106 protein-coding genes (2 of these 106 only partly in view) are annotated in these 112565 nt (G+C 62.0%); 45 read left to right on the forward strand and 61 right to left on the reverse strand.

The annotated features are described in order from the left end of the window. Nucleotides 1-253 carry the 3' portion of an exonuclease subunit SbcD gene (gene sbcD, locus HHJ18_RS16405; RefSeq protein WP_296916916.1) on the forward strand. The gene continues 983 nt to the left of window position 1, outside the view, so only the last 253 of its 1236 coding nucleotides appear in the window; its start codon lies off the left edge, out of view; its stop codon occupies nt 251-253. After that, nucleotides 250-3702: an AAA family ATPase gene (locus HHJ18_RS16410; protein WP_296916917.1), complete on the forward strand. Its 3453-nt coding sequence runs from the start codon at nt 250-252 to the stop codon at nt 3700-3702. The genes sbcD and HHJ18_RS16410 overlap by 4 nt, the downstream gene beginning before the upstream one ends. Nucleotides 3703-3760: 58 nt before the next feature. Here HHJ18_RS16410 and HHJ18_RS16415 read toward each other — a convergent pair whose 3' ends face one another. Both HHJ18_RS16415 and HHJ18_RS16420 read right to left on the reverse strand, forming a co-directional pair. Further along, nucleotides 3761-5875, reverse strand: a complete 2115-nt coding sequence (locus HHJ18_RS16415; RefSeq protein WP_296916918.1) for an AAA family ATPase — start codon at nt 5873-5875, stop codon at nt 3761-3763. A gap of 28 nt (nt 5876-5903) precedes the next feature. Next, nucleotides 5904-7727, reverse strand: a complete 1824-nt coding sequence (locus HHJ18_RS16420; protein ID WP_296916919.1) for a 3'-5' exonuclease — start codon at nt 7725-7727, stop codon at nt 5904-5906. A 555-nt stretch (nt 7728-8282) separates the two neighbouring features. Between HHJ18_RS16420 and HHJ18_RS16425 the strand changes: the two genes are divergently transcribed. From HHJ18_RS16425 to HHJ18_RS16435, 3 genes are all read left to right on the forward strand, one after another. Then, a complete protein-coding gene (locus HHJ18_RS16425; RefSeq protein WP_296916920.1) occupies nt 8283-8510 on the forward strand; it encodes a hypothetical protein in 228 nt (75 codons plus the stop codon). Between the two features lie 73 nt (nt 8511-8583). Further along, on the forward strand, nt 8584-8976 hold the full coding sequence (locus HHJ18_RS16430) for a hypothetical protein (RefSeq protein ID WP_296916921.1): 393 nt from the start codon (nt 8584-8586) through the stop codon (nt 8974-8976). Nucleotides 8977-9090: 114 nt separating this feature from the next. Further along, complete coding sequence (locus HHJ18_RS16435; protein ID WP_296917360.1) at nt 9091-10185, forward strand: AI-2E family transporter; 1095 nt, start codon at nt 9091-9093, stop codon at nt 10183-10185. Between the two features lie 51 nt (nt 10186-10236). Here the strand turns inward: HHJ18_RS16435 and HHJ18_RS16440 are convergent, their stop codons facing one another. The 3 genes from HHJ18_RS16440 to HHJ18_RS16450 all read right to left on the reverse strand — a co-directional run bounded on the left by HHJ18_RS16440 (nt 10237) and on the right by HHJ18_RS16450 (nt 14174). Continuing rightward, complete coding sequence (locus tag HHJ18_RS16440) at nt 10237-10554, reverse strand: hypothetical protein (protein ID WP_296916922.1); 318 nt, start codon at nt 10552-10554, stop codon at nt 10237-10239. A 542-nt stretch (nt 10555-11096) separates the two neighbouring features. After that, nucleotides 11097-11498 carry a cupredoxin domain-containing protein gene (locus HHJ18_RS16445; RefSeq protein ID WP_296916923.1) on the reverse strand — a complete coding sequence of 134 codons (402 nt, stop codon included), beginning with the start codon at nt 11496-11498 and terminating at the stop codon, nt 11097-11099. A gap of 147 nt (nt 11499-11645) precedes the next feature. Next, nucleotides 11646-14174: a N,N-dimethylformamidase beta subunit family domain-containing protein gene (locus tag HHJ18_RS16450; RefSeq protein WP_296916924.1), complete on the reverse strand. Its 2529-nt coding sequence runs from the start codon at nt 14172-14174 to the stop codon at nt 11646-11648. 248 nt (nt 14175-14422) lie between these two features. On the opposite strand from HHJ18_RS16450, the gene HHJ18_RS16455 reads away from it, so the two are divergent. From HHJ18_RS16455 to HHJ18_RS16465, 3 genes are all read left to right on the forward strand, one after another. Then, nucleotides 14423-14863, forward strand: coding sequence for a CBS domain-containing protein (locus HHJ18_RS16455; protein WP_296916925.1), 441 nt, complete (start codon nt 14423-14425; stop codon nt 14861-14863). Between the two features lie 444 nt (nt 14864-15307). Then, the gene (locus HHJ18_RS16460) at nt 15308-15487 is read left to right on the forward strand and encodes a CsbD family protein (RefSeq protein WP_296916926.1); all 180 of its coding nucleotides are present in this window, start codon (nt 15308-15310) and stop codon (nt 15485-15487) included. A gap of 264 nt (nt 15488-15751) precedes the next feature. Then, nucleotides 15752-16060, forward strand: a complete 309-nt coding sequence (locus tag HHJ18_RS16465) for an EthD family reductase (protein ID WP_296916927.1) — start codon at nt 15752-15754, stop codon at nt 16058-16060. Nucleotides 16061-16126: 66 nt separating this feature from the next. Here HHJ18_RS16465 and HHJ18_RS16470 read toward each other — a convergent pair whose 3' ends face one another. Both HHJ18_RS16470 and HHJ18_RS16475 read right to left on the reverse strand, forming a co-directional pair. Beyond that, nucleotides 16127-17401, reverse strand: a complete 1275-nt coding sequence (locus HHJ18_RS16470; RefSeq protein WP_366558850.1) for an MFS transporter — start codon at nt 17399-17401, stop codon at nt 16127-16129. Between the two features lie 223 nt (nt 17402-17624). Then, entirely contained in the window at nt 17625-18284 is a 660-nt protein-coding gene (locus HHJ18_RS16475; protein ID WP_296916928.1) for a class I SAM-dependent methyltransferase, read from the reverse strand. 114 nt (nt 18285-18398) lie between these two features. Between HHJ18_RS16475 and HHJ18_RS16480 the strand changes: the two genes are divergently transcribed. Both HHJ18_RS16480 and HHJ18_RS16485 read left to right on the forward strand, forming a co-directional pair. Then, a complete protein-coding gene (locus HHJ18_RS16480) occupies nt 18399-19019 on the forward strand; it encodes a flavin reductase family protein (RefSeq protein ID WP_366558851.1) in 621 nt (206 codons plus the stop codon). Between the two features lie 172 nt (nt 19020-19191). Then, complete coding sequence (locus HHJ18_RS16485; RefSeq protein ID WP_296916929.1) at nt 19192-19695, forward strand: hypothetical protein; 504 nt, start codon at nt 19192-19194, stop codon at nt 19693-19695. A 139-nt stretch (nt 19696-19834) separates the two neighbouring features. Here HHJ18_RS16485 and HHJ18_RS16490 read toward each other — a convergent pair whose 3' ends face one another. The 9 genes from HHJ18_RS16490 to HHJ18_RS16530 all read right to left on the reverse strand — a co-directional run bounded on the left by HHJ18_RS16490 (nt 19835) and on the right by HHJ18_RS16530 (nt 26856). After that, a complete protein-coding gene (locus HHJ18_RS16490; protein WP_296916930.1) occupies nt 19835-21136 on the reverse strand; it encodes an acyl-CoA dehydrogenase family protein in 1302 nt (433 codons plus the stop codon). Between the two features lie 115 nt (nt 21137-21251). Next, a complete protein-coding gene (locus tag HHJ18_RS16495) occupies nt 21252-21596 on the reverse strand; it encodes a hypothetical protein (RefSeq protein ID WP_296916931.1) in 345 nt (114 codons plus the stop codon). Nucleotides 21597-21815: 219 nt separating this feature from the next. Beyond that, entirely contained in the window at nt 21816-22124 is a 309-nt protein-coding gene (locus HHJ18_RS16500) for a hypothetical protein (protein ID WP_296916932.1), read from the reverse strand. Between the two features lie 162 nt (nt 22125-22286). After that, nucleotides 22287-22940 carry an urease accessory protein UreG gene (gene ureG / locus HHJ18_RS16505; RefSeq protein WP_296916933.1) on the reverse strand — a complete coding sequence of 218 codons (654 nt, stop codon included), beginning with the start codon at nt 22938-22940 and terminating at the stop codon, nt 22287-22289. Nucleotides 22941-23106: 166 nt separating this feature from the next. Then, a complete protein-coding gene (locus HHJ18_RS16510) occupies nt 23107-23766 on the reverse strand; it encodes an urease accessory UreF family protein (RefSeq protein WP_296917366.1) in 660 nt (219 codons plus the stop codon). A gap of 98 nt (nt 23767-23864) precedes the next feature. Beyond that, on the reverse strand, nt 23865-24386 hold the full coding sequence (gene ureE / locus HHJ18_RS16515; RefSeq protein ID WP_296916934.1) for an urease accessory protein UreE: 522 nt from the start codon (nt 24384-24386) through the stop codon (nt 23865-23867). Next, complete coding sequence (gene ureC, locus HHJ18_RS16520; RefSeq protein ID WP_296916935.1) at nt 24386-26152, reverse strand: urease subunit alpha; 1767 nt, start codon at nt 26150-26152, stop codon at nt 24386-24388. Before ureC ends, ureE begins: the two co-directional genes overlap by 1 nt. Beyond that, the gene (locus HHJ18_RS16525) at nt 26152-26457 is read right to left on the reverse strand and encodes an urease subunit beta (RefSeq protein WP_296916936.1); all 306 of its coding nucleotides are present in this window, start codon (nt 26455-26457) and stop codon (nt 26152-26154) included. Before HHJ18_RS16525 ends, ureC begins: the two co-directional genes overlap by 1 nt. A 96-nt stretch (nt 26458-26553) precedes the next feature. Beyond that, on the reverse strand, nt 26554-26856 hold the full coding sequence (locus HHJ18_RS16530) for an urease subunit gamma (RefSeq protein WP_296917367.1): 303 nt from the start codon (nt 26854-26856) through the stop codon (nt 26554-26556). A gap of 261 nt (nt 26857-27117) precedes the next feature. Here HHJ18_RS16530 and urtA point away from each other — a divergent pair, with 261 nt between their 5' ends. The 6 genes from urtA (at nt 27118) to HHJ18_RS16560 (ending at nt 33962) form a co-directional block, all read left to right on the forward strand. After that, nucleotides 27118-28401: an urea ABC transporter substrate-binding protein gene (urtA, locus tag HHJ18_RS16535; RefSeq protein ID WP_296916937.1), complete on the forward strand. Its 1284-nt coding sequence runs from the start codon at nt 27118-27120 to the stop codon at nt 28399-28401. Between the two features lie 182 nt (nt 28402-28583). After that, nucleotides 28584-30158 (forward strand): urea ABC transporter permease subunit UrtB, encoded by a 1575-nt coding sequence (gene urtB, locus HHJ18_RS16540; protein ID WP_296916938.1) that lies wholly within the window; start codon nt 28584-28586, stop codon nt 30156-30158. A 2-nt stretch (nt 30159-30160) separates the two neighbouring features. Further along, entirely contained in the window at nt 30161-31291 is a 1131-nt protein-coding gene (gene urtC, locus HHJ18_RS16545; RefSeq protein ID WP_296916939.1) for an urea ABC transporter permease subunit UrtC, read from the forward strand. An 82-nt stretch (nt 31292-31373) separates the two neighbouring features. Beyond that, a complete protein-coding gene (urtD, locus tag HHJ18_RS16550) occupies nt 31374-32255 on the forward strand; it encodes an urea ABC transporter ATP-binding protein UrtD (protein ID WP_296916940.1) in 882 nt (293 codons plus the stop codon). 81 nt (nt 32256-32336) lie between these two features. After that, nucleotides 32337-33041 (forward strand): urea ABC transporter ATP-binding subunit UrtE, encoded by a 705-nt coding sequence (urtE, locus tag HHJ18_RS16555; protein WP_296916941.1) that lies wholly within the window; start codon nt 32337-32339, stop codon nt 33039-33041. A 90-nt stretch (nt 33042-33131) separates the two neighbouring features. Further along, complete coding sequence (locus tag HHJ18_RS16560) at nt 33132-33962, forward strand: urease accessory protein UreD (RefSeq protein WP_296916942.1); 831 nt, start codon at nt 33132-33134, stop codon at nt 33960-33962. 79 nt (nt 33963-34041) lie between these two features. On the opposite strand, the gene HHJ18_RS16565 is transcribed toward HHJ18_RS16560, so the two are convergent. The 12 genes from HHJ18_RS16565 to HHJ18_RS16620 form a co-directional block, all read right to left on the reverse strand. Then, nucleotides 34042-34413 (reverse strand): hypothetical protein, encoded by a 372-nt coding sequence (locus HHJ18_RS16565; RefSeq protein ID WP_296916943.1) that lies wholly within the window; start codon nt 34411-34413, stop codon nt 34042-34044. Nucleotides 34414-34561: 148 nt separating this feature from the next. Next, nucleotides 34562-36046, reverse strand: a complete 1485-nt coding sequence (gene ubiD, locus HHJ18_RS16570; protein WP_296916944.1) for a 4-hydroxy-3-polyprenylbenzoate decarboxylase — start codon at nt 36044-36046, stop codon at nt 34562-34564. A gap of 17 nt (nt 36047-36063) precedes the next feature. Beyond that, nucleotides 36064-36684, reverse strand: a complete 621-nt coding sequence (locus HHJ18_RS16575; RefSeq protein WP_296916945.1) for a UbiX family flavin prenyltransferase — start codon at nt 36682-36684, stop codon at nt 36064-36066. A 6-nt stretch (nt 36685-36690) separates the two neighbouring features. After that, nucleotides 36691-37203 carry an SCP2 sterol-binding domain-containing protein gene (locus tag HHJ18_RS16580; protein WP_296916946.1) on the reverse strand — a complete coding sequence of 171 codons (513 nt, stop codon included), beginning with the start codon at nt 37201-37203 and terminating at the stop codon, nt 36691-36693. Between the two features lie 14 nt (nt 37204-37217). Then, entirely contained in the window at nt 37218-37835 is a 618-nt protein-coding gene (locus HHJ18_RS16585; protein ID WP_296916947.1) for a hemolysin III family protein, read from the reverse strand. 13 nt (nt 37836-37848) lie between these two features. Then, nucleotides 37849-38766 carry a U32 family peptidase gene (locus tag HHJ18_RS16590; RefSeq protein ID WP_296916948.1) on the reverse strand — a complete coding sequence of 306 codons (918 nt, stop codon included), beginning with the start codon at nt 38764-38766 and terminating at the stop codon, nt 37849-37851. 48 nt (nt 38767-38814) lie between these two features. Continuing rightward, a complete protein-coding gene (locus HHJ18_RS16595; RefSeq protein ID WP_296916949.1) occupies nt 38815-39861 on the reverse strand; it encodes a peptidase U32 family protein in 1047 nt (348 codons plus the stop codon). A 123-nt stretch (nt 39862-39984) separates the two neighbouring features. Then, on the reverse strand, nt 39985-40374 hold the full coding sequence (locus HHJ18_RS16600; protein ID WP_296916950.1) for a SirB2 family protein: 390 nt from the start codon (nt 40372-40374) through the stop codon (nt 39985-39987). A gap of 33 nt (nt 40375-40407) precedes the next feature. Next, on the reverse strand, nt 40408-41604 hold the full coding sequence (locus HHJ18_RS16605) for an NnrS family protein (RefSeq protein WP_296916951.1): 1197 nt from the start codon (nt 41602-41604) through the stop codon (nt 40408-40410). An 11-nt stretch (nt 41605-41615) separates the two neighbouring features. After that, entirely contained in the window at nt 41616-42776 is a 1161-nt protein-coding gene (locus HHJ18_RS16610) for a hypothetical protein (protein WP_296916952.1), read from the reverse strand. After that, nucleotides 42773-43177 carry a metal-sulfur cluster assembly factor gene (locus HHJ18_RS16615; RefSeq protein WP_366558852.1) on the reverse strand — a complete coding sequence of 135 codons (405 nt, stop codon included), beginning with the start codon at nt 43175-43177 and terminating at the stop codon, nt 42773-42775. Before HHJ18_RS16615 ends, HHJ18_RS16610 begins: the two co-directional genes overlap by 4 nt. 122 nt (nt 43178-43299) lie before the next feature. After that, nucleotides 43300-43590 (reverse strand): DUF2249 domain-containing protein, encoded by a 291-nt coding sequence (locus tag HHJ18_RS16620; protein WP_296916953.1) that lies wholly within the window; start codon nt 43588-43590, stop codon nt 43300-43302. Between the two features lie 707 nt (nt 43591-44297). Between HHJ18_RS16620 and HHJ18_RS16625 the strand changes: the two genes are divergently transcribed. Continuing rightward, nucleotides 44298-46412, forward strand: coding sequence for a D-(-)-3-hydroxybutyrate oligomer hydrolase (locus HHJ18_RS16625; protein WP_296916954.1), 2115 nt, complete (start codon nt 44298-44300; stop codon nt 46410-46412). Between the two features lie 97 nt (nt 46413-46509). On the opposite strand, the gene HHJ18_RS16630 is transcribed toward HHJ18_RS16625, so the two are convergent. After that, on the reverse strand, nt 46510-46986 hold the full coding sequence (locus HHJ18_RS16630) for a peptidylprolyl isomerase (protein ID WP_296916955.1): 477 nt from the start codon (nt 46984-46986) through the stop codon (nt 46510-46512). Nucleotides 46987-47177: 191 nt separating this feature from the next. Between HHJ18_RS16630 and ypfH the strand changes: the two genes are divergently transcribed. Beyond that, nucleotides 47178-47798: an esterase gene (gene ypfH / locus HHJ18_RS16635; RefSeq protein WP_296916956.1), complete on the forward strand. Its 621-nt coding sequence runs from the start codon at nt 47178-47180 to the stop codon at nt 47796-47798. A gap of 103 nt (nt 47799-47901) precedes the next feature. Here ypfH and HHJ18_RS16640 read toward each other — a convergent pair whose 3' ends face one another. From HHJ18_RS16640 to HHJ18_RS16650, 3 genes are read right to left on the reverse strand one after another with little or no spacing between them, the layout of a single operon-like run. After that, a complete protein-coding gene (locus HHJ18_RS16640; protein WP_296916957.1) occupies nt 47902-48108 on the reverse strand; it encodes a hypothetical protein in 207 nt (68 codons plus the stop codon). Next, a complete protein-coding gene (locus HHJ18_RS16645; RefSeq protein ID WP_296916958.1) occupies nt 48102-49034 on the reverse strand; it encodes a biotin--[acetyl-CoA-carboxylase] ligase in 933 nt (310 codons plus the stop codon). The genes HHJ18_RS16640 and HHJ18_RS16645 overlap by 7 nt, the downstream gene beginning before the upstream one ends. A gap of 38 nt (nt 49035-49072) precedes the next feature. After that, nucleotides 49073-49660, reverse strand: a complete 588-nt coding sequence (locus HHJ18_RS16650) for an SET domain-containing protein-lysine N-methyltransferase (protein WP_296917371.1) — start codon at nt 49658-49660, stop codon at nt 49073-49075. Between the two features lie 359 nt (nt 49661-50019). Here HHJ18_RS16650 and HHJ18_RS16655 point away from each other — a divergent pair, with 359 nt between their 5' ends. Beyond that, nucleotides 50020-52998 (forward strand): DNA topoisomerase III, encoded by a 2979-nt coding sequence (locus HHJ18_RS16655; RefSeq protein ID WP_296916959.1) that lies wholly within the window; start codon nt 50020-50022, stop codon nt 52996-52998. 143 nt (nt 52999-53141) lie between these two features. Here the strand turns inward: HHJ18_RS16655 and HHJ18_RS16660 are convergent, their stop codons facing one another. The 6 genes from HHJ18_RS16660 to HHJ18_RS16685 form a co-directional block, all read right to left on the reverse strand. After that, nucleotides 53142-53945, reverse strand: coding sequence for a gamma-glutamyl-gamma-aminobutyrate hydrolase family protein (locus tag HHJ18_RS16660; protein WP_296916960.1), 804 nt, complete (start codon nt 53943-53945; stop codon nt 53142-53144). Then, nucleotides 53924-54064, reverse strand: coding sequence for a hypothetical protein (locus tag HHJ18_RS16665; protein ID WP_296916961.1), 141 nt, complete (start codon nt 54062-54064; stop codon nt 53924-53926). The genes HHJ18_RS16660 and HHJ18_RS16665 overlap by 22 nt, the downstream gene beginning before the upstream one ends. Further along, nucleotides 54061-54567, reverse strand: coding sequence for a GNAT family N-acetyltransferase (locus HHJ18_RS16670; protein WP_296916962.1), 507 nt, complete (start codon nt 54565-54567; stop codon nt 54061-54063). The genes HHJ18_RS16665 and HHJ18_RS16670 overlap by 4 nt, the downstream gene beginning before the upstream one ends. Before the next feature lie 301 nt (nt 54568-54868). Continuing rightward, a complete protein-coding gene (locus tag HHJ18_RS16675; protein WP_296917373.1) occupies nt 54869-56257 on the reverse strand; it encodes a sensor histidine kinase in 1389 nt (462 codons plus the stop codon). A gap of 218 nt (nt 56258-56475) precedes the next feature. Continuing rightward, entirely contained in the window at nt 56476-57150 is a 675-nt protein-coding gene (locus HHJ18_RS16680; protein ID WP_296916963.1) for a response regulator transcription factor, read from the reverse strand. A gap of 115 nt (nt 57151-57265) precedes the next feature. Beyond that, complete coding sequence (locus tag HHJ18_RS16685; RefSeq protein ID WP_296916964.1) at nt 57266-57796, reverse strand: MarR family transcriptional regulator; 531 nt, start codon at nt 57794-57796, stop codon at nt 57266-57268. Nucleotides 57797-57971: 175 nt separating this feature from the next. On the opposite strand from HHJ18_RS16685, the gene recA reads away from it, so the two are divergent. Continuing rightward, a complete protein-coding gene (recA, locus tag HHJ18_RS16690) occupies nt 57972-59099 on the forward strand; it encodes a recombinase RecA (protein ID WP_296916965.1) in 1128 nt (375 codons plus the stop codon). 112 nt (nt 59100-59211) lie between these two features. Continuing rightward, nucleotides 59212-59697: a recombination regulator RecX gene (gene recX / locus HHJ18_RS16695; RefSeq protein ID WP_296916966.1), complete on the forward strand. Its 486-nt coding sequence runs from the start codon at nt 59212-59214 to the stop codon at nt 59695-59697. A gap of 348 nt (nt 59698-60045) precedes the next feature. Here the strand turns inward: recX and argC are convergent, their stop codons facing one another. Next, nucleotides 60046-60957: an N-acetyl-gamma-glutamyl-phosphate reductase gene (argC, locus tag HHJ18_RS16700; protein WP_296916967.1), complete on the reverse strand. Its 912-nt coding sequence runs from the start codon at nt 60955-60957 to the stop codon at nt 60046-60048. A 240-nt stretch (nt 60958-61197) separates the two neighbouring features. Between argC and sucC the strand changes: the two genes are divergently transcribed. The 6 genes from sucC (at nt 61198) to HHJ18_RS16730 (ending at nt 67069) form a co-directional block, all read left to right on the forward strand. Next, nucleotides 61198-62358: an ADP-forming succinate--CoA ligase subunit beta gene (gene sucC, locus HHJ18_RS16705; protein WP_296916968.1), complete on the forward strand. Its 1161-nt coding sequence runs from the start codon at nt 61198-61200 to the stop codon at nt 62356-62358. 27 nt (nt 62359-62385) lie between these two features. Beyond that, nucleotides 62386-63279: a succinate--CoA ligase subunit alpha gene (gene sucD, locus HHJ18_RS16710; protein ID WP_296916969.1), complete on the forward strand. Its 894-nt coding sequence runs from the start codon at nt 62386-62388 to the stop codon at nt 63277-63279. Nucleotides 63280-63390: 111 nt separating this feature from the next. After that, nucleotides 63391-64092, forward strand: coding sequence for a TerC family protein (locus tag HHJ18_RS16715; protein ID WP_296916970.1), 702 nt, complete (start codon nt 63391-63393; stop codon nt 64090-64092). 245 nt (nt 64093-64337) lie between these two features. Beyond that, nucleotides 64338-65123, forward strand: a complete 786-nt coding sequence (locus HHJ18_RS16720) for a Stp1/IreP family PP2C-type Ser/Thr phosphatase (RefSeq protein WP_296916971.1) — start codon at nt 64338-64340, stop codon at nt 65121-65123. Nucleotides 65124-65162: 39 nt separating this feature from the next. Then, nucleotides 65163-65819, forward strand: coding sequence for an FHA domain-containing protein (locus HHJ18_RS16725; RefSeq protein ID WP_296916972.1), 657 nt, complete (start codon nt 65163-65165; stop codon nt 65817-65819). Between the two features lie 449 nt (nt 65820-66268). After that, nucleotides 66269-67069, forward strand: coding sequence for a 3',5'-cyclic-nucleotide phosphodiesterase (locus HHJ18_RS16730; RefSeq protein WP_296916973.1), 801 nt, complete (start codon nt 66269-66271; stop codon nt 67067-67069). 120 nt (nt 67070-67189) lie between these two features. Here HHJ18_RS16730 and HHJ18_RS16735 read toward each other — a convergent pair whose 3' ends face one another. Continuing rightward, nucleotides 67190-67612, reverse strand: coding sequence for a putative toxin-antitoxin system toxin component, PIN family (locus HHJ18_RS16735; RefSeq protein ID WP_296916974.1), 423 nt, complete (start codon nt 67610-67612; stop codon nt 67190-67192). Next, the gene (locus HHJ18_RS16740; RefSeq protein WP_296916975.1) at nt 67612-67851 is read right to left on the reverse strand and encodes a ribbon-helix-helix domain-containing protein; all 240 of its coding nucleotides are present in this window, start codon (nt 67849-67851) and stop codon (nt 67612-67614) included. Before HHJ18_RS16740 ends, HHJ18_RS16735 begins: the two co-directional genes overlap by 1 nt. A gap of 607 nt (nt 67852-68458) precedes the next feature. Here HHJ18_RS16740 and HHJ18_RS16745 point away from each other — a divergent pair. The 5 genes from HHJ18_RS16745 to HHJ18_RS16765 all read left to right on the forward strand — a co-directional run bounded on the left by HHJ18_RS16745 (nt 68459) and on the right by HHJ18_RS16765 (nt 72300). Next, on the forward strand, nt 68459-68905 hold the full coding sequence (locus HHJ18_RS16745; RefSeq protein WP_296916976.1) for a pilin: 447 nt from the start codon (nt 68459-68461) through the stop codon (nt 68903-68905). Nucleotides 68906-68999: 94 nt separating this feature from the next. Then, nucleotides 69000-70829, forward strand: a complete 1830-nt coding sequence (locus HHJ18_RS16750; RefSeq protein ID WP_296916977.1) for an O-antigen ligase family protein — start codon at nt 69000-69002, stop codon at nt 70827-70829. A gap of 143 nt (nt 70830-70972) precedes the next feature. Next, on the forward strand, nt 70973-71302 hold the full coding sequence (locus HHJ18_RS16755) for a hypothetical protein (protein ID WP_296916978.1): 330 nt from the start codon (nt 70973-70975) through the stop codon (nt 71300-71302). A 504-nt stretch (nt 71303-71806) separates the two neighbouring features. Continuing rightward, nucleotides 71807-72082 carry a type II toxin-antitoxin system ParD family antitoxin gene (locus HHJ18_RS16760; protein WP_296916979.1) on the forward strand — a complete coding sequence of 92 codons (276 nt, stop codon included), beginning with the start codon at nt 71807-71809 and terminating at the stop codon, nt 72080-72082. Continuing rightward, nucleotides 72082-72300, forward strand: coding sequence for a type II toxin-antitoxin system RelE/ParE family toxin (locus tag HHJ18_RS16765; RefSeq protein ID WP_296916980.1), 219 nt, complete (start codon nt 72082-72084; stop codon nt 72298-72300). Before HHJ18_RS16760 ends, HHJ18_RS16765 begins: the two co-directional genes overlap by 1 nt. 98 nt (nt 72301-72398) lie before the next feature. Here the strand turns inward: HHJ18_RS16765 and HHJ18_RS16770 are convergent, their stop codons facing one another. Continuing rightward, a complete protein-coding gene (locus tag HHJ18_RS16770) occupies nt 72399-72575 on the reverse strand; it encodes a hypothetical protein (RefSeq protein WP_296916981.1) in 177 nt (58 codons plus the stop codon). 40 nt (nt 72576-72615) lie between these two features. Here HHJ18_RS16770 and HHJ18_RS16775 point away from each other — a divergent pair, with 40 nt between their 5' ends. Further along, on the forward strand, nt 72616-73227 hold the full coding sequence (locus HHJ18_RS16775) for a prepilin-type N-terminal cleavage/methylation domain-containing protein (RefSeq protein ID WP_296916982.1): 612 nt from the start codon (nt 72616-72618) through the stop codon (nt 73225-73227). A 158-nt stretch (nt 73228-73385) separates the two neighbouring features. Beyond that, complete coding sequence (locus HHJ18_RS16780) at nt 73386-75119, forward strand: Wzy polymerase domain-containing protein (RefSeq protein WP_296916983.1); 1734 nt, start codon at nt 73386-73388, stop codon at nt 75117-75119. A gap of 6 nt (nt 75120-75125) precedes the next feature. Here HHJ18_RS16780 and moaC read toward each other — a convergent pair whose 3' ends face one another. Beyond that, the gene (gene moaC, locus HHJ18_RS16785; RefSeq protein ID WP_296916984.1) at nt 75126-75653 is read right to left on the reverse strand and encodes a cyclic pyranopterin monophosphate synthase MoaC; all 528 of its coding nucleotides are present in this window, start codon (nt 75651-75653) and stop codon (nt 75126-75128) included. Nucleotides 75654-75833: 180 nt separating this feature from the next. Here moaC and HHJ18_RS16790 point away from each other — a divergent pair, with 180 nt between their 5' ends. Next, nucleotides 75834-77417 (forward strand): M48 family metalloprotease, encoded by a 1584-nt coding sequence (locus HHJ18_RS16790; RefSeq protein ID WP_296917375.1) that lies wholly within the window; start codon nt 75834-75836, stop codon nt 77415-77417. On the opposite strand, the gene HHJ18_RS16795 is transcribed toward HHJ18_RS16790, so the two are convergent. From HHJ18_RS16795 to HHJ18_RS16805, 3 genes are all read right to left on the reverse strand, one after another. After that, nucleotides 77373-77726 (reverse strand): phage holin family protein, encoded by a 354-nt coding sequence (locus HHJ18_RS16795; RefSeq protein ID WP_296916985.1) that lies wholly within the window; start codon nt 77724-77726, stop codon nt 77373-77375. The two genes, HHJ18_RS16790 and HHJ18_RS16795, sit on opposite strands and share 45 nt — an antisense overlap. 154 nt (nt 77727-77880) lie before the next feature. After that, the gene (locus HHJ18_RS16800; RefSeq protein WP_296916986.1) at nt 77881-78330 is read right to left on the reverse strand and encodes a hypothetical protein; all 450 of its coding nucleotides are present in this window, start codon (nt 78328-78330) and stop codon (nt 77881-77883) included. A gap of 65 nt (nt 78331-78395) precedes the next feature. Then, nucleotides 78396-79133: a TerC family protein gene (locus tag HHJ18_RS16805; RefSeq protein WP_296916987.1), complete on the reverse strand. Its 738-nt coding sequence runs from the start codon at nt 79131-79133 to the stop codon at nt 78396-78398. A gap of 415 nt (nt 79134-79548) precedes the next feature. Here HHJ18_RS16805 and HHJ18_RS16810 point away from each other — a divergent pair, with 415 nt between their 5' ends. From HHJ18_RS16810 to HHJ18_RS16820, 3 genes are all read left to right on the forward strand, one after another. After that, nucleotides 79549-81330 carry a DUF2235 domain-containing protein gene (locus HHJ18_RS16810; RefSeq protein ID WP_296916988.1) on the forward strand — a complete coding sequence of 594 codons (1782 nt, stop codon included), beginning with the start codon at nt 79549-79551 and terminating at the stop codon, nt 81328-81330. Between the two features lie 65 nt (nt 81331-81395). Continuing rightward, nucleotides 81396-81806: a DUF3717 domain-containing protein gene (locus tag HHJ18_RS16815; protein ID WP_296916989.1), complete on the forward strand. Its 411-nt coding sequence runs from the start codon at nt 81396-81398 to the stop codon at nt 81804-81806. A gap of 138 nt (nt 81807-81944) precedes the next feature. Beyond that, the gene (locus tag HHJ18_RS16820; protein ID WP_296916990.1) at nt 81945-82256 is read left to right on the forward strand and encodes a DUF2007 domain-containing protein; all 312 of its coding nucleotides are present in this window, start codon (nt 81945-81947) and stop codon (nt 82254-82256) included. On the opposite strand, the gene purB is transcribed toward HHJ18_RS16820, so the two are convergent. Beyond that, on the reverse strand, nt 82253-83638 hold the full coding sequence (gene purB, locus HHJ18_RS16825) for an adenylosuccinate lyase (RefSeq protein WP_296916991.1): 1386 nt from the start codon (nt 83636-83638) through the stop codon (nt 82253-82255). The genes HHJ18_RS16820 and purB overlap by 4 nt on opposite strands. A gap of 170 nt (nt 83639-83808) precedes the next feature. Here purB and HHJ18_RS16830 point away from each other — a divergent pair, with 170 nt between their 5' ends. Next, complete coding sequence (locus HHJ18_RS16830) at nt 83809-84423, forward strand: glutathione S-transferase N-terminal domain-containing protein (protein ID WP_296916992.1); 615 nt, start codon at nt 83809-83811, stop codon at nt 84421-84423. Between the two features lie 100 nt (nt 84424-84523). Here HHJ18_RS16830 and HHJ18_RS16835 read toward each other — a convergent pair whose 3' ends face one another. From HHJ18_RS16835 to HHJ18_RS16875, 9 genes are all read right to left on the reverse strand, one after another. Then, the gene (locus tag HHJ18_RS16835) at nt 84524-84985 is read right to left on the reverse strand and encodes a nuclear transport factor 2 family protein (RefSeq protein ID WP_296916993.1); all 462 of its coding nucleotides are present in this window, start codon (nt 84983-84985) and stop codon (nt 84524-84526) included. 10 nt (nt 84986-84995) lie between these two features. Continuing rightward, a complete protein-coding gene (locus HHJ18_RS16840; protein WP_296916994.1) occupies nt 84996-85766 on the reverse strand; it encodes an SDR family NAD(P)-dependent oxidoreductase in 771 nt (256 codons plus the stop codon). A 91-nt stretch (nt 85767-85857) separates the two neighbouring features. Next, nucleotides 85858-86430 carry a DUF3833 domain-containing protein gene (locus tag HHJ18_RS16845; RefSeq protein ID WP_296916995.1) on the reverse strand — a complete coding sequence of 191 codons (573 nt, stop codon included), beginning with the start codon at nt 86428-86430 and terminating at the stop codon, nt 85858-85860. Next, nucleotides 86427-87818, reverse strand: a complete 1392-nt coding sequence (locus HHJ18_RS16850) for an MFS transporter (protein WP_296916996.1) — start codon at nt 87816-87818, stop codon at nt 86427-86429. Before HHJ18_RS16850 ends, HHJ18_RS16845 begins: the two co-directional genes overlap by 4 nt. Further along, entirely contained in the window at nt 87815-88396 is a 582-nt protein-coding gene (locus HHJ18_RS16855) for a chalcone isomerase family protein (RefSeq protein WP_296916997.1), read from the reverse strand. Before HHJ18_RS16855 ends, HHJ18_RS16850 begins: the two co-directional genes overlap by 4 nt. A 2-nt stretch (nt 88397-88398) precedes the next feature. Then, on the reverse strand, nt 88399-89637 hold the full coding sequence (locus tag HHJ18_RS16860) for a cyclopropane-fatty-acyl-phospholipid synthase family protein (RefSeq protein WP_296916998.1): 1239 nt from the start codon (nt 89635-89637) through the stop codon (nt 88399-88401). Continuing rightward, nucleotides 89634-90416, reverse strand: a complete 783-nt coding sequence (locus HHJ18_RS16865; protein ID WP_296916999.1) for a DUF1365 domain-containing protein — start codon at nt 90414-90416, stop codon at nt 89634-89636. Before HHJ18_RS16865 ends, HHJ18_RS16860 begins: the two co-directional genes overlap by 4 nt. After that, a complete protein-coding gene (locus HHJ18_RS16870; protein ID WP_296917377.1) occupies nt 90413-91717 on the reverse strand; it encodes an FAD-dependent oxidoreductase in 1305 nt (434 codons plus the stop codon). The genes HHJ18_RS16865 and HHJ18_RS16870 overlap by 4 nt, the downstream gene beginning before the upstream one ends. 450 nt (nt 91718-92167) lie before the next feature. Further along, nucleotides 92168-92698 carry a glutathione peroxidase gene (locus tag HHJ18_RS16875; RefSeq protein ID WP_296917379.1) on the reverse strand — a complete coding sequence of 177 codons (531 nt, stop codon included), beginning with the start codon at nt 92696-92698 and terminating at the stop codon, nt 92168-92170. Nucleotides 92699-93021: 323 nt separating this feature from the next. Here HHJ18_RS16875 and HHJ18_RS16880 point away from each other — a divergent pair, with 323 nt between their 5' ends. The 5 genes from HHJ18_RS16880 to HHJ18_RS16900 all read left to right on the forward strand — a co-directional run bounded on the left by HHJ18_RS16880 (nt 93022) and on the right by HHJ18_RS16900 (nt 98335). Beyond that, nucleotides 93022-94002, forward strand: coding sequence for an alpha/beta fold hydrolase (locus tag HHJ18_RS16880; protein WP_296917000.1), 981 nt, complete (start codon nt 93022-93024; stop codon nt 94000-94002). 176 nt (nt 94003-94178) lie between these two features. Continuing rightward, the gene (locus tag HHJ18_RS16885) at nt 94179-95060 is read left to right on the forward strand and encodes a ferritin-like domain-containing protein (RefSeq protein ID WP_296917001.1); all 882 of its coding nucleotides are present in this window, start codon (nt 94179-94181) and stop codon (nt 95058-95060) included. Then, nucleotides 95057-95545 carry a D-glycero-beta-D-manno-heptose 1-phosphate adenylyltransferase gene (gene rfaE2 / locus HHJ18_RS16890; protein WP_296917002.1) on the forward strand — a complete coding sequence of 163 codons (489 nt, stop codon included), beginning with the start codon at nt 95057-95059 and terminating at the stop codon, nt 95543-95545. Before HHJ18_RS16885 ends, rfaE2 begins: the two co-directional genes overlap by 4 nt. Before the next feature lie 452 nt (nt 95546-95997). Further along, complete coding sequence (locus HHJ18_RS16895) at nt 95998-97674, forward strand: PAS domain S-box protein (protein ID WP_296917003.1); 1677 nt, start codon at nt 95998-96000, stop codon at nt 97672-97674. 1 nt (nt 97675) lies between these two features. Next, the gene (locus tag HHJ18_RS16900) at nt 97676-98335 is read left to right on the forward strand and encodes a response regulator transcription factor (RefSeq protein WP_296917004.1); all 660 of its coding nucleotides are present in this window, start codon (nt 97676-97678) and stop codon (nt 98333-98335) included. 240 nt (nt 98336-98575) lie between these two features. Here HHJ18_RS16900 and HHJ18_RS16905 read toward each other — a convergent pair whose 3' ends face one another. The 5 genes from HHJ18_RS16905 to glnE form a co-directional block, all read right to left on the reverse strand. After that, nucleotides 98576-101680 (reverse strand): efflux RND transporter permease subunit, encoded by a 3105-nt coding sequence (locus tag HHJ18_RS16905; RefSeq protein ID WP_296917381.1) that lies wholly within the window; start codon nt 101678-101680, stop codon nt 98576-98578. A 95-nt stretch (nt 101681-101775) separates the two neighbouring features. Then, nucleotides 101776-103032 carry an efflux RND transporter periplasmic adaptor subunit gene (locus HHJ18_RS16910; RefSeq protein WP_296917005.1) on the reverse strand — a complete coding sequence of 419 codons (1257 nt, stop codon included), beginning with the start codon at nt 103030-103032 and terminating at the stop codon, nt 101776-101778. 32 nt (nt 103033-103064) lie between these two features. Continuing rightward, complete coding sequence (locus HHJ18_RS16915; RefSeq protein ID WP_296917006.1) at nt 103065-104567, reverse strand: efflux transporter outer membrane subunit; 1503 nt, start codon at nt 104565-104567, stop codon at nt 103065-103067. Then, nucleotides 104564-105304 (reverse strand): CerR family C-terminal domain-containing protein, encoded by a 741-nt coding sequence (locus tag HHJ18_RS16920; protein WP_296917007.1) that lies wholly within the window; start codon nt 105302-105304, stop codon nt 104564-104566. Before HHJ18_RS16920 ends, HHJ18_RS16915 begins: the two co-directional genes overlap by 4 nt. A 129-nt stretch (nt 105305-105433) precedes the next feature. Continuing rightward, nucleotides 105434-108439, reverse strand: a complete 3006-nt coding sequence (glnE, locus tag HHJ18_RS16925) for a bifunctional [glutamate--ammonia ligase]-adenylyl-L-tyrosine phosphorylase/[glutamate--ammonia-ligase] adenylyltransferase (protein ID WP_296917008.1) — start codon at nt 108437-108439, stop codon at nt 105434-105436. Nucleotides 108440-108505: 66 nt separating this feature from the next. Between glnE and HHJ18_RS16930 the strand changes: the two genes are divergently transcribed. Further along, nucleotides 108506-112565: the 5' portion of a YhdP family protein gene (locus HHJ18_RS16930; RefSeq protein ID WP_296917009.1), read on the forward strand. Its footprint extends 155 nt past the window's final position; the window shows 4060 of its 4215 coding nt (coding positions 1-4060); its start codon is at nt 108506-108508; the stop codon falls past the right edge of the window.

Genomic DNA, 112565 nt, shown 5'->3' on the forward strand with positions numbered 1-112565 from the left:
TCTGGCCGACCTGCCAGCGCGCATTGAGGCGATGACGGAAGGGCTGCCGGTGGAAGTGCTGCGCATCCGTCGCCAACGCAGCAATGCGGCTGCCACCCTGGCCGCCGCAGCCCGTGAAACCCTGGACGAACTCAGCCCCCACGATGTGTTTGCCCGCCGCCTTGCCCAGGAGGAGTTGGCAGAAGAGTTGAAGCTCGCCTTGCATGAGCGCTACCGGTCCATCGTCACCAGCCTGCAAGAGGGCCACGCATGAAAATTCTTTCACTGCGCCTGAAGAACCTGAATTCGCTCAAAGGCGAATGGACCATCGACTTCACCCAGCCGCCGTTTGCGGGCAATGGTCTGTTTGCCATTACCGGGCCGACCGGCGCGGGCAAATCGACCCTGCTCGACGCCATCTGCCTGGCGCTGTACCACGAGACGCCGCGCCTGAAAAGCATTTCGGCATCGGCCAACGACATCATGACGCGCCACACCGCCGACTGCCTGGCCGAGGTGAGCTTCGAGGTCAAGGGCGCCGTCTACCGCGCCTTCTGGAGCCAGCGGCGCGCCCGCGACAAAGTGGACGGCGCGCTGCAGGCGCCCAGGGTCGAACTTGCCACGGGTGCGGGCGCGATTCTCAGCAGCCAGAGCAACGACAAGCTCAAACGCATTGAAGCCATCACCGGCCTCGACTTTCCGCGCTTCACCAAATCCATGCTGCTGGCCCAGGGCGGTTTTGCCGCGTTTCTGAACGCCAGCGCCAATGAGCGCGCCGAATTGCTGGAGGAGCTGACGGGCACTGAAATCTACGGCGAGATCTCGAAAAAGGTGTACGAACAGGCAAGGGATGCCAAGCAGCAACTGGACCAATTAAAAGCCCGTGCCGATGGCATGGAGTTGCTGACCGCCGAGCAGCACGAAGCCATGCAGCGCGATGCCGACCGCCTGGGCATCGAACTGGCGGGCGTGCAGAGCGCTCACCAAACCAGCTTGGTGCAACGCCAGTGGCAGCTCAATCGCCTGCAAAACGCGCAAGACATTCAGGCCACCGAGGCCAAACGCGATGCTGCCTATGCCGCGCTGGAAGCCGCCGCGCCAGAACTTCGCCGCCTGGCGGACAGTGCGCCCGCGCAAGCCCTCAAGCCGCTGCACCAGGCGTGGCAGCAAGCGCAAGTGGCGTGTAGCGGCAGCGAAAGCGCGTTGGCAGCGCTGCAGCTTGATTTGAAGCGCCAGCAAGCGGCGCACTACCAGCAGCACGACCTCGCCCAATCCGTCGCGGGCCGCATTGCCAGCGACGCTGAGAAGCAGTTGAAGCTGAAGCAAAGTCAACGCCAGCAACTCGACGACTTCTGCACCGCTCACCCGCAGCGCGCCGCACTGGGCGAACGCCTGGGTGCCTGGCGGCAACAGTTTGACCAACGCCTGAAGCTGCAGCAAAGCCTGGGCACACAGAACAGGGCTTTGCAAACACTCAGCACCGAACAGGGCGAGCGTTCCAGCCAAATAGTCGTCCAACGCTCGCTTGTCGAAACAGCGACCCAAGCCAAAACCGCGTTTGAGGCCGCGCGGCACACTGCGCAGACAGCGCAAAACCTGCGCCTGGCAGGCCAAACACTGGCGGCCATGCGCGAGCAGTGCCAAACCGAACAAGCCAACGTCCACTGCTGGCAGCAAACAGAGACCCTGGCCCGCCAGCGCCGCGCACTGGCCACCCGACACATTGCGCTGACGGCAGAACAGCAGCAGGCCGCAGCCACCATCGCGCCGCAAGAGGCCGCAGTGATTGCCCTGCGCGAGCAGTACAAAAACTTGAAAGAGCAAGTTACCGACAAGCAAAAACTGCTTGACCAGGAACACCGCATTCAAAGCCTGGACACGCACCGACTGGCGCTGCAGCCCGGCGACGCCTGCCCCTTGTGCGGCGCCACGGAACACCCCGCCATTGACGCCTACCAAGCGCTTGACGTATCCAGCACCGCCGCCGCCTTGAAAGACAAGCAGGCCGCGTTGGATGCTTCGGTGGTGGACGGTCAAAAAGCCTCAGCCGAGTTGACTGCCAGCCAAGTCAGTCAAGCCAGCCGCCTCAAGCAGCAAGCGCAAATTGGCCAAGACATTGGCCAGTGGCTGGTGGACTGGACCGAGTTAACCGCGCCCATCACAAGCCCGCGCGCCCTGGCCGCAGACGACTGGCAAAACGCAGAAGGATTGAGCGCGGCCCGCGCCGCCGCTGCGCAGGCCCTGAACCAAACCACTCAAAGCCTGCAAACCGCCGAGGCGGGAGAACAAGCGCTGCACCGGGCGATGGACGCGGTCAACCAAAGCGCCCAGGCGCTGCAGACCGCCACCAACCAGCTGGAGCGCCTGCAACAGGCCGAGCAAGACGCCCTGGCCCGCCAGGGCACATTGAAGGCGGCGCTTCAGTCCGGCCAGGATGACCTTGCCGCGCTGGAGGCAAGCCTCCACGCCACGCTGGCGGAGGCGGGCTACGGCCTGCCAGTCGAATCTGCACCGTGGCTGAAAGAACGCGAAGGCGAATGGCAGCAGTGGCAGCAAATGCAAGGCCAGCTGCAGGAACTGGCGCAGGCCATCACCCGCCAGCACGCGCAATGCGAAGCAGCGCAGACGCAGACCACACTGTGGGTGCAGCGCTGGGGCATTTTGCGGGCCAGCTTTGATGGCGATACGGTTTCGCCTTCCCCACTCATGGTCGAGGCCGGGGGTGATTTGCCCACGGTTCTCACGCAACGCGCGAATGAAATCGACCGGCTGTCGCGGGCCATTGCTGCTTTGCAGGGCCGACAGGCCCAAGTGCAAGGCAACCTGGCACAACAAGGCCCGGCCTTGGCCGATGCAGACAACGCCTGGCAAATGGCGCTTGCCACCAGCCCGTTTGCCAACGCGATGGCTTTTGAGGCGGCCCTGTTGTCTGCGCCAGACCGCCAGCAACTGATCGCGTTGAAAGAGTCGCTGCAAACCGTGCACCAGCAGGCCATGGCCCTGCTGCAGGCCGCACATGACCGGCAAACCCGATTGGAAGAACAGGCCTTGACGGCGTTGTCTCTGGACGACCTGGTTGCGCAATTGGCCGTGCTGGAAGAACAACGCAGCACCCTCAGCCAGCAAATAGGCGCCCAGCGCGCCCTGCTGGCCAAAGACGAGCAACACCGTAAAAGCCAGCAGGCGCTGTTTGAACAAATCGGCGCGCAGACCACCGAGACTGATATCTGGCAACGGCTTGACAGCCTGGTCGGCTCCGCCAAGGGCGACAAATACCGAAAATTTGCGCAGGGGCTGACGCTGGATCACCTGCTGCATCTGGCCAACCGCCACCTTGCGCGCCTGCATGGCCGCTACCTGCTGCGGCGCAAACAGACCGGTGAACTGGAACTGGACATCGTCGACGGCTGGCAGGGCGACGTGGCGCGCGACACGCGCACCCTGTCTGGCGGCGAAAGCTTTTTGGTCAGCCTGGCCCTGGCGCTGTCGCTGTCTGATTTGGTGAGCAACAAGACTTCCATCGACTCCCTGTTTCTGGACGAAGGCTTTGGCACGCTGGACAGCGACACCCTGGAGATCGCCTTAAGCGCCCTCGACACCCTGAACGCCAGCGGCAAGATGATCGGCGTCATCAGCCATGTGGAAAGTTTGAAAGAACGCATTCCCGCGCAGATCCGGGTCGAGAAGGGTGGCGGGATTGGGCATTCAAAGCTACTGTTCTAGGCGCTTTCAAAAACGTCTGTGCGCTCATCTCAACCGTATATCTAATAGTACTTGTCGTTCACGGAGTGAATATCTGTCCCATGATGACTTCGAGTTCCGGTGTCTGCACGCCCGCTAGGTCGAGCACTTGGCAAAGTGCAAGCACTTCATCCCTGCTCTTCACCAATTTACAGAACGATTGAGCCATAGACGGTTTGTCCCCTCCTGTCACTGTATCGGGGTAGTACTCTTCAATTGCACCCTTCTCCAGCACAAATATTCCCCTTGTTCGAAGTGCAGCTAAAAGCCCGCGCTTTTGAAAAACTATGTCTGCCCTTGAGTTGTCAGAAAGCACTTCAAGGCGTGGCAGTGTCTTTTGGAATAGAAAGATCTCGTCGAGGATTCTGCATTGTTCCGCAACGTCCGCCGCCGTCCGCGCCTCGACAAGTGCACGGTGAAGCACCTTAACCCTTTCACGCTGGAATTCTTCTTTTAGTAATTTAGGATTTGGAATGGCCAGAAGGTTCTCATCCGCAATTATTTTGTCCACTGCCACTAGCAAATCTGATCGCATTGCTTTCATTTCGTCAGAAGGATCAGTTTTGTCAAATCCATCTAGCAGGACATCCAGGTCCGACACCAACATAATATTTACGTTGAATTTTGAGAAAAAATCGCGGTATCGTTTGAAGCTGCCCTTCCCGTTTATTTTCACTAGGCTAATAGAATTGGCCTTCAGATCCCATTGGGCATTAATCATTTTTGCGATATGCGGAAGGGCAATAAGCTCGCTATCCCCCTCCACCAAAATGACCCTGCGGGAGAAGAAAGCATGGCTGCCTGTTTCAAAAGAAATAATTTGAAACTGATCTTTGGTCGGCATGTCATTTAAATCAATGGTGAGACAAATGCTCTGGGGTTTTACCTGCTCCGGCAAACGCTGCTTATAGATCTTAATGAACGTCTTTGTAATAGTTGGTGAGAAAAACAGGGGGGAATGAGTTGTTACCAATACCTGTTGGGTTTTGGAAATGAGCGAAAGAGCTTCGAATAAGATATTCTGAGCTTGAGGGTGCAGGTATAGCTCTGGCTCTTCAAAGAGAAATAAAAATTTGTCTTTGGTCGTTTTTGGTTTGTCGTCAGGCTTTTTCCAGTCCGCCTGCTGAGATAGCTGAACATAGGTGCGCAGAATACTAAAGGTAATGGCGCGTTTAAAACCATCGCCTTTATTTTCGACTGGCCCCCTCATGCCATCGTCAGCAACAATAGTTGCATTCGATAGGATTGATTTCACCTCGGGCGGGGGAATGTTGATCTCGATGGAAACATCTCTAAATGTTTCTTGAAGATTTTTCTGAATCGTCGCCTCTATCGCCTTCACTCTTTCCATGCGTTCATCGGAAACTTGACCATCAGCCCCTGTGATGCGGTTCAATTTTTTTCGAAGTGCCTCAAAGGTTTCGACTGCGTCTGAAAGATCAGTTTCAATGACCTCCAACAGGATGTGTAAAAGTTTTCCAAATGACGCACTCTCTTTAGTTTTGAGATCGTCTGAAAAGTCTTTAACCGCAGGGATGTATACCGGTTCAGGCAGTATTCCTCGAATACTGTTGTCGATCCCTGTTGGAAGTGCTATGTCGGCCAGGATCAATTTATCTGGTGGTAATTCGGATACATATTTGTCAATAAGTTCTTTTGCTGCCTTTTGTGTGGTCAGGGCGTTAGTCACTTCAACCGATGCAACCTCGGGGTAGAAGGCTTGTAATGTGTCGCCGAGTTCCTTACCTTTTTTTCCCTTAAAAGCCTCTTCGATTTTTTCTTCGCGGAATTTTTTTTCGTTAGGGATGCTTGTGACAATTCGTAGTTTTGAAGTGCCGTCAGTCGCGTATCGCCGTGCCAGTGTTATCGAAGTGTCTGTGACATATTTCTCAATCTTCTTCTTATTTTCTTCGCCAATTTTGTCGAGAATGTTGTCTGTTAATCCTGAAAAAATACCAGTTATTAGAATTTCCTTTTTAGAATCAAAGTATTCGTGAGGTGAGAGTTTCGTACCATTTATTAGAAGCAAAACTGATTGCAATAGAGTGGACTTGCCCGAGTTGTTTTCTCCGATGACGCAAGAGAAGTCGTCGAGTTTTGAACATGCGTGCACGAGCCCCTTGTAGTTTTCAACTTCGATATGTTCTAGTTTCATCAGTTGTACCTGTTTGATTGAAAGATGGTTATTGCGGTGATAGCAATCTGGCAAAGCGACTGTTTCCACAGAGAGTAATCACCAACCTCTGCGTAGCCCGCGTCGCCGCCACATAAAACACCCGCGCGGCCTCCTGCTCGTCTTCGCCCTCGGCGGGCATGTGGCCCACGCCGGGCAGTGCCACCACCGGGAACTCCAGGCCTTTGCTCACCTTCATGGTCATGATCTGGATGGTGTCGGCACCGGGGTTGAAATCGCCCGTTCGCTTCCGCGCGTTGAAGGGCAGCTTGCGCTGGTGCAGGGCATCGGCGCACAGATCCATGGTTTTCCAGTCTGCGCACAGGATGGCCATGTCTCCCCAAGCGTGCCCTTCTTGGTGTGCAGCGCCCAGGTGGTCGGCAATCGCGAATGCTTCTTCCCGCAAGCTGGGCAGTTTGATGATGATGGGCGCTTGCCCGTCGCGCCCGCAGCTGACCGGCTTGACCAGCGGAATGCCGTCTTCGTCTTTGTCGTCCGCCGTCAGCAGGTCCGCCGCAATCAGGCTGGCAGTTTGCAGAATCTGCCGGGTGTTGCGGTAGTTGATTCTCAAGATCGTGGTGCGGCCTTGCGCCTGCACGCCGACGCTTTTGAAACTGAAATTTTTGCTGCGGCTGCGCTCGTAAATGCTTTGCGCGTCGTCGTAGAGCAGCAGCAAGCTGTTGGTGGTGGGGTCCACCATCTGCGTCACCAGCCTGAGCCATTCGGGGGCAAAGTCATGGCCTTCGTCAATCAGGATGGCCTGGTACTGGCCCGACGGAATCTGGCTGCGGTCAACGCCGTGAATGACGCGTTGAACCAGCTCTGCAACGTACTGCTCGCGCCCGACCTGACCGGGCAGCGTTTGGCCATACGTGACCAGTTGGTCCCGGCACCACTTGTGAAAATGCCGCGCATGCACCATGCCGGACAGCCCCTTGGCCTCCATGCTGGATGCCAGCTTGACGGCCAACGGCTCGTTGTAGCAAAGAATCAATATCGGTTTGGACGCGGGCGTGTGGGCCTTGGCCAGGTACTCGGCGCGGTAGCCGAGGATCATGGTTTTGCCGGAGCCGGCCACGCCGTGAATCACGCGGTGGCCGTCGCCCAGGCTGCGGGCGAGCTGCTCCTGCTGCAGGTCCATCACGCGCAGCATGTCGGGGAATTCGGCGTCGGGGTCGTTGTCGTCAAACAGGGCGCCCTGCGTTTGCACGCGCACCTGCGGAAACATGTTCCAGCGCACGCGGTCCAGCTGCGGCAGTGACATGAGGCCGCCGCCAAAGGTATGCGGAAACATGTGCCAGAGCCGCTGCTGAAATTCTTCTAAGCCAGCGGTTTCAAGCATTTCGTCCTGACAAATCACATAGTGCGGCTCAATCGCCTCGCCCAGCCCGGCGGCGTCGAACTGCTTGCGCGTGATGCGGGTAAAAACCACGCCATGGCCCCACGGAAAGGCGAGCTTGCCCTGGTGCCGGCCTTCGGCATGAACCAGCTGCGGGTCGCGCTCTAGGGCGTTCACCACTTGAATTGCGCAAAACCGCGCTTGCGCCAGCGGGCTCATGACCGCCTTGACGCGCCCGTCCACCAGAATGTCCCACGCCTGCCGGGTGGCTTGCTGGATAGTCTCCAGCTTCCAGTCCTTGGTTTCCAGAATCAAGAGGCCGCGCCGGGGATGCAGCACCACAAAGTCGGGGTGCGACTGCTTGGGGCCGACCGGCACGTCGTACCAGAGCAAATAGTCGTCATCGAGCTTTTGCTCCAGCCGCTCGGCCAGCCGGCGCTCGCCGGGGGTCATTCGCGACACGCAGGAGCCGATTGCAGGAATAAGCGTCGCCATTCGGCTGTTTTACCGGTAAAAAATGGCGTTAGCCCAATAACCACGGGCGCAAGCAGCTATCAAAAGCATAGTTTCATGCGTCATGACTGCAACCCTGTCGGGGAATTAAAAGCTGTCATCCGCAAGCCACCAACCTTTCAATACATTCGCTAACATTTTGTAACTCACCATCATGCGGCCAAAGAGGCCCTACCGCCAGCATGGAATGAAGGCATTGGTATTCAAATGCGCAAATAAACCTGGTGAATCGGCTAAATAGAACGCCGGGCGTGCGCGTTCGCGCCAAGGCGCTGGCGCAGACAAGCCCGGTATTGCTCTGGATCAAAAGCCGCCGGCAACCGGCGGCAGCGGGGCAGGCATGGGCGTATGCAGCGGCAGGATTTGCGGTTTTAGATTTTCGTTCCTGGCGTCACGACATCAAAGTGCAAGCCGAGGAAACAAATAGGCGCTTGTCCTACAGTTTTGCAGCCTTCAAAACAATTGGATTTCAAGCCTGCTGCCTGAATAATCAAGCATTGCGTGCAGCTGTTGCAGCAAACCACCGGGAGATAACGCATGCCCTCAGATTCAGCGCCAGCCGTGCGCAGCGGCTACCTCAGCCCCGACGATTTGAATCGCGATCTGCAAGCGGAATACGGCCAGTTGCGTGAAGAACTGGAGCGATTGATGGCCGAGCCGGTCAAGGATTTTCCGGGGATTGACCTGCTGGTTGACCGGCTTGAGATGCTGCAGTTGGCGATCAAGGAAAAGCACGGCATCCAGGGCAACAACCCGAATGAGTGAAGGCGCCACAGCGGCCTGTTTTTTTAAACATCAAATCACATCAACCCGTTTTTTAAACACAAGGGAACAAGCCATGGCGACCAGCAGCATTAGGGGCGGCTCGACACCGCCCGAAGAGATCAGCGGCAAGGATGTGCATTCTTTAGGGCCAAGCGACAACTCCGACAGCGGCAGTGATGCCGTGGGCGCTTACGGTGACGACGAGTTGGCCAGCGACAGCGATGCAGCGGGCACCGGCGAGCGCGCTGCGGTCGGCACCGGGCGCGACCGGCCCAATGCCGATAGCATGCTCGACCAGATTGAACAGTTGCGCGGCGTTGCGGCAGACGATGCGCTGGATGACGCGGGTGGGGACGAGCCCGCGCAAGACCTTGACGATTTGGGCGAGCCTGATGCGCCGCAGGCCGATGCGGGTGACGGGGGCGATGAGGCTGACAAGAAGGCCGGCAAACGCGGTAAAGCCTAAAAGCGCCGCCGCTGTGCCATCATCAGTGGCCCAGGCGCTGGTCCTTCCAGCGCCTGAAAAACCGCTAGAACCGACGCTTGAACCGCCGCCCGTACACCCATGAAACTTTCAAAACTGGCCCAGTCTTCCGCACTGGAAGACAAGACCTTCCTGTTGCTGCTGTTGCTGGTGTCGCTGGCTTTTTTCTGGGTGCTCTGGCCTTTTTATGGGGCGGTGTTCTGGGGCGCAATTTTCGCCATTTTGTTCAGCGGGCTTTTCTTGCGACTGCTCAAGCGGCTGGCACCAAGGCGTACGCTGGCCGCGCTGCTCACGGTGTTGATCATTCTGGTGCTGGTCATTTTGCCGGTAGGTTTTATCGGCGGCTTGCTGGTGCAGGAAGCCTCTGGCGTGTATGCGCGCGTGCAGTCGGGCGACTTGAGCTTTGGGCGGTATTTTCAACAGGTCTACAACGCACTGCCGGCCTGGGCCACCACCCTGCTGGAGCGTTCGGGCCTGAACGACCTGGGGGTAATTCAAGAGCGCCTGACGACCAGCCTGACCCGGGGCAGCCAGTTCATTGCCACGCAGGCACTGAACATCGGGCAGAACGCCTTTGATTTTTTTGTCAGCTTTTTTGTCATGCTGTACCTGCTGTTTTTCTTTTTGCGCGATGGAGCGGCGCTGTCGTGGCGCATCCGCGATGCGATTCCACTGGAAATGCAGATCAAGCGCAGCCTTTTCAGCAAGTTCACCACGGTGATACGTGCCACCGTCAAGGGCAACATCGTGGTGGCGATGCTGCAGGGCGCGCTGGGCGGCCTGATCTTCTGGTTTCTTGGCGTTCACGCACCGGTGCTGTGGGGCACGCTGATGGCTTTCTTGTCGCTGTTGCCGGCGGTGGGGGCGGCTTTGGTGTGGCTGCCGGTGGCGATCTACTTTTTGGCCACGGGTGCACTCTGGCAGGGCGTGGTGTTGATCGCCTTTGGCGTGCTGGTGATTGGCCTGGTCGACAATATTTTGCGACCAGTGCTGGTCGGCAAGGACACCAAGATGCCGGACTACGTGGTGCTGGTGTCAACCATAGGCGGCATGGCGCTGTTCGGGCTGAATGGCTTTGTCATTGGCCCGGTGATTGCGGCCATGTTCATGGCGGCCTGGGACATTTTTCTTAAGGCCCGCGAGGCCGAACCGCTGGAGGCGCCGGGCCAGGAGCCGCGCCAGGATCTGTAGGGGGCTTTGGTCGCCCGGGGGTTGATGCGGAGGGCCCCGCATCACGTCCCTTCAGTACACGGTAAAGGTACGGCTGTAACCACTGCCGGCATGAAACGACTGCTGGTAAATAAGCCGGTTGTTTGACGCGACGATGAGCGTGTGGGAGCCGGTGTCAATGCGCAGCGAGGTATCGCCTTCCAGGTAGCTGCCCACCTGGCCCATGTCGATGCCGTCCAGAATGATTTTTGAATTGAGCACACGCTCGGTGGTGGCCTTGAAGGAAATCTGCGGTCGCCGGTCGGCCTCGCCTTGTGATTCTGTGGGCATCAGGCTGCAGGCGCTGAGCGCCATCACACCGGCCAGCATCGATACGATTTTCTTTATCACCAGATTCCCTCAAAAATAAACCAGTAGTTGTGCTGTGCGGCGCGTGCATTAGTCGCACAAGACGGAATCGGCACCCAGAAAGCGCCACTTGATAGCCGCCAATTCGTTCATCCCTCAGCCAACACTTTGTAACCTTCGATCATGCGACTAAACCCCCCGTAAGGCCAGCGGGCCACGAAGGTATTGGTACTCAAATGCACACTTCGATTGACGAATTTGCAAGATAAACGCCCGGAAGCCAGCGCCCGGCCCCATTACCCTGAAAACCCAGTTTTAGGTATCAATGCCGCGTTTAGCCCAAGCGATACGGGCGCGGCCAGCTATTAATAAGATAGCTAAGCTGCAGCCGCGTGGGTGCATAAACGGGAGAGAGGTGCTTGCCCAGAGCGGGCAACGCGCGAATGGGACGATGGCCGCGGCGGGGCGCTTGGAGATCGTGCCAACCAGCGCGGCCATGAACGCGGCAGGCAGGAGGGCGCGGCACCCTGGCTGCGATAGCGGCACTTCTGCGTAAAAGCCGCGCCTTGCCAAAACGGTGTTTGCTACTCGTCGGGCACCACCGTCAGCCGCCCGCTTTTTTTGGCTTTGACGCGCGCATCTTCGCCCCCGCCTTGTTTTTGGCAGGCCAATGCGAACTGGCCATTGGCGGTCGGAGTGAAGCGGTGGCTCGACTTCTGTTTGCCAATCGCTTTGCCCGGATTGAAGTTCGAGACAAATTCCTGCGAAGCTTCGGACGTGCGCACTGACAGTTCCACGGGCTTGCCCTTCTTGACCACGATTTCTCGCGGGTCGAAGACGCCGTTGCCGCACTCGACGTTGACCACCTGCACGCCTCTGGCGTCGGGCACGGCGTACCACGCCTCGGTGCCGATGGCTTGCGACTGCGCAACGCCGCACCCGGCCGCCAGCGCGAGGATGAAGAGGAGGTGTTTCGGTTTGTTCATTACGTTCTCCTATCTGACTGCCGACACATTGTTGGAAAAGATGCTTTCGCCGTTGCTACAGTTGGCTACGCTGCGTGAAGCCCTTGCTTTATCACGTCGGTTCTTTGAGGGAAACCCAGGCTACCGGAGTGTCGCCCTGCACAGTGTTTAACAGATGTACCTCTCCCAGTAGAAAGTGCTGACCGTCGGAATGTAGCCGGGGTTTGCGAACTTGGCCCTGTAGAGATTGCCGTCGGTATACAACACGACAGCGCCGGCGGCATATTGTGTGCCGCTGACCCAGCTTGGAAAACTGCAGGTGGGAGTTGGCGTGGGCGTCGGCGTGGGAGGAGGTGTGGCCGTGCAGAAGTAAGGTTCCCAGAAGAAAGTGCTGACCGTTGGGATGTAGCCAGGGTTGGCAAACTTGGCGCGATACAGATTGCCGTCTGTGTAGGTCACGATACTGCCGGCCGCATATTGCGTGCCGCTGACCCAGTCCGGAAAACTGCAGGTGGGCGTGGGCGTGGGCGTGGGCGTTGGCGTTGGCGTTGGCGTTGGTGTGGGTGTGGGGGGAGCTGTGCCCGTGCAGACGTAGGGTTCCCAGAAAAAAGTGCTGACCGTCGGAATGTAGCCCGGGTTGGCAAACTTGGCGCGATACAGATTGCCGTCCGTATAGGTCACGATGCTGCCGGCCGCATATTGCGTGCCGCTGACCCAGTTCGGAAAACTGCAGACGGGCGTTGGCGTTGGCGTTGGCGTGGGGGGAGGTGTGGCCGTGCAGACGAAGGGCTCCCAGTAGAAAGTGCTGACTGTTGGGATGTAGCCCGGGTTGGCAAACTTGGCGCGATACAGATTGCCGTCCGTATAAGCCACGATGCTGCCGGCCGCATATTGCGTGCCGCTGACCCAGTTCGGAAAACTGCAGGCCGGCGCCGGTGTTGGCGGCGGTCCAGCGACCACGGTGGCCGAGACTTCGGCTGACTGTGCGCTTTCAGTGGCGCTATTGGCCGCTGTAACCACGTAGTAATAGGTGCCGCTTGCCGGCAGTGCCGTGTCGCTGAAGGAAGGCGAGCTCAGGCCGGTGCGGTAGGGGGTGGTGCCTTGGCTGGCTGGTGCCTGGCTGCGGTAAATGTTGAACGAGGTGGCGCCAGCCGGAGGGGGGGTCCAGCTGAGGTTGATGGCCTGAGCTGCCGCTGCCGCCTGCACGTTGCCAGGCATTGCCAGCGGCGCCACCGCGAAGCGCGCCAAAACGTTGCGCGTGGCCTGCTTGACGGCCTCGTTCTCAAGGTTTCTGAAGGCATAGTTGTCGAGCCCCCAGACCCATTGCATGGAGCCGGTGGCAAACACGATGGCCCCGGCCGGCGTGGTGTAGGTCGCCATGTGCGAGCCACCCCAGGTGTCGGGCGAGTCGGCAATTTTTCTCAGTTGCGGCGGCGAGTAGCCGTTGTCGGCGATGGCATCGGTCTCATACCCCAGCAGGCCCACAAAGCGGGAGCTGTTGATCACGCCGGAACCCCGGTAAACCCAACTGCTAGCGTCAGACACCACCATGTCGCCGTTGAACGGATCGCCGTGGTACATCACCCCGACCAGTCCGTTTTCAGGCTGGGCCACGCTGTCGTTCACGCCGAAGATGGGCTTCAGGTCGCGAAAGCGCGCCGTGATGAATTTGTCATTCGTCAAGTCTGCGTCCAGTGCCATGGGGTCCATGCTCTGCGCTGCCTCCTTGTACCCGACCATGGTGCGATTGAGCTCTCCGGTGGAGCTGGGTTCGAAGCGAACCTGCCAGTACACCTCGTTGGCGGTAAAAAAGCCAAAATGCACGCCCTGGGCCTGCGCCGCATGGGCCGCGCTTTTCATCTGATAAGACCAGTATTCGTCATGCCCGGCAGCCAGAAAAGCCCGGTGGTTGAGCAGCTGGCCGCCATTGGTGTGCAGGTCGATATTTGCCACGTAAGAAACGTCGTAGCCCTCTCGCTCGAGAAAATTCACCATGTAGACTTCCCAATCGAAAAAGTTGCCCGAACCGCCGAAGAAGCCGCTGCGGGCGTAGGGCCGGTTGAAGGACACTTTGCGCGCCGGACCGCCAACGCTGTTGTAGGTATAAAGCGACTTGCCGCCCCAGTTGTTGTAGGCCTGCGAGGTGGTGGCGGTTGACTGGTACAGATAGGGGGAGCGCGAGGTGTCGTCGCGCACCACGAAGATGATGTGGCTTTCTGTGCCCGCGTTGGGTGCACTGGTCGTGTTGGGTGATAGCTTGGCCAGGTAGATGCCGGTGGCCCAGTCGGTCTTGTCGACCGTATTGGGAACGGTGATGCGGTAGGACTCAAGCCAGTTGCACTCAATCAGGCCGGTTACCGGGTCGGGCTGCGGTGTCGACTGTTTCACGCCCGTCAGCGTTACCGTGCTCATTAGCCGCGCGCCTTGGCCGCCATACCAGCCCATGCGGTAAATCGACAGCGTGTAAGTGGGGGCCGCGCTGCTGACAAAAAAGCGGATGGTTTCCCCGCGATTGACGCTGGTGTGCGAGGCATAGCCTTCAACTGTGGGGGTGGCGGAGGGCGCTGTCAGTCGCCATGAGGAGGTGCCAAGCTTGGCGTTCTCGGCCTGTATCACGTTTTGCTGCCCCCAGGAGACGCTGCAGAAAAACCAAAATAACAAGAACAGCCCACGCGGAAGAGTAGCAAAGCGTTGCATGAGCCCCCCTTTATTGGTAAAAATTAAAGTGCATTAATCCATCTTGAAACCCGATAGTAGTAGTACTTTTGATGTTTCGCAATGAAACTTCCGAATGGAAACATTCAAGTTAAATTTCCCAGCCTTCGTATGACACTTGAACTGGCTTGGCGGCGCGGTCTTCTTCAGCGTTGTTGCGAAGCCGCGCGAACTGGCAGACACTGTCAGTTGAGATTGCTCGACAAATCTGCCACCCTGGGAGGCCAGCCATGAAATCCGTCGCCAACATACTGAAGTCAAAAGCGGACGCTGACGTTTACTCGATCGCTCCGTCGGCGACGGTGTTTGATGCGCTGAAGTTGATGTCTGAGAAAAACATCGGCTCGCTGCTGGTGACGGAGCGCGATGCCATCGTCGGCATCGTGACCGAACGCGATTACGCCCGCAAGGTTGCGCTGCTGGGGCGGTCGTCACCGCTGACGCAGGTGCGCGAAGTCATGACCACGGCGGTGATGTTTGTCGGCCCCGAGCAGTCGCCCGACCACTGCATGGCGCTGATGACGCAGCACCGCTTGCGGCACCTGCCCGTGGTTGAAGACGGCAAGCTGCTGGGACTCATCTCCATCGGTGATCTGGTGAAAGACATCATTTCCGAGCAAAAATTTATTATTGAGCAGCTGGAGCGGTACATCGCAGGGGATCGGTATTGAGTTGCTGATGTTTTAGCTCTAGGCGTTTTGGGAGATGCCCAAGGATTTAATTTTTATTGGCTTGGTTGATGGGTTGGTTTTTTTGAGCGAGGCTGGCCGGGCCGGCGGTCTTGGACAAGCAACGGACGCTATTAAATAAGTAGCTAATTGCGCTTACATCCATTGGTTTGAACCTTCTTTTCACACGCGTCGCCAGCCCGCAGGACAGCCAGCAGCCGCGGCCGCTATCAATAACGTAGCAAGCCCGCCGTCGGTATGACGTTCTGACATGCTTTGTCGGCGAAGACCTACACGACACAAATCAGCCGCTCGGTAAGGTGAAACTGGTCGGCGCAATTCTACGAACAGCCGACCCGCGACAGCTTTAATCTTGAAAGGTTAGTTCCCAAGCTGTCGCGCCAGGATTCCGTTAGTTTTTCAAGTCACATTTACCAGGAGTTCATGATGAACAAGGATCAAGTCAAAGGCGCTACCAAGGAAGCTGCAGGCAAAGTACAGGAAGCAGCGGGCAAGCTGGTTAACAGCAAAGAGCAGCAGGCCAAGGGCTTGGGCAAGCAGGTTGCTGGCAATGTTCAAAAGAACTACGGCGACGCGAAGGAAAATTTGAAAGACGCGTCCAAGTAAGCCTGCGCGCAGGCTTGAAATAGTCGGTGCATTTGAGCCGCCCACTCCGCAAGATGTCTTGCGAAGTGGGCGGCTTCGCGTGGGCGATGAACTGGCCGTCGCGACGTCATCAAAGGGTTAAAAATGTGTTTCGCGGTGTTTAATCTCTAGCCCCCAACGACGCCTTGAGGTAATGTGGATGGGTAAGTGCGGACCTGTTTCGGTGCCGCTTGCACCCCTTTAATCCAACCCAAAAAATCATAACTCTCGCAAAGGACATTTCCTATGGCCAAGCTTGTCGCGCTCTACAAAAAACCGCAGGACACTGCAGCGTTCGACCGCCATTATTCTTCTATTCATCTACCCCTTGCGAGGAAGATTCCGAACTTGCTCAGTTATGAGATCAGCACCGGCGCGGTGGCCTCGGCCGCTGGCGACTCGCCCTACCATCTGGTGGCGATTCTGGAGTTCGAGTCGTTGGAGTCCATCCAGCAAGCGCTGGGCTCGCCCGAAGGGCAGGCCACGGCCGCAGATTTAAGCAATTTTGCGCAAGCGGGCGTCGAAATGCTGATGTTCGATTCCAAGGAAGTCTGATCCGAACCCGCAAAGCCGCAACGTTGCGAAGCCGAGAAGCACAAGCCGCCAGGCACTGCCGCGGATTCAGGCGGGATGCGGCGGCCCCGGTAGCAGCGTAAACGCCAGCGCGCCCGCCGCCAGCAGCGCTGCAATGCTGGCCAGCACCGCCGTGAAGGGCTCAACGCGTTGCGCCGCTGCCAGGGATGCGACCAGGCCAGTAAACCACTGCATCGCCGCTACGCCCAGAAACATCGCCATGGTGAACACCGCCATGGCGCGCCCGGTGATGGCCGGCGGGTAAGCGGCGCGCACATCAGCGTACTGCAGCACCAGGTAGCCGGACAGCGCCCCAATGACGATGGGACCCAGCACGTCGATGACGCTGTTGTGCGTAAATGCAAACGCCGCAAACAGTGCGGACAGCAGCAGCGTGAAACCGACGATCCAGCGCCGGCGCTGCGCCGGGCCGGGGTCAAAGCGGCCGAACAGCGGTGGCCCAAACAGCGAGGCCAGCGACATCGCCAGCGCGACATTGCCGCTTTGCACCAGGGAAAAGCCATGGCGCTGCATCAGCATGGGGCCTAGCCATAGGCCGCGCAGCGCAATGAAGGACGCATAGCCAACGCCGGCCAGCAGCACAATGCCCAGCGTGTGCGGCAGCATGAAAATCGCGCCGAACTTGCCAATCGCCTGACCCAGTGATTCCTTGGGGTGGGTCGCGCCGCCCAGGCCGGGCGGCGATGGGGGTGGGGGCTCATACACCAGCGCCCAGATCAGCAGCCAGGCCAGCGCGGCCAGCCCACCCAGCACCCAAAAGCCCATGCGCCACGACGTGGCCTGTATCAGCCAGGCCAGCGGCGTGCCGGTCAGCAGCATGCCGATGCCGCCCAGGCCCAGCGTGAGCCCGGAAATCGCGGCAAAGCGGTCAGCCGGCAAGTGCCGCGCGATGAACACGGTGCACACCAAAAACGCCGGCGCGCAGCCGATGCCTATCAACACCTGGCCCGCCACCAGCACGGCGTAGCTGGGCGCCAGCGCCGACAGCGCAGAGCCGGCAATGGCGATCGGAAAAGCCGTCAGCACGGTGCGCCGCACGCCGTGCAGATCAATGCCAATGCCCATGAACAATTGCATGGCGCCAAAAGCAAAGTGAAAGGCGCCGGCGAACAGGCCGAGCGCCTGCGCATTCAAGTGAAAGTCGGCTTGCAGGGGCGCGGCCATGATGGCCGCCACGGTGCGGTAGGCCTGGCTGAGCGCGAATGCGGTGGTCAGCGCGAACAGCATGACCCAGACCGGGCGCGCGCGGGGCGCGGCGCGCCGGGGTGCGGTTGCGGGTGGCTGCAGGGGGCTGGAGTTCATGGCGGTATTGGGCGTTGAGGGTACACCGAGGCGGCGTCTTTCTCTGTTTGCGGTTTACCGAAAGCCCCCATCCCACCCTTTCCCCAACGACGGGAAAGGCTGATACGTAATTTTTTAAGTATCAAATAGGCCGCCAGCCCAATCAGGACGGGCGCAACTAGCTATTAAAAATATAGCATTAGACGTAACAAGGACGGGGCGTTCTGCGGCGCCGCTTAAGCCGCTATTGCGTTACAGCGCCGCCGTCGCTGTGCTGCCGCGCCACCAGACCAATCAACGCCGAGCGGCCACTGTGCCGCTCGCCTTCGCTCAGTTCAGCCTCGTAGTCTTGCAGCACCAGCAATTCAAAATCGGCAAAGCTCTCGCGCAGCAGCGCCTCGGTGTAGAGGTGCGACAGCTGCGGCGGGCCGCCGCTTTGGTAGTCAAGCTGACGCGGTGTGTAGCCCTGCAGCACCAGGGTGCCGCCGGGCTTGAGGCAGCGCTTGATGTTGGCAAACAAGCGCTCGCGCATCGCCGGATCGGCGAATTGCACGAAGATGGCCGCCACGCCGTCGTAGTGGTGCAGCGGCCACGGGTAGGCATCGCAGTCGCTGACGGCAAAGTTGACCAACACGCCTTGCTGCGCGGCCAGCCGCCGCGCCTTGGAAACGCCGACGCTGGCGATGTCAAACGCATCCACCTGCAAGCCCTGGCGGGCCAGCCAGACGCTGTTGCGGCCCTCGCCGTCGGCCACGCACAGCACGCGCTGCCCGGGCTGCCAGGCGAGGGCCTGCGCGCGCAGCCAGGCATTGGGCTCGGTGCCAAAAATGTAGGTCTCGTCGTCGAAGCGGCGGTTCCAGGTGTCGGCGGCGTCTGCAAAAGGGCTGGTGGATGAAGAGGTCATAAGTATCTGAATGTAGACAAGACGTGGATTTGAATGGCGGTGAGGTCGATGGCAACTTCATCTTAGTCGCGCCACTTCGGGTATCGTGGCGGCAAATTCATCCCGGAGTTTCCCGTGCCAGACGCCATTCACTTTTACGAACCCCGACACGGCCACCGCCTGCCGCACGACCCATTCAATGCCATCGTCGGGCCGCGCCCGATTGGCTGGATTTCGTCGCGCAGTTCAGCCGGTGCGCTAAACCTGGCGCCCTACAGTTTCTTCAACGCCTTCAACTACACGCCGCCCATCGTCGGCTTTGCCAGCATCGGCTACAAGGACACGCTGCGAAACATTGAGCAGACCGGCGAGTTCGCCTGGAACCTGGCGACGCGCCCGCTCGCCGAGGCGATGAACCAGAGCTGCGCCGCCGTGGCGCCCGAAGTCAACGAGTTTGAATTGGCCGGCCTGACGCCGCTGGACTCGCGCGTGATTGCGGTGCCGCGCGTGGCTGAAAGTCCGGTCTCGTTCGAATGCCGCCGCACGCAGATCGTGCAGTTGCAGGGCACTGATGGCGCCAAGGTGCCGACCTGGCTGGTGCTGGGTGAAGTGGTGGCCGTGCACATCGCGCAGAGCCTGCTGAAAGACGGCGTGTATGACACCGCAGCGGCCGGACACATCCTGCGCGGCGGCGGCCCGGCCGATTATTTTTCCATCGGCCCCGAGCAGTTGTTTCGCATGCGTCGCCCGCAGTAGCGCGGCGAGAGTTGCTGCATGGAGCTGTCGCAGACCTTGCAGCAGGGCCTGGCTGTGTCGCTCAAGTGAAACTTCATGTAAGCCGGGTCAACACCACGCGCCGCCCACCCGTTGAAAGCTCAGGTTGCAATGAAATCTTTCTAGTCAACTCATCTAATCCAAAGGAATAGACATGAACAAGTTACTCGCTTCCCTGATCGCCGGTCTGTTTGTCAGTGCTGCATTTGCACAAGCCCCTGCTGCTCCCGCTGCGCCTGCTATCACACCTGCTTCACCCGCAGTTGTGAAAGCAGAAGCCAAGGCCGACAAAGCCAACGCCGCTGCCGCCACCAGCGAAGCCAAGGTTGATGCCAAAGCCGATGCCAAAGTGCAAAAAGCCGAAGTGAACGCCGGCGAAAAGAAGATCAAGGCCTCTACCAAAGCTGAAAAAGCCAAAGCCAGCGCCAACGCCAAAGCTGCAAAAGCTGACGCGGACGACAAGGTCAAAGCAGAAGCCAAAGCCGCCAAAGTTGAAGTCAAGGCTGATGCCAAAGCCGAAAAAGCTGTTGCCAACGCCAACGCCAAAGTAGACGGCGTGAAGGTCGATGCAAAAGCTGACAAAGCCAATGCAAAAACCGAAACAAAAGCAATCAAAGCCGAAGGCAAGGTTGATGTGAACACGGCTCCCGCCAAGTAAGCGTTTCTCGCTCTCTTAAAAAAGACAGGCCTGGCCTGTCTTTTTTTATGCCCGAACGTTCTGGAGTTGACAGGGCTTGACTGAAGCGCAGGACTGCTTGCTCCCGCTTACCCCTGCGTTCTGCACGCAACCGGCCGCTTCAGCGAATGCGCGGCAGGGCCTGCAGTTGCTCGGGCGTGGTGAAGTAGGCGGCGTTGGCGCCCAGGCGCTTGCGCGCTTGCGCCAGCTCGTGGCGCGCAACGCTGCGCAGGTGCACTTCGTCGGGCCCGTCCATCAAATGCAGGGCGCGGCCCCAGGTGCAAAAATAAGCCAGCGGCGTGTCTGGCGACAGGCCCATGGCACCGAACACCTGCATGGCGCGGTCTACCACGCGTGTCTGCAGGCGCGCCGCCACCACCTTGATGGCCGCTACCTGCGCGCGCAGCTGCGCGGCCTCGCAGGTCCCCTGGTCAAGCAACCAGGCGGTATGCAGCACCAGCAGGCGCGCCTGGTCAATCTCTATGCGCGACTCGGCAATCCAGTCCTGCACGTTAGAAAAATCCGAGAGGTGCTTGCCGAAGGCTTCGCGTTCCAGCGTTCGTTCGGTGGCCAGCGCCAGCGCCAGTTCGCACTGGCCGATGGCGCGCATGCAGTGATGGATGCGCCCCGGCCCTAGGCGCGCCTGCGCCATCGCGAAGCCCTCACCCCAAGCCTCCCAGCCGCCCAGCAAATGGTCGGCTGGCACGCGCACATCACGCAGCAAAATTTCGCAATGCCCTTCGGGCGCCAGGTGGTGCACCACGGCAATGTTGCGCAGCACCTGCACGCCGGGGCTGTCCAGCGGCACCAGCAACATGCTGTGCTGATGGTGCGCGCCGTCTGCGTCGCCTTCGGCCGCATCGGCGTTGCGGCACATCACGATCAGCAGCGTGCAACGCGGGTGCGCCGCGCCGGTGATAAACCACTTGCGGCCGTTCAGCACCAGTTGCGCGCCTTCGCGCCGCACACTGGTCTGCAGGTTGGTCGGATCGGACGAGGCGACGTCGGGTTCTGACATGGCGAAGGCCGAGCGGATGCGGCCATCGAGCAGCGGCACCAACCACCGCGCGCGCTGCGCCGACGTGGCAAAACGCTGCAGCAGTTCGATGTTGCCGGTGTCGGGGGCGCTGCAGTTAAACACCTCGGCAGCCCAAGGCAGGCGCCCCATGATTTCAGCCAGCGGCGCGTAGTCGAGGTTGCACAGGCGCGTGCCGGGCTGGTCTGAGCCCAGGCTGGGCAAGAACAGATTCCACAGCCCCTCTTCGCGCGCCAGCGCTTTGAGGTCTTCAACAAAGGGCGGCGGGTACATGCCGTCTTGCACCGAGCGGTGCCAGGCGGCGTTATAGGGCAGCAGATAGCGCTGCATGAACGCTTCAAGCTGCAGGCGCAGCGCTTGCGCGCGCGGAGAATGTGCAAAGTCCATGCGCCATTGTCCTGCCGGGGCGGCGCGCTGTCAGCGCGCAGGTGACAGGTTTAGCGAAGTGCTCCCGGTACATGGAGCGAGTTCACGCCTGGTTAGAAATGCAATGACCGAGGGACTATCGGCAAAAGTAGTCGTTGACCACCGGCGTGGTGTCCTGCACAACGGCAAACGCATCGATGCAGTCTGTGGTGGTGTCTAGCCGCTCATACACCACGACCGTAAATCTTGAAGGCCGCGCCGGAATATTCATGATCAGGCGGGGCGCGCCAAAGGTTTTGACCAGCTCCTGGTACGGCCGGCCGTTCCAGGACGATTTCATGGATTTTTCCCGCTGGTCGCGACTATACGAGTTTGGATGCCCGCCGTCGCGCTGCGCAACCGGCAGCTCACCGCAGGCGCCTAGCAGTAGCGCGCCAACAAGCGCGGTGGACAATCGCAAAAACCAAAAATTCAGGACCATGATGGCTATCGTCACTCAATGGTGAAACAGGTGCGGGCACGGCCTTCGCCTTGCATTCGTCGCACCGCTGTCAGGGTGCCGTTGGCGACTTCAGAGTGGGATGATTTCCCCACCGGAAATTCGATGGATGCTTAAGCGCATCAGTATAAGAATGCGTTATGACAGCAGGCTTACCAAGCTGCGCTCGCCAGTTGCAAAGACCGGCTTGATGCGAAGAAGTTAGCCAGGCGCTTTGCCGTCAACCCCGTCAACTAACTCCCGGCCTTTGACGAAAGCGAGATCTTCTGTAACGGCTTGCGTTGAATAAAAGCTTGCCGGGTCTGACTCGGCGCTGGACAGCGGTGTCGCCGTCGGTCCCGCTCCGCTATCAGTAATTCTGACTTTGAAATCCCATTGTTGACCGTGGCCGTCAAGTTCTTCAGCCTGATGGGCGCGCACTGCCGTGCAGACATGTATCTGCTTGTCGTGATAATCCAGCGTTTTCCACTCCGGTTGATCGTTCTTTGCCGTGTCTTTGAGGGTGGCCATCGCGTTCTCCTTTGCGCTTGCAGCGGGTTGCTCGAACGACAGTCATTGTCGCAAACGAAAGCCCACGCGCACGCGCCCCCGCTGAAGACTTGACGTAACGTGCGTGAAATTGCGTTTCGCAGCGGAGATTTGACTGGTCTTCCTGAGCCCAGGCTGGCGGGCTCAGCCTTGCAGCATGCCCCGGCTCTCGATAAAAGCGATCACCTCGGCCACACCCGCCTGGGTTTTAAGGTTGGTCATGACAAAGGGTTTGAGGCCGCGCGCAGTGCTGCGCATGCGCACGGTGTCGGCGCGCATCACATCCAGATCAGCGCCTACGTAAGGCGCCAAGTCGATCTTGTTAATGACGAACAGATCGCTCTTGGTGATGCCGGGGCCGCCCTTGCGCGGAATCTTTTCGCCGCCCGCCACGTCGATCACGTAAATCGTCAGGTCGCTCAGTTCCGGGCTGAAGGTGGCGGCCAGGTTGTCGCCGCCGGACTCGATGAAGACAATGTCGGCGTCGGGAAATTCCGCCAGCATGCGGTCTATGGCTTCGAGGTTGATGGAAGCGTCTTCGCGAATCGCGGTATGTGGACAGCCGCCGGTTTCCACTCCCATGATGCGCTCGGCGTCCAGCGCGCCGCTGACGGTGAGCAGGCGCTGGTCCTCCTTGGTGTAGATGTCGTTGGTGATGACCACCAGGTCGTAGCGTTCGCGCATGGCCTTGCAAAGCATCTCGAGCAGCGTGGTCTTGCCCGAGCCGACAGGTCCACCTATGCCGACACGCAGCGGTGGGAGTTTCTTGCTGCGGTTGGCGATGTGGTGCAGGGTCATAGTGCCCCCACGTTTGCCGCCAGGGCGGCTGCACTGTCCCCCGAGGGGGCGCGATCTAGTTTGAAGCGGTTCTGCACTGCGAAGAGCGCGTCCACGTTTGCCGCCAGGGCGGCGGCACTGTCCCCCGAGGGGGCGCGATCTAGTTTGAAGCGGTTCTGCACTGCGATCATGATCTGAACAACCTTGAGTATTGAACTTCATGCTGGGCCGACAAAATGGCCAGCATGGGGGAAAACGCCTGGCGCTCGCTGTCAGTCAAAGAGAGGGCGTATTCCACGGCACCAGGGATGTCGGAGGTCAGCGCCGAGAGGATGCGCTGCCCCGCGCTTTGCCCCAGGGGAACAGATTTAATGGCGGCTTGCACCATGTTTTCGGCCCAGCCAAAGGTATAGGTCATCAGGCAGTGGCGCAGTGGCGCCTGGGTGGTGGATGCGGCCAAGGCAAAGGCCACCGGGTAGCTGGGCTGCAGCGCCGCCAGGGTATCGATTTGCGCCGCGTGGGCGGTGGTGTGGTTGCGCAGCCACTCCAGCAGCGAGCGGCCCATTTGTTCGGTTTGCTGGCGCAGCTCGCTGCTCTCGCGGGTGTGCAAAGCCCAAGCGTTGAGTTCGGCAATACGGCCATGGTCAGCGCACTGCCAGGCGGGCACGGCCTGCGCCACCACGGCCAGGTCGGCGCGCGCCAGGCTCAGGTGCAGTTGGTCCAGCAGCCAAGCGCTTGCTCCTGATTCTGTAGCTACCCGCGCACTGTCCACGGCAGCTTCAAGGCATTCCGAGTAAGAAAACCCGCCGATGGGCAGGGCCGGCGAGGCCAGCCACATGAGCTGCATCAGGCTGCTGCCGTGCAAGGCTGGCGCGGGCTCTTCCCGACGCCGGCGCCGCCGGATGCCGGTGATGGGCGTGTGCTTGGCAGGACCGGAGCGGCGTATCAAGGGGCGTGGCCCTTCCCGTGGCTGTGATCATGCCCATGCTCGCCCTGTGCATGGCTGTGGCCAGCTGAGGAATAGGCCCCACCCTCGGGCTCGAATGCCTCGGTCGCCTCACGCACCGTCAGATGCATGGCGCGCAGCATGTCGGCCAGCACATGGTCGGGCTCTATCTTCAGATGATCCGGTTTGAGTTCTATCGGCACATGCCGGTTGCCCAGGTGGTAGGCCGCGCGTGTCAGGTCAAACGGTGTGCCGTGCGTCAGGCAAGGCGTGATGCGCAGCACCGGTTGTCCGGCGGCAATCACGCGAACAAGCGAGCCGTCTTCAGCCACCAGCACATCACCGCCGCGCACCAGGGTGCCGCGCGGCAAAAATATGCCCACAGCGCGTCCCTGTGAATCGGTGGCGTTGAAACGGCTTTTCTGACGCAGGTCCCAATCGAGTTCAAGCGTGGCGGCGCGCTTGAGCAGCACCGGTGCTAAGCCGGCGCCTTGCTGGATAAGTCTGGAAATTTGCAGCATCAAAACAGAAAATAACGTTGTGACATGGGCAGACTCAGCGCTGCCTCGCAGGTCAGCAACTGACCATCGGCGCGCACGCTGTAAGTCTGCGCATCAATCTCCATCTTGGGCAGCGCGTGGTTGTGCACCATGTGCTGCTTGCGCACGCCACGTATGTTTTTAACCGCGCTGAGCGTCTTGGCCAACCCAAAGCGTTCCTTGATTCCTGCGTCAAGTCCGGCCTGCGAGACAAAGGTCAATGAGCCTCGCGCCAAAGCGCCGCCATAGGCGCCAAACATTGGGCGGTAATGCACCGGTTGCGGCGTCGGGATGGAGGCGTTGGGGTCGCCCATGGCGGCCATGGCGATGAAGCCGCCTTTCAAAATCAGCGCGGGTTTGACGCCAAAGAACGCCGGCTTCCACACCACCAGATCGGCCCATTTACCGACTTCGATGCTGCCGACCTCGTGGCTGATGCCGTGGGCGATGGCCGGGTTGATGGTGTATTTGGCGACGTAGCGTTTGGCGCGGAAGTTGTCGTTGCGCTCGCTGTCCCCGACGGCTCCGTCGGCTTGTGTTCCTTGCAGTTTGCCGCGCTGCCCCTTCATCTTGTGCGCCGTCTGCCAGGTGCGCAGAATCACTTCACCGACACGCCCCATGGCCTGGCTGTCGCTGGACATCATGCTGATGGCGCCCAGGTCGTGCAGCACGTCTTCGGCGGCAATGGTTTCTTTGCGGATGCGGCTTTCGGCAAAGGCCAGGTCTTCGGCAATCGCCGGGTTCAGGTGGTGGCACACCATCAGCATGTCGACATGCTCGTCCAGCGTGTTGACCGTGTAGGGCATGGTCGGGTTGGTCGAGCTGGGCAGGAAGTTGGCCTCGCCGACCACGCGCAGGATGTCGGGGGCATGGCCGCCGCCCGCGCCTTCGGTGTGAAAAGCGCACAGGCCGCGCCCCTTGGTGGCGGCGATGGTGTTCTCGACAAAGCCGCTTTCGTTAAGCGTGTCCGAATGAATCGCCACCTGGACATCGGCCTCTTCGGCCACGTCCAGGCAGTTGCTGATGGCCGCCGGTGTGGTGCCCCAGTCTTCGTGCAATTTCAAGCCGATGACACCCGCGTTGACCTGCTCGTGCAACGCGGCTGGAAGAGACGCGTTGCCCTTACCCAGAAAGCCCAGGTTCATCGGAAAGGCATCGGCCGCCTGCAGCATGCGCTCTATGTTCCACGGCCCGGGCGTGCAGGTGGTGGCAAAAGTTCCGGTGGCCGGGCCCGTGCCGCCGCCCAGCATGGTGGTGATGCCGGAAGCCAGCGCCTCTTCGATTTGCTGTGGGCAGATGAAGTGAATGTGGCAATCAATGCCGCCGGCCGTGACAATGTTGCCTTCGCAACTGATGACCTCGGTGCCGGGGCCAATGATGATGTCCACGCCGGGTTGTACGTCCGGGTTGCCAGCCTTGCCGATCGCCACGATGCGCCCGCCTTTCAGGCCGATGTCGGCTTTGACGATGCCCCAATGGTCAAGAATCAAGGCGTTGGTCATGACGCAGTCCACGGCGCCACCGCCCTCAGGGCCGGCGCCTGCACCGTCGCGCGTGCGCTGCGACTGCGCCATGCCGTCACGAATGGTCTTGCCACCGCCAAACTTGACTTCCTCGCCATGGCCGCCGGCGCGCAGGGTGAAGTCATGTTCGACCTCAATCAGCAGATCGGTGTCGGCCAGGCGTACCCGGTCGCCCATGGTGGGGCCAAATATTTCGGCGTAAGCGCGCCGTCCCATGGTTGCCATCAGAGTATTCCTTGGGTCAGTCCGCGAAAACCAAATACCACCCGGTCGCCCGCGTAGTCCACCAGTTCAACGGTGCGTTCCTGTCCGGGCTCGAAGCGCACCGCCAAGCCCGACGCAATGTTCAGCCGCATGCCTTGCGCCGCAGCGCGGTCGAACCCGAGCGCGCCATTGGTCTCGGCAAAGTGGTAGTGCGAGCCCACTTGTATGGGCCGATCAGCGGTGTTTTGCACCACCAGCGTGAGCGTGCGGCGCCCCGGGTTGAGCACATGATCGGGGCCGTCGATGATGATTTCGCCGGGTGTCATGCTGACCTCCAAGAGAAAGCAAATCTAGCACTAGCACCCTTATAAAATGCGCCGACAGCTATTGTTTCGATAGCAATTTGAGTATTCATGGCGGTGTCAAACAATCGGTTGGTGCACGGTGACCAGCTTGGTGCCATCGGGGAAGGTGGCTTCGACTTGAATATCTGGAAGCATCTCGGCGATGCCATCCATCACTTGGTCACGACGCAAAACGGTGCGGCCTTCGCTCATCAGTTGTGCCACCGTTTTGCCGTCGCGCGCGCCTTCCATCACGGCAGCGCTGATCAAGGCAATTGCCTCCGGGTAGTTAAGCTTCAGGCCGCGCGCCAGGCGACGTTCGGCCAGCAAACCGGCGGTGAAGATAAGCAGCTTGTCTTTTTCGCGCGGGGTGAGTTCCATGGCCGTTGTTGTTGTCGTCGTGTGTGATGGATAGGTGGAGCAACTTGCGTGCCGTTGCGACTTGCGCAAAACCCAGAATGGCGTCTGCAAGTTTGCCTCATTGTGGTGCGTTTGTGCGGGTTGCGCGCCGCTTTGGCGCAGTAAAACCTCTTTTTGATGCAGGCCCTGCCGAACAAGGCTGGCACAACCCTTGCGGAACAACGAGCAGATCCGGCTTGGATCGTTTTTCCAAATTCATCTAATTCATCTTGGAGAGAAATCATGAATCGTCGAGGCTCTTTGAAAACACTCACCGCGTCCATCGTGCTGGGTTTTGGTTTGGCGGGTGTCACCGGGGTTCACGCTGCCGACACCATCAAGGTGGGCATCTTGCACAGCCTGTCGGGCACCATGGCAATCTCTGAAACGGTGTTGAAAGACACCGTGCTGATGGCGATCGAAGAGATCAACGCCAAGGGAGGCGTGCTTGGTAAAAAGCTCGAGCCAGTGATTGTGGACCCGGCTTCCAACTGGCCGCTGTTTGCCGAAAAAACCAAACAGCTGCTGGGCCAGGACAAAGTCGCTGTTATCTTCGGCTGCTGGACCTCGGTGTCGCGCAAGTCGGTGTTGCCGGTGGTCGAGGAAATGAACGGCCTGCTGTTCTACCCGGTGCAGTACGAAGGTGAAGAACTCAGCAAGAACGTGTTCTACACCGGGGCCGCGCCAAATCAGCAGGCCATCCCGGCGGTGGACTACCTGATGAGCAAGGCCGGCGGCGGCGCCAAGCGCTGGGTGCTGCTGGGCACCGACTATGTCTACCCGCGCACCACCAACAAGATCCTGCGCGCTTACCTGAAGAGCAAGGGCGTGGCTGACAAGGACATCGACGAGAAATACACGCCGTTTGGCCACGCCGACTACCAGACCATCGTGGCTGACGTGAAGAAGTTTTCTGCCAGCGGCAAAACAGCAGTGGTGTCCACCATCAACGGCGACTCCAACGTGCCTTTTTACAAGGAGCTGGGCAACGCCGGCCTGAAGGCCAAGGATGTGCCGGTCGTCGCCTTCTCGGTGGGCGAAGAAGAGTTGCGCGGTGTAGACACCAAACCGCTGGTGGGCCACCTGGCGGCGTGGAACTACTTCCAGTCGATCAAGAGCCCGGCCAACACCGAGTTCATTAATAAATGGTCGACCTACGCCAAGGCCAAAAAACTTCCCGGCGCTGACAAGCCATTAACCAACGACCCGATGGAAGCGACTTACATCGGCATCAATATGTGGAAGCAGGCGGTCGAAAAAGCCAAGTCCACCGACACGGACAAAGTGATTGCCGCCATGGCCGGCCAGACCTTCCCTGCGCCGTCGGGCATCGTGTCGAAGATGGATGAGAAAAACCACCACCTGCACAAGTCGGTGTTCATCGGTGAAATCAAGGCCGACGGCCAGTTCAATGTGGTCTGGAAGACGCCGGGACCGGTCAAGGCCAAGCCCTGGAGCCCGTTCATCGAAGGCAACGACAAAAAGCCCGATGAGCCAGCCAAAGGCATGAGTATCGCCACCAAGTAAAGGCGCCATTCCCCAGCCCGATTATGGTCAGGCGCTGCGAGCCGCAGCTGCTTCGCAAGAAGTCGCTGCGGCTTTTTGCTGCGCATCGCCAAGGGGCTCCGGCAGCGAAGCTTTTTGGCCCGCTTCTTGCGCTATCCCGGTGCAAAGGCTTTTAAGAATGGTGCGGCCTACAGGTTCTTCTCATGACAATTCGCTCTCTACTTTTATTTGCTACATTTTTAATAGCTATTAGCGCCCATGCCTTAAGCCCGGAGGAGGTAAAAGGCATGACGCGGGGGGAAACCGAAGGGCGCGTGGAAGCACTGGCCAGGGCCGCTGTCAATCCAGACGACAAAACCGCAGCCTTCATCCAGGCGCTGGCCGACGATGCCGTGAAAACTGCCGGCGACAAGGTGTTCCTGATCAAGGACGGCCAGGCGTTTGACCCGGTCACCGGTGCGGCGCAGCCTCTGCCTGCCGACGCCGAAGACGTGATCAACAACAACCTAATGCGCAGCGAGCTGGACAGCGCGCTGGCTGCGCTCAAGCTGTTTTCCAAAGACGAGTCAGTGCGGCGTGACGCCATTCAAACGCTGGCCGGCGACAGTGATGAGTCGCGCCTTCCGCTGATTGAAAAAGCCTACGCGACAGAGACTGCGGCTGCGCTCAAAAGCCAGCTTGAGCTGGTGCGCGCCGCAATTTTTCTGGGCAGCAGCGACAAGGCCAAGCGCCTGCAAGCCACAGCGCTGCTGGCGGACAGCAGCAAGCCGGGCACCAAGACCGTGCTGCTGCAGCGTCTGGCGAGTGAAGAAGACGCTGACGTGAAGGTGGCACTGCAGGCCGCGCTGCGCAAGGTAGAGGCGGCGCTGGCCTGGGGCGACAAACTGGGCGCGGTGTTCAGCGGCATCAGCCTGGGCAGCATCTTGCTTCTGGTAGCGCTGGGCCTGGCCATTACCTACGGCCTGATGGGTGTCATCAACATGGCGCACGGCGAGTTGATGATGATTGGCGCGTATGCGACCTATGTGGTGCAGGGCCTGTTTCAGAAATACCTGCCGGACGCGTTTGACTGGTATCTGCCAGCCGCCGTGCCGGTGGCCTTCATGGCGGCGGCGCTGATGGGCGCTGCGCTGGAACGCGGCGTGATTCGCTTCCTCTATGGCCGTCCGCTGGAAACCCTGCTGGCCACCTGGGGCATCAGCCTGATGCTGCAGCAGTTGATGCGCAGCATTTTTGGCGCGCAAAACGTCGGCGTCGAAAACCCGGTGTGGATGAGTGGCGGCGTGCAGGTGCTGGGCAATTTGTCGCTGCCCTACAACCGGCTCGTCATCATCGGCTTTGCCCTCGCCGTGCTGCTGGCCATGGCCTGGCTGATCAGCCAGACGCGGCTGGGCCTGTTTGTGCGCGGTGTCACGCAAAACCGGCCAATGGCCGCGTGCATGGGCGTGAACACGGCGCGTGTCGACACCTATGCGTTTGCCCTGGGCTCGGGCATTGCCGGGCTGGCCGGCTGCGCCTTGAGCCAGGTCGGTAACGTCGGTCCAGACCTGGGCCAGGGCTACATCATCGATGCCTTCATGGTGGTGGTGCTGGGCGGCGTCGGCCAGCTGGCCGGCACGGTGTATGCGGCCATGGGCTTGGGGCTTTTGAACAAATTCCTGGAAGGCTGGACCGGCGCGGTGCTGGCCAAGATTGCGGTGCTGGTGCTCATCATCATCTTTATTCAGAAACGTCCGCAGGGCATCTTTGCGATGAAGGGCCGCGCAGCGGAAGCCTGACCATGAAAGCACCGATCACCCCCCACTTCTCCGGCGCCATGCTGCCGGCAAAAGCCCCCTTACTCACGCGCACCGGCTGGAGCGCCTTTGTCATCGCGCTGATCGTGGTCTGCGCCGTGGCGCCGCTGCTGAACCTGTGGGTGCCCGAGGGTGGCGCGTTCCACCTGAGCACTTATGCGGTGGCGCTGCTCGGCAAGATCATGTGCTACGCCATGGTTGCGCTGGCGATGGACCTGATCTGGGGCTACACCGGCATTCTTTCTCTGGGTCATGGCGTGTTTTTCGCGCTCGGCGGCTATGCCATGGGTATGTATTTGATGCGCCAGATCGGCAGCGATGGCAACTACAAGAGCGCGCTGCCCGATTTCATGGTGTTTCTGGACTGGAAAACGCTGCCTTGGCACTGGACTTTCAGCGACAGTTTTTTCGCAACACTGGTCTTGATTGTGGGGGTGCCGGCTCTCGTGGCCTTTGTATTTGGTTACTTCGCCTTTCGCTCGCGCATCAAGGGCGTGTATTTTTCCATCATCACGCAGGCCATGACCTTTGCCGCGATGCTGCTGTTTTTTCGCAATGAAACCGGTTTTGGCGGCAACAACGGATTTACCGATTTCAAGCGCATTCTGAGCATTCCAATCGCCACTCCTTCGATGCGCATGCTGCTCTTTGTAATCACCGGCCTCACGCTATTGGGCTTTTTTCTGTTTGCAAAATGGCTGGTGAGCAGCAAGTTTGGCCGCGTGTTGCAGGCCATCCGCGACGCTGAAACGCGCGTAATGTTCTCGGGCTACAACCCCGTTGGCTACAAGCTCGCCATCTGGGTCATTTCGGCCGTCATGTGCGGCGTGGCCGGCGCGCTGTATGTGCCGCAGGTCGGCATCATCAACCCCGGAGAAATGAGCCCGGCCAACTCGATTGAAATGGCCATCTGGGTGGCCGTGGGCGGACGCGCCAGCCTGGTCGGCCCGATCGCCGGCGCCTTCATCGTCAACGGTGCCAAGAGCTGGTTGACCGTGGCTTACCCGGAGTACTGGCTGTATTTTCTGGGCCTGTTGTTCATTGCCATGACGCTTTTCCTGCCCCAGGGCGTGGTGGGGCTGGCGAAGAATCTTAGGAAAGGAAATGCCGAATGAGCGACGCCGGGCCGCCCCAAGGCGCGAAGGCCCCCGCGGGGGGCAGCGAAGTACACGCAGTGACGAGCGTGGGGGCCATGTTATGACACCCGACCTTCTGGAGCAGGGAGCGCAACGCCTGGAAAAACGCCAGGCAGCGTTGCAGGCCGGTCACTTCAACACCGCGTCCGGTGGCCGCAACGCCAGCACAGGTCGCGTCATCACGCCGGATGAAGTGGACGTAACGCATGGCCGCATCCTGTACTTGGAAGATGTCAATGTGAGCTTCGATGGTTTCAAAGCCATCAACAAACTTTCCCTGGATATTGCGCCCGGCGAGTTGCGCTGCATCATAGGCCCCAACGGCGCGGGCAAGACCACGCTGATGGACATCATCAGCGGCAAAACCCGGCCCGACAGCGGCAGCGTATTTTTTGGCAGCACGATTGACCTGCTGCGCTACACCGAGCCGCAAATTGCGCAGCTGGGAATTGGCCGAAAGTTTCAGAAACCCACGGTGTTCGAACAGCTGACGGTGTTTGAAAACCTGGAGCTGGCCCTCAAGACTGACAAGGGCGTGAAGTCGTCAATGTTCTTCAGGCTGGACTCGGCGCAGAGTGACCGGCTTGCCGAGATCATCGTGACCATCCAGCTGGCCGACAACGTCTCGCGGCTGGCGGGCAAGCTAAGCCACGGGCAAAAGCAGTGGCTGGAAATCGGCATGCTGCTAATGCAAGACCCCAAGCTGCTGCTGCTCGACGAACCCGTTGCCGGCATGACCGATGAGGAAACGGCGCGCACGGCCGAGTTGTTTCTTACGCTCAAGGGTAAGCATTCATTGATGGTGGTCGAGCACGACATGAGTTTCATCCGGGCGATCTCCGAGATCGTCACGGTGCTGTGTGACGGCTCTGTGCTGGCGCAGGGCACGCTGGACCAGGTGCAGGCAGATGAACGGGTGATCGAGGTGTATCTTGGCCGCTGACCTGACTTGCGTTCACACTGGGCTTGTCAAAGTGACTATGCTGGGTTTAGGCAACAGCGGCTAATTTTGAGGAGCGACACCATGTTGGCGGTAAAAAACATTAACCAGTATTACGGCGGCTCGCATATCCTGCGCAACGTGAGCCTGCAGGTGCCTGCAGGAAAAGTGACGGTGCTGCTGGGCCGCAACGGCGTCGGCAAGACCACGCTGCTCAAGTCGTTGATGGGGTTGGTTCCCATCAAGAGCGGCAGCATCGAATTTGACGGCAAGCCGATTCAGGACGCCACGCCTTTCCAGCGCGCGCGCGCGGGCATTGGTTTTGTGCCGCAAGGCCGCGAAATTTTTGCGCGTCTGACGGTCGAGGAAAACCTGGCGATGGGGCTGGCCTACAAGAGCGCCGGTACGCCGATACCAGCCAACCTGTACGAACTGTTTCCGGTGCTGCAAAACATGCTAAAGCGGCGCGGCGGCGACCTGTCGGGCGGCCAGCAGCAGCAGCTGGCGATTGCCCGTGCGCTGGCAGCCAGGCCGCGGCTGCTGATCCTGGACGAACCGACCGAAGGCATACAGCCCAGCATCATCAAGGACATAGGCCGTGTTATCCGCAGGCTGGCCGATCAAGGCCTGGACGGCCGGCCGGTGGCTGTTTTGCTGGTCGAGCAGTATTACGATTTTGCGCAGGAACTGGCCGATAGCTACCTCGTCATGGAGCGCGGCGCGGTCATCGCCAGTGGCGCGGGCCAGGACATGCAGGCCAAAGGCGTGCGCCAGCTGGTAGCCCTTTGAGTTGGTCTGCAATTTTCTGCAGTTGCTTTTTAAATGTCCTGCGGGGCACTACAACGCATGGCGTTGGCGTGTCGTTGAAAAGACCCTGACATGAGCTGGAACGCCGCCCTGTCACTGGACTACGGCCTGGAAGCCGGGCGCAGCGTGCTGCGCTTTGCCCACACCGGCCCCTTGCGAATACTGCAAAGCCTTTACCCCGAGGGCGATGCGGTCTGCCACAACGTGCTGGTGCATCCGCCCGGCGGGCTGGTTGGCGGTGACACGCTGGACATTCGCGTCACGGTGGGCTGCGGCGCGCACGGGCTGGTGACCACCCCGGGCGCAACGCGCTTTTACCGCTCTTCTGGCGAGCAGGCGCTGCAGCAAACCCACTTGCGCCTGGAGGGCGGCGCCCGCATGGAATGGCTGCCGCTGGAAACCATTTTGTACAGCGGCTGCAGAGCCACCAACCGGCTAAGCTTTGACCTGGCCCCCGAAGCCGAACTGATAGGCTGGGACATCACCGCGCTGGGCCTGCCGCACTCGGGCCAAGCGTTTACGCGCGGACAGTTTTGTCAGCACATTGAGCTGCCTGGCATCTGGCTGGAGCGCGGCATAGTGGACGCGCGCGACTCACGGTGGCTCAACAGTCCTCTGGCGCTGGCTGGCCAGCATTGCATGGCGTCTATTTTCTTTGCCGCAGGCAGCGCCATTGACCGCGCGCGACGCGAACTGGCGCTGGACGGTGCCCGGCAGATGCTGGGCAGTCACGCGCTCAATGCCCAGGCCGGCGCCACCAGCCCCAACCCGCAGGTGGTGGTGCTGCGCGCGCTGGCACCGCAAGTTGAACCGGCCAGGGATCTGCTAAAAAAAGTCTGGGCCGTCTGGCGCCAGACGCTATGGAACAAAGTCGCCGTGGTGCCCCGTGTATGGGCCACATAAGCTACTAAAAAAGTAGCAAGCGACGGATTGCGTAAAAGGGTTGCAGCGCTACTGCAGCCCTTTTGCAGCAGACTCGAAATTACTTCTTGACGGTAACGCTGGTCGCTTCCAGCAGCAAGGGGTAGTTGTAGCCGGAGCCGAAATCCTTGTCGAGCGCCACCTTGCCGACGATAACTACCTGGTCGCCGACTTTTGCGCTTTGCTGGCTGGTCACGGTCAGGTCGTTGCTGGTCTTGTCGCCGGTACCGTCTTGCAGATGCAGGAAGTTGCGCTTCATGATGCCTTCATTGACCTTGACGACCTTGCCCTGCACGCGCACTTCCTTGCCCGACAGCGAGGTCTTGTTTTTGTGCAGGTCCGCCACGCTCTGGAGCTTGGCTTCTTGCGCGGATGCGCTCAATGCGCCCAGCGCCAGCACACCGGCTAATACGACGTTGAGGTATGTTTTCATAAAAAATTTCTCCTGAAAAGGTTAGTAGTCCGAGCCGCCACAGCGGGGAATTCCGCTTTGGATTGTCCGTCAGTGAAGTGAATAGGCAGGATCGCCTTGGTAGCAAAGTGTGTATAGCGGTTTTGCCGGGTGGCTGCATGTGCGCAAATTACAGCCCCAGTGCCTGAAAAATGGTGTCGACGCGCGCCTGCACGGCGCCGTCCATGACGATGGGGCGGCCCCACTCGCGCTGCGTTTCGCCAGGCCATTTGTTGGTCGCGTCCAGCCCCATCTTGCTGCCCAGTCCACTAACCGGCGAGGCAAAGTCAAGGTAGTCAATCGGCGTGTTTTCAATCAGCATGGTGTCGCGCGCCGGGTCCATGCGCGTGGTCAGCGCCCAGATAACTTCGTGCCAGTCGCGCACGTCGACGTCGTCGTCGACCACGACGATGAACTTGGTGTACATGAACTGGCGCAGGTGGCTCCACACCCCCATCATGATGCGGCGCGCGTGCCCGGGATAGGACTTCTTGATCTGCACCACGGCCATGCGGTAACTGCAGCCTTCGGGCGGCAGATAAAAATCGGTGATCTCGGGAAACTGCCGCTGCAGCAGCGGGATGAACAGCTCGTTGAGCGCCATGCCGAGCACGGCCGGCTCGTCGGGCGGCTTGCCGGTGTAGGTCGAGTGATAAATCGGGTCGCGCCGCATGCTGATGCGGTCCACCGTGAAGACCGGAAACATGGCTTGCTCGTTGTAGTAGCCGGTGTGGTCACCATACGGCCCTTCGAGCGCGTGCTGGTAGCCGCTGGGGTGGTTGGCGTCGGGGTAGATATGGCCTTCGAGAACGATCTCGGCGCTGGCCGGCACGCGCAGCGGCAGGCCAAGGGCCTTTACCACCTCGGTGCGGCCGCCGCGCAACAGGCCGGCAAACTGGTACTCGGACAGGCTGTCGGGCACCGGTGTGACGGCGCCCAAAATGGTGGCCGGGTCAGCCCCCAGCGCTACCGCCACCGGATAGGGCTGGCCCGGATACATCTGGCCATGGTCACGAAAATCGAGCGCACCTCCGCGGTGCGCCAGCCAGCGCATGATGAGCTGATTGCGGCTTAATACCTGCTGGCGGTAGATGCCCAGGTTCTGCCTCGGTTTGTGTGGCCCCTGCGTGACGACCAGGCCCCAGGTAATCAGCGGCGCCACGTCGCCGGGCCAACAGTGCTGCACCGGCAGGCGCGCCAGATCGACATCCTTGCCTTCCCACACTACCTCCTGGCAGGGCGCCGAACGCAGCTCCTTGGGGGCCATGTGCCACAGCGTCTTGAGCAAGCCACCCATCTCCAGCATGTCCTTGAAACCTTTGGGCGGCGCCGGTTCTTTGAGCGACGCCAGCACCTCGCCAAACGGGCGCAGGCCGCGCAGCTCGGCCACGCCCATGGCGCGCGCCACGCGCTCGGGTGTGCCGAACAGATTGGCCAGTACCGGCATGTGGTGGCCGGTGGGCTGCTCGAACAACAGCGCCGGGCCACCGGCGCGCAGCACGCGGTCGCACAGCGCGGTCATTTCCAGATAAGGCGACACCGGCGCTGTGACGCGGCGCAGGTCGCCGCTTAGCTCCAGCTGGGCCATGAAATCGCGCAGATCGCGGTAAGACATCGTGATAACCGCAGGGCCTAGCCAGCGCTGGCCGGCGCCAGGCCGTCCCAGCGCGGTGCCAGGTTGTGCGGCACGTCGAGCAAATCGAGCACGCGCGCCACGCTCTGGTCAACGATGTCGGCAAGGGTCTGTGGGCGCAGGTAAAAAGCCGGTAGCGGTGGGCAGATGATGCCGCCCATTTCTGTCACGCTGACCATGTTGCGCAAGTGCACCAGGTGCAGCGGGGACTCGCGCACCATCAGCACCAGACGGCGGCGCTCCTTGAGCATGACGTCGGCTGCACGCGTGATGAGGTTGTCGGCCAGGCCGTGCGCCACCGCCGCCAGCGTGCGCATGGAGCAAGGCGCCACCACCATGGCGTTGCAGCGGAAGGAACCACTGGCAATGCTGGCACCGACGTTGTGCACGTCGTGCCGCTGGTCGGCCAGCGCCTCGACGGCAGCGCGCTCCAGGCCATCCATGCCCTGCTCCTGTTGCAGGTTGCGCCAGCCCGCGTCGGACACCACCAGATGCGTTTCAATGCCCGCCACGCTGCGCAGCACCTGCAGCAGCCGCACACCGTAAACCGCGCCGCTGGCGCCCGAGATGGCGACGACGATGCGCCGTGGCTGCACGCCGTTATTGCCGCCCTCACCCATGCGCTGTCATGCCCTGTCTTCAGGCGCGCGCGCGCCGCCCGACCAGCGCGAGGCAAAGCGTGCCAGCACCTGGTGCGGCAGCCACTGCTGCAGGTCGAACACCGGCAATTCCAGTGCGTCGAGCGCGTTCTTGACCACCAGACCGAGTTCGGTGTCACCCTCAATGGACAGGCGGCGGCTGAAGAACAGCGTGTCGGGATCTTCCTGGCGCTGCGCCAGGCGCAGGAAATCATGGGCGCTGGCGCTCAGGGTCAGGTCGCAAGCCTGCTGGCGCGGGCAGGCGGCAAAGCGCTGACCGGTCCAGGCGAAATCAAAGGTCAGGCGCGCATCACGCACATGGATGCGCAGCTTCTTGTTCAGCAGGAACTGGCGCACATCGCCCGGTAAATGCCGCGCCAGGCCGAGGTTGAGCGCGCTGACCAGCAGCAGCGAGCCCGGATAGGCAGGCAGACGCGCCAGCAACTGCGCTGCGGGGGCGGGCACTACGAAGGACGAGGAGGAGGAAGAATTCGAGTTCATGGCGTTCCAGACAATCAGGCCACGTAGAGCAGCACGGTAAAGAAATGGCAGATGCTGCCAGCCAGCACAAACAGGTGCCACAGGCCATGGCCGTGGCGCACCTTGTGGTCGGTGGCGTAAAAAATAATGCCCACGGTGTAGAAGATGCCGCCGGCCACCAGCCAGGCAAAACCGGCCGGGGTAAGGGCTTGCCAGAGCGGTTCCACCGCCACCAGCGCGAGCCAGCCCATCAGCACATAGATCACCAGCGAAAGCACACGCGCGCCCTTGGCAAACCAGATCTCCTGCAGAATGCCAAACAGGCCCAGACCCCACACCGTGCCCAGCAGCGACCAGCCCCAGGCGCCGCGCAGCGACACCAGCGCGAACGGCGTGTAGCTTCCGGCTATCAGCAAATAAATGGAGCAGTGGTCAAACTTGCGCAGCACGTCTTTGGCGCGACCGCGCACGCTGTGGTACAGCGTGGAGAACGCATACAGCGCTACCAGCATGGCGCCGTAGATGCTGAAGCTGACGATTTTCCAGGGGTCTCCCAGGCGCGCCGCCAGCACGATCAGCAACGCCGAGCCGGCCAGCGCCAGGCCCGCGCCGACCAAGTGGCTGATGCTGTTGAAGCGCTCGCCGTAATACATCTGCTATATCCGCTCAGGCCTGCACTACGGACTCGGGCTCGGCCTGGACGATTTGCTCCAGCCCGGGGCGGCCGTGCCAGTAGCCATTGCAGCCCTGGTCCGGCATCAGCGGTTGCAGCCGCGCCAGTGCTTCTTGCGGCGCCAGCGTTTGCGTACGCGCGGCATGGAACACCTCGATCACCTCGGTCGTGTGTTGCGCCTGCGGGCTCAGGCGAACCACGTCGACGCCGAGCGCGCGCATGTCGTCCAGCGCATCGACCAGGTTGTAGACGCGCGCCGATTGCGTTTGCGTGCCGTTGAGCACCAAAAATTCTTCGTGTTCACGGGTATTCAGCATCAGGCCATCGGGATGGTCAATGCAGCTGAAACGGCAGTCGTCCTTGGGCAGGTTGCGATGGCGCGCGGTAAAGCAGCGCGCCGAATAAGCCAGCGGCATGCGCCCATAAGCGAACACCTCGGTCTGCAGACCGGCCGGGCGGCCCTGCTGCAACACTGCCAGGTCGGCGCGTTTCATCTCCAGCGGCATGACCCAGCGGCTGGCGCCCAGCGAGGCCATCCATTGCAGCGTGGGCAGGTTGTAAACATTGAGGTGCGGACCGGCCACAAAGGGCACCTTGCCCGCCAGGCAGCGCACGGCGCCCATGTCGTTGGCTTCAACCGAGAAATTGCCGTTGCTCGCGATCTTGTGCATGATGGCCAGGTCGGCGCCCGACTCCAGCAGCACCTGCGTGGACAGCACCACTTCCTTGCCCGCGCCTTGCAGGCGTGCCGCCAGTTCCAGCCAGTCGCTCAGGCGCAGCTCATGGCGGCGCGAACACACGGTCTCGCCCAGGTAAACCAGATCGACCGGCGTAGCGGCGATGGCGTCGTAAAAACTGAAGATGGCATCTCGCGGCCAGTAGTACAGCAGCGGTCCCAGGGAGATTTTCATGGTGCGGATTTCCGGCCTGCGCGGCCAGTGCATGGTCGGTTCAAGGCGCTATTTCCAGGGTCGGTGGTAGGCGCCCAGCGTGTGCTGCTGGCCTTCGGCCACCTTGTCCAGGCTGGACATCCAGGCTGGCTTGGGTGCATAGCGATGCGGATGGGCGACACAGTTGACGATGGCTTCGCGCCAGACGCGCGTCACCTGCGCCACATAGGCCGGGCTGCGCTGGCGGCCCTCTATCTTGATGGCGCGCACGCCGATTTTCATCAGTTGCGGCAGCAACGCCAGCGTGTTCAGGCTGGTCGGTTCCTCGATGGCGTAGTAGCTTTCTTCGCCGGCCACGTCGAAGCGGCCCTTGCACAGCGTCGGATAGCCGGCGCTTTCACCCTCGGCGTAGCGGTCAATCAACACACCGTTCAAGCGCGACTCCAGCCCCTTGGGAGTTTCCTGCCAACGCACGGACTTGGCCGGCGAGCACACGCCATGCGTGTTGGGCGACTCGCCCGTGACGTAGGACGACAGCGCGCAGCGCCCCTCGACCATCACGCACAGGCTGCCAAAACCGAACACCTCGATCTCCACCGGGGTTTTTTCAATCACCTGCTGCACCTGCAGCATGGACAACACGCGCGGCAGCACCGCGCGCACGATGCCGAACTGCTCGTGGTAGAAATTGATGGCGTCGAAATTGGTGGCAGAACCTTGCACCGACAGGTGCAGGCGTAGCTTGGGATGGTGCAGGACGGCGTACTGCATCAGGCCGGGGTCGGCCAGAATCACGGCATCGACGCTCAGATCAACGGCCTTGTCCAGCGCCGAGCGCCAGGGCGCCGGGTTCGACGCCTGCGGGTAGGTATTGAGCGCCATGAACACTTTGCAACCGCCATCGTGGGCGTAGCGAATGCCGCTGGCGATGGCGGCTTCGTCGAAATTGAGACCGGCGAAATTGCGCGCGTTGGTGGCGTCACGCAAACCCAGGTAGACGCAGCTGGCGCCGTTGTCCACGGCGGCCTTCAGGGCCGGCAGGCTGCCGGCGGGGCACACCAGCTCCAGGGTTGCGGGGTCAGCAGCGGCAGGGGCGAGTGGGGTGGAGGGTTGCATGCAGATAGGGTTCTGGCGCCAGCTCCAGAGCGGAGCCATCACGCAGTACATAACCATACGCCGCTTTGCCCAGGTGGCTATTGATCTGCATCAATGATCGGGCCAGCCGGTGACGCGAAGCGACTAGCCCAGTGCCAGCAGGCCAAGCGGATTCTTGGTGAGCGCCACCGAGACGATCCAGCCGAAGACCGCCAGCGCGGCAAGCCAGGCGGCGGCGCGCACGGCCAGCGGCCGGCCGGGGCGAAGCGCCAGCACGCCCAGGCCGATGTAGATCAGCAAGCCGACGATTTTCGCCGTCAGCCAGGGCGCGTTGCCTGGCGTGAGCCGCAACTGCCAGGCCAGCAGCAATGCCGATACCAGCAGCACCGTGTCGACGAGGTGGGGCAGCGTCTTGGCGATGCGACCGCGTACCCATGCAGCGCCACGCAGCGACGCCGTGCCACGTACAACGAAGCCCGCCAGCGACAACACGACGGCGCCCTGGTGGATTGTTTTGAGCGTGAAATAGTCCATTGAAACCTTGGTAAACCTTAGTAAAAATTGTGTTCAGCCGGGTCGCCCGTCGATACGCGGCTGCGTCAGCACCGGCCAATAGCGCAGCGTGTACAGCGCGAAGCCGGACGACCACAATGCGGCCGACAGCAGCACCGCATGCATTGTCAGGGCCGGTGCAAACAGCGGCACGAAAACGCGCACCAGCGCCGCGCCCAGCACCAGCGCGTAACAGCTGACTTCGCTGCGACCAGCGCGCAGCGGCCTGCCGGTGTGGCCCAGCGCGGTGCGCGTCATCATGCCGATGATGAGCCCGCCGATCGCGCCCACCGTCAACGCATGCGTCGCCACCGACGATGTCACCCATCCCATCTCTGCCAGCGCGCGCAGCGCCAGATGCAGCGGAATCCAGCCGTAAGCGGCGTGCAGCACCCAGACCAGCGGCGCGCGCACTGTCTTCCACGGCTGCCACAGCGCCCAGCGCGCCAGGTGCGCGGCCGCGCAAATGCTGGCCAGTAACGCCAGCGCTGCGCCGTGCAGCTGCAGCGCATCGGCCAGCAGCAGCGCCAGCACCGACACCAGCGCCAACTTTTCCAGCGCCGGGCGCCGCGTCGCGTTGGCGCCCGGCACGCCGGCGTTGGTGAACATCGGGATGACACGGCCGCCCATCACGGCCATGATGAAGAGCATGAGATCGAGCGCCAGCTGGATGCCGATCCAGCCCGGCAGCTGCAGCACACCGAGCTGCGCCAAGTGCACCGTCAACACCGCCGCCGACATCAGCAGCAGCAGCGCAACGAAAAAGTAGTTGCGCCGGTTGCGCGCAGCTATGAAGGGAATTGCTAGCGCGATGGCGGCCGCCAGCGGAAATGAGGCATTGGTGAGCGCGGCGGCCCAGCCGAAGGGCGTGAGCACCAGCACCCGCCCCGCAACCCAGAGCGCCGCCATGGCGGCCAGCGGCCAGCCAGACGGCGTCAGCCGTCCCGACCAGTTGCGTCCGGCCGTGAGCAGAAAGCCCACCAGCACCGCCAGCGTGAAGCCGAACAGCATTTCATGCGCATGCCACAGCGGCCCCTGCAGGTAGGGCCTGCCCAGCCAGCCGGCGAACTGCAGCGCCCACACGGCTATCGACAAGGCGGCGAACGAGCTCGCCAGCAGGTAGAAGGGGCGAAAACCGATCTGCCAAAGCGTGAAGCGCTGCGCGTTGGCCGGCGGAAGCGGCGGCTCTTCGCCTTGGAGGGTCTGTGCCATTGGGAGTTTCCTTAAGTCTGTGTGGCGCTGGCGGCGCCGTGCTGAATTCGCCATGCTACGGCAGCGCCCACGACGGTGGCGGCAAACAACGCAATGGCCGCGGCGTTGAAGGTGGCGCCCACAGCGCGCAGCGGCCCGCCCGACAAGCCGAAACCGAGGCGCACGATGAGCGACAGATGCAAGGCCGCGAGCGGCACATAAAAGAACAGGCCGAACTGCAGCTTGACGCGCGCGACGGCCGGCAGGATTACCGGCGCGTGGCCCATCATCATGCTGACGATGAAACCCAGCCCGAGCGCGTGCAATGCGGCATCGCGCGCGGGCCAGCCGAGTGCCGTGGCGGCCCAAGCCACGCCGGCCAGCGCCAGCCAGCCGTAGCCGCCAAGCAGGCACAGCGCCATGTAGCGGCTGAGGCCGTGCGTGAAGACGGTGCGGCGGGCGATGTCGAACCCGATTAGCCACAACGCCAGCAAGGCCAGCGCCGTGCCGAACATCACACCGCCCGACACCGGCGAAAGCGCTGACAGGCCGGCGCCCAGCAGCAGCGCCGACAAAATGGCGTAAAGCGAGCCCTGCGCGCCGGGACGCCGGCGCATCAGCCGTGTCATTTCCAGCCGCTCGGCAGCGATGGTCAGCAGCAGAAAGGCGAACCACCACGGCAACACTGCCGTGCTGTCCTGGCCGGCGGCGAACAGCAGGTTGCCGATCAGCCAGGCCAGCGCGCCAACCAGCAGCAGCGCCGTGTGGGCCGCGCGCTGTCGCTGCAGCACCACGAGGTTGACGGCGCAAAAGGCGGCGGCGGCCAGCACGCCTAACCAAGCGCCCGCTGCGCTGTATCCGAACAGCAGGCAAGCAGCACCCAAACCCGTGACAAAGGGCGCAACAAAGGCCGCGCGCAACTTGACCGCCACCGCGCGTTCGATGCCGATGACGGTGCCGAGGAAGCCGCAGATCATCAGCGCCGCATGGGCCAGGGCGGCGCGTCCCAACCAGGCGGCGTCCGCCGCAGCGGGCAAGGCCACGCCCAGGCGCGCCAGGCCCCCGCTGATGCCGGCAAGCAGCGCCAGCGCAACCAGCGCCAGCAGCAGTGGTCGCGCCGCCACGGCCAGCCACGAAGGCGCAGCGCTGCGGCGTCCGCGGGCTTGGGTTATGGCGGGGCGGGCCAGTTTCACCAGCCCATGAAGCGCCTGGAGCGCTCGCTCATTCGATCGGGGCTCCAGGGCGGCTGCCACACCAGTTCCACCTGAATCAGCAGTTCCGGAGGCAGGGCGCGGTCCAGCTCGGTTTCGACCTCTTCCACGATGAGGTCGGTGACCGGGCAGGCGGCCGAGGTCATCGTCAGCAGTACATGCACCTTGGCGGCGGTGACGCTGACGTCGTAGATCAGCCCGACGTCGACGATGCTCATCGCGACTTCCGGGTCGACCACCCGGCGCAGCGCATCCACGATGGGCTGGCGCAGCGTTTCGGGTCCGGCGTAGGGAAAGGGCGGCGTGAGGTCCATCGCAGCAACTCCTGTGGGTTGGGCTTGTGCTTCAGACGGCGCGCGGTTTACTCGAAACGGGCACCGCACGGCTGATGAAGGGTACCTTGGTAAGCGATGGCCGGTCCGCAACAGGGCCATCCAAGCCGCTGAGAAATTCGCCCGGCTCGCGCCGCTCGTTCATTTCTCGAGAGGGTCGGAAAAAAAGGGGCTCAGGCGCCTCCGCAGCCGCCGCAGCACTGTCCGGTGCCGCAGCCCGACGGCAGCTTTGTAATGGCGACGCGCCAGGTGGCGGGACCTTGCTCTAGATATTCCCAGACGAACTTGCCGGGCAGCTCGGCCTGGAACTGCTCGTGCAGCGGCTTCTGGTCTTGGTCGTTGACCAACTCCATGGACTGGCCGGTGGCGAGTTGCTTGAAGGTCGAGAAGATCAGCGGCTGACGCTCGCCTGCGGCAAGCTGGCGAACGTCAACGGTGGAGCGGGAAGCTGTGCTGGTGGTCATGAATAGTCCGTTTTATGGAAGCGATGAAGATGCGATAGCGAAGCGAGGGGGCGCGCCAAAAGAGGCATTTTTTCTGCATCAATCTTAACCATCGCCCCCTTGCCAGCCATTGATCCAGATCAAAAGAGCTGCAGCCGCAGGCGCCCGGCCCGGTCGGCGCGCCCGGATCTGTCGAAATTTCGACTTTTAGGTACGAAATGGGCTCTAGCCCAATAGCTACGGGCGCTAACAGCTATTTATTTAATAGCAGCAAATTTACAGCCAAAGCCAGAGAAACCGGCACACTCGCAGTCAACCGGTAAAGATTCGGCGCTTGATCTGGCTTTGCAGCACCGACAAGGACCCTGCGCACCAGTGGATGCGCGCCCTCGTGCTCAAGCTTTTACAACGGCCGGTGCGCACGGATTCCACGTAGCCGGCAGGTCGAACCGGCGCGCTCAACCTGCCCGGCTTCGACCGGTCGTGAATCGATTTTGACAGTGCGGGGCAAGGGTTCTTCGCTACGTAGTTGCACGGTATTGAAGCGTCCGGAATTCCCGGCCATGATGAAGATAGCCAGGTCTCATCCGGACCGGGTGCACTTCGGGCGGCCGACTTTCAGTGTGCGGCAGCAGCATTGAGTGCTCATGACGTGAACTGGCAGTAAGTGAATGCGAATGCCGAAGTGACGAGTGGATAAATCAATAAATATACATACAGAGGAAGACATGAAACTCGTGATTGAAAATCGTTTGAAGGTGACTGCAATAGCAGCTGCGGTACTGCTACTCGGCGGCTGTGGCGGCGACAGCAGCACAGGTGAAAATAGAAATATCAAGCCGGCCAATCTGGGCGCGGTGGCCAGCGTCAGTTACGACGGTATCAGCGATGACTTGCTCACGGCAGGTCTCGGCAAAACCGGTTTGGGTGGGCCTGCCCCGGTGGCGGCTATACCCCTGAGCCCGACGGCTGCAGAACTGCGCAAAATTGCAATCCACGGCAACTACCGCGCGCTGCTCGACATCACGGCTGCTGGCGGCTACGGCACCTTGTATGGCCCTAATGTCGATGCCAAAGGCATCGTAACTACCGGCGAAGGCAAGATTTCCGGCACTGAACACATTGCCTACGCGGATGACGGCACCGGCACACAGAACATCACGATGATGGTGCAGGTGCCGGCCACTTTTAATCCAGCAAGCCCATGCATCGTCACCGCCACCTCCAGCGGATCCCGCGGCGTCTACGGCGCCATCGGCACCTCGGGAGAATGGGGGCTGAAAAACGGCTGCGCGGTGGCCTACACCGACAAGGGAACCGGCAGCGGCATTCATGACCTACAAAACAATACTGTCAGCGTGCAGAACGGCGTCCGCAGCGATGCCACTGCGGCCGGCAAGGCCTCTATTTTTACTGCCATTCTGTCTCCTGCCGAGCGCGCGACGTTTAATGCGGCAACGCCCGAGCGCTTTGCCGTCAAGCATGCCCACTCGCAACAGAATTCGGAAAAAGACTGGGGTAAATGGACCCTGCAAGCGGTCGAATTCGCCTACTTCATCCTGAACGAAAAATACGGCGCTCTGGCGAGAGACGGGGTGTCGCACCTGAAAAATCTGACGCCTGCCAATACCATCGTGATTGCTTCGAGCGCGTCCAATGGTGGCGGCGCGGCACTGGCCGCGGCAGAACTCGATACGCAAGGCCTGATCAGCGGCGTGGCAGTGGCCGAACCGCAGATACAGGTTGTGCCTGACACCCGGCTAAGGGTGACGCGCGGCACCACCACAATGGCTGGGACGGGTAAAACCCTTTACGACTATTTCACACTGGCCAATTTGCTGCAACCCTGCGCGGCGCTGCTGTCCACCACCACGAATGCGTTCAATGCGGTCAATACAGGCATTGCCACCAGCCGTTGCAACGCACTCAAGGCAAACGGCTTGCTCACCGGCACCACCACCACCGAGTTGGCGGCCGATGCCATGGAACAGCTGATTACAGCGGGATACCAGCCTGAAAGCAGCGTGTTGCAGGCATCGCACTACTCTTTCGTGACCGTGCCAACCGTGCTGACCTTCGCCAATGCCTATGGGCGTTTCAGCGTCAAGGACAACCTGTGCGGTTTCAGTTTTGCGGCCACCGGAGCGGCGGCATCGCCCACCCCGAATGCGCCGGTTTCCGCTAACCCCACATTGCTGGCAAACTCGTTTGGAAACAGCAACGGCATCCCGCCGACGGTCGGCATCAACATAGTCAACAACAATAGCGTGGGTGGACCACTACTTGATGCCGCCTCCCTGTCTGCTGGTAGTGTCCAGGACTACAACAGCGCCGGCGCACTGTGCCTGCGCGAGCTGGCAATAGGAAGCAGTGCCAATGCGCTACGCGTCCAGCAAGGCATCAATGAAGTGTTGCGCACCGGCAATCTGCAGGGCAAGCCGGCGCTGATCGTGCACGGCCGCGCCGATACCCAGGTGCCGGTGGCCTTCAGTTCGCGTCCCTATTTCGGCCGCAACAAGATCGTTGAAGGTAGCAACAGCAAACTGTCCTACATCGAAATCGCCAATGCCCAGCATTTCGACGCCTTCCTGGGATTTCCCGGCTACGCCGATCGATACGTTCCGGTGCACCGTTACTTCATCCAGGCGATGGACATCATGTACGCCCACCTGAAAACCGGCGCCGCGCTGCCAGCCAGCCAAGTGGTGCGCGGCGTGCCGCGCGGCTTCACCGGCACGGTTGTCAATCCGATCACGGCGGCCAACGTACCCCCCATCAAAACGGTTCCGGCGGCGGCTGACCAGATCACGTTCGCAAACAACATCGTGACGATTGCCGACTAAACCAATCGTGCTGATCTAAAAAGGGCTCTCTGGAGAATCGCTTCTCCGGGGGGCTTTTTCATGCGCCTTGGCGCCCGCAGGCACGTCACTAATCGGATCAGTGCTGGTGCCCGTGCGCACCATGCACATGCTGGTGCGCAATTTCTTCGTCAGAGGCGGCGCGCACCTCGGTGACCTTCACGGTAAAGCGCAAGGCCTTGCCGGCCAGCGGATGGTTGCCGTCGAGCAGCACGGTGTCGCCCTTTATTTTCGTCACGTTGAAGACCTGCTCGCGGCCATCGCTGCCGCGGCCTTCGAGCTGCCCGCCGACTTTCACGCCCGGCGGAAACTGGCTGCGCGGAATGGTGCGCAGCAAGCCCTCGTCGCGCACGCCGAAGGCGTCTTCGGGCGGCAGCGCCAGCGTGGTCTGAAAGCCCGGCTCCTGGCCTTCCAGCGCCTGCTCGATCTTGGCCAGCGTGTTGCCGTAGCCGCCATGCAGGTAGACCATGGGCTCGGGGCTATCTTCAATCGTCTTGCCTTGCGCATCGGCAACTTTGAAGCGCAGGGTGACGGCGGTGTTTTTTTCGATTTTCATGCGTGCTTTCAGGTATCTTTTCGGGGGCTGCGGTGGGGGGCGCGGGCCGGCCGCCGCGTTTTTGCATGATCTTAGCAATGATGGGCGCCAGCTTCCTGCTGAAAAGTTACAAAACCCCTTGAAGCCGAAAACCCGCAGCCACTGCACGTAAACTGGTTCTCCTCTGGACGTTTTTTACCCGCCGCACTGCCATGAAGCCTGTTGACACCGAGACCATCGAACTGCTGTCCGTGGCGGTGCCCAGGCAGCTGTTTGTGCTGCTGCACGACGCCGGCGGTACGGCCGCCGACATGCTGGAATTGGGCCAGCGTCTGGGCGATGCGTTTGCCGAAGCGGCGGTCGTCATTCCCGAGGGACTGAGCGGCCCACTTTCTGCGGGCGAAGACCCGCAAGCGCTGACCGCCCGCGTGGCCGCGCTTGCCGCCTTTGTGGGCGCACAACAGCTACGCTTTGCGTTGCTGCAGTCAGACTGCGCGCTGGCCGGCCTGGGCGCCGGTGCCAGTCTGGCACTGGCCTTCAGTGATGCGCACGACGGCCGGGTGGGACGGGTACTGGCGTTTGGCGGCAGCTATGCCGTCTGGCCGGTCAAGGCGCCGCGCCTGACCACGCTGCACCTGCTGCATGGGCAAAAGGACCAAGTGGTGTCCGTCGCCCGCGCGCGCGAGGGCTTTGCGCGCCTGACGGCACTGGGCGCCGATGCCACGCTCGATGTCGCCGCGTCGCTGGGCCACGAGTTGCATCCGGCGCTGATGGACCAGGCGGTGACGCGGCTGCAAACCTGTGTGCCGCTGCGGCACTGGCCGTTGGCGTAACGCTGCCCAGCCTCAACAAAATGGATAAAAAGTACCTCTAGCCCAAGCAGGACGGGCGAAGTCAGCTATGGAAACAAGAGTAAATCCGTTGGACGGCCGCGCTTCAGGGCTTAGAAGACGGATTGCTTTCAAGCTGCCGGGCTTCGTCAGGCGTCAGCAGACGCATAGCCTCGGGCCGGATCTGCTGCGTCAGACGCTGCGGCTCTGACTGGGCGATAGGGGCAAAACCGTAGTCCGCCAGCAGGCCACGCGTCCAGGCAAAGTAGCCGGCATTGGCCAGCACCAGCGCCAACACCAGCGCCCTCAGCATGGGGACGCGTTTCTCGGCGCGATCGCTGCTGCGGCAGCGCTGCTCGCAGCAACCGGCCGTACGCTGACCTCGGAGCTGGTTATTTCTTGCATGCCCGCTGCGGTCTGCACGCGCAGCCCGCCGTTCTCGCCGACGCCGTGCGCCGTGCCTTGGCTGCCGTCGGACAGTTGCACGGCGCGCCCTGCCAGCACGTCGCGCGCCGCAAAGCGCGCCTGGAACGGCGCAAAGCCGAATTGCTCGAAGCCCTGCAGCGCCTGCACCAGCGGTGCCAGCACGCGCAGCAGGACGGCGGACGCGTCCAGCTCGGGGAACAGTTCCTGCAGGCAGCCCGGCGCTACGGCGCTGCTGGCCGGCGCGCCCACAGTGGAAGGCATCGTCAGTTGCAGCGGCTTGATGTTGATGCCGACACCGATCACCACGTAGCGCAGACCACTAACGCTATCAACGTTGGCGGTTTCCACCAGAATGCCGCCCAGCTTGCGTTCGCCCTGCGCGCCGCCAAGCCACAGGTCATTGGGCCACTTCAGACCAATCCTGCTGCTGCCCTTGCGGGCGGTACCGCCCGGATCCAGGCTTTCGGCCAGGCTGATGCCGACCACCAGCGACAGGCCAGACCAGTCGGCCGGCTGCAAGAGCAGGCCCAGTGAAAACGTCAGGCTGTCGCCGCGCCGGCTTTGCCAGCTGCGGCCCAGCCGTCCGCGCCCGGCGCTTTGCTGCTCGGCTAGCAGCAGCACCGGCTCGGGCCGGGGCGACGAGCCGGGGCTGCCGCGAAAACGCCGCATTAGCTCCGAGTTGGTCGAATCGATCTCGGGCAGCAACTCGACCGTGAACCCCGGCAAGCTCGGCGCCACAGTCTCCCAGATGGCCTCGGCGGGCCATCGAATGGGGGTGGAAGGGTTGGAAGGGGTGGGCGGGAAAGAGGTCACGAGATGGGTGTGCGGTGGCGTCCAGCAGGCGGGTCGGCTCAGGCTTTCTTGCTCTTTTTCTTGCCGGCTTTGCCGGCCAACTTCTTTGCAACGGACTCCAGCGCTTTCTTCACGGTCTTGCTGTCAGCCTTTTTACCGGATTTTTTAGCGGATTTTTTAGCGGATTTTTTGCTGGCTTTGCCGGCGTCTTTCTTGTCCTTGGGCGCCAGCAGGGTGCCGCGGCAGCTTTTGGCGCCGCACCAGCAGGGGTATTCGGCCAGCAGCTTTTTGGTGTACTTGGCGTCGATGATCAGACCGTAGTCGTAAAACAGCTCTTCCCCGGCCTGGATGCCACGCAGCGCCTTGATGAACACACGCCCCTCGGTCTCATCGGCTTCGCAGTTGGGCTTGCAGCTGTGATTTATCCAGCGCGAGGAGTTGCCGCCATGCTTGGCATCAATCACATGCTCTTCATCGATGTGAAAGTAAAACGTGTGGTTGGGATCGCTCGGGTCGTGCGGGTGGCGGCGCAGCGCCTCTTTCCAGCTGATGACCTGGCCCAGGTACTCGATCAGCGTCTCGCCTTCGGCCAGGTCCTGCAGTGCAAACACACCCTTGCCATGCACGCCCGAGCGACGCGTTTGAATGCGGCGGCTGTCGCTGCCGGCAGCGGATTCGGCAGACGACGCGCGGGGTGCAGGGGACTTGGTTTTTAACACGGCGTATTTTTTTGGTATGGTTAATTCATGCAGGTGCGCGTGCAAGCGCGTGCGCACCGGAGCGCGCACCTGCGCGTGAAGCAGTGATTGTAGTGATGCCTTCGGGCCGTCGGCCCAGACGCTTGTGGTGTACTGTGGCGGGCTTGAGACTGACCTTTGGTGCGGCGCAGTCGCCCCCACCTGAATGCAAACAGCCTGCGGCGGTGTCGCGGGCTTGCCGAAAAAATGACAGCAGCGCAGGGCGGGAACCCTTCCCTTTATGACGCAGAAGTTTTGAAGAAGTACTTATGAAAACACTGGTAATTGCAGAAAAGCCCTCGGTGGCACAAGACATTGTGCGTGCCATCACGCCTACGGCCGGCAAGTTTGAAAAGCACGACGAGTACTTTGAAAGCGAAGACTGGCTGGTCACCTCGGCGGTCGGCCATCTGGTGGAAATCCAGGCGCCCGAGGAGTTTGACGTCAAGCGCGGCAAGTGGAGCTTTGCCAACTTGCCGGTGATTCCGCCCTACTTCGATTTGAAGCCGATGGACAAGACCAAGACGCGGCTTAACGCCATCGTCAAGCTGACCAAGCGCAAGGACGTGGGCGCCATCGTCAACGCCTGCGACGCCGGGCGCGAGGGCGAGCTGATCTTTCGCCTGATCGAGCAGTACGCCAAGAGCAAGCACCCGGTCAAACGGCTGTGGCTGCAGTCGATGACGCCGGCGGCAATTCGCGACGGCTTTGCCGCGCTGCGCAGCGACGCGCAGATGCAGCCGCTGGCCGACGCGGCGCGCTGCCGCTCCGAGGCCGACTGGATGGTCGGCATCAACGGCACGCGCGCCATGACGGCCTTCAACTCGCGCGATGGCGGCTTCTTCTTGACCACCGTGGGCCGCGTACAGACGCCGACGTTGTCGGTGGTGGTCGAGCGCGAAGAAAAAATCCGCAAGTTCATCTCTAGAAACTACTGGGAAATTCACGCATCGTTTGCAGCCCAGGCCGGCAGCTACCCCGGCAAGTGGTTTGACCCGGCCTGGAAAAAGGCCGCGGCCAACTCCGTGAACGGTGAGGGGGCCGAGCCCGACGCCGAACTGAGAGCCGACCGCCTCTGGACCGAGCGCGAGGCGCGCGCCATTGCTGACGCGGTGCGCAGCCAGACCGCCACGGTGACCGAAGAATCCAAACCGACCACGCAGGCGGCAGGTCTGCTGTTTGACCTGACCTCGCTGCAGCGCGAGGCCAACGGCAAGTTCGGCTTTTCGGCCAAGACCACGCTGTCGATTGCGCAAAGCCTGTACGAACGCCACAAGGCGCTGACCTACCCGCGTACCGATTCGCGCGCGCTGCCCGAGGACTATGTGCCGGTGGTCAAACAGACCTTTGAAATGCTGGCCGGCAGCGCCATGAAGCACCTGGCGCCGCACGCGGCGACGGCGCTCAAGGGCAATTACATCAAGCCAACCAAGCGCATCTTTGACAACGCCAAGGTGAGCGATCACTTCGCCATCATCCCAACGCTGCTGGCGCCCAGCGCCCTGTCGGAGGCCGAACAAAAAATTTATGACCTGGTCGTGCGCCGCTTCATGGCGGTGTTTTTCCCAAGCGCTGAATACCTGGTTACAACCCGTGTTTCGTTGGCCGCCAGCCACAGCTTCAAGACCGAGGGCAAGGTACTGGTGAAGGCCGGCTGGCTGGCGATTTATGGCAAGGAAGCGGCGGACGAGACCGATGACAAGGACGGCAAAGACGGCAAAACCCTGGTGCCGGTCCAGACGGGTGAACGCGTGCTGACCGAAACGGTCGACGCCAAAGGCCTGAAAACCCGGCCGCCGGCACGCTACTCCGAAGCCACGCTGCTGGGCGCCATGGAAGGCGCCGGCAAGACCATAGACGACGACGAATTGCGAGAAGCCATGCAGGAAAAAGGCCTGGGCACGCCGGCCACCCGCGCCGCGACCATTGAGGGGCTGATCGCCGAAAAATACATGCTGCGCGAGGGCCGCGAGCTGATCCCCACGGCCAAGGCCTTTCAGCTCATGACGCTGCTGCGCGGACTGGGCGTGGAAGAACTCTCCCGGGCCGAGCTGACCGGCGAGTGGGAACACAAGCTGGCGCAAATGGAGCACGGCAAGCTGAGCCGCGAGACCTTCATGGCCGAGATCGCCAGCATGACGAAAAATCTCGTCAACAAGGCCAAGGGTTACGACAAGGACACCATTCCGGGCGACTACGCCACGCTGCAGACCCCCTGCCCCAACTGCGGCGGCGTCATGCGGGAAAACTACCGGCGCTACACCTGCACCGGCAAGAACGGCGAGGAAGGCTGCGGCTTTTCCTTCGGCAAAACGCCGGCGGGCCGCACCTTTGAAACGGCCGAGGTCGAACAGTTTCTGAGCGACCGGAAAATCGGCCCGCTCGACGGCTTTCGCTCCAAGGCGGGCTGGCCCTTCAGCGCCGAGATGGTGATCAAGTTTGACGAGGAAACGAAGAACTACAAGCTCGAATTCGACTTTGGCGACGACAAGAACGGCGAGACCGGCGAGATTGTCGACCTGAGCGGCCAGCAGTCGCTGGGCGCCTGCCCCAAGTGCGGCAGCGCCGTGCTCGAGTTCGGCAAAAACTACATCTGCGAAAAGTCAGTGCCCACAGCGCCCCAGCCGACGCCGAGCTGCGACTTCAAGACAGGCCAGGTGATTTTGCAGCAGCCGATAGAGCGCGAGCAGATGGTGAAATTGCTGACCACCGGCAAGACTGATCTGCTTGACAAGTTTGTCTCCATGCGCACGCGCCGCGCCTTCAAAGCCATGCTGGCCTGGGACGCGGAAGCCGGCAAAGTCAATTTTGAGTTTGCGCCGTCCAAGTTCCCGCCACGCAAAACTGCGGGGGGGGCGGCTGCAGCCAAATCCGGCACCATCAAGACGCCGTTCGGCAAAACGGTTGCGGTCAAAACTGTGGGCGCACCGGCCGCGAAAAAAGTCGCCGCCAAAAAAGTAGCGGGCAAAACTGCTGCGGCGAAAGCCGCCAAGCCCAAAGTTGCCCGCGTGGCCAAGCCCGGCGCCGGGCTGCAGCCGAGCGACGCGCTGGCGGCCGTGATCGGCATTGAGCCGGTGGCGCGCACCCAGGTTATCAAAAAGCTCTGGGATTACATCAAGGCCGAGGGCCTGCAGGACGCCAGCAACCGGCGCGCCATCAACGCCGACGCCAAGCTGCTGCCGGTATTTGGCAAGCCGCAGGTGACGATGTTCGAGCTCGCCGGGATTGTCGGCAAGCATTTGAGCTGAGGCGCCTGTCTGGCGTTGAATGCTATTGTTTTAATAGCTACTTACGCCCATTTTCATTGGGCTAGCGGCCGATTTCACCTAAAATCGGGCGCTGGACGACAAGTGGCGTGACCTGGCTTGTCGGCTTGCGCCCGACTAATTAATCAGGTCGCCGGCGACCCGGCTTTTTTGGCTGCAGCGACAGCGTCTAGGAAGTCGCCCAGCAGGGCCCGGTCGTCAATCGTGTCGGAGCCCGGATTGTGAAACTCGGGGTGCCACTGCACCGCGACAATATAGCTTTTTTGCGGATCGCACCGGCGTATCGCCTCGACCAGGCCGTCGGTGTTGCTGAAGGCCTCGGCCTCGAACTCGGGCGCCAGCGCCTTGATGGCCTGGTGGTGAATGCTGTTGACGCGCACCCGCTCGACGCCGGGATAGAGCTTGGACAGGCGCGAGCCCTGAACAATGTCGATGCTGTGGTAGTTGAGGTCGTAAGACGCCGCATCGCGGTGCCGGAACGAGGCCGGTACCTGGGTTTCTATGTCCTGGTACAGGGTGCCGCCAAAGGCCACGTTGAGCAGCTGCAGGCCGCGACACACGCCAAAGATCGGCTTGCCCAGGCGCTCGAACGCCGTCACCAGCGCCCTGTCGTAGTCGTCGCGAACACGGTCGCCGCTCCAGCGCTCGTCCAGCGGCGCCTCGCCGTAGCTGCCGGGCCAGATATCGGCGCCGCCGTGCAGCACCAGGGCGTCCAGCCATTGCGCATAGTGGTCAAAGGTGACGTCGCCGCGCTGGGTCGGGCCGGTCGGGCAAGGCACCATGACGACCATGGCGCCGGAGGACATCAGCCAGTGGGCGATCGACTGCTCGACGTACTGCAGCGTCTTGCCGGTGAACAGCGAACGCGCGTGGTCAGCGTGGGAAAAGCAGGCCGACAAGCCAATTTTCAGGCGACGGGCAGCGGGCATGAGAATTCCTCACAAAGTTGTTCAAAATCAGCCGTGCTGCCCGCCAGCCCTTGACGCGCAGCGACACCGAATTGAAGGGTGCCGGGAAAAGACACGGGATAGAAGGTGCCGATGCTCATGCGGGTGGTAGTTGAAGGTGCATGTGTTGCTTGCCAAAGGAAAGTCCGTCAACCCGGATGGCATCGGGTTCAATACCAAACGCGGTAAACCCGGCCCGCGTGTACAGGGCGCAGGCGGCCTGGTTGCTGTCGGTCACAGTCAGCACCAGCCCCTCGAGGCCGCAGGCCCGGGCATCCTTCAGCACGGCATCCAGCAGGGCGCGGCCCAGTCCCCGGCCGGTGAATTCGCTCGCCACATACAGCCCGACCAGGCAAGCCTTGTGGCGGTTCTTGGCGCGCGTTTCGTGGCTCAAGCCGACCATGCCGGCCAGCTCGCCGTTGACAAACGCGCCCCACAATTTTTCGCTGCCGGCAGCGGCCAGCCGCCTTTCGGTAGCGGCGAGCGGCCGCAAATTTTCTTCTTCAAAACTGGAGGTAAAGGCGTCGGGGTGTTCGCGCAGGCCGCGCAGGCGAAAGGCCCGGTAAAGCGGCGCGTCAGTCAGTTGAAGGCGGCGGATCTGCATGCCTGGATGATTTCAAAATGGCGATTCAATAGCATTTCAATAGCGTCTGTTTCCTGTTCGCTTGCGCGCGATCTGGCTGCGCCTGGGGACGAACCACAGCATTACAGACTACACGCAAACTTTCCGCTCGCGGGGCGGCACTGCCCATTCGGGCTATAGGACAAGGCCGCGTTGCGCCGCCGCTGCAGCCGGCTTTCTGCCACCAGCCCGGGCGCACGACAGACTTAAATTGCTATTGTTTTAATAGCTGCTTGCGCCCGTACTGTATGGGCTAGAGGCCAATTTTTCTGGTAAACAGGGCTCAGCCCGCCAAATGCGGTTCCATGCCGACAAAGCGCACCGTCACGCGCGTGCCGGGTGTCTGCGGGTGGCCGGGCAGCTCCGCGTCTTCAACGCTGATGACGGCGCCATGCTGCTGCGCAATTTCCTGCACAATCGCCAGCCCCAGGCCGGAGCCATCGACATTGGTACCCAGCGTACGGTAAAAGGGCTGAAACACCAGTTCGCGCTCGGACTCGGCGATGCCGGGGCCCGAGTCTTCGACCAGCAGCACCAGCACGCCGCTGAAGCGGTCGCTCAGCAGGCGCAGCGTGACCTGGCCGTGTTCGGGCGTGTAGTTGATGGCGTTGTCCAGCAGGTTGCGCACCAGCTCGCCAAGCAGCGTCGCGTTGCCTTCCAGCTCGGTCGCCTGTTCGCCGGCGGCTGGCCCCTCGTAGCCCAGGTCGATCTTTTTTTCCAGCGCGCGCGGCACCGAGTCGGCCATCACTTCCGAGACAATGTGCACCAGGTCCACGCGCTGCTTGGCCAGGCTGCGCCCGGAAGTCTCGGCGCGCGCCAATGCCAGCAGTTGGTTGACGGTGTGGGTGGCGCGCACGCTGGCGCGGCCAATCTGCTTGAGCGACTTTTTCAACTCGACCGCGTCAGTTTCGCGCTGCGCCAGGTCGGCCTGCATGCGCAGACCGGCCAGCGGCGTCTTGAGCTGGTGCGCGGCATCGGCCAGAAAGCGTTTTTGCGTGGTCAGCGAGACTTTCAGGCGGCTCAGCAAATCGTTGATCGACGACACCAGCGGTGCCACTTCTTCCGGCACGGCAGTGTCATCGAGCGGGCTCATGTCGTCGGACTTGCGCGCGCGAATGCGCTTTTCGAGTTGCGCCAGCGGCTTGATGCCGCGCACCAGCGCCAGCCAGACCAGCAGCACCGCCAACGGCAGCGTGACGAACTGCGGCACCATGGTGCCTTTGACGATCTCAGTGGCCAGCGTTTTCCGTTTTTCCAGCGTTTCGGCCACCTGCACCAGCACTGGCGAGGCGCCCTTGGCATCGACCTTGATCCAGGTGTAGGCGACGCGAACGCCTTCGCCCTGAATGATTTCCTCGCGCAGCCGCACCTCGCCGTCGGTCGGCTTGTCCTCGTCTGGAGGCTTCGGCAAATCGTGTTCGCCGCTCAGGTATTCGCCGTGCGTGCCCAACACCTGGTAATAGACCAGGTCGCTGTCATCAGCGCGCAGAATTTCGCGCGCCGGCGCCGTCAGGTTGAACTGGACCTGGTTGTTCTTGACCACCACCAGCTTGGCCAACGCCTGCACGTTGTACTCCAGTGCCCGGTCAAACGGCTTGCCGGCAATGTTTTGCGCCACCAGCCAGGTCAGCGCCAGGCTGATCGGCCACAGCAGCAGCAGCGGCGTGAGCATCCAGTCGAGAATCTCGCCAAACAGGCTGCGCCGCTCGCGCTGGAAGAGTCTTAGGGCCACAGATCAAAAACCGTGGCGGCGAAACAGGGAACGACGGTTCGCCGGCTCTCTCCCCACGCCAGCAGGGGCCGCGGAACCGGCTTTGCCGGGCCGCAGGCGCAGCGCCCCCTCGGGGGGCAGAGAGCTACACGAAGTGAGCGACCGTGGGGGCTCCATCTCTAGCTTGGGATTTTCTCGAGGCAGTAGCCCAGGCCACGGACGGTCGCGATGCGGATCGGGCCTTTTTCGATCTTTTTGCGCAGGCGGTGAATGTAGACCTCGATCGCGTTGTTGCTGACTTCCTCGCCCCATTCGCACAAACGCTCGACCAGCTGGTCCTTGCTGACGAGGCGGCCGGCGCGTTGCAGCAGCACTTCGAGCAGCCCGAGCTCGCGCGCCGACAGCTCGACCATCTGGCCGTCTATGGTGGCGACGCGGCCGGCCTGGTCGTATACCAGCGGGCCGTGCTTGATGGTGCTGCTGGCGCCGCCCATGCCGCGGCGCACCAGCGCGCGCACCCGCGCTTCGAGTTCCTGCAGTGAAAACGGTTTGGCCATGTAGTCGTCGGCGCCGTAATCCAGCCCCTTGACGCGTTCTTCCACGCTGTCGGCGGCGGTCAAAATCAGCACCGGCAGCGCCGAGCCGCGCGCACGCAGGCGCTTGAGCACCTCCAGCCCGTGCATCCGCGGCAGGCCCAGGTCCAGAATCAGCAGGTCGAATTCGGTGTTGGTCATCAGCGCCGCATCGGCCTCGGTGCCACTGGCCACATGGTCGGCGGCGGCGCCCGAGGCGCGCAGGGTGCGCAGCAGGCCGTCGGCCAGAACCTGGTCGTCTTCGGCAATCAGAATACGCATGGGTGTCTCCAGAAATCAGCCCGCATCAGGCGCTGGGGCTGGGTTTTTTTACTTGCAGGTAAATTTTAGGCTTTTACGGCGGCAGCTTACAGCTACCTGTCAAAGCGGGCCCTGCTCAAGCCGCGCAATAAGCCTCCAGCCCGAGCGCCACCACGGTCGCCACATCCGGGCCGACGGCCTGGCGAAACTCGGCTTCAGCCTGCGCCACGGCACGCCTGAAGGCCGCCAGCCAGAGCAGGCCGGACTCGGTGAATAGCACCTGCTTGGCGCGTTGGTCGTAGCGGTCGGTTTCGCGCCTGACCAGGCCCCAGGCCTCGCACTGGTCCACCAGGTCGCCCATGGCCTGCTTGCTCATGCCAGCGCTGGCAGCCAGATCGGTCAGACGCGAGCCAGCCAGCGCGAGATGGCGCGTGATGTGGATGTGCGCGGCACCGACCTGGTCGCGCGCCGCCAGGTTGGACAGCGCCAGCGGCACCTGCACGTCTCTGGCCATCAGCGCCAGCACGCGCTCGTCAAAGCGGCGCAAGGCGTGGCCCAGCAGGCGGCCCAGATGGGTCAGGCGCCAGCCGGTATGCTGGCCGCTGTCGTCAGCGTCGTCTTCATCCAGCGTGGCGCCGGGCAGGATTTTGGCGTCAGTTTCAGGCATGCGCCCATCCTAGCTTTTATCTAGCTTATTAGTCAGCAAAACTGACTACAAATAGGGTTTACTTATTTCAACACCACGATAAAGTACTGGTCATGCATCCAGCAATGTGTTTAACAACACTGGCTGAAATCAACGCCAATTCTTTTTACATTACTGATTTTTCAAGGAGATTTTCATGGACCTGCCGAACAAAGCGACCCCTGCCCTGAACACCGAAAAAGCCAAGGCCCTGCAGGCCGCGCTGGCCCAGATTGAAAAACAGTTCGGCAAAGGCACCATCATGAAGCTGGGCGCCGGCGAGGTGATTGAAGACATCCAGGTGGTGTCGACCGGCTCGCTTGGGCTGGACATTGCGCTTGGCGTTGGCGGCCTGCCGCGCGGCCGTGTGGTTGAAATTTACGGACCGGAATCGTCGGGTAAAACCACGCTGACGCTGCAGGTGATTGCCGAAATGCAGAAAGTCGGCGGCACCTGCGCCTTTGTCGATGCCGAACACGCGCTGGACATCCAGTACGCGCAAAAGCTCGGCGTCAATTTGCAGGAGCTGCTGATTTCTCAGCCCGACACCGGCGAGCAGGCGCTCGAAATCGTCGATTCGCTGGTGCGCTCCGGTGCGGTCGACCTGATCGTGATCGACTCGGTGGCAGCGCTCACGCCCAAGGCCGAGCTCGAAGGCGAAATGGGCGACTCGCTGCCCGGCCTGCAGGCGCGCCTGATGAGCCAGGCGCTGCGCAAGCTGACCGCCACCATCAAGAAGGCCAACTGCATGGTGATTTTCATCAACCAGATCCGCATGAAGATTGGCGTGATGTTTGGCTCGCCGGAAACCACCACGGGCGGCAATGCGCTGAAGTTCTACGCCTCGGTGCGGCTCGACATCCGCCGCATCGGCTCGATCAAGCGCGGCGACGAGGTGATCGGCAACGAAACCCGCGTCAAGGTGGTGAAAAACAAGGTGGCCTCACCGTTCAAGACGGCCGAATTCGACATCTTGTATGGCGAGGGCATCAGCCGCCTGGGCGAGGTGCTGGACTTGGGCGTGGCCGGCCACATCGTGGAAAAGGCCGGCGCCTGGTATGCCTTCAACGGTGAAAAAATCGGCCAGGGCCGCGACAACTCGCGTGAATTCCTCAAAGAGAACCCTGAGCTCGCCATCGAGATAGAAAACAAGGTGCGCGAATCGCTGGGCATTCCGCTGGTGCAAGCAGCTGTGGCCATCGCCGTCGCTGCCGACGCCAGCGACCCGGCGGCCAAGGCGGTGAAAGCCGACAAGGCCGAGAAAGCCCCGAAAATCCCGGTCTGAGCCGGTTTAGCATGCCAAATCAGGCTCTAGTCCAATACCAACGGGCGCAAGCAGCTATTAAAACTCTAGCAAAACATGACAGTGCAAGTCGTTGCGGGACCGGCTAGGCGCCATGAGCGAGTCGACCCACTCCGCCAAACCCACGGCCCGCGCCGGCTTTGGCCTGTCGCTTAAGGGCCGCGCGCTGCGCTTGCTGGCGGCGCGCGAGCATTCGCGCGGCGAGCTCGAACGCAAGCTCGCCGCCCATGCCGAAACGCCGGAGCAGCTGGCGCAGGTGCTCGACGAGCTGCAGGCCAAGGACTTCATCAGCGAGGCACGCGTGGTCGAGTCGGTCATCAACCGGCGCGCCGCGCGCTTTGGCGCCGCGCGCATCAGGTACGAGCTGCTGAACAAGGGGCTCAGTGCCGGCGCGGTCGCGGACGCAGTCAGGCGCCTCAAAGGCAGCGAACTCGAGCGCGCCCGCGTCATTTGGTCCAAGAAGTTTGACGGACCGGCATCGGATGCGGCCGGCCGCGCCAAACAGATGCGATTTCTGGCCGGCCGAGGTTTTCGCGGCGACGTGATTTGCCGCGTGGTGACGCAGACAGAAGACGATTAAAGGAATGTTGCCGTTTTGTAGGTCGGAGTGGCCGAAGGCGTAACCCGATATCCCCCTGACGCATCGCCGCTACCGCAGATGTCGGATTACGCTGCGCTAATCCGATCTACAAGTTGCTACTATTTTGATAGCTGCTTACGCCCATTTATATTGGGGTAGAGGCCAATCAAGCCATTTTTTCGACCGGCGGGCAGCGAACCCCACGCAGTGGGGAGCGTAGGGTCTTAACTCTGCGCCGGGCCGCCCCCGAATTCCCAAGCAGGGGCCGCGGAACCGGCTTAGCCGGGCCGCAGGCGCAGCGGCCCCCTCGGGGGGCAGGGAGCTACACGAAGTGAGCAAGCGTGGGGGCTATATCTGCAGCATCAGCTTCAGGTTCTGCACCGCAGCGCCGGATGCGCCCTTGCCCAGGTTGTCTAGCCGCGCCACCAGCACCGCATGGTGGTAGCGGTCGTTGCCGAACACGCGCAGCTCCATCTTGTTGCTGTCGTTGAGCGCCAGCGCATCGAGCTTGCCGGATTCGGGCGCGGCTTGCACCGTCACCCATTCGCTGCCGGCGTAGTGCTGGCTCAGCACCTGATGCAGTTGCGCGGCGCTGGGTTGGCCGGGCAGCAAGTCCAGGTGCAGTGGCAACTGCACCAGCATGCCCTGCATGAAGTTGCCGACCGAGGGCATGAACACCGGGCGACGCGTCAAGCCCGTGTACTTCATGATTTCGGGCAGGTGCTTGTGCTCCAGGCTCAGGCCGTACAACTCGAACAGCGGCGCGCTGCCGGCTTCGTAGGCCTCGATCATCTGGCGCCCGCCGCCAGAGTAGCCACTTACGGCCGGCAGACTCAAGGGGAAATCAGCCGGCAGCAGACCGGCATCGACCAGTGGACGGATCAACGCAATCGCGCCGGTGGCGTAGCAACCCGGGTTGGCCACGCGCTCGGCGCTCATCACGGCCTCGCGCTGGCCCTTGACCAATTCAGGAAAACCAAACACCCAGCCCGGTGCCGTGCGGTGCGCGGTCGACGCGTCGATGATCTTGGGCTTTTTGCCGCTGAACGAGTCAATCATCGCCACCGACTCGCGCGCGGCGTCGTCGTGCAGGCACAAAATCACCAGGTCGGCCTGCGCTATCAGCGCGCGCTTGGCGGCCGCATCCTTGCGCAATGCGGGCGCGATGCTGAGCAGTTCGATCCGCGGCTGCGCCTGCAACCGCTCCCGGATTTGCAGGCCGGTGGTGCCAGCTTCGCCATCGATAAAAATTTTGGGCATAGAACAACTTTCAGCTACAAATCAGTGCCGCGAAACAGCAAGCGCAGACGCATTTCGTGCAATTTCAGGTGTAAGGTCACAACAAGAATCGTGCACCGCACCATGATACATTTCTATGTTGCTGCCTGCCGTAAGCGCCAGCAAGCTGGCTTTGAGCCGATAGGGTCTGGTTCATAGACACCGACAGCCCTGCCCAACGCCCTGTTGCACCCCTCTTTTATTGAATTCTGAAGGTCATCCATGAAAATTCACGAATACCAAGGCAAGGACATCTTGCGCAATTTTGGTGTGCCTGTGCCGCGCGGTATTCCTGCGTTCACAGTGCAAGAGGCGGTGGAAGCCGCGCAAAAACTCGGCGGCCCGGTGTGGGTGGTGAAGGCGCAGATTCATGCCGGCGGCCGCGGCAAGGGCGGCGGCGTCAAGCTGGCGCGCAGCATTGACGAGGTAAAAAAACTCGCGGGTGAAATCCTCGGCATGCAGCTGGTCACGCACCAGACCGATGCCGCCGGGCAAAAAGTTCGCCGCCTGCTGATTGAAGAAGGCGCCGACATCAAAAAAGAATATTACGTTTCCGCCGTGACCGACCGAGCCAGCCAGCGCGTGGCTTTCATGGCGTCGTCCGAAGGCGGCATGGACATTGAGGAAGTGGCGCACGCCACGCCCGAGAAAATCATCAAGGTGTTTGTCGATCCGGCCCTCGGCCTGACCGACGCGCAGGCCAAAGACCTGGCCGATGGTATGACGGTGCCGGCGGGCTCCACCGCCCAGGCCGTGGACGTGCTCAAGAAGCTGTACAAGGTCTACATGGACACCGACTGCAGCCTGGCCGAGATCAATCCGCTGATCCTCGAAGGCAACGGCAACATCAAGGCGATTGACGCCAAGTTCAACTTCGACCCGAATGCGCTGTTCCGCCATCCGGAAATCGTCGCCTACCGCGACCTGGATGAAGAAGATCCGGCCGAAGTCGAGGCCAGCAAGTTTGACCTGGCCTACATCAGCCTGGACGGCAACATCGGCTGCCTGGTCAACGGCGCGGGCCTGGCCATGGCGACCATGGACACCATCAAGCTGTTTGGCGGCGAGCCGGCCAACTTCCTGGACGTCGGCGGCGGCGCAACGGCTGAAAAAGTCACCGAAGCCTTCAAGATCATGCTGAAAAACCCTGAAGTCAAGGGCATTCTGGTCAACATCTTCGGCGGCATCATGAAGTGCGACACCATCGCCGACGGCATCATCGCCGCCTGCAAGGCCGTCAACCTGTCGGTACCGCTGGTGGTGCGCATGAAGGGCACCAACGAAGACCTGGGCAAAAAAATGCTGGCCGACTCCGGTCTGCCGATCATTGCCGCAGACACCATGGCCGACGCCGCGACAAAAATCGTCGCCGCTGTCAAGTAAGCGCGCACTAAGCGATTAGGAACAAGCATGTCGATCTACATCAACAAAAACACCAAAGTCATCACGCAAGGCATTACCGGCAAGACCGGTCAATTCCACACTCGAATGTGCCGCGATTACGCCAATGGCAAAGCAGCGTTTGTGGCGGGCGTGAACCCCAAGAAGGCCGGCGAAGACTTCGAAGGCATCCCAATTTACGCCAATGTGAGCGAAGCCGCCCAGGCCACCGGTGCCACCGTATCGGTGATTTACGTGCCGCCCGCAGGCGCTGCCGCCGCGATCTGGGAAGCCGTTGAAGCCAACCTCGATCTGGCGATCTGCATCACCGAAGGCATTCCGGTGCGCGACATGCTGGAAGTGCGCAACCGCATGAAAGCGCGCGAAGCCGCCGGCGGCAAGAAAACCCTGCTGCTGGGCCCCAACTGCCCCGGCCTGATCACGCCCGACGAGATCAAAATCGGCATCATGCCCGGCCACATCCACCGCAAAGGCCGCATCGGCGTGGTCAGCCGCTCCGGCACGCTGACCTACGAAGCCGTGGCGCAGCTGACCGAAATCGGCTTGGGCCAGTCCACCGCAGTGGGCATTGGCGGCGACCCGATCAACGGGCTGAAACACATCGACGTGATGCAGGCTTTTAACGACGACCCGGACACCGACGCCGTTATCATGATTGGCGAAATTGGCGGCCCGGACGAAGCCGAAGCGGCCGTCTGGTGCCGTGATCACATGAAAAAGCCCATTGTCGGTTTCATCGCCGGCGTGACGGCGCCTGCCGGCAAGCGCATGGGCCACGCTGGCGCGCTGATTTCAGGCGGTGCCGACACCGCCGATGCCAAGCTCGAAATCATGGAAGCCTGCGGCTTCACCATCACGCGCAACCCATCGGAAATGGCCAAATTGCTCAAGGCCTTGCTGTAAGGAGTAATACCCATCGCTGCGCGGCCCAGCCCGGGCTAAACTCTGAAAACCAAAAAAAGCGCTATTCGGCGCTTTTTTTGATTCATAACAACGCTATCGAGGAGACATGCAATGTTTTTCGGACTTGATCTTTACTCACCCCTGTTTTGGAGCGCCTTTGGCTCCATCGTGCTTGCCAACATCGTGCTGTCTGGCGACAACGCCGTGGTGATCGCCATGGCGGCGCGAACGCTCAAGCCGGCGCAACGCGGCAAGGCGATTTTCTGGGGCAGCGCCGCCGCCATCGTCATGCGCATCATTTTGACCATCGTGGCGATCCAACTGCTGTCGCTGCCTTACCTGAAGACCGTTGGCGCGATTTTGCTGGTCTACATTGGCGTTGACCTGCTCAGTGCCGAAGAAGATGAAGATGGTTTGGGTAAGGAGATCAACGGCATGGCCGCGGCCATCCGCACCATCCTGATTGCCGATCTGGTCATGAGCCTGGACAATGTGCTGGCCGTGGCTGCCGCCGCCAAGGGCGATGTGCCGCTGTTGGTGCTCGGCCTGCTGGTCAGCATTCCGCTGATTATTTTTGGCGCGACGCTGCTGACCAAAGTAATGGAACGCTTTCCCATCATCATCACGATTGGCGCCGCGTTGCTGGGCTTTTTGGCCGGCGAAATGCTGCTGACCGATCCCGCCGTGACGAGCCAGTTTGGCGTCATGGGCGAGCAAACTGTCACCTTCGCTGGCGTGCTGGGTGCCGTGCTGGTGGTGGCGCTGGGCACTTACCTGACCAAACGCCAACAAAAGAATACGCGGTCCGGTTGAGGCGCGAAGCTTTGATGGGCGCCGTCACAATGAGTAAACAAAACAGTGGAAAAGTCCCTTGCCCCCCGGGATTCGGCCTGTTAACGTAGGAAATATAATTAATCGTAACTAATAGCTACAAGCAGAGGCGCACCAAAACGCGACAAATTCGGGCAGTGCAAGAACGTCTTTGGGTTAGCAACTCGAAGGGACGCTGCTACCAGCTGCAAAAGCCTGCCAATGGAAACGCGTCATCCGCGAACAAAATGATCTACGAGATTTGCATGCAAACAGACCCGGGGTTGACGCGGGACAACAACGAAGACGTGGTCGCCATTGATGCGGCGACCGGACTTTGTATCCTGGCCGACGGCATGGGCGGCTACAACGCAGGCGAAGTTGCCAGCGGAATGGCCGCAGCCTTCATCAAATCGGAACTGGGGCGCTGGCTGGACGAAGCAGGTCGGCAGGCGAACGCCAGGGAGGTGCACCGGGCGATGGAGATCTGTGTGGAAAACGCCAACCACTCGATCTTCAATGCGGCCAATTCCAACCCACAGTACGCCGGTATGGGAACCACCTTGGTGGTGGGCGTTTTTCAGGAAGGCCGCCTGGTACTGGGCCACATCGGCGATTCGCGCTGCTACCGCCTGCGCGGCCAAGAGTTAAAGCAAATTACCAAAGACCATTCTCTGCTGCAGGAACAGCTCGACGCCGGGCTGATTTCCCCCGAGCAGGCGCTGACGTCAATGAACCGCAACCTGGTGACGCGCGCACTGGGCGTTGAAGACACGGTGCAAGTTGAAGTCAATGACCACCGCGTGGAAATCGGCGACCTCTACCTGATGTGCTCCGACGGGTTGTCCGACATGATTCTTGACGAGCAGATCGCCGCCCTGCTGCTCGGTGGCGGCACGCTGGCACAAAAAGCTCATCATTTGGTGGATGCGGCCAACGACGCGGGCGGGCGCGACAATATTTCGGTATTGCTGGTGCAAGCGAAAGAAGACACGGCCAGGCGCGGTCTGTTGTCCAGAATGCTGGGGAAATAGCCTTGTGACTGAAATATTACAAACAGACAGGAGTCGGCCATGCCGAAAATGATCGTCTCTCTTGATGGCGTCGTGATCAAGGAAGTCCAGTTGACGAAAGACCGAACATCCTTGGGCCGCAGGCCTTACAACGATGTTGTCATTGACAACCTCGCAGTCAGTGGCGAGCACGCCGTGCTGCAAATGTCGGGCACTGAGGTGTTTCTGGAAGACCTTAACAGCACCAACGGCAGCTATGTCAACGGCAAGGCTGTCAAAAAGCAGCAGCTGCTGCATGGCGACACGGTCGAGATCGGCAAGTACAAGATCAAGTATGTCAGTGAAGCCAGCCAGCCTGCCTATGACAAAACCATGGTCTTCAAGCCGGGCGCTGCGGCGTTCGCGGCCGCGGCCGCCGCTACAGTTCCGCTGGGTGGCGCCGGGCTGAACACAACGGCAAATGCCTCCATCAAGGTCATGTCTGGGGCGGCAGCTGGTCGTCAAGTGGAACTGGTCAAGGTGGTGACCACTATTGGCAAGCCCGGCGTTGCAGTTGCGGCCATCACCAAGCGGCCCCAGGGTTTCATGCTTGCCCACGTTGAAGGGACCGACCGTCCGACCCTCAATGGCGCTGCCATCGGCACCGAAGCGGTGACCTTGAAAAACGGCGACTTCCTGGAGTTGGCCGGAACCCAAATGCAGTTTTTGCAACACTGATCGGCAACATGGATGGGTGCGCTGCCGCGCTGCCATTGGCAGCGTGATGCAGTCACGCGGATTGCGCAGATAGCGTAGGTAGCGTCATGCACCGGCGGCAAACCAGCCCGAGTCAAGACGACGTTTTCGCCAAGATTAGCCAAAACCGGCGCGCCACGGCGCACTTCAGCCCAGACGGTCCGGCTCTCGTTTGCAATCTGTCTTGACGAAGACTGTGCTCATTGCGCCATAAGCACGGTAAACCGAACAATCTCTGGCGTCTTTACATTGCCAGCGCATAAATGGGAAAAAGTACCTTTACTGCCCTTGTGCCCAGCGTGTAGTCTCAGCACGACTGTTGGTGTTTACCTGGCAAGCCAGCGCGCCGGCCGTTTTGAAACCAGGCAAGTTCACGCCTCGGACCAGGCCCGGGGCCACCCCACTCCACCAGAAAGCCTCACGGAAGCCCCATGAAAGTTCGCGTACTAGGCTGCTCTGGAGCAATCGCCAAAGACTGCCGCACCACCTCTTTTCTGCTTGATCATGATGTGCTTGTCGACGCAGGCACTGGCGTCGGAGATCTCTCGATCAATGAAATGGCCAGCATTGACCATGTGCTGTTGACGCATTCCCACCTTGACCACATTGCCGCGCTGCCGCTCATGGTTGATGCGTGCGCCGCCAAGCGCAGCACGCCGCTGCAGATTCATGCCCTGCAGGCCACCATCGATGCCCTGCAGACCCACATTTTCAACAATGTCATCTGGCCTGATTTTTCAACCCTTCCCACGCCGGCAGCGCCTTTTGTCAGTTTTCACCCGCTGGCGTGCGGACAAACGCTGCTGCTCGCCGGCAAACACGTCGAAGTGCTGCCCGCCGTGCACACCGTGCCCGCCGTCGGCTACGCCGTCAGCGCCGGCCAAGGCTGCTGGGTGTTTACCGGCGACACCGGCGCGAACCCGGCCTTGTGGGCTCGTCTTAACCAACTCGACGTCGCCATGCTGGTGATAGAAACCGCCTTCAGCAACCGCGAAAGTGATCTGGCCCAACGCAGCCTGCACCTTTCGCCCGATGCGCTGGCCAGCGAGCTTGACAGCATCGCGCCGGGCAAAAATTACCCCGTTTACATCACCCACACCAAGCCGGCCGAAACCGAGCTCATCATGGCGGAAATCCAGGCTTTCGATGCAACACGCGCCTCGAGCAGCCCCGCCGTGAGTGTGTCGCGTGATATTCGCTGGCTGCACGCGGGGCAGGTATTTGAGTTGTGAGTAACTTCCGTGGCCTGGAACTTACCTTCAGTAGGCGCCAACAGCTAAGCCGACCTAGGGCGGAACGGTGAGAGCTTGAGTCGTTGCGATTTCCGGGTGAAATTGAGGCTTGGTCCCTGGCTAACGGGCTTGTAGCAGTGCTTCCGCGCAAAACCCGGCCGGGGTGACGATCCGGGTACGGTTGAAGTGAGCACGCTGTAACAAGCCCGCGCGATGATCCCCAGTCACCAGGTAGTCAGCCTCGCCAACGAGAGCCATCGCCAGCAGGAACGCATCAAAAAGATCGTCGGCCTCAATGTCAGCGGGCAGCTGCGCCAACACCACCGCGCGTTGCAGGTTATTTACCATCGCGCCTACCCGGTGCGGCTGAAGAATCGTTTTGAATTTCTCGTAACGACTGGCCCGGCGCAACCCATCGAGCTGGGTCACTGAGGTCACGATTTCAAATCGTGCGGTCCGCCAAGCCCGGTAGATAGTGTCGGGATGGCCATGGGGCGAGATCAACGCACTGAGCAGGACATTGGTGTCCAGGACGACACGCATCAGTGTTCACGCGCCCACTGCACTGCCTCGGCGACGATGGCAGTCAAGTCTGCTTCGCTTACATTGACATTGGCGGCTTTGGCCTGCTCGGCCGACAACTCAAGAATGTGCGCCCGAACCGCTTCCTCAATAAAGCGCGACAGGTCACCCTTGCGGCCACCCCCTTGGCCGGCAAGGTACATACGCACGGATTGATCAGTGTTCGGCGACACCACAATATTCCAGCGAATTGAATTCATCAGGGTGTCCAGTGTTTGTGTGTGTACGTGTTTATACATCCTTTAAAAGGCATGCACAACAGCAGAAGTTGAGCGAGAAGGCATTTTTAATGGTCGAAATTTTTCAACACTGCGCTTCCCAGGTTAATCGAGGGATTCTCAGGGAGGTCTCGATCCATCGTCATTGCGAGCGTAGCGGCAATCCAAGACTACGCCTCGTCGACCCTGGATCGTCACGGCCTTTGGCCTCGCGATGACGACTCGGGGTCCACGTCATGCAAAGCGCAACGCGGCAATACCCGTCAGGCAGCCGCCCACACCCTCACAATTCCAGCGCCCGAGGGCTTCACGTCAGCTCGCAGAGCTTGCGAATTGATGATTCCGGGATGGACGACATGGAAAAGTGCTGAGGGGTTTGACCGACTTGGAAATGGACAGATTCATGCGCATCGCGTGACAAAAATGTCGCCAAAACCGGAACCCAAGGCAAAAAGCGTCATGCCGAGCCGAACCGGGGCGGGCAACCAAGCAGATTCCGAGAACTAAAGCACAACTTGCAGCGCTTGAAGCGGTTGGCACACAGTTTGCAATAGTTTGTTGCAAGTTTTTTCAACCAAGGAGTTTTCAAATGAAGCGTTCCATTCAAAAGGGTTTCACCCTAATCGAGTTGATGATCGTCGTGGCGATTATTGGTATTTTGGCTGCTGTGGCTTTGCCGGCTTATCAGGATTACACCGTGCGCGCCCGCGTGACGGAAGGCTTGGTATTGTCTGCATCTGCCAAACTCGCCGTTGCTGAAAATGCGTCGAATGGCAAGGAGTTCATTTCGGGCTGGACCCAGCCGACACCTACCTCCAACGTTAGCGGGATAGCGATTACCCCGGAAACTGGCGTTATCACAGTTACTTACACCGCTGCTGCGGGTGCCGGAACCATTTTCATCACGCCTACTTCAAGTGGCGCCTTGGTAGGTACGGCATCCGGTTCGACGGTTCCTACGGGTGGCTCGATCAACTGGAGCTGCACTGGTGGCACCTTGGTTGCAAAATATCGCCCCGCACAGTGCCGCGCCTAATCTGCTCTAGCTAGGACTTTCAAGCTTTCCTCAAACCCTTCTGCGTAACGCAGAAGGGTTTTTTGTTGTTCAAATCTTTGAAGGTATTACGCCCATGTCTCGCCAAAATCGGCTAGCTTGCCTGTTATTTTTGCTGCTAGCCCCGGGCTTCTTGACCACCTGCTACACGCGCGCTTACAACGCCTTGCATTTGGAGATGTTTGCGTTTTTGGGTTGGGGGGTGCTGACTGCTGTCGGCGCGTTTGGGTTGTCCAAAACAGAAGATCTTCGCCTTGACAGGCCGGCAGCCGCCTACGCAGGCCTGCTCTTTGGTCTGCCGGTGCTGGTCTTGTTGGGGCAGCAGGCATTTGGGCTGGCGGTGCCCTACTTTGGCATGGTCGTCATTGCCATTTATTATTTGTTGGTGGCTGGCTGCACCTGCCTGCTGGGCGGTTTTGCAGCCGCGTGGTTCCGCGGGCTACCCCTTACGTCCAGCTTGGGATTTAACCTAATCAATGCTGCGTTAAAAGCTTTTGTCGGGGTTGCAGTGGCAAGCTCCCTCGCTGGAATAGCACAGTACTTGCAAGTGCCTCTACCAGAGTTCTTGGTGTCGCCCCTTAATCAAATCGGTGCATCCTATGGCAATCTGAGGCAGCAAAACTTGTTTGCCTTATTGGGCGTCTTAGGCCTGATAGCGCTGATAGTTTTGCGAAGTACGGCGGGCCGTCCTCAATGGCGATCTGACGGTTTGGCTGTCTTGGTATTTTTGACCTTGCTCATTGCCATCGTACTCAGCACTTCCCGCACCGGCGCATTGTTGGTTGGAATAATTTCAATTTGGGGCCTAGTTGAATCATGGCGCGCACGCCAGCTGATGTGGATGCTGCTGCTGGCCCTGCCCACCTATTTACTGTTCCGCTATATCGCTGTTCAAATTGACTTGCAGGGGCTATTACCGTTTCACGGAACTAATCGCCCGGGATTGATATCCACGGCGCTCGAGGGCGACTATTGGCGGCAAATCATATGGACAAAAAGTTTGGCACTTGTTCGGAGCCATCCAATTTGGGGGGTAGGGTTTGGCAACATTGCTTACGCCATGTTCACCGAAACCCTTCCTGTTCCCAGCGCATCTGTTACCGAACATGCACACAATATTTTTTTACAAATGGCAGTCGAATTGGGTGCCCCCATCGCGGCGGCATGGGCATTTGTTTTGGCCATTCTGATAGTTCGGTCCCGGCATGCACTGAGATCTTTTGAAGGGCGCTCCCTTGCGGTTTTCTTGCTGGCAGTCATGATTCACAGTCTGCTGGAATATCCCCTGTGGTACGCCTATTTCCTGCTCCCAGGCGCGTTCGCATTAGGAGTTTTTACGCAAATTGGCGCACTATTCCGAACAGAAATACGTGCGCCGGCCATGAGCCCGATGAATGGGTCTTTAGGCGTGGACAGTGCTAGTGCCGTGCCAAACAAGGCAGCTTCGTATGCAAGGGCGGTTGGCATTGGCGGCGTATCCACCATTATCCTGGCATTGTTTGGACTTTGGGACTATGCCAAGGTGAGCCCCAGTTACGAGCTGAACTCCAGTGTGCCCTTGCCTGATCGAGTCATTCAGAGCTACGAATCAGTTCTGTTCCTTAACTTGGCGGACTACTCGGCACTCAATTTGACCGGTGTGTCGCCCGCAACTGCCGCGGTGCAGCTGCGTCTTGCAAACCGGGTCGCACATTTTCGCTTTGATCCTCAGGTTGCCGCAACGCATGCAGCGGCCGCATCGCTCACGGGTCAAATGGCTCTGGCAAAAGCTTCAGCTTATCGCCTGTGGTTAAAAGACAAGGATGCTGCAGAGAGACTGCGCTTGGCGTTGGCAGGTAGCGGCTTGCCCCAAGCTCTTGAACTCTCGGCATTTTTGTCTAAACCCACTTTTGTGCCCTGGCCTTAAGAAATTAGTGGCTGATGTCAGGGTTGGTGCGTCTATCGCCTTGAAAACCTCAAATTTTCCTGTTTCATTAGTATGAACTGCAAGAATAGATTCTTTGGAGCAGGCGTTCATTTAAGCATCTGGCTTGTAATCGCAGTGCTCGCTTGGGCGTAAAATTTTTCTATCCCTACCCATTTATTGAAATCTCCGGCGGTCGCCAATTATTTTTGTTGATTGTGGCGGTGAACGTGGTTTTGGGGCCGCTACTGACTTTTGCGGTATTAAGCCCGGGTAAAGTGCGCCAATTATTGAGGCGTGATTTGGTGATGATTGGTGCCGTGCAAATAGCGGCTCTTGAGTATGGGCTGGGGGCGATGTACTTTGCGCGCCTTGCTAATTTGGTGCATGAGGGGGACCGTTTCAAGGTAGTGAGCGCTGGTGATGGGAGTATTCGGGGTCAGATTCTAATTAAATTCCGGAATCTTGTTTTCTAGATCAGGCAGAGCAATCGCGGCGTGCAACTTAATGCCAAGCGCCAACATGGCGTATTGGCTGTATTTGCCCCCCATCGCCCTGCAGGACTGGGTCGCCGTGCTCGACAGGCAGGGGCAGATTCAGGGCTTTTCGCGCGGCGACGGGTTTTGAGCCTTGCCGCCGGCCCATCCCCAACCAGCCCGAAATAAAGCATCAAAAATGGCTGTGCCCAATGACAGCATACGCAAGCAGCTATTAAATTTGTAGCAATCTGAAAACCCAAAGTTTTTGGGGGTCAGCTTCCAATAGCCCAAGCGCTGCCATTCGCAAGCCTAATACTAAGAAAATCGGCCTCTAGTCCAATAGATACGGGCAAAAGCAGCTACTAAAATCATAGCGTTTTTTCGCAACTGTCGGACCGCTGGCGATGATTCGTTCGGCTGTCAACGAATTGGATAGCGGCCAGCCCTTATTAAAAGAGTGGCATAAACTGGCAAAGATTGACACAACCAGAAACTAACTCCATGTCGCTCAACATTTCACTGCCTGCTGAACTCGAAAACCGTGTGCGGGACCATGTTGCCTCTGGCATGTACGGGTCCGCGAGTGAGGTCATTCGCGAGGCGCTGCGCCTGTTCGAAGCCTATCAAACGGCACAGGCCGCCAGTTTCGTTTCACTCCAGGCGGACATTGCGCAGGGTATGGCCGATGCTCATGCAGGTCGGGTCGGCGCCATGGACATGACGGCGATCAAAACGCAAGGTCAGGCTGTATTGCGGGCTAAAACGGACGCCGCTTGATGGCGCGCGTGACGCTCACGCAGAGTGCTCAAAACGATTTACTGGAGGCGTGGCTGTATGTTGCCGAGGAAAACCAGCAAGCGGCTGAGCTCATGCTGGACGCCATTGAGAAAGAGGCCCATACGCTGTTACTTCAGCCGCTGATGGGGCGAGCACGTCCAGAACTCGCTGATCGTGTACGAAGTTGGCCTACTTCAACGCCCTACATCCTGTTCTAACTGGCGGATGACGACGGCATCACGGTACTGCGCGTCTTGCATCACGCACGGGATGTGCGGCAACTTGGTTTTGGACTTTAGGCTTGGGTTGGCCAGATTTAATTGGCTTCATCTGAAACCAGACTGCCGCGGCGCTTCAGCTGCCAAGCCATCAGCATCCGTTCATCGCAGCCGACACTGAACATGAAAACAAGCTCCAGCGCAGGAGCTGCTTGCAAGCAGTCCATGCCGCCACCGTCGACGATGCCTCGACGCAAGCTGACGGCACAAAACATGCATGATTTAAGCCCCCCAGTTTAACCAAAGGAGCCTGAAATGAAGCTGTCCACTCAAGAGATTCAAAAGCGGCAAAACGGCTTTACCCTGGTCGAAGTCATGATTGTGCTGGCCATCATCGGCATTTTGGCGGCGATAGCTTTGCCGGCCTATCAGGACTACACGGTGCGCACGCGTATCGTGGAAGGGCTGGCTTTGGCTGAGAATGCCAAGGCCGCGATTGCCAAAGAGGGCGTCAGCAGCGCCGCTGAACTGGCGCGGATCAGTGATGCGTGGAACGCTCAGGCGGGCGGGACCGGCGCCAACAGCCAGTACGTCAGCTCTGTGTGCATGGGCGCCACTACCGCCGCCGCGACTTGCCCGGCGCCGGGCGCTGCCGCTGCCAACGGGGTGATTGCGATCAGCTACAACGCGGCTGCGCTGCGGGTACCAGACAGCCAGGCGCTGCTGCTGCTGTCGCCCTATGTGCGTGGCGCCGCCGGAGCCGTGCCGTTGGCGGCTGCGCAAACTGGCCCGAGCGCCGCTGGCACCGGTGCGCTGGATTGGGCATGCACGTCGTCGACGCGCGCGGTCGGTACGGCAATCAGCCCCGCCGTGCCGCCCGCAGCTGGTAGCGTGCTGGCCAAATATGTGCCGACGCAGTGCCGGTGATAGTTGGGGTAAGTCGATAGTGTTGCTATTTATTTGATAGCTGATTGCGCCCGTATTATATGGGCTAGAGGCCGATTTTATGCCTGAAATGTAGTGAGACGGTCCGCTGCGGGCGCAATAGAATGCACTTGGCTTTATGACCCCAAGCGCCAGCCCGATTGCAGCCTGTCTTGCTGGAAACGCTGCCTGAGCGCACTCTGCCAGCGGATCGCGACGGTGCCGCCGTTTTAACCAAGCCGCGCCCGTTTGCGGCAACTTTAACCATCGGGGTCCCTATTCCAATCTCGTCAGCACCGGCCAGTCAGTCCGCGCGTGTCGCTAAGCCAGGCGACGCGACGCTTGCGCTGTCGGACGCGCTCGACCCGCGTCAGCCTGACACCTGGTGGCTGTCCCTGTTGCTGGTGCTGCCGTGGCTCAGCCCCTACACCGCCGGGCCCACGCCCAATGAGTGGCCTTGGCTGTTCTCGGCGTTTTGCGCGGTGGGGCTGTGGCTGTTTCAGCACCGGTTCAATGCCCGGCTGATTGCCGGCACCTGGGTGCTGGCTGCCGCTGTCAGCGCTGTCATTGCCCTGGCGCAGTATTTTGGGCTGGCGCCGGTTCTCAGCCCCTGGGTCAGCCAGACCGCGCCCGGCGAGGCCTTCGCCAATCTGCGCCAGCGCAACCAGTTCGCCACGCTCACCAGCATCGGGCTGATCGCCCTGATTGCGTTGATCGCCTGGCGCGCACGGACCGCCCCTGCCAAGCCGGTGCCCTGGTCGGCCAGCCTGCTGGTGGCGCTGCTGGCGCTGGGCAACGCGGCCAGCAGTTCACGCACGGGTCTGCTGCAATGGCTGTTGGTGCTGGCCCTAACAGCGTGGTGGGCCTGGTGGGCGCGGGCCGACTTCAAGAGTCGGCGCGGCCCGCTGATGCTGGCCGTGCAGGCCCTGCTGGCCTATGGGCTCGCCGTGGCCGCGCTGCCCTGGCTGCTGAGTCTGGTCACCGGGCTTAGCAGCGACGGGCTGTTTGGCCGGCTGACAGAACAGGCGGGCTGCGGCAGCCGCCTGGTGTTGTGGTCTAACGTGCTGACGCTGATTGGCCAGAAACCGGGGCTGGGCTGGGGCTGGGGCGAGCTGGACTATGCCCATTTCATCACGCTGTACCCCGGGCCGCGCTTTTGCGAGATTCTGGACAACGCGCACAACCTGCCGCTGCAGCTGGCGGTGGAACTCGGAGTACCGGCGGCGCTGGCTATTTGCCTGGCGGCGCTCTGGCTGGTCTGGCGTGCCAAGCCCTGGCGTGAAACGGATACGCTGCGGCAAATGGCCTGGGCTGTGCTGGCCGTCATAGCGATGCACAGCCTGCTGGAATACCCGCTTTGGTATGGGCCGTTTCAGATTGCTTTTGCGCTGTGTGTCGGCTTGCTGTGGGCCAGCGCCGGGCATTCTACTCAAAAATATCAAGAAAAACAAATAAATAGCGGCCTATCCCAATGGCTACGGGTGCTGATAGCTATCATTATCATAGCTACCTTGCTGACCATGGCGGTCAGCTACCACCGGGTGAGCCAGATCTACCTGCCGCCCGAGGCCCGCATGGCGGCCTACCGCGACGATCCTTTGAAGCAGATTCAAGGCAACTGGCTGTACCGCAACCAGGCGCGCTTTGCAGAACTGAGCACCACCGCGCTGACGCCGGAGAACGCCGCGGCCCAGTATGCGATGGCGCGTGCGCTGCTGCATTACTCGCCGGAACCACGGACCATTGAAAAGTTGATTGAAAGCGCCGTGATGCTGGGCCTGGACGATGAGGGCGTGCAGTATTTGGCACGCTTTCGCGCAGCGTTTCCGCAAGAGCATGCGCGTTGGGCCAGGGCACAGGCGCTGCAAAATTCACCACCGAAGGCTATCCGGTAAAAGCCCTCAAGTGCCCGCGACAAAGCTGCCCGACTTCCCGCCATGCTTTTCCAGCAGCCTCACGTCGGTCATCGTCATGCCGCGGTCCACCGCCTTGCACATGTCGTAAATTGTCAGCAACGCGACGCTGACGGCGGTTAGCGCTTCCATCTCGACGCCGGTGGGGCCTACGGTTTCCACCGTGGCGGTGCAGCACACTGCCCCTTTTTTCTCATCATCATTAATTCCTGTAGCGCCCGTGGTTGTTGCGGGAACAGCTACAAAATCAATAGCAACGCGGGTCAGCGCCAGCGGGTGGCAAAGCGGAATCAGGTCGCTGGTTTTTTTGGCGGCCATGATGCCGGCGACGCGCGCGATGCCGAGCACGTCGCCTTTTTTGGCGCTACCTTGCAAAATGATGGCCAGCGTGGCCGGCATCATGACGATGCGGCCCTGCGCAACGGCCACGCGGTGGGTGGCGGCTTTCGCGGCCACGTCAACCATATGAGCCTGGCCCTGGGCATCGAAGTGGGTGAGAACAGAAGAAGACGTCATGCTAGTTCGAAATCCTTGAAACCTTTGAAAGCTTTGAAACCTTTACAACCATCGTTCATCATATGAGCTTGTTTGTTCATCCACCATCGCCAGCAGGCGCAGCCAGCTGGTCTCGCGAGGTCATTGCCTTTGTCCCGACCGACCCGTTTTAAAAACCGCCTGGCCTTGGGCGCACTGCTGATGCTGACGGCGGCCAACGTCGTGCTGGCGCAACCGGCAGGCGCTGCGCCCGCCGGCGCCTCCGGCTCGCTTCCTTCACTTGGCGACAACTCCGAGCTGTCGGCGGCGGCAGAGCGGCGCATCGGCGACCGCATTGCCACGGCCATTTACCGGGATCCGGACTACCTCGATGACCCGGTGCTGAACGACTACCTGCAAAGTGTCTGGCAGCCGCTGCTGGCGGCGGCGCGTGCGCGCGGCGAGCTGGGGGCGGAAATCGATGAACGCTTTGCCTGGCAGATTTTTTTGGTACGGGACCGCAGCGTCAATGCCTTCGCGCTGCCGGGCGGCTATTTTGGCGTGCACCTGGGGCTGATTGCCACGGTGGGCAGCGTCGACGAGCTGGCGGCGGTGCTGGGCCATGAGCTCAGCCATGTCACGCAACGCCATATTTCGCGCCTGATGACGCAGCAAAACCGGCAGGCGCCGTGGATGATTGCCGCGATGATTCTGGGCGTGCTGGCCGCTGGCAAGAACCCAAGCGCGGGCAGTGCCGCCATCGTCGGCGGGCAGGCGGTGGCGGCGCAAAGCCAGCTTAATTTTTCCCGAGACATGGAGCGCGAGGCTGATCGCGTCGGTTTTGGCGTGATGCTTGACGCCGGCTTTGCCGGCCGCGGTGTTACCAGCATGTTCGAAAAGCTGCAGCAGGCCGGCCGGCTCAATGACAACGGGGCCTTTCCCTACCTGCGCTCGCACCCGCTGACCACCGAGCGCATCGCCGAGGCGCAGGCGCGCCAGCAACTGGCGCCGACCGCGGGCAGCAAGCCGGGCAAAGAGACCGTGGCCGAGGCCGGCAAGGCGCGTGTGCTGCACACCATGATGGCGGCGCGCGCGCGCATTTTGGCGGCGCCCGGCGTCGATGCGCTGCACGCCATGGTGGCCGAAGCGCGCCAGCGTGTCAGCGCGTTGCCCGCGCTATCGGCGCTATCGGCGCAATCGGCAGTGGAATCGCCGGCAACAGCGGCCAACAGCCGCGACGCCGGCGCGCTCTATGCCGGCGTGCTGGCGGCCGCCCAGCTGCGTGATTTTGCCGGTGCGCGCAGTCTGCTGGCGCGGCTCAAACCGCTCAGCGCGCCCATCGAGCGCGCCGCCAGTGCGGTAGAGCTGCTGGGCATCGAGCTGGATCTGCTGGCCGGGGTGGAGCCACCTTCGGCTGCCAGCTTTGATATGGCCCGGGCCGGCGCGCGCGACCAGGTGCTGACGCAGGCGCGCTCGCTGCTGGCAGCGCAGCGTGCGGCCGATGTCTCGGGCCGGCTGCAGACTTGGGTGGCGGGCCATCCCAAAGATGCGATGGCCTGGCAGCTGCTGGCAGTGGCCTACGGCAGCCAGAACCAGCCGGTGCGGGCGATTCGGGCTGATGCCGAGAGCCGGGCGGCGCAGCTCGATTACAGCGGGGCGCTTGACCGCTTCAAGGCGGCGCAGGGGCTGATGCGCAGCAGCCCGGGCAGCGCCGATTACGTGGAAGGCTCGATCATTGACACGCGCACGCGGCAGATTGAATCACTTGTCAAAGAGCAGGCGCTCCAGGACAAAATCGATCGCTAGCTGCAGCGCCGAGTAGATCAGCGAGCCGATCAGCGCCGCGCCAAAGCCCCTGACGTTGAGGCCGCTGACCAGGCTGGCCGCTGCCCAGAACACCAGCGCGTTGACGATGAACAGGAACAGGCCCAGCGTCACCACGGTGACGGGCAGCGTCAGCAGCACGAGGATGGGACGCAGCACCAGGTTAAGCGCCCCCAGCACCGCCGCCGCGATCAGCGCCGCCGTGAAGCTGGTCACCACCACGCCCGAATAAAGATAGGCCACTGCCAGCAGGGCAGCTGCGCTTAACAGCCATTTGAGGATGAGTTTCATGGCTAAAGAATACCATCGCGCCACCTGCCCGCCGGCTTGCATCCCTCCAGCGAAAAGTGTGGGGCCGAAAGCACACCACCGGGCCGCCCCAAAACGGGCTGGTCCCTCGGCGGGCAGCGCATTACGCGCAGCGAAAAGCGTGGGACCCTGCTTTTTAGTCTGTCGCCACCAGCAGCCCCGCGCTGGCCAGCGCTGCGGCGTAGCCCAACACGCCATGGTGCTGCTGCGCCTGCGTCGGCGTCACCGGCTGCAGGTCCTGGCCAAACTTGGGGCGGCGTGCATCCAGCACCCGCGCCACTCCGTAGGTCTTGGCCAGCGATTCGGTCTGATCGCACAAGTGGCTTTGCGCCAGCTGCGTCACCACGCTGTCACCGTCCTGCTGCAGCAGCAGCGTCAGCTGCGAAAAGACCTTGTCGGCCCATTTGCCGCGCCAACTTTGCCGCGCACTGTGGGTAACCCACTTGCTGACATGGTGCGTCACGCGTGGCGCGCAACCCACAACAATCCAGCGCGTCGGGCTGCGCGCATCGCCCAGGGTCAGCATGGGCTGCAGCAACTGTTTGGCGTAGGCCGAGTCGTCAACGTACACAATGATGTTGTCCATAAGGTTCTCCTGGCGTTATAAAAAGTTTTAGAAGTTTGGCGGGGCAAAGCAGGGTGGCTGCGTCATCAGTTTTCGATGATCTGCGCATGATTTTTACGAGCGCTGGAGCTGGCCCGTCGGCTGGCCCACCAGCCCGCGCCCAGCACGCCGGCCACCGCCAGCGTGTAGGTTGCCCATTCGGCCGCCGCCTGCAGGCTGTCCCAATTGGGCAAGGCACCGGGGCCGCCGTAAAGCGGGTCGAGCAGACGCTCGCCGACAATCATTTTGGCGGCGGTAAAAGCCAGCACGGCAGCGCCCAGCTTGATGATGATGGGGAAACGCTCGACCAGTTTGAGCACAAGCGTGCTGCCAAACACCACGATGGGAACGCTCACCAGCAGTCCGATGATGACCAGGTCGAACGCGCCATGCGCGGCGCCCGCCACGCCCAGGACGTTGTCAATGCCCATCAGCGCGTCGGCCACAACGATGGTTTTCATGGCGCCCCAGAAGGTGCTGACCATCGGGCTGTCGTGCGACTTGTCGTCGGTGTCGGCCAGCAGCCGGTAGGCAATCCACAATAGACCCAGGCCGCCAACCAGCATCAAACCAGGAATCTTAAGCAGCCAGACCACACCCACCGTCATGATGGAGCGCACCACGATGGCGCCGGCGGCGCCCCAGGCAATGGCTCTCTTTTGCAGATGCGGCGGCAGGTTGCGAGCCGCCAGCGCAATCACAATGGCGTTGTCACCGGCCAATACCAGATCAATGAGGATGATCGCCAGCAGGGCGGACCACCAGGGGGCTGTAAATAGTTCCAATTTTCACACTCCGTATCAAGTTTCGACCTGGAAATCCGGCGCGCGGATTTCCCCAATTGATGAAGCCGGACAGATTGGAAGGAAGCTGCTGATAGGAAAATGCCAGCCAACGCCTCGATCAAACCTGTTCAGGTTTCAATCGAAGGTCTGGCTCGATATGCAGTGTCGCTACATACCCAGCAAGCCGGAAGCGTGAGCTTCGTATTGACGACTTGCCGAAGCGATTTTGCTGTGGTGTCTATTATAAAAAAATCAGCAAAACGAGGGAGTTACTCCCCTTCGTAATAGGCATTTAACGCCAGAACAGAAATTTTTGCAAATGCCCTACGGCGCGGCCCGGTCGGGTTGGGGGATGACAGCGCGCCGCGCAACGACTATCGTTAGGGCTCGCCGCCACCGGCGCAGGAGGCAATCCATGACCAGGCAATTGATCATTTGTTGCGACGGCACCAACAACACCCTGACCGGCCGCGCCAACGATAGCAACGTCACCAAGCTGTGCGACCTGCTGGCACCGGACGAGTTGGGCCAGCAGCTGTACTACGACCCGGGCGTAGGCAACCCGGGCGAGTTGCCGGCCGCCTCGCTGACAGACAGGATCAGCCGCCGCTACGAGCGGCTGCACGGGCTGGCCTTTGGCAAGGGCGTGTACCAGAACATTGCCGAGGCCTATCTGTTCCTGATGCGTTATTACCAGCCGGGCGACCAGATTTTTCTGTGGGGCTTTTCGCGCGGTGCGTTCACCGCGCGCTCCATAGGCGGGCTGGTCACGCAGTTCGGCCTGCTGCGCCCCGAAATGGAAGGCCTGGTGACAACGCTGCTGCACGTCTATTTTTCGGACCGCCAGCGCGGCGGCGCCAAGTACACGGCCATTCGCGACCAGATCAGCCGGCTCTTTGCCTCCGGCGAGACCCGCGCCACGCCGGTCTGGTTCGTCGGCGTCTGGGACACCGTGTCGTCGGTCGGCGCGCCGCTGCTCAGCCGCAGCATCACCGCCTCGCCGACGATTGTCGGCAAGCGCTTCACGCATGTGCGCCAGGCGCTGGCGCTGGACGAATACCGCCGCGCCTTCGAGCCGCGCCCCTACTACATAGACCCGCAGCACGACTACGCCGCCAGCGGGCAAAGCATAGACCAGCAATGGTTCTCGGGCGCGCACTGCGACGTCGGCGGCGGCTACGCGGCGCGGCAGGCGCTGCTGTCCAACGAGGCGCTGCTGTGGCTGCTGCAAGAGGCCATGCACTGCCAGCTGCGGCTGCGCGCCGATCTGCTGGACGGCCAGGGCGGACTGGACCGCGCCGCCGTGCTGGCGGCGCTGGCTGGCGCCAAGCGGGGCACGGCCAGCACGTTGGAACCGCGGCCGCGCGTGCACAGCGCCACCTACAACACGCCTTGGTGGGCACTGGCCGGACTGCGGCAGCGCGACCCGCAGGTCGTGCTCGATGCGGGCAAAGCGCTGGCCGTGGTGCCGCTGGAGCACCCGTCGGTGGCGACCCTTGGCCTGCGCTTTCCAGCCGACACGGTGTGGGCCCGGCCGCGCCCGCCCACCGGCTTGCTGGTGGCAGCGCTGCTGGTCATCGCGCTGTGGTTGCTGGCCGGCGGCCTGCTGCACGGCACTATCGCGCCCGAGCGCATGACGCTGGGGCAGTGCCTGCTGGCGCTCGGCCAGGATTTGGGGGAGGTGGCGGCGGCCAAACTGGCGCTGGCGGGCTGGCAACTGGCCTGGGCCTTCAGCCTGCTTTATCCGCTGGCCACGCTGTCGCAACCAGTTGGCAGCGTGGCGCGCGCCGTGCTGGTTAACCTGGGCCTGAGCGTCGCTTATGGCTACCTGCTGGCGCGCGCGGTGACCTGGGCCTTTGCCCGCATCGCCGGCGTACGCCGCGCGGCGCAGCCGCCAACGCGCTGGCTCAACCTGCTGGGCCTGAGCGCCATGCTGGCGGTGCTGGGCGATGCGGCCAGCAGCCTGCTGACGCTGGCGCTGCTGTGGCTGTTTCCCTGGCCGTTGCTGGCCAGCGCCGAGCCGCTGCTCGGCCTGGCCATAAGTGTGGCCGCGCTGGCAAGCTGGCTCGGGTTGATCGGCTGTGCGGTGCTGTTCGGCTGGGGCGTGCGCAAGCAGCTGGCGCTGGCCGCGCGTACCCGATCTGGCACTGGAACCGGCTCAGGCTCCGGCCCCGGTGATGCACCGTCTGCCCGATAATTGCAGGCCCATGTGCTGACCCCAAAACTGCATCCTTCAACCTGTTTTTGTCTGCTCCTTTTTCCATGTCCGGCATCCACATCATCGACATTGAAGCCGCCATCAACTACTGGCGCGGCAAGAAGCCCTCGCCAGACGGCGTGACGCTGGCGCCCGAGTTGCGCGCGCTGGCCGAGGTCTACGCCCTGCTGGTTTTTCAGCATGCGGATGAGGTCGACGAGACGCGCTTTCCGGCTGAGGCACTGGCTGCCTGGCAGGCCTGGTACGACAGCACGGCCGACACGCCGTGCATCGCCATCTGCTCGACCAGCCAGGGAGACGCACTGTGCAAGGGCTGTGGCCGCAGTTTTGCCGAAGTGCAGCACTGGCTTGAAATGAGCCCGGCCGAAAAACGCGCGACCTGGCGGCGCATCACGCTGGAAGCGACGGCGTGGCGCTTTGGCCGCTACGCCGAACGCGCGCTGGAACGCAACTAGCGGGCTCTCGCCGGCCCGCCCGGTCCCACCCTAAAAATGGTCTTACAGGCCTCCAGCCTAATAAAATTGGGCGCAAACAGCTATCAATTTAATAGTACTTCGGTAGTGCTTTGGCACCAATCTGGCTACACTGAAAGCATGCTCCGACTGACCCGCGCCCCCAACATCGCCATTGCCGCGCTCTGGGCCGATGCCTTGCAGCAAGCTGGTTTTAGCGCCAGCGTGCAGCGCTACTATCTGGGCAGCGTCGCCGGCCAGTTGCCGCCCGACCAATGCCTGCCCGAGATCTGGTTGACGCGCGATGAAGACGAGAGCGGCGCACGCGCCCTGCTGTATGCGCTGCAGCACCTGCCGCAGCGGCATTGGCTGTGCGCTTGCGGCGAAACGGTGGAAGGCGGCTTTGAGCAGTGCTGGCGCTGCGGCGCAGACATGCCTGCGGGTCCGGCTTAGTTTTTAATCCGTTTGGCCAGTTCGGCCGCCATGCCGGTGTAGCTGGCTGGCGTCATGGCGAGCAGGCGCTGCTTTTCCGGCTCGGGAATTTCCAGCGAGCGGATCAGCCCGTGCAGCGCCTCGGCGGTCACGATTTTGCCGCGCGTCACTTCCTTGAGTTTTTCATAAGCGCCCTGCACGCCGTAGCGGCGCATCACCGTCTGTATCGGTTCGGCCAGCACTTCCCACGAGGTGTTCAGGTCGTCCTGCAGGATTTCGCGATTGAGTTCGAGCTTGTTCAGTCCCACGCTCATGGCGTTGTACGCCAGCACGGCGTAGCCCAAAGCCACGCCCATGTTGCGCAGCACGGTCGAATCGGTGAGGTCGCGCTGCCAGCGGCTGATCGGCAGTTTCTCGCTCATGTGGCGCAGCAGCGCATTAGCCAGGCCGAGGTTGCCTTCGGCGTTTTCAAAGTCGATCGGGTTGACCTTGTGCGGCATGGTCGACGAGCCGATTTCGCCGTCCTTCAGGCGCTGCTTGAAGTAACCGACGCTGACATAGCCCCAGACGTCGCGCGCGAAATCAATCAGGATGGTGTTGCAGCGGGCTACCGCATCAAACAGCTCGGCCATGTAGTCGTGCGGCTCGATTTGTATGCTGTAGGGCTGAAAGGTCAGGCCCAGGCCGAGCGGCTCGGGCGTTTCGATCACATGGCGGCTGAAACCCTCCCAGTCAAAATCGGGCCAAGCCGCCAGGTGCGCGTTGAAGTTGCCCACCGCGCCATTCATTTTGGCCATCAGCTGGACGCCAGCAATTTTCTCGCGCGCGTTGTTCAGCCGCACCACGACGTTGGCAATTTCTTTGCCCACCGTGGTCGGGCTGGCGGTCTGGCCGTGGGTGCGGCTGAGCATGGGCTCGTCGGCATGCGCCAGCGCCATCTCGCGCAACTGCGCAACCAGCTTGTCGAGCGCGGGCAGCAACACCTGCTCGCGGCTGCTTTTGAGCTGCAGCGCATGGCTGGTGTTGTTGATGTCTTCGCTGGTGCAGGCAAAGTGCACGAATTCGCCGGCGGCTTGCAACTCCGGCCGTGCTTCGAATTTTGACTTGATCCAGTACTCGACGGCTTTGACGTCGTGGTTGGTGGTTTTCTCGATTTCCTTGATCGCGGCCGCGTCGGTACCCGAGAAATTCTTGACCAGTCCCAGCAAATACGTACGGGCGCCCGGGCTGAGCGGCTTGAACTCGGCGAATTGGGCGTCTGACAGCGAAATAAACCAGGCCACTTCCACCTGCACCCGTCGGTGCATATAGCCCTGCTCGGACATCAGGGGCCGCAGCTGATTCAATTTGCCGGCATAGCGGCCGTCCAGCGGGGACAAGGCGTTGAGGGGGGAGTAGCTCATCAACAGATTGTAGGCCGGTGCTGACCTTGGCGGACCGGCGGCGCGCGGGCCAGCGGGCGCTCAAAAAAGGGGCCGCCAGCGCCTTGCTTTTGGCCGCTTTCGCCGAAATTGGAGCTTACTCGCTAGAATGAACTTCGTCCGGCTCACTTTCCCTCTTTACCGCATCCATCATGAAACTCATCGGCTCCATCACCAGTCCCTACGTACGCAAGGTGCGCATCGTGATGGCCGAGAAAAAACTTGACTACCAGTGGGTGCTGGAAGATGTCTGGGCCGCCGACAGCGCGATCGTCGCCGCCAACCCCTTGGGCAAGGTGCCTTGTCTGGTGATGGAGGGCGGTGAGGCGGTGTTTGACTCGCGCGTCATCGTTGAATACCTGGACACGCTGTCACCCGTCGGCAAGCTGATTCCGGCGCAGGGCCGCGAGCGCGCCGAGGTCAAGACCTGGGAAGCGCTGGGCGACGGCTTGCTTGATGCGGCCATTTTGGCCCGGCTGGAAGCCACCTGGGCTGGCCGCACCGAGCAGCAGCGCAGTGCCGCGTGGATAGCGCGCCAGATGGGCAAGATCGACGACGCGCTCAAGGCCATGAGCACCGGCCTGGCCGAAAAGCCGTTTTGCAGCGGCGTTCACTTCAGCCTGTCCGATGTGGCGGTGGGCTGCGCGCTGGGTTACCTGGACCTGCGCTTTTCCCAGATCAACTGGCGCGAAAGCTATCCGAACCTGGCCAGGCTGCAGGAAAAGCTGATCAAACGCGCCAGCTTTGTGGAAACTATTGCGGCCTGATTTTCGGCAATAAAATCGCTCTAAGCCCAATGCTGGCGGGCGCGAATAGCTATTAGAACTATAGCGTGCAGCGCCCCCGCTTTCACCCGCTTACGCCCACTCAGGCCCGCGCGCGTTTTTTCAGCCAGCGCATCACGCCCCCGACCAGCGGCAGCTTTTCATACAACTCTTCGGCCGCATCCCAGTAGTCGCGGTGAAAATAAACCCGGCCGTCGGCACCAAATTTTAGGTGCGAGCCGCCGCGCACGGTTTGCAACTGGGTGCGCGCAAAGCGCTTGAAGCGAAACTCAAAGTTCCAGGTCAAAAAACATTGACCGCCATCGACGATGCGCTCGGTCACGACAAAGCGTGGCTGCTCCAGCGTCTGGTACATGTGGCTGAAAATGCGGCGCAGCTCGACCACGCTGCGCACCTCGTTGAAGGGGTCCTTGAAGTAGGCGCGCGGCGTGTAGAAAGTCTCCAGCCGCTCCAGGCTGGCCGGCGACAGCGTTTCAAAAAAATCAATCAGGCGCTCCGCCGTGGCGTGCTGCGGCGCCGGTGCAGGCTTCATCGCTGAGTTCATGGTTTGGCGTTCACAAGGCGGTCACTTTTCGCACGGCCGCAAAATACCCGCCGTAAGGCAACAGGCGCAAGGCCTTGAGCCAACGGGTAAAGCGCTTGGGAAAGTGAATTTCAAAGCGCCCGTGGCGCCAGCCCGCCAAAATTTCAGCGGCGGCCTGTTCGGGCGTGATCAACGCCGGCATGCTGAAGCTGTTGTGCGCCGTTAGCGGCGTTTCGACAAAACCCGGGCAGATCAGGCTGACGCCAATGCCGCTGGCCTGCAGGTCCAGGTACAGCGTTTCGGCCAGATTGATCAAGGCCGCCTTGGTCGGCCCGTAACCCAGGCTTTGCGGCAGGCCGCCGTAGCCAGCCACACTGCTGATCAGACTGATATGGCCGGCCCGGCGCGCCAGCAGACTGGGCAGCAACGCATCCAGCACGTTCAGCGCGCCCAGGTAGTTGACCTCGTTGTGCTTCAGCATTTCGGCCAGGTCGAAGGCGGTGGCGCGCATTTCCTTGTAATAGCCGGCGCAATACAGCACCAGATCGAGCGGGCCGGCGGCAAGCACGGTTTGCGCCGCCGCACGCACGGCAATGCGGTCGGTCACGTCGAGCGGCAGCGCTTGCGCACCCGGGTGCGCGGCGGCAAAAACGGCGAGCGCGCCGGCGTTGCGCGCCGACACGAACACTTGGGCGCCTTGCGCATGCAGCGCCCGGGCGGTGGCCTGGCCGATGCCGCTGGAGGCACCAACAAGCCAGACGGTTTTGCCATGCCAGTCGGCTAGGGGAGGATTGAGGGACATGTGTATAACTTGTTTTGCTATGGAATTAATAGCTGCTTGCGCCCGTATCTATTGGGCCAGAGGCATATTTGATGAATAAATGGCGAGTTGGCTAACGTTTCACGAAACTCAGCGTGACCTCGCCCAGCTTGAAACCAAACTTGCTCATCTGCGCCTTGTTGAGCATCACCTGACCGCTCATCAGGTACATCCAGTCGTCGAATTGCACCTCAATGACTTTTCCGTCCACCGGCAACTTCAGCGTGTAAGCCCAGCGAAAAGCGTTACCTTTTTCCTCGCCGGCGGCCACGCCCAGCACGTCGTCTGCGGTTCCCGTGTAACGCCCGTCGGCCGTGCGCTTGAGGGTCCAGACGCGGCGCTGCTTGCTGCCGTCTGAGTAGGTGAAGTCCTCGTCGAGCACGCCGGTCTCCAGGCCGGGCGGGCCTTCCCAGCGGCACTTCATGACGACGCTAAAGCGCTTGACCACCTTGCCCGAGCGGTCGGTAAAGAGGCCGTAGGCGTCCAGCGTGCCGTTGAAATACTGGCGCAGGTCCAGTTGCGGTTGCTCGGCCGCGTAGTCGCTGACTTGCGGGCTGGCGCAGCCGGCCAACAGCGCCAGCGAAAGTGCAGCAGACAGCAGCAGCGAGGCCCCTGTGATGCGGCGGCGTTGCGTGAAGTGGTTCATGGGCTAAAGCCTTCGGGTTGTTTGATGATGAAAAAGTAAGCTGCCGCGGCCGCCGCCAGCTTGAGCAGGCAGGGCAGCACGCAGTAAGCCACCACTAGCGCGCTGAGCGCGGCCGCATCGCGCACGCCGGGGGCGTAGCCGAACAGGCCCAACAGCGGCAGTGCCAGCCCCGCGGCCAATGCCAGGTTCAGCTTGGTGGCAAAATTCCACCAGCCAAAGAAGGCGCCTTCCGCGCGTCCGGATTGGCCGCTGGCCTGGATCACGCCGGCCAGCAACGCACCGGGGAGCGCCAGGTCGGCGCCCAGCGCCACGCCCGACAGCGCACAGACCACGGCAAAGGCCAGCGTTTGCCCGGCCTGCAGTTGCGCCGCCCAGCCAAACACGGCAATCGCCAGCACCATGCCGGTCAGCCAGGCGCGCGCCAGCCCGATACGCCTGACGACGGCCAGCCAGAGCGGAATCGACAGCGCGGCGCACAGGAAATAGCTGCCCAGAAACAGCGGCTCCAGCGCGGACGGCGCCTGCAGGCGGTCCTGAATGAAGAACAGCACCAGCGTGGCCGGCACCGCGCTGGCAATGCCGTTGAGCAGGAAAACCGCCAGCAGGCGGCGAAAGGCGCTGATGCTGAAAGGCCGCCAAATTGGGCTTTTTTGAGCCCCTTTGTCGGCCGCGCTGCCGCACGGCTGGCTGGCGTGGCCAGTCTGATTGGCCGTCTGGTGGGACGGCCGGGGGGCGCGCCGCCAGGCCAGCCAGCCGAGCGTCAATGCTATAAAAAAAATAGCTGTTGTGGCAGGCAGGCCAAGGACCACCGGCGTAATCGACGCCAACACGACGCCAAACAGGCCGAGTCCTTCGCGCCACGCCACAATGCGGCTGCGCTGCGCCTCGTTGCCGCCCAGCATCGCGCCCCAGGACTGGTGCGACACACTGAGCGTGCTGTAGGCCGCGTAAGTTAGCACCAGCATGGCACTGGCCCAGGCCACCAGCGCTGTGGGCGCGGTTTGCAGCAGCAGCGGCGGGAAAAACAGCAGGGTAAAACCGAGCGCCAGCAGCAGCGCGGCGGCAGCGCCCAGCGTCAGCACTGCTGCAGCCGAACGGGCAAACATACGGTCAATCAGGCGGCCCAGCAGTGGATCAATCAGCGCGTCGAAAAGCCGGGTGCCCAGCAAAATCGCACCCAGCGTGGCCAGCGGCACGCCAAATGCGCGCGCATAGTGATTCGGCAAAATGACGTAAAGCGGCAGCGCCACGAAGGCCAGCGGCAGGCCAAGCAGACCGTAAGCGACGCCGTTGCGCGCCGAAAACGCGTCCGTGCGGGTCGCCAGCGCCTCTACCGGTCGGGTAGGCGGCGTGCTTGGCGGCTTGGCGTGAAGGGCCTGCAGCGTCATGGTCCTGCCCCTGCCAACAAAGCATCGCGCAATTTAGGCTCAGAGGTTTGCGGTGACAGCCAGATGCCAAAAAACAGGCGTGCGAATTCGGCATCGCGAATTTCGCCGGTGACTTTGCCGTTAACCCAGAACGCCGCACCGACGCCGGGCCGGTGTAGGCCCAAAATTCGGTCGCCCCGGCTGACATTCGGAATCACGCGCAGCAGCCCGGCGCGCCAGCGGGCTGCCTGCGCTTCGCTGATGGCTTGGCTGCGCCGCATTTCTTGAAGAGAGCGCTCGGCCACGTCCTTGGCCTCAAAGTCGCGCAGGTAAGCCAGTTCAAGTGCCAGCGGCTGGGTGGCGTAACTGCCTGCGGCAAAACCGGCCGGCGCCCAAAGCCGCGCGTCATAGACCTGAAAGCCCCAGATCGTCAGGCGCCCCTTGCCGATGAGCTGGCTTTGCGGCAGCGCGTCCTTCAATTCGGGCCGGACCACAGCGACGCCCGGCTCCGCCGCTGGCGTCTCACCACCCTGCGCCAGCACGGCGCCCGCGCACAGCAAACCGGCAACCGCAGCGACCAGCATACGCCGCAGCTTCATGCTCAACGTTTGCGCAGCGTGAACTGCATCACGCTGGTGTTGGCCTGCACAAAGGCGGCCTCGCAATAAGACAGATAGAACTCCCATATGCGTATGAACCTCTTGTCAAACCCGAGTTGGAGCACCCGTGACTCTTGCGCCAGAAATTCGTCGCGCCAAATTCGCAGGGTGCGCGCGTAGTCCTGACCAAACGAAAACTCGTCCACCACGTCAAAACCGGCCGCCGCCGCCTGCGCCCGAAACTCGCTCGGACAGGGCAGGCAGCCGCCCGGAAAGATGTACTGCTGGATGAAGTCGGTAGAGCGGACGTAGCGCTCGAACAGCTCGTCGGCAATCACGATGCTTTGAATGCAGGCATGGCCGCCGGGCTTGAGCAGGCGCGCCACGGTCTGGAAATACTCGGGCCAGTATTCACGGCCCACGGCCTCGACCATTTCGATCGAGCAGATCGCGTCAAAGGGCGCATCTGACGTGGTCTTGCCAATGTCGCGGTAGTCCTGCAGGCGCAGATCGGCCTTGTCGGCAGCACCCAGATCGGCCATGCGCGCCTTGGCCCAGTCCAGCTGCTCGGTGCTCAGCGTGACGCCAACGATGGACGCGCCGAACTCTGTCGTCGCCATCTCGGCCAGCGCACCCCAGCCGCAGCCGATCTCCAGCACGCGGTCGCCCGGCCGCACCCGCGCCATGCTGAGCGCGCGCGCGACCTTGGCCTGCTGGCCTTGTGCCATGGTGGTTTCGGGCCACTGGAAAATCGCCGACGAATAGTTCATCGTGCCGTCCAGCCAGAGCGCGTAAAAGGCATTGCCGAGGTCGTAATGCGCGTGGATGTTCTTCTGGCTGTTGGCCTTGGTGTTGCGGTTCAGCAGATGCTTGATGCGGTAGCCCAGGCGGCCCAGCCAGCTGCCGTAAATCGCATTTTCGACTTCCTGGCGGTTGACGATGAAGACTTGCAGCAGGTCGCTCAGATGCGGCGAGCTCCAGTCGCCGGCGATGAAGCTTTCGGCAAAGCCGATGTCGCCGGAGCGCAGCGCCGCGCTGCACGGCTTCCAGTTGTGCAGGTGCAAGCTGGCCATGGGCGCGCCGCCCGATCCGAAACGCTGCAACGAGCCATCCGGAAACTGAACGGTCAGCGTGCCATGCTTTAGGCGCAGCAGCATCTTCAGGGCGGTGCGCGCAGCGCCTGGCGCATCGCCTGGAATGGCAAACGGCTGGGTCAGGGAAGAGGAGGGGAATATGTTCATCGCGTCACAAAGGGTTCGGAGGGCTTGGGTTTTCGGACAAAAGGCACGCGTTTGCGCCAGAGCTTGACGGCCTGCCAGTGAATGCGCGCCATCACGCCCAGCGTCATGGCCGGGTAGCCCCACAAGGCCTTGCGAAGGCTGGCGGCGCTGATCGGCTCCAGCGTGCCGCTGACGCTGGTTTCCAGCAGCGGACCGTCAGCATCGTCGTAATCGACGCGGGCCACGGTTTTATCGATACCGTCGTGGCTGGTGCGCATAAAGCGAAAGCGGTAGCCGCCCTCCAGCGTGCAAAACGGCGAGACATGAAACACCTTGTCGGCTTTCAGCTCCTGCCCATAGTCGATCCCTTGCGGGGGATCAATCAGGTAGCAATGGCGCTCGCCAAAGGTGTTGTTGACCTCCACCACAATGGCGCGCAAGTTGCCGTCGGCCCGATGGCAGTACCAGAAGCTCACCGGCTTGAAGGTATATCCCAGCACGCGCGGGTAGGTATGCAGCCAGACCTCGCCGCTGGCATCTTCCACGCCTTCGCGCAGCAGCAGGGCGTCCAGCCAGGCGACAGCGTTGTCGCCGCCGTCGCCGTGGTCTTTGTCGAAAAAGCTCAGCGCGCCGCGCCGGTTGTGCGCCAACGCGCCGCTGCCGTGCTGGTGCAGGCTGCGCATCGGCAGCATTAAAAAATAGGTGGGGTAGTTGAAGGCGTTATGCGCCGGGCGCAGCCGCGTGTGCCGCACCTGGCCAAAGCCGATCAGCGCCTGCGCTGGCTGCACGCCCGGGTTCATAGGGCCGCCTCCGCATCTTTGACCAGCAGCCGCGCTGCCTGAAGGCCCGATTTCAGGCCGTCCTCGTGAAAGCCATAGCCGGTCCAGGCGCCGCAAAAATAGCTGTGCTGCAAGCCCTGCAGTTGCGGCAGCTGTTTTTGCGCCTGCAACGCCGCCACATCAAACACCGGATGCATATAGTTGAATTCGCCCATGATGTGCTTACGCGCGATCTCGCGTGCCGGATTCAGGGACACCAGCAGCGGCTGGGCGAACGGCAGCGGCTGCAGCAGGTTAAGCAGGTAGTGAAGGCAGACGCGTGCCGGTTCGCTGGCGCTGGGCGCGTTTCGCTCGTAATTCCAGGCTGCCCAGGCGAGCTTTTTTTGCGGCAGTACCGTGGCATCGGTGTGCAGCACGGCGCGATTGGGCTGGTAAGAAATGGCGCCCAGCAGCGCGCGTTCGGTCGGGCTGGCGCCGGGCAACAGCGCCAGAGATTGGTCGGAGTGCGCGGCCAGAACCACCTTGTCAAAGTGCTCGACGCCGCCGTCGCTGAACACGCGCACGCCGCCGCGCGCCACGCCGGCGTCACGCTCAATCCGGCGCACTGGCGTGTTCAGGCGCTTGTCGGCAATGCCTGCAATGATTTTTTCAACGTAGTGGCGCGCGCCACCTTTGACCGTCCACCACTGCGGCCGGTCGGTGACCTGCAGCAAGCCGTGGTTGTGGCAAAAACGGATCATGGTGGCGACCGGAAACTGCAACATCTGCTCGGTCGGGCACGACCAAATGCAACCCATCATGGGCAAGAAGTACCAGTTGCAAAATTCTTCCGGGAACTTGTTGGCGCGCAGGAATTCGCCAAGTGGCTGCCGCATCGCGGCGTCGGCACCCGACACGGCCAGCCGCGTGGTGATGCGGTTGAAGCGAACAATGTCCGCCAGCATGCGCAGGAATTTCCAGTTCGCCAGATTGCCGCGCTGGGCAAACACGCTGTTCAGGCTGGAACCGGCCCATTCCAGGCCTCCGCCAGCCGAACCATTCGGCAGCTTGACCGAAAACGACATGTCGGAACGAGCCGTGGCCACGCCAAGTTCGGCAAACAGCGTGATGAGCTGCGGGTAAGTGCGTTCGTTGAACACCAGAAAGCCGGTATCCACACCATGGCTGACCAGACCCTGCGGCGATGCCAGCGTGACGTCTACGGTATGTGTGTGGCCGCCGAAATAGTCGCCCGCCTCAAACAGCGTGACTTCGGCCAAACCCTGCAGCGTATGCGCGACCGCCAGCCCGGAAATACCGGAGCCGACAATGGCTACACGCAGGGAGACGCCGCTCATGCGGACACCCGGAATATAAAAATGCTGCGAAGCGCCCCGGCGCGAACGAGGGAGGGAGGGAGGAGGAGGAGCGCCCCGAGATTGCATCCGACCCCAGAGGGTGCGGAAGGCTTCGCAACAATGAAACTTTTTCTTCGCTGGACTTGCTTGTTGCAGCAGAAAACGCCAGCCCCTGTATGAGCGCGCTGGCGTTGCCGGAGTTCCCGGCCTGTTCGCGATTGGCTCAGTAAAGTTTTGTGAAGCGGGAAACCGCTTATGTCAATCCGGCAATTCCAGTGGAAGACGGCAGGGGCAGCGCGCACCGCACGGGATGCTCTTTTAAGCGGGGCCGAGGCGTCTTGGCGGAGCGATAGGTGCTGCATGCACGCATCATACCGCCATAAATACTAATTAGTCAAAAACGCTACTGAACAGTATTTATATTCAGGATGGCGCTCAGGGTTTGGCCAGTTGTTTCTCGATTTCCTGCAGCAACTTGCCGCTGCTCGGGTCGGCCTTGGAGTCAAAACTGACCACGCTCACGCCGTCGCGCGCAATCACGTATTTGTAGAAGTTCCAGCTTGGCGCGACGCCGGTTTTGGCGGTCAGCTGTTTGAACAGGGGGCTGGCGTCCTTGCCGCTCACGCTGGTTTTCGTGAACATCGGAAATTTCACGCCAAAAGTGTTCTCGCAAAAATCCGCAATCTCCTTGTTGCTGCCGGTTTCCTGCGAAAAGTCGTTGGAAGGAAAGCCCAGCACCACCAGCCCGCGCTGCTGGTACTTGGCATGCAGCGCTTCCAGGCCCTGATACTGCGGCGTGAAACCGCAAAAACTGGCGGTATTGACCACCACCACGACCTTGCCGCTGTACTGGCAAAGCGACTGCGGTTTTTCGTCCTGCAGGCGCAACACATCCTGCTTGAGCAGCGCCGGGCAGAGCGGCTGCGGGGTTGCCGCAGGGGTGGCGGGCGTCGCCGACCAGACCATTGGCGCGAACATCGCCGCGCCGCTAAAAAGCGCTATCAGCAGCAGGGGTTTAGGCGCAAGGGTGTACATGGCATGGCTCGCTAACAGTTAAGTGGGAATTCATTCTGGCATTTTTGTGTCGCTGGCGCTGACGCGAGGGGCGGCTGACCCGCCGGTCTGGGCGGACATGGCGGCCAACATCTGCTGGCGACAAACGCTCGCGGCGCTCTCAAAAAATCAGCTGGCGTCATTACTTTTAGGGCTTAATAGTAAAAAAATGTCTCACGGCCGCACCCCTGAGGCTGGATACAGCTATTTACTCGACCCTTCCCCCGGAGCATGCAATGACCAGATTCATAGCTGTAGCGCTGGCAGCCGCCACCATGGCACTGCTGACGGGCTGTGCCACGCCAAACCGCATCGATGCCGAGCTGCACAGCATCGATCAAGGCAAGTTGCCCGATGCGAACGTCCGCCTGAACATCCCCGGCCTCGGACCTTGCACCGACAACCCGAACCGATCCTTGCCGCTCAACACGCAGCAGCCGGTGACCGTGCTGGTGCATGGCTGCTTCGGCTCATCCGGGCTGTTTCGCGGGCTGGCGCAAGTGCTGGCCTTTCATGGCCAGCAGACCGCCTGTTTCACCTACAACGACCGCGACAGCATGCTGCTGAGTTCGGCCCAGCTCAACGCGGCGCTCGACCAGCTTGGGCAACAAATGGAGGACAAGCGCGTCACCGTCATCGGCCACAGCCAGGGTGCGCTGGTCGCGCGCAAGGCACTGGTGGCCAATCGGCGTGATGCGATCAGCAACCGTGATTTAAAGCTGCGCCTGGTGACCGTGTCTGGCCCCTTCGCCGGCATCGCGTCCGCCAATCAATGCGGCAACCCGCTCACGCGGCTGCTCACGCTGGGCCTGATCGCGCCCATGTGCCACATCGTGACAGGCGACAAATGGTCGGAAATTACCTACAACTCGCCTTTCATCTTGCAGCCCGGCGCCTTGCACCCGCAGGTGGACGGCTTCCTCAAGGTGGTGACCGATGAGCGCGGCAGCTGCCGACGCTCAAAAAACGGCGCCTGCGTAAAGTCCGACGAAATATTCAGCCTGGAAGAGCAGCGCAACGCCATCATTGACCGCGACCCTCTCACCAACATCGTGGAAATCAAGGCAGGCCACGTCGAGATCGTCGGCGACCAGCGCGTCGCGCCGGTCAAGCTGATCAAGGTGCTGCAGCAAAACGCCATCATCCAGCCGACGGAGCCAGAACGCACGGCAAGCCTGCAGCTGCTGTTGACGCAGCTGTACGGCGCGGCGAACTGACTGCGGCGGATTCGCTGGCTTCAGGCCGCCGGCTTCACCAGCCATCACATTCGCCGCCTAAAATCAGCAGCCTAACCGGGATGAAACCGGCGGCACATCCAGCGCCGGTTTTGCTGCGTATCCTGCTTATCCCGCTACTTTCGCTTCTTTCGCGCATTGCCCTGCAAGGAGTTCACATGCTTTACCCCGAATTGTTCAAACAGCTTGAAGCCGTCCGCTGGAATATGGACAGCGACATTCCCTGGACCAGTTTTGACGCGACCAGGCTCAGCGACGAGCAGGCACAGACCATCAAGATGAACGCCATCACCGAGTGGTCGGCACTCCCGGCGACCGAAATGTTCTTGCGCGACAACCGGGGCGACAGCGATTTTTCGGCCTTCATGTCGATCTGGTTTTTTGAAGAGCAAAAGCATGCGCTGGTGCTGATGGAATACCTCAGGCGCTTTCGGCCCGAGCTGGCGCCCACCGAGCAGGAGCTGCACGCGGTGCGCTTCGAGTTCGAGCCGGCGCCCCCACTGGAAACGCTGATGCTGCATTTTTGCGGTGAGATCCGGCTCAACCACTGGTACCGCCGCGCCAGCCAATGGCACACCGAGCCGGTGATCCAACAGATCTACACCCGTCTCAGCCAGGACGAGGCGCGTCACGGCGGCGCTTACCTGCGCTACATGAAGCGCGCCATCGGCAATTTTGGCAATGAAGCCCGCAGCGCCTTCAGCAAGGTCGGCGTGCTGATGGCGAGCGCGCGCCGCACCGCGCAGGCGCTGCATCCGACCAATCTGCATGTCAACAAAAGCCTGTTCCCGCGCGACACGATTCAAAGCCGACTGCCCAATCCCGAGTGGCTGGAGCATTGGCTGGACACGCAGATCAGGTTTGACGCAGTCTGGGAAGGCAAGGTGGTTGAGCGCATCCTGCACAACCTGAGCCTGCTGCTGAACCAGAGCTTCAAGAGCGTGCAGGAACTCAACCGCTACCGCAAGGCCTTAAGCCGCGAATTAAGCCGCGAGCTGGCCGCGGGCCTGGCGCCAGACGCCAAGGTGCCCGCGTTATGAGTGATCCAGCATTCTTTGCCAAGATCGCGGCGCGCCAGCAAGCGGCGGCGCGCGTGGCGGCCCTGCCCCATCCTGTGGTGTTCACCAACGGCGTGTTCGATGTGCTGCACTGCGGCCATGCCACGTATCTGGCGCGGGCGCGCGCGTTAGGCGCCAGCCTGGTGGTGGCACTCAACACCGATGCGTCGGCCAGGCGCCTCGGCAAGGGGCCAGACCGACCGCTCAACAACCAGCAGGACCGCGCCGTGCTGATGGCGGCGCTGGAGTCTGTCAGCCTGGTCACCTGGTTTGACGAGGACACGCCGCTGCAACTGGTCAGCGCGCTCAGGCCGGATATTCTGGTCAAGGGCGGCGACTACGACATGGACACGCTGCTTGAAACGGCGGTCGTCAAAGCCTACGGCGGCCGGGCGCTGGCGCTGCCGTTTGTCGATGGTTATTCGACGACGGCGCTGGTGCAAAAGATCCGGCAGGAACGTCCGTAGTTCTTGCGGGCCGCAAGCCGCGCCAACACAGCCAGGCATTCACATTGCTACTGTATTGATAGCTGTTAGCGCCCGTTTTTACTGGGCTGCAAGTCAATTTTGTTTCTTTTAAGGGTCGAATCCTTAGGGCACGATGAACTGCCAAGGAGCGACACGAGGCTCGGGCACATCGCCTCGTCGTATGAACTGTCCGTCGTGCTCCACATGGCAGGGCCTATTCAGGCGCACATCCATGTCCAAAACTCTCTTGGTCTGAGCCGGACCCGCTGCCCATTAAGTCGCGGCCCCCGCAAAAGGGGTAGGGCGTGTTAACACCAATAGCAGCCTCTCTACAAGCCTGATGCAATGAACTTTTACCAAGGCCGCAGCTTATGGCTTTCGCGCTCCCGGGCCAGGCAACGTATCATCGAAAAAAGCCCATTCCGGACGATTCTGAAGTAAAAATATCGGCCATGAAAGAACTCAATGTCAATCTGACACGCACCACCACCCGGTTGGCCAGCGTCATAGCCGGTTTGATTGCATTTCCCTTGCCCGTGGCTTTTTTTATCCTGGTCCTGCAGTTCAACCTGGCCGCCATGAACGACGAGGCGAAAATCAGGGCTGACAATTTATCCGCGCTGATCAGTACCAATCCCCAATCCTGGCAGCTTGACGAGGCACGGCTTCAGGAACTGATCAAGGACTTAAACGACACCGGCTTACCTGAATCACGCCGCGTAGTTGACGTCAATGGCCGGGTGATTGTCCAAAGCTTCGATTCCAATGAATACCGTGGACCGGTGGAAGCCTTAGAAGCCCTGGATCCCCGAAACGCTTTGACGATCGCGCGCAGATCCGACCTGATGGACTCGGGCAAGGTAGTCGGCCGGTTCGAGATCATGCGCGACGTGCGGCCCTTGCTGCTTGAAACGGCCCTGGTGAGCTTGCTGGGCCTGTTTTTGGGCGCTTTGGTGTTGGTGGTTTTACGCGTTTACCCGCTGCGCGCGCTAAAGCTGACCCTTGCGACTCTGGCCCAGGAAAAGGAGCGTGCAGAAGTCACCCTGCAGGCCATCGGCGACGCGGTCGTCACCATTGATGGCCGGGGAACGGTGCAGTCGTTTAACCCGGCGGCCGAAAGAATCTTCGGTTATGCCGCGGCCGAGGTTGTCGGGCAGAGCATGAAAATGCTGATGCCCGAGTCATTCGGCAATGCGTTTGACAGCTACTTGCGGCGCTATCCTGATACCGGTCAACCCTACCTGACCGGGGTCGAACGCGAGATATCGGCGCAGCGCAGCGACGGCGAGGTTTTTCCGGTAGACCTGCGGATTTCCGAGTTCTATCTGTATGGGCGCCGTCAACTGATTGGCAGCATGCGCGACGTCACCGAGCGCAAGCGGGCGCAAGTCGAAATATTGCAACTCAACGCCAATCTTGAAGCGCGGGTAGAAGAGCGTACCGCGCAGCTGAAGTTTGCCAACGAGCAGCTTCGCATCGTCACCCAGCGGCTGCGCCAGCTGGCAGCGCACCAGGAGGGGGTGCGCGAAGCCGAACGCACCCGCATTGCGCATGAATTGCATGATGAACTCGGCGGATTGCTGACATCGGCCCGGTTCGACATCAGCAGGCTCGGCCAACTGCCCGGCATCCCTGCCAGCCCCATTGAAAAGGTGCGTGACACGGTCGACGCGGCCATCGGTTCGACCCGGGCCATCATCTCCGACCTCAGGCCGCCGGTGATCGACCACCTCGGGGTGTGGCGGGCCATCGACTGGTACGCCAGGGAACTGGCAAATCGTCGCGGGCTGCGCCGCCAGGTAGTCATTGCACCCGAGCTCGAGGATGTGACCCCGGCCCATGATGTCGGCATCTGCCTGTACCGACTCGTCCAGGAAGCCTTGAACAATGTCGTCAAGCATGCCGAGGCCACTTCGATCATCGTGAACGTCAGGCGCTTGCCTACCGGGCTGGTTGAGGTGGAAACTATTGACGATGGCAAGGGTTTGTCTAGTGAAGACCTTGCCAAGGTCGGGCGTTGGGGAGTGATGGGGATGCGTGAACGCGTGCACAGCCACGGTGGCGAATTGACGATCGAAAGCACACCAGGGCGCGGCACCACGCTGCGCGCCACTTTACGCATCGACTGACATGATTCAACACCTCTCAACGTCCCGTAAGTTGCGCGTACTCGTCGTCGACGACCACCCCATGGTGCTACAGGGTCTGCGCACCATGCTGCTTGAAGCCGGCGACATCGATGTGGTGGCCGAAGCGGCCGATGCGAGAACGGCGATCGCTGTCGTTCGAACCACAGCGCTCGACCTGGTGCTGTCGGACATGACGCTGCCCGACAAGACAGGTTTGGAGCTGCTCAAGATGATCAAGGCCGAGCAGCCAACCCTTCCGGTGCTGATGCTTAGCATGTACGCCGAAGAAGTCTTTGCCGTGCGGGCGCTCAAGTTGGGTGCAGCGGGCTATCTGATGAAAGATGTGGATGCCGCCACGCTGGTCGATGCCCTTCGCCGGGCAGGCAGCGGCGGCAAATACGTTTCTCCCGGTGTGGCCGAACGGCTCGCCCGTCACTTCGACGCAGTTTCCACAGGCGCACTGCACGAGCGGCTGTCGGAGCGCGAGTTCGAGGTGTTTCGCCTTATCGCCACGGGCAAGAGTCTGACCGAAATCGGATTGGGCCTGCATGTCAGCGTCAAGACGGTCAGCAGCTACCGCACGCGCATCATGGAGAAAACGGGGTTTCGCTGCAACGCGGAATTTACCCGCTACGCCCTCGATCAACACCTGGTCGACTAGGCTGCACCCTCACGACGCGTAGCGCAAGTCGTTAATTACTTCTTCCAACTGCTCCATCACCGCTGCCTCTCTCTCATCTTCGCCTGCCGAAGCTTGGTAATACTTTTCAGACACAAAGACTTCAACTTTTTCAAGTTTTTCTATTAACGCCTCTGCGCGAGCTTGTTCACTACCTTGTTCGCGCCGCGCGGCGCTCCTTTTTTCCCCTGCATGGTGGTCTAGGCTTCACGCTTACTCTTCTCAAGGAGCCACATCCTCCGCGCGCAAAGGAACCGTTTCCACTGGCTTGCGTCGAAACCTGCCCGCCATGCGCCGGATGAAATGCTCCAGATCATCCATGTAGGTGAACACGGCAGGCACCACCAAGAGGCTCAACACCGTCGAGGTGATCAGCCCGCCGATCACCGCCACCGACATCGGCGAGCGAAAGCTCGGGTCGGCCGCGCCAAAGCCGAAGGCAATCGGCAGCATGCCGGCGCCCATCGCCAGCGTCGTCATGATGATGGGGCGCGCGCGCTTGTGGCAGGCGTCCAGCAACGCGTCGAGCCGGCTCATGCCATGGTCACGCCTGGCCACGATGGCGTATTCGACCAGCAAGATCGAGTTCTTTGTTGCAATGCCCATCAGCATGATCAGGCCGATCAGCGAGGGCATGGAAAAGCTCTTTTGCGCGATCAGCAGGCCGACAAAAGCGCCACCCAAGGCCAGGGGTAAAGCGGCCAGAATCGTCACCGGATGCAAGAAGTCCTTGAACAGCAACACCAGCACGATGTAGATGCACAGCACGCCGGTCAGCATCGCCAGGCCAAAGCTGGCAAACAGTTCGCCCATGACCTCGGCGTCGCCAATTTCCACCACCCGCACGCCCGCTGGCAAGTTTTTCACGGCCGGCAGCGCCTGCACCGCCTTGGTGACATCGCCCAGCGGCAAGCCTGACAGCTCGATCTCGAAATTGATGTTGCGCGAGCGGTCGTAGCGGTCGATCAGCGCCGGCCCGCCGGCGATCTGCAGCGTTGCCACCTGGCCGAGCATGACCGGCCCCCTGGCGCCCGGCACCGACAGGCGCTCAAGCACGCTCAGGTCCTTGCGCGCGGCGTCGGCCAGCTTCACCACGATGGGCACCTGGCGCTCGGGCAGATTCAGCTTGGGCAGCGACACGTCGTAGTCGCCCAGCGTCGCGATGCGCAGCGTTTCACCGATCGCCGCACTGGTCACGCCCAGATCGGCGGCGCGCGCAAAATCCGGCCGCACGGCGACTTCAGGGCGTATCAGGCTGGCGCTTGACGACACGCTGCCGAGGCCGGGTACGGTGCGCAGGTCTTTCTCGACCGCCTGCGCCGCCGCCTGCAGCGCCAGCGGGTCCTCGCCAGTCAATACCAGCACATATTTTTCGCCCGAGCCGCCGAGGCCGACCTTGCTGCGAACGCCCGGCAATGCTTCGAGCGCCGCGCGCATCTTGTTTTCAATGCCCTGCTTGCGCGGGCGCTCGCTGCGATCGGTCAGCAGCACGGTCAGCGTCGCCTTGCGGGTTTCCGCCGCGCCGGCCATGGCGAACGGGTCGCCGCCGGCGCTACCGCCGCCTATGGTGGTGTAGACGCTGCGCACATGCTCGACCTGGCTGACGAGGCGGCGCGCCTGCTCGGCCGCCGCTTCGGTCTGCGCCAGCGTGGCGCCCGGCGCCAGCTCCAGGTAGACCTGGGTTTGCGAGTTGTCGTCGGGCGGAATGAAGCCAGTCGGCAGCAGCGGGATCAGCGCGATCGAGCCGATGAAAAACAGCAGCGCCGCCACCGTGGTAATGACGCGGTGCTTCAGGCACCAGGCAGCCGCGCGCAGGTAGTGCGTGAGCCAGCGCGGGTCTTTGTGCTCACCGACGATGGGCTTGAGGATGTAGGCTGCCATCATCGGCGTCAGCACGCGCGCCACGATCAGCGAGGCGAACACCGCCAGCGAAGCAGTCCAGCCGAACTGTTTGAAGAACTTGCCGGCGATGCCGCTCATGAAAGCCGTTGGCAAGAACACCGCAATCAGCGTGAAGGTGGTGGCGACCACCGCCAGGCCGATTTCGTCGGCCGCCTCCATCGCCGCCTGGTAGGGCGTTTTTCCCATGCGCAGGTGGCGCACGATGTTTTCCACCTCGACGATCGCGTCATCGACCAGAATGCCGATGACCAGCGACAGCGCCAGCAGCGTCACGACATTGATCGAAAAGCCCAGCAGTTGCATGCCGATAAAGGCCGGAATGACGGACAACGGCAGCGCGACGGCCGAGACAAAGGTGGCGCGCCAGTCGCGCAAAAACAGCCACACCACCAGCACCGCAAGCAGCGCGCCTTCCAGCAGCAAGTGGATCGAGCCGATGTACTCTTCCTCGACCGGCTTGACGAAATTGAACGATTCCGTCAGCACCAGGTCCGGGCGCTGCAGCTTGAGTTCGCTAAGTGCGGCCTGCACGGCGGCGCCCACCGTCACTTCGCTCTCGCCGCGGCTGCGCGAGACTTCAAATCCCACTACCGGCTTGCCATCGAGCAGCGCTGCCGAGCGCTGCTCGGCAATGGTATCGCTGACGGTCGCGACCTGATCGAGCCGGATGCGCCGGCCGTCGCTCAGGGCGAGTTCCAGCCGGCCCAGCTCCTCGGCCGACTTGACGGTTGCCAGCGTGCGCACCGGCTGCTCGCTGCCGCCCAGGTCGGTGCGGCCGCCGGCGCTTTCGCTTTGCACCTGCTTGAGCTGGCGCGAGATGTCGGCGGCGCTGGCCCCCAGCGCCTGCAGCTTGGTCGGATCCAGCGCCACGCGCACCTCGCGCGTCACGCCGCCGACGCGACTGACCGCGCCGACGCCGCGCACGGCCAGCAGCCGGCGCGAAATGTCGTTGTCGACAAACCAGGACAGCGCTTCCGCGTCCATGCGGCTGGACGCGATGGTGAAAGCCAGCACCGGCTGGCCGGCCAGATCGACCTTGCCGATGATAGGGTCGCGCACATCGGCGGGCAGGTCGGCGCGCACGCGGGCAACCGCCGAACGCACGTCGTCCACCGCTTCCTGCACCGGTTTTTCAAGCCGGAATTCAGCCGTGATGGTGACGCCGCCGTCCTGCACCTTGGTGTACATGTGTTTCAGGCCCTGCACCGTGGCGATCGAGTTTTCGAGCTTGCGCGCGACCTCGGTTTCGAGCTGCGCGGGCGCCGCGCCCGGCAGCGAGGCCGAGACGCTGACGGTCGGCAAGTCGATGTCGGGAAAGTTCTGCACCTTCATCGCCTTGAAGGCCAGCGCACCGCCGAAGGTCAGCAGCACGAACAGCATGACTGCCGGAATCGGGTTTTTGATCGACCAGGACGAGACATTCATGACATCGCCCGCCCGGCCGCCCGAAGGGAGGTGAGCGCCCCCCGGGGGGGCAGCGAGAAACGAAGTGTTGAGCATGGGGGTATCATTTGCGCTCCTTATTTAATAGCTACTGGCGCAGATGGCGCCTGTGCTGCGGGCTCATTAGGCTTGTTTTCCGGGGCAAGCCGGACGAGGTCTCCGTCGTTCAGGAAACCGGCGCCATTGACGACAATTGGCGCGTCCGCTGCCAGCCCGGAGAGTACTTCGACGCGCTCGCCGACCAGCCGCCCGCTCTGCACCTTGACCTGGTTGACGCGCTTGTCTGGCGCCAGGCGAAAGACGAAGTTGAAGCCGTCGCGCACGACGATGGCGCGCTGCGGCACGGTCAGCGCGTTGGAGGCGCCCAGATCGAACTCGCCTCGGGCGAACATCCCGGCTTTCGCCACCCCCACGCTTGTCGCTTCGCGTACTTCGCTGCCCCCCGAGGGGGCTGTGCTTGCTTGGGGCGGCCCGGCGCGGCGCACCGCCGGCGAGCCATTGCCGGCCGACGAAGGCAGATCGACATAAACCAGCGCCGAGCGCGTCAGCGGGTCGACCGTGGGCGCAATCATGCGCACCCGGCCTTGAATCTCGCCGCCGCTGGCCGGACGCACCGTTGCGGTGGTGCCGGTCGTGATGCGGCCCAGTTCGGCCGAAGTGACTTCGGCGCGCCATTCGAGCCGGCCTTTGCGGATCAGGCGAAACAGCTCGGTGCCGGCGCCAACGACGGCGCCCACGGTGGCGGCACGCGCCGAGATCACGCCGCTGTCGGGCGCCAGCACCTGGGTCTGGCGTCCGCGCAGCTGCTGCGCGCCCAGCACCGCCTGGGCGGCTTCGGCGCGCGCCTTGGCGGTCTTTTCGGTCGTCAAATACTGGTTGATCTGCTGCGCGCTCAACGCGCCCGAGCTTTGCAGCGTGCGCGCCCGCACGGCATTGGCGGCGGCGTCGGTGGCGCTGGCCTGCGCTTCCAGCAGGCTGGCACGCGCCTGCGCCACCTCGGCCTGCACGCTGTCGCCGGAAAACGTCGCCAGCAGCTGGCCGGCCTTGACCGTGTCGCCAACATTGACCAGCACCTGCGTCAGCCGCAGGCCGTTCGATTCGGAGCCGACGATGGCTTCCTGCCAGGCGACGATGTTGCCGTTGGCGGAAAGCGTAATCGGCAGGCGCGTGGCCTGCGGCAACTCGGTGGTCACGGTCAGCGCCGGCTTGGGCGCGGCCTTGGCGCTGGCGGGTGCCGCGCCGGGTTTGCCGGACGACCAGAAAAAGGCGCCCGCTGCCACGGCGAGCACCACGATTCCGATCAAAACGGCGTGTTTGAGTTTGAGTTTTTGCATGGTGTGGGAGGTGTTCTGGACAAAGGAGGGCTTTAGCGGCTGGTGGGCGGGGCGTTGGAGGCAGCGGCGGCGCTGGCGCTGTCGATCGCCGGCGTCCAGCCGCCGCCCATGGCGCGGTACAGCGCGACCCAGGCTGTCCTGCGTTCGCGCTGCAATGACGCCTGCGTGATCTGCGCGGCCAGCAGGCCGCGCCGCGCGTCTTCGAGTTCAACCAGCCCCGCCAGGCCGCTCTGGTAGCGCGCCTCGGTGCCGGTAAAGGACGCTTGGTAGCCCGCCACGGCACCTTGCGCATCGGTCTCGCGCTCGGCCGTGCTTTGCAGCGTGACCAGTGCTTCCTCGACCTCGCGCACTGCCTGGCGCACGCGGGCGCGGTACAGCGCCGCCGCTTCGTCGTAGCGCGCCTTGGCCGCCTCGACATTGGCGGCGCGCCGGCCGCCGTCGAACAGCGGCAGCGTCAAGGCCAGCGGACCGATGGACCAGGTGTTCAGGCTGGTGGCCTCGCCGCCGCTGCGGATGCCGCTGCGGCCGATGGCGCCGCTCAGGCTCAGGCGTGGGTAGCGCTGCGCCAGCGCGCTGCCGATGTCGGCGCTGGCGGCGGCGACTTCACGCTCTGCACTGAACACGTCGGGGCGCTGAGCAAGCGCGTCAGCTGGCACTGTTGCTATGAAAAGCATAGCTGTTTGCGCCCGACCCTGCTGGGCTAGAGCCATATTTGACCGTATTTCAGGCTCTTTTACGCCGGTCAGCGCGACCAGCGCCTTGATGTCGAGATCGCATTGCGCGCGCTGCTGCGTGGCGCGGCCGCTGGCCTCGAAGGCGCTGGCGCGTGCCAATGCGTCGGTGGCCGGTGCGGTAAAGCCGGCCTGCGTGCTCAGGCTTGATAAGCGCGCGGTTTCCTGGCGCGAGGCGGCGTCGGCTTGCGTGACCTGCGCCAGCTGGCGGCAGCTGCGCAGGCTGTAGTACTGCATGGCTACTTCGGCCGCCACCGAAACGCGGGCATCGTGCCATTGCGCCTGCGCGCCGGCCAGACGCTCGGTCGCTGCGTCGGCGCTGGCGCGATGTCCCTGGTTCGCGCCAAACAGGTCAATCTCCCAGCCCGCCTGCAAACCCGCCTGCGTGGTGGTGGCGATCGGCGCGGCGCCTGGGCCGGGGCCGCCTGCCTGCTGCGCGTTGCCGCGGCTGACGCTGGCTGAGGCGTCAAGCGTGGGCCCGAGGGCCGCGCCGGCTGCGACCCGCGCCGCGCGCGACTGCTCGATGCGCGAGCGCGCGCTGGCGACCGTCGGGCTGACCGCCTGCGCGGCGGTGATCAGCTCGGCCAGCAACGGGTCGCCCTGCTGCTGCCACCATTGCGTCAGGTCGCTCAGCCTGCCCTGATGCGGCTGTTTCGATTGTTGCGCCAGGCCGACCTGCGGCGGCAGCGGCGCCAACCACTGCGCCGGCACTGGCGCCGACACTGTATTAGGCGCTGGCGAAGTGGCGCAGCCGCCCAGCCATAAGGGCAGCAGCGCGCAGGCCAGGCGCATCGAGTGATTCATGATGGCTGGCCTTTTCGTTGGCCAACCGGCCCGCTGCCTGATAGGCGCTGCGCCGCTTCAATCGCTACCATGGCTTCGGCGTAGGCCACCATCTGCCCCGTCCAGGCGTCGATGGACTCGGGCTGATCGAGCAGCTGGGGCCGAATCGCCTGAACGCAGTCGCGCGTGATGAACAGCTGCAGCGCCAGCCCGGCGATGCTGAAGGCGAGCCGGTGCAGGCCATCATCGTCCTTGGTAATGCCCAGGTGGCGCCCAAGCAGCCCCACCAGCGCCGAATGGGCCGGTTTGATGCCGTTTTCGAGTTCCTCGGCCCACAGGCCGGTCGGCTCCAGCATTTCGCGAAAGCGCAGCCGCGTGCATTGCTGAACCAACGCGCCCTGCTTCATCGGCGCCAGAAAATTGTTGATGAAACCTTGCAGCGACTGCCGCAAGCTGAAATTGGGCTGGTCAAACAGCGCGGTGTCTTCGTGAGCGCAGCCCAGCGGTTCGGTGAATGCGGCGCGGTACAGCCCGGCCTTGTCGCCGAAGTAATAACTGATGGCGGCGACATTGGCGCCGGCGGCCAGGGCAATTTCGCGCGTCGAGGTTTTGGCAAAACCTTTTTCGGCAAACAGCCTGAGCGCGGTGTGCAGCAGTAGCTGGCGCGCCTCGGTGCCGTCGGCGCGCTGCTTGCGCGTTTCGTGGCTGGGCGGGATTTTGAGCGGAGATGGAGAGGCGGGAGGAGCAGCAGGCGTCATGCCGCCGATTAAAGCACATCAATCAAACGATTGATCTAAGTAAAACGGTTGTTTCAATTAAATACAAGGCCCGGCGCCTTACCCGCTTTGATTTACCAGCCCGTGTGGACTTCCGCAGGGCGCGTCAGGCTAGCGGGCGTCAAACACCGCGCACCACAGGGCCAAAATGGCATCGCGCTCGGCCTGCAGGGCCGACGGACTGACCTGGGTGGGCTCCTCATTGAGCCGCGCCTGGTGCTGCACGCGGCGCAGTTCACGGTAGGCGGCGGCGGCGCGCTGGCCGATACCCTCGGGCAGCAGGCTGGCGGCTTCGGCGCGCTGCAGCAGGGCGATGTTGCCGACGTTGTCAAGCAGCTCAGCGTGCTGCGCCGACTGCGACAACACCAGAAACTGCACGGCGAATTCGGCATCGACCATGCCGCCCGCGCTGTGCTTGACATCGAATTTCGCACTGGCCAGCGGCATCATCTGGCTTTGCCGGCTCTGCCCGTGGTGGGCCATGCGCACCTTTTCGCGCATGGCGACGATTTCATTGCGCAACGCCACCGGCTCGCGCGGCGCACTGATGACGGCTTCGCGCACCCGGTCGAAGCGTTCGCGCAGCGCTGCGTCGCCCAGCACACAGCGCGCGCGCGTCATGGCCTGGTGTTCCCAGGTCCAGGCGGTGTTGCTGCCGCGCTGCTGCTGGTAGGCGGCATAAGAGGCGAAGGAGGTGACCAGCAGGCCCGAGTTGCCATTAGGGCGCAAGGCGGTGTCGATCTCGTAGAGGTCGCCTTCGCCGGTCTTGATAGTCAGCCACTTGATCAGTTTGCGCACAAAGGCGGCATAAACTTCCGGCGCGCGTTCGTCCTCGTCGTCGTAGACGAACACAATGTCCAGGTCGCCGCCATAGCCAAGCTCTTTGCCGCCCAGCTTGCCGTAGGCAATGATGGCGAACTGGGGAGGTGTCTCGCGATGGCGGTTTTTCAGGTGCTGCCAGCACCAGTCTGCGCTCAGGCGCAGCACGGCTTCGGCCAGCGCGCTCAAGTCATCGGCCACCTGCTCGACCGTCAGCGTGCCTTCCACATCGCGCGCCAGTGTGCGAAACACTTCGGCGTGGTGGGCGCGGCGCAGCAGGTCCAGCGAGCTTTCCTCGTCGTCCTCACGGGTGCGCCGCAACGCGGCCAGGCGCTGTTGTAGTTCGCTGACGAAAGCGGGGCTGTCAAAGCGCTCCAGCTGCAATTGGTCGCTGGCCAGCTCGTCGATCACGCCGGGGTGTTGCAGCAGGTAGCGCGCCGGCCATTTCGCCGCGCCCAGCAAGCGCAGCAAGCGCTCGTGCACCGCCGGGCGTTCCAGCAGCAGCGCCAGATAGCTTTCGCGCCTGAGCAGCGGTTCGACCCAGTCAATCAGCCGCACGGCGGCCTCTTCAGTGACCCGGCTTTCGCCCAGCCACAGCGCCGTGCGCTGCAGCAGCCGGGCCAGCCGGGCGCGCGAATCCTCGCGCAACGCGCCTACCCTGGGGTGCTGGCGCCACAAGGCGAGGCGGGCGCGAAATTGCGCCGGCCAGTGCTCGGGCAGCTGCTCGAGCAGCTCTTCGAGCTGTTGCGGCGGCGCAGTCGGTGCCTTGACGCAGCGCGTGCAGCCGGGCTTGCCGCCCAGCAGGCGGTCGAACTCGCCGGCCACCAGCTCGCGGTGCGCGTCGAGCTCGCTCAGAAACAGGCAACTGCTGCTGAAACCGATGGTCCGGGCAATCCAGTCCAGGTCGTCGTCGCGGGTCGGCAAGACATGGGTTTGCTGGTCGTCGAGGTACTGGATGCGGTGCTCGACCCGGCGCAGGAATTCGTACGCGCGTGCGAGTGCATCGGCGGTGTCCTGCGGCATCAAGCCGGCGCGCGCCAGCCGCTGCAGCGCGTCGAGCGTGGGGCGGGTGCGCAGCTCGGGGAACTGCCCGCCACGCACCACCTGCAGCAACTGCACGGTAAATTCAATTTCGCGTATGCCGCCGCGCGACATCTTCACGTCGTTGGCGCGCTCGGGGTGGCCAGCGCAGCGCTTGGCCGCGTGTTCACGGATCTGCACCTGCAGCGCTCGCAAACCATCAAACACGTTGTAGTCGAGGTAGCGCCTGAAGACGAAGGGCAACACGGCGCCGCGCAGGGCCTGCGCCGCGCCGCTGGCGATGCAGGGCGAAGGCGCCACCACCCGGCTTTTCAGCCAGGCAAAGCGTTCCCATTCGCGGCCCTGGGTCTGAAAATACTCCTCCAGGGCGCTAAGTGCCATTGCGGCCAGGCCGGAGCCGCCGTGGGGCCGCAGCGCCAGATCGACGCGAAAGACAAAGCCGTGCTCGGTGGTGTCGCCAATCAGGCTGTAGACGGCCCGGACCTGGTGCGCGAAATATTCGTGGTTCGAGATCTGGCCACGGCCGTCGCTGCGGCCCGCCGTCTCGCCGTCCTGGTCGTAGACATATATCAGGTCGATGTCGCTTGACACATTGAGTTCACGCGCGCCCAGCTTGCCCATGCCAACCACCCACATGTGGGCGCGCGCGCCGCCTGCGGCCAGCGGCGCGCCGTACAGCGTGTCGAGCAACTCGCTGGACTCGCGCATGGCCACATCAAGCACCAGTTCCGCCAGCTCGGTCATGGCCTGGGTCACGACGTGCAGCGCAACGCCGACCGGATGCACGGGAGCAAGCGGGGGCGCGGCAGCCGGGCCGTCCCCGAATCCCCCAGCAGGGGCCGCGGAACCGGCTTCGCGGGGCCGCAGGCGCAGCGCCCCCTCGGGCGGCAGCGAACCATACGCAGCGGGGAGCGTGGGGGCACCGGCCGCCAGCGCGGGGCCGCCCCAAGCCAGGCCAGCCCCCTCGGGGGGCAGCGAACCACGCGCAGCGGGGAGCGTGGGGGCCACATCGCAGTCCAGCACCACCAGCCGCTCCAATACCAGCTGGCGCAGCAGCCGCAGCGCCGCGCCGGTCTCCAGCCCGCTTGCCAGCAGCGCATCAAGCGTGGCTTGCATCGCGGGCCGCAGCGGCGCGCCTTCGGGCAACAGCGGCAGTTGCTGCGCATAGCGGCGGCGAATGCGCTGGACAAAGCGGGAATAGGCCGAGGCAGCGCCAATGTCGGCGGGCGTGTCGGTGCAGGCGGATCGGATGGTCATCACACTACTTCACAAACTGGATCGGTTCAGGCCCAGCGAACCTCACGGCCGGCGGCGATAATTCTCATGTCAATGGAGCCCACGATAGCCATCCCGTCTACCCCGCCAGCTTTGCCCTCGCGCCGTCTGCGCTGGATCGCCCAAGCGATGCGCTGGTTGCTGTGGCTGCTGGCATCGGCCTGGATACTGTTTGCCCTGAGCTGGTTCGTGCTGCATGGCTGGATTGTGCCGCGAATTGGCGACTACCGTCCGCAGCTGGAAGCAGTAGCCAGCCAGGCGCTCGGGGTGCCGGTGCGCATCGGCCATCTCAGCGCGCATTCCGAGGGCATGATTCCCTCGGTTGAATTGCGCGATGTGACGCTGCTCGATCCGCAAGGGCGTGCGGCGCTGCGCCTGCCCAGCGTGCGGGGGCTGCTGTCACCCTCCTCGCTGTGGGGGCTGGGCTTTGAACAGTTGACCATCGATAAGCCCGAACTCGATATTCGGCGCACCGCGGACGGGAAGATTTACGTCGGCGGACTCGATATCTCGCAGACCCTGAGCAGCGGCTCCACCGCCGTGGCAGACTGGTTTTTCTCCCAAAGCGAGCTGGTCATTCGTTCCGGCACCGTGCGCTGGACCGACGACCTGCGCCCGGCGCCGCCGTTGGCGCTGACGCAGGTGGACTGGTCCATGCGCAACACGCTGCGCCGCCATTCGATGCGGCTGGACGCCACGCCACCGGCCGAGTGGGGCGAGCGCCTGAGCCTGCGCGGTATCTTCCGGCAGTCGCTGTTGTCGCGTGACGCCGGCGATTTTGCCGGCTGGAACGGACAGCTGTATGCCGAGGCCAGCCGCCTTGATGTGTCGCGCCTGCGCCAATACGCCGGCGCCGACACGCTGGGCGTCGAACTGATACGTGGTTACGGTGCGCTGCGCGCCTGGGCCGATGTCAGCAGGGGAAGAATTACCGGCGCCACGACCGACCTGGCCTTGCGCGACGTCGATGCAAAGCTCGGTCCCAAGCTGGAGTCGCTGGCCTTTGAATCGATGGCGGGGCGCATTGCCGGCGCACGGCGCGCCAACGGCTTTGACCTGAGCACCGAGGATCTGCGATTTCGCATTCGCGACGGCCTGCAGTGGCCGGGTGGCAACGTCACGCTGGTCTACACCGGCGCGCAGGCGGGCAAGCCGCAGCAAGGCGTACTCAGGGCGGACAAGCTGGACCTGGCCGCGCTGGCGCAAATCACCAGCCGGCTGCCGCTGGACAGCGCCAGCCATGCCCTGATCAGCTCCTTTGCACCGCAAGGACTGGTGCAAGGCCTGGACGCGCGCTGGCAGGGGCCACTGGCCGCGCCCGCCAGTTTTGCCGCCAAAGGCCGGGTCGCGGGCTTGAGTGTGGCGGCGTCCCCCGCCGGACCAGCGTCCGCCGCAGCGCCTGGGCGGCCGGGCGTCAGTGGCGCGGATGTCGATTTTGATGTGACACAGGAGGGCGGTAACGCCCGCATCAGCATTGCCAAAGGCGCGCTCGATCTCCCTGGAATCTTTGAGGAATCGCGGGTGCCCCTAGATCAGCTGACGACGCAGGCGCAATGGAAGCTGTCGGGACGCAAAATTGAGTTGCAATTGCGCGACCTGCAGTTTGCCAATGCCGACGCGCAGGGACAGGCACAAGTCAGCTGGCGCACCGAAGATGCGGCGCCGGACACCTCAACGCCCGGCGCACCGGACCGGCGCTTTCCCGGCGTACTCGACCTGCAGGGCAGCCTGAGCCGCGGCGACGGCACGCGGGTGCACCGCTATTTGCCCCTGGTTCTGCCTGACGAGGCGCGCCACTATGTGCGCGACGCCGTGCAGCAAGGCCAGGTCAGCGATGTGAAGTTCAAGGTGAAGGGAGCCCTCAGGCAACTGCCGTTTGCCAACCCGGCCCAGGGCGAGTTCCGCGTGTCTGCCCAGGTGCGCAACGGCCAGCTGGACTATGTGCCGAAAGCGCTGCAACCGGCGGGCGCCGCGCCCTGGCCGGCGTTGACCGAGCTCAAGGGTGAACTGGTCTTCAACCGGTCCGCGCTGGAGGTCAATGGCGTCAGCGGAAAAGTCGCTGGCTTGCCTGGCCTGCAGTTGCTCAAGGGTGAAGCCAAGATTGCTGACCTGCTGCACAACGCCACGGTCGAGGTAAAGATAGACCTCAACGGGCCGCTGGCCGGCGCACTCGGTTTTGTCAACGGATCGCCGGTGGGCGGCATGACCCAACAGGTGCTGGCCAAGGCCGTGGCCAGCGGCTCGGGCGACTACCGCTTCAAGCTGAGTTTGCCGATTCAGGCGATCGACAAATCGCGGGTCGAGGGCAGCATCGTCCTTCCCGGCAACGACGTGCAGTTTGCCCCCGGCACGCCGCAGCTGGCGCAGCTCAAGGGGCAGGTCTTAGTGACGGAGCGCGGCTTTTCGGTCAGCGGCGCGCAGGCCCGGCTGCTGGGCGGCGAGATGCGCTTTGACGGCGGCACGCGCAGCGCGCCAGCGCCGGCAGCCGGCAGGCTTGAGAGCGACCTTAACGTGGCCTTCAAGGCGCAGGGCACGCTGACGGCCGAAGGGCTGCGCGAGGCAAAAGACCTGGGCACACTGGCCCGGCTCGGGTTCCATGCCAGCGGCGCCACCGCCTATGCCGGCACGCTGGGCTTCAGGCGCGGCGCGGCCGAGCTCACGCTGGCCAGTTCCCTGCAAGGTCTGGCGCTCAATTTGCCCGCGCCCTTGAATAAAACGGCTGAAGCAGAACTGCCGCTGCGCGTCGAAAAGCTGCTGCTGCCGGGCGCCTCAAATGCCGGGCAGCCCGAACAGCCGCTGCACGACCAGCTGTCGGTCAACATCGGTCGCGTCGCCGCTATCAACTATGTGCGCGACCTGAGCGGCAGCGAACCCCTCGTGCTGCGCGGCAGCATAGCGGTGGGACTGGAGCCTGGCGATTCAGTGGCGCTGCCGACGGCGGGCGTGGCGGCCAACATCAGGCTGGCCCAGGTAGACCTCGATGCCTGGGGGAAAATCTTCGATAACGCAACGGCGGGCAGCGCGGCGCCGGCCGCCTCAGCGGGCAGCGCTGGCGCGCCAGCCAACCGGCCGACCGACACCGCCGCCCTGAGCTACCTGCCCACGCTGATGGCGATACGCGCCACGGAGCTGGTGGTGCAGGGGCGCCGGCTCAACAACGTGGTGGTGGGCGGCTCGCGGGAAGGGCTGAACTGGCGTGCCAACATTGATGCCACCGAGCTCAACGGTTACCTTGAATTTGGCCAACCCGCCCGCGGCAGTGCCGGCCGCGTCTACGCCCGGCTGGCGCGCCTGAACCTGGCGGCCGGCACGGCCAGCGACGTTGAGGCGATTCTGGACGAACAGCCCGCCAGTATTCCGTCGCTGGACATCGTGGTCGAGGACATGGAACTGCGCGGCAAGAAGCTGGGGCGCGTGGAAATTGACGCGGTCAATCGGGATGGCACGGCAGCAGCAGGCGGCGTGCGCGAATGGCGCTTGAACAAGTTCAATGTGACCATGCCCGAAGCCATGCTGACCGCGACCGGAAACTGGGTGGCGGCCAAGCCGTCGGCGGCCGCCGGCGCCGCGCGCAGCGAGCGCCGCCGCACCGAGATGAACTTCAAGCTCGACATTGCCGATTCGGGCGAACTGCTCAAGCGTTTTGGCATGGACGGGGTGATACGCCGCGGCAAGGGCAAGCTCGAAGGGCAGATCGACTGGCTCGGCTCGCCGCTAAGCCCTGATTACCCGAGCATGGGCGGGCAGTTCAACGTGAACGTGGAGTCGGGGCAGTTTGTCAAAGCCGACCCGGGCATTGCCAAGCTGCTGGGCGTGCTCAGCCTGCAGTCGCTACCGCGCCGCCTGACGCTGGATTTTCGCGATGTGTTTTCGCAGGGCTTTGCCTTTGACTTCGTGCGCGGCGACGTCAGCATCGAGCAAGGCCGGGCCAGCACCAACAACCTGCAGATGAGCGGCGTCAATGCCGTGGTGCTGATGGAGGGCAGCGCCGACATCGGCCGCGAGACGCAAGACATCAAGGTGGTCGTGGTGCCTGAAATTAACGCCGGCACCGCATCGCTGATTGCTACCGCCATCAACCCGGCGCTGGGCGTCGGAACCTTCCTGG

The organism is Polaromonas sp., assembly GCF_012927455.1.
Classification (GTDB): domain Bacteria; phylum Pseudomonadota; class Gammaproteobacteria; order Burkholderiales; family Burkholderiaceae_C; genus Polaromonas.

Excerpts from the sequence above, each read along its gene's own strand:
- HHJ18_RS16460 (WP_296916926.1), top strand. The coding sequence starts at position 15,308 with ATGAACAAGGATCAAGTCAAAGGCGCTACCAAGGAAGCTGCAGGCAAA.
- ureG (WP_296916933.1), bottom strand. The coding sequence starts at position 22,940 with ATGACCCTGCACCACATCGCCAACCGCAGCAAGAAACTCCCACCGCTG.
- HHJ18_RS16655 (WP_296916959.1), top strand. The coding sequence starts at position 50,020 with ATGAAAACACTGGTAATTGCAGAAAAGCCCTCGGTGGCACAAGACATT.
- HHJ18_RS16790 (WP_296917375.1), top strand. The coding sequence starts at position 75,834 with ATGCTGACGGCGGCCAACGTCGTGCTGGCGCAACCGGCAGGCGCTGCG.
- HHJ18_RS16905 (WP_296917381.1), bottom strand. The coding sequence starts at position 101,680 with ATGAATGTCTCGTCCTGGTCGATCAAAAACCCGATTCCGGCAGTCATG.
- HHJ18_RS16475 (WP_296916928.1), bottom strand. The coding sequence starts at position 18,284 with ATGACCTCTTCATCCACCAGCCCTTTTGCAGACGCCGCCGACACCTGG.
- HHJ18_RS16665 (WP_296916961.1), bottom strand. The coding sequence starts at position 54,064 with ATGAGCATCGGCACCTTCTATCCCGTGTCTTTTCCCGGCACCCTTCAA.
- sucC (WP_296916968.1), top strand. The coding sequence starts at position 61,198 with ATGAAAATTCACGAATACCAAGGCAAGGACATCTTGCGCAATTTTGGT.
- recA (WP_296916965.1), top strand. The coding sequence starts at position 57,972 with ATGGACCTGCCGAACAAAGCGACCCCTGCCCTGAACACCGAAAAAGCC.
- glnE (WP_296917008.1), bottom strand. The coding sequence starts at position 108,439 with ATGACCATCCGATCCGCCTGCACCGACACGCCCGCCGACATTGGCGCT.
- HHJ18_RS16415 (WP_296916918.1), bottom strand. The coding sequence starts at position 5,875 with ATGAAACTAGAACATATCGAAGTTGAAAACTACAAGGGGCTCGTGCAC.
- HHJ18_RS16915 (WP_296917006.1), bottom strand. The coding sequence starts at position 104,567 with ATGAATCACTCGATGCGCCTGGCCTGCGCGCTGCTGCCCTTATGGCTG.
- HHJ18_RS16470 (WP_366558850.1), bottom strand. The coding sequence starts at position 17,401 with ATGAACTCCAGCCCCCTGCAGCCACCCGCAACCGCACCCCGGCGCGCC.
- sucD (WP_296916969.1), top strand. The coding sequence starts at position 62,386 with ATGTCGATCTACATCAACAAAAACACCAAAGTCATCACGCAAGGCATT.
- urtA (WP_296916937.1), top strand. The coding sequence starts at position 27,118 with ATGAATCGTCGAGGCTCTTTGAAAACACTCACCGCGTCCATCGTGCTG.
- urtD (WP_296916940.1), top strand. The coding sequence starts at position 31,374 with ATGACACCCGACCTTCTGGAGCAGGGAGCGCAACGCCTGGAAAAACGC.
- HHJ18_RS16855 (WP_296916997.1), bottom strand. The coding sequence starts at position 88,396 with ATGAAGCTGCGGCGTATGCTGGTCGCTGCGGTTGCCGGTTTGCTGTGC.
- argC (WP_296916967.1), bottom strand. The coding sequence starts at position 60,957 with ATGCCCAAAATTTTTATCGATGGCGAAGCTGGCACCACCGGCCTGCAA.
- HHJ18_RS16560 (WP_296916942.1), top strand. The coding sequence starts at position 33,132 with ATGAGCTGGAACGCCGCCCTGTCACTGGACTACGGCCTGGAAGCCGGG.
- HHJ18_RS16920 (WP_296917007.1), bottom strand. The coding sequence starts at position 105,304 with ATGACGCCTGCTGCTCCTCCCGCCTCTCCATCTCCGCTCAAAATCCCG.
- HHJ18_RS16815 (WP_296916989.1), top strand. The coding sequence starts at position 81,396 with ATGTCCGGCATCCACATCATCGACATTGAAGCCGCCATCAACTACTGG.
- HHJ18_RS16800 (WP_296916986.1), bottom strand. The coding sequence starts at position 78,330 with ATGGACAACATCATTGTGTACGTTGACGACTCGGCCTACGCCAAACAG.
- ubiD (WP_296916944.1), bottom strand. The coding sequence starts at position 36,046 with ATGTCTTACCGCGATCTGCGCGATTTCATGGCCCAGCTGGAGCTAAGC.
- HHJ18_RS16410 (WP_296916917.1), top strand. The coding sequence starts at position 250 with ATGAAAATTCTTTCACTGCGCCTGAAGAACCTGAATTCGCTCAAAGGC.
- ureE (WP_296916934.1), bottom strand. The coding sequence starts at position 24,386 with ATGCTGCAAATTTCCAGACTTATCCAGCAAGGCGCCGGCTTAGCACCG.
- HHJ18_RS16740 (WP_296916975.1), bottom strand. The coding sequence starts at position 67,851 with ATGAATTCAATTCGCTGGAATATTGTGGTGTCGCCGAACACTGATCAA.
- HHJ18_RS16660 (WP_296916960.1), bottom strand. The coding sequence starts at position 53,945 with ATGCCCGCTGCCCGTCGCCTGAAAATTGGCTTGTCGGCCTGCTTTTCC.
- urtB (WP_296916938.1), top strand. The coding sequence starts at position 28,584 with ATGACAATTCGCTCTCTACTTTTATTTGCTACATTTTTAATAGCTATT.
- HHJ18_RS16465 (WP_296916927.1), top strand. The coding sequence starts at position 15,752 with ATGGCCAAGCTTGTCGCGCTCTACAAAAAACCGCAGGACACTGCAGCG.
- HHJ18_RS16900 (WP_296917004.1), top strand. The coding sequence starts at position 97,676 with ATGATTCAACACCTCTCAACGTCCCGTAAGTTGCGCGTACTCGTCGTC.
- HHJ18_RS16680 (WP_296916963.1), bottom strand. The coding sequence starts at position 57,150 with ATGCGTATTCTGATTGCCGAAGACGACCAGGTTCTGGCCGACGGCCTG.
- moaC (WP_296916984.1), bottom strand. The coding sequence starts at position 75,653 with ATGACGTCTTCTTCTGTTCTCACCCACTTCGATGCCCAGGGCCAGGCT.
- HHJ18_RS16620 (WP_296916953.1), bottom strand. The coding sequence starts at position 43,590 with ATGACCACCAGCACAGCTTCCCGCTCCACCGTTGACGTTCGCCAGCTT.
- HHJ18_RS16775 (WP_296916982.1), top strand. The coding sequence starts at position 72,616 with ATGAAGCTGTCCACTCAAGAGATTCAAAAGCGGCAAAACGGCTTTACC.
- HHJ18_RS16860 (WP_296916998.1), bottom strand. The coding sequence starts at position 89,637 with ATGAACATATTCCCCTCCTCTTCCCTGACCCAGCCGTTTGCCATTCCA.
- HHJ18_RS16880 (WP_296917000.1), top strand. The coding sequence starts at position 93,022 with ATGACCAGATTCATAGCTGTAGCGCTGGCAGCCGCCACCATGGCACTG.
- HHJ18_RS16715 (WP_296916970.1), top strand. The coding sequence starts at position 63,391 with ATGTTTTTCGGACTTGATCTTTACTCACCCCTGTTTTGGAGCGCCTTT.
- HHJ18_RS16810 (WP_296916988.1), top strand. The coding sequence starts at position 79,549 with ATGACCAGGCAATTGATCATTTGTTGCGACGGCACCAACAACACCCTG.
- HHJ18_RS16490 (WP_296916930.1), bottom strand. The coding sequence starts at position 21,136 with ATGGACTTTGCACATTCTCCGCGCGCGCAAGCGCTGCGCCTGCAGCTT.
- HHJ18_RS16765 (WP_296916980.1), top strand. The coding sequence starts at position 72,082 with ATGGCGCGCGTGACGCTCACGCAGAGTGCTCAAAACGATTTACTGGAG.
- HHJ18_RS16600 (WP_296916950.1), bottom strand. The coding sequence starts at position 40,374 with ATGGACTATTTCACGCTCAAAACAATCCACCAGGGCGCCGTCGTGTTG.
- HHJ18_RS16795 (WP_296916985.1), bottom strand. The coding sequence starts at position 77,726 with ATGAAACTCATCCTCAAATGGCTGTTAAGCGCAGCTGCCCTGCTGGCA.
- HHJ18_RS16735 (WP_296916974.1), bottom strand. The coding sequence starts at position 67,612 with ATGCGTGTCGTCCTGGACACCAATGTCCTGCTCAGTGCGTTGATCTCG.
- HHJ18_RS16745 (WP_296916976.1), top strand. The coding sequence starts at position 68,459 with ATGAAGCGTTCCATTCAAAAGGGTTTCACCCTAATCGAGTTGATGATC.
- HHJ18_RS16675 (WP_296917373.1), bottom strand. The coding sequence starts at position 56,257 with ATGCTCACGCCGCTGCTGCTGCTGTGGCCGATCAGCCTGGCGCTGACC.
- rfaE2 (WP_296917002.1), top strand. The coding sequence starts at position 95,057 with ATGAGTGATCCAGCATTCTTTGCCAAGATCGCGGCGCGCCAGCAAGCG.
- ypfH (WP_296916956.1), top strand. The coding sequence starts at position 47,178 with ATGAAGCCTGTTGACACCGAGACCATCGAACTGCTGTCCGTGGCGGTG.
- HHJ18_RS16885 (WP_296917001.1), top strand. The coding sequence starts at position 94,179 with ATGCTTTACCCCGAATTGTTCAAACAGCTTGAAGCCGTCCGCTGGAAT.
- HHJ18_RS16590 (WP_296916948.1), bottom strand. The coding sequence starts at position 38,766 with ATGAAAATCTCCCTGGGACCGCTGCTGTACTACTGGCCGCGAGATGCC.
- HHJ18_RS16875 (WP_296917379.1), bottom strand. The coding sequence starts at position 92,698 with ATGGTCTGGTCGGCGACGCCCGCCACCCCTGCGGCAACCCCGCAGCCG.
- HHJ18_RS16640 (WP_296916957.1), bottom strand. The coding sequence starts at position 48,108 with ATGCTGAGGGCGCTGGTGTTGGCGCTGGTGCTGGCCAATGCCGGCTAC.
- HHJ18_RS16445 (WP_296916923.1), bottom strand. The coding sequence starts at position 11,498 with ATGAACAAACCGAAACACCTCCTCTTCATCCTCGCGCTGGCGGCCGGG.
- HHJ18_RS16430 (WP_296916921.1), top strand. The coding sequence starts at position 8,584 with ATGGCGACCAGCAGCATTAGGGGCGGCTCGACACCGCCCGAAGAGATC.
- HHJ18_RS16500 (WP_296916932.1), bottom strand. The coding sequence starts at position 22,124 with ATGGCCACCCTCAAAGACACGGCAAAGAACGATCAACCGGAGTGGAAA.
- HHJ18_RS16605 (WP_296916951.1), bottom strand. The coding sequence starts at position 41,604 with ATGGCACAGACCCTCCAAGGCGAAGAGCCGCCGCTTCCGCCGGCCAAC.
- ureC (WP_296916935.1), bottom strand. The coding sequence starts at position 26,152 with ATGGCAACCATGGGACGGCGCGCTTACGCCGAAATATTTGGCCCCACC.
- HHJ18_RS16450 (WP_296916924.1), bottom strand. The coding sequence starts at position 14,174 with ATGCAACGCTTTGCTACTCTTCCGCGTGGGCTGTTCTTGTTATTTTGG.
- HHJ18_RS16750 (WP_296916977.1), top strand. The coding sequence starts at position 69,000 with ATGTCTCGCCAAAATCGGCTAGCTTGCCTGTTATTTTTGCTGCTAGCC.
- HHJ18_RS16575 (WP_296916945.1), bottom strand. The coding sequence starts at position 36,684 with ATGGGTGAGGGCGGCAATAACGGCGTGCAGCCACGGCGCATCGTCGTC.
- HHJ18_RS16580 (WP_296916946.1), bottom strand. The coding sequence starts at position 37,203 with ATGAACTCGAATTCTTCCTCCTCCTCGTCCTTCGTAGTGCCCGCCCCC.
- HHJ18_RS16630 (WP_296916955.1), bottom strand. The coding sequence starts at position 46,986 with ATGAAAATCGAAAAAAACACCGCCGTCACCCTGCGCTTCAAAGTTGCC.
- HHJ18_RS16495 (WP_296916931.1), bottom strand. The coding sequence starts at position 21,596 with ATGGTCCTGAATTTTTGGTTTTTGCGATTGTCCACCGCGCTTGTTGGC.
- purB (WP_296916991.1), bottom strand. The coding sequence starts at position 83,638 with ATGAGCTACTCCCCCCTCAACGCCTTGTCCCCGCTGGACGGCCGCTAT.
- HHJ18_RS16760 (WP_296916979.1), top strand. The coding sequence starts at position 71,807 with ATGTCGCTCAACATTTCACTGCCTGCTGAACTCGAAAACCGTGTGCGG.
- HHJ18_RS16895 (WP_296917003.1), top strand. The coding sequence starts at position 95,998 with ATGAAAGAACTCAATGTCAATCTGACACGCACCACCACCCGGTTGGCC.
- HHJ18_RS16565 (WP_296916943.1), bottom strand. The coding sequence starts at position 34,413 with ATGAAAACATACCTCAACGTCGTATTAGCCGGTGTGCTGGCGCTGGGC.
- HHJ18_RS16730 (WP_296916973.1), top strand. The coding sequence starts at position 66,269 with ATGAAAGTTCGCGTACTAGGCTGCTCTGGAGCAATCGCCAAAGACTGC.
- HHJ18_RS16585 (WP_296916947.1), bottom strand. The coding sequence starts at position 37,835 with ATGTATTACGGCGAGCGCTTCAACAGCATCAGCCACTTGGTCGGCGCG.
- urtE (WP_296916941.1), top strand. The coding sequence starts at position 32,337 with ATGTTGGCGGTAAAAAACATTAACCAGTATTACGGCGGCTCGCATATC.
- HHJ18_RS16525 (WP_296916936.1), bottom strand. The coding sequence starts at position 26,457 with ATGACACCCGGCGAAATCATCATCGACGGCCCCGATCATGTGCTCAAC.
- HHJ18_RS16835 (WP_296916993.1), bottom strand. The coding sequence starts at position 84,985 with ATGAACTCAGCGATGAAGCCTGCACCGGCGCCGCAGCACGCCACGGCG.
- HHJ18_RS16865 (WP_296916999.1), bottom strand. The coding sequence starts at position 90,416 with ATGAACCCGGGCGTGCAGCCAGCGCAGGCGCTGATCGGCTTTGGCCAG.
- HHJ18_RS16455 (WP_296916925.1), top strand. The coding sequence starts at position 14,423 with ATGAAATCCGTCGCCAACATACTGAAGTCAAAAGCGGACGCTGACGTT.
- HHJ18_RS16685 (WP_296916964.1), bottom strand. The coding sequence starts at position 57,796 with ATGCCTGAAACTGACGCCAAAATCCTGCCCGGCGCCACGCTGGATGAA.
- HHJ18_RS16670 (WP_296916962.1), bottom strand. The coding sequence starts at position 54,567 with ATGCAGATCCGCCGCCTTCAACTGACTGACGCGCCGCTTTACCGGGCC.
- HHJ18_RS16850 (WP_296916996.1), bottom strand. The coding sequence starts at position 87,818 with ATGACGCTGCAGGCCCTTCACGCCAAGCCGCCAAGCACGCCGCCTACC.
- HHJ18_RS16595 (WP_296916949.1), bottom strand. The coding sequence starts at position 39,861 with ATGCAACCCTCCACCCCACTCGCCCCTGCCGCTGCTGACCCCGCAACC.
- HHJ18_RS16720 (WP_296916971.1), top strand. The coding sequence starts at position 64,338 with ATGATCTACGAGATTTGCATGCAAACAGACCCGGGGTTGACGCGGGAC.
- HHJ18_RS16485 (WP_296916929.1), top strand. The coding sequence starts at position 19,192 with ATGAACAAGTTACTCGCTTCCCTGATCGCCGGTCTGTTTGTCAGTGCT.
- HHJ18_RS16725 (WP_296916972.1), top strand. The coding sequence starts at position 65,163 with ATGCCGAAAATGATCGTCTCTCTTGATGGCGTCGTGATCAAGGAAGTC.
- HHJ18_RS16530 (WP_296917367.1), bottom strand. The coding sequence starts at position 26,856 with ATGGAACTCACCCCGCGCGAAAAAGACAAGCTGCTTATCTTCACCGCC.
- HHJ18_RS16425 (WP_296916920.1), top strand. The coding sequence starts at position 8,283 with ATGCCCTCAGATTCAGCGCCAGCCGTGCGCAGCGGCTACCTCAGCCCC.
- HHJ18_RS16830 (WP_296916992.1), top strand. The coding sequence starts at position 83,809 with ATGAAACTCATCGGCTCCATCACCAGTCCCTACGTACGCAAGGTGCGC.
- HHJ18_RS16820 (WP_296916990.1), top strand. The coding sequence starts at position 81,945 with ATGCTCCGACTGACCCGCGCCCCCAACATCGCCATTGCCGCGCTCTGG.
- HHJ18_RS16770 (WP_296916981.1), bottom strand. The coding sequence starts at position 72,575 with ATGTTTTGTGCCGTCAGCTTGCGTCGAGGCATCGTCGACGGTGGCGGC.
- HHJ18_RS16845 (WP_296916995.1), bottom strand. The coding sequence starts at position 86,430 with ATGAACCACTTCACGCAACGCCGCCGCATCACAGGGGCCTCGCTGCTG.
- recX (WP_296916966.1), top strand. The coding sequence starts at position 59,212 with ATGAGCGAGTCGACCCACTCCGCCAAACCCACGGCCCGCGCCGGCTTT.
- HHJ18_RS16910 (WP_296917005.1), bottom strand. The coding sequence starts at position 103,032 with ATGCAAAAACTCAAACTCAAACACGCCGTTTTGATCGGAATCGTGGTG.
- HHJ18_RS16625 (WP_296916954.1), top strand. The coding sequence starts at position 44,298 with ATGAAACTCGTGATTGAAAATCGTTTGAAGGTGACTGCAATAGCAGCT.
- HHJ18_RS16510 (WP_296917366.1), bottom strand. The coding sequence starts at position 23,766 with ATGCAGCTCATGTGGCTGGCCTCGCCGGCCCTGCCCATCGGCGGGTTT.
- HHJ18_RS16420 (WP_296916919.1), bottom strand. The coding sequence starts at position 7,727 with ATGGCGACGCTTATTCCTGCAATCGGCTCCTGCGTGTCGCGAATGACC.
- HHJ18_RS16840 (WP_296916994.1), bottom strand. The coding sequence starts at position 85,766 with ATGTCCCTCAATCCTCCCCTAGCCGACTGGCATGGCAAAACCGTCTGG.
- urtC (WP_296916939.1), top strand. The coding sequence starts at position 30,161 with ATGAAAGCACCGATCACCCCCCACTTCTCCGGCGCCATGCTGCCGGCA.